Raw genomic sequence first — 115,343 nt, 5'->3', positions numbered from 1 at the left:
GGTCTATTTCCAGGCAGATGTTGCAATTTCAAGTATCGAACATCCAATGGTTTGGGGTGAAGCCGAAAGTGCCTTCAGACATTCTCTGTTCCAGGTTTTAACCGTGATTACCACTACCGGATTTGTTTCTGCCGATTATACGATGTGGACTCCTTTTCTAACTATTCTCTATTTCGGATTATTCTTTTTGGGTGGTTCCGCAGGGAGTACTGCAGGTGGAGTAAAAGTGATGCGGCATATTATCATGATCAAGAACGGAATCATAGAATTTAAGAGAACCTTACATCCTAATGCAATTCTTCCTGTACGATTCAATGGGAAGTCGATTAGTAAGGAGATCGTTTTTAATATCCTGGGCTTTTTTATACTGTATATGCTCTCCTTTATCATTGGAGCAGTAGTATTCGCAGGAATGGGACTGGATTTTCAAACGGCTATTGGAGGTGCTGCATCTTCTCTTGGGAATATTGGACCTGCTTTTGGAGGTTTAAGTCCCGTGAACAATTTTGACATATTATCAGATTTTGGAAAATGGTGGTCAGCTTTCTTAATGCTCATAGGTAGACTGGAACTATTTACTGTGCTTATCATATTAACGCCTTTCTTCTGGCGTAACAGATAATCTAAATTTATAGAACAAAAAAACCGGCGAAAGCCGGTTTTTTTGTTCTGTGCATAATTGCAATTATGATAATACTTCTTTTATTCTTTTAATAGCTTCCTCAATCTGACTTTCACTTGCAGCGTATGAAATACGAATACAGTCAGGATTTCCAAAAGCTTCACCAGTTACTGTGGCAACATTCGCTTTTTCTAATAATAACATCGAAAAGTCACTTGCATTTTCGATTTTAGTACCATCGATCGTCTTTCCGAAGAAGGCCGAAATATTTGGAAACACATAAAATGCTCCCTGAGGTTTGGTAGTAACAAATCCGTCAATCTCATTCAGGTGATCAATAATCAACTTTCTTCTTGATTTAAAAGTATCGATCATATGACTAATCTTACTTACCGGCGCTTCCAGAGCAGTGATCACAGCACGCTGTGCAATACAGTTTGCACCACTGGTGATTTGTCCCTGCATTTTATTACAGGCTCGAGCGATGTAAGCCGGAGCTCCAATATATCCAATTCTCCATCCGGTCATTGCGAATGCCTTTGAAACACCATTTACCGTTACCGTACGGTCATACATATCTTCGAATTGAGCCATGGAAGCATGATCTCCTACAAAATTAATATGCTCATAGATCTCATCACTTACCACCACAATATCCGGATATTTTTTGAGTACATCTGCAAGTGCTCTTAATTCATCCTTACTGTAAACCATTCCACTAGGATTACAAGGAGAACTATACCAGATCATCTTTGTTTTAGGAGTGATAGAAGCTTCCAGCTGTTCTGGAGTGATCTTAAAATTGGTCTCCACACTGGTTGGAACTTCCACTGGAACACCTTCTGCTAGTTTTACAATTTCAGCATAACTTACCCAATAAGGACAGGGTAGTAGTACCTCGTCTCCAGGATTAAGAACAACCATAGCTACATTAGCCAGGGATTGCTTGGCACCGGTTGAGACAACAATCTGTGAGCGATCATAGGTAAGATCATTATCTCTTTTAAATTTAGAAATAATAGCATCCTTCAATTCAACATAACCATCGACCGGCGTATAGGAATTGTAATTATCATTAATGGCCTGTATTGCGGCATCCTTAATGAAATCTGGAGTATTAAAATCTGGTTCTCCAAGACTTAGGCCAATAATATCCTTCCCTTCCGCTTTCAATTCTCTGGCTTTCGCAGCCATTGCAAGTGTTTGGGATGTTGCCATCGCATTTATTCGGTTCGATAGTTTTTCCTGCATGTCTTTAATTTTTTAATGATTCTGAAAATGCTCCTTTACTTCAATGTAGCATTTGCTTCGGAAACATTTCAAAGTTATAATATTAAAATTTTCAGCTACTGTTTATTCAGAAAAAATGGACATAAAAAAATGCCTATTTTTGCTGAAAATTGAATGCTTTGGAACTAATAAATAAATATTTCCCAAATTTAACTGATGATCAACTTCAGAAGTTTGAAAAACTGGAAGAATTATATAAAGACTGGAACCTTAAAATTAACGTGGTGTCCAGGAAAGATATTGACGAATTATACATTCGCCACGTTTTACATTCTTTGGGAATAGCAAAGGTTCAGGCGTTTCTTCCAGGATCAAGAGTTCTTGACGTAGGAACCGGCGGGGGGTTTCCAGGAATTCCTTTAGCCATCCTGCATCCCGAAACTAAATTTGATCTTGTAGATTCTATAGGCAAGAAAATTAAAGTGGTCGATGAGGTTTCAGAAGGTCTGGGACTCGAGAATGTGGCCACTTATAATCAGCGAGTAGAAGATTTAAAGGGTCAGTATGATTTTATCGTAAGTAGAGCTGTAGCAGTCATGCCAACTTTTGTTCGCTGGGTAAAAGGGAAGATCGCGAAGGAGAGCAGGCACGATTTCAGGAACGGAATTTTATATCTAAAAGGTGGTGATCTTTCAGAAGAACTACAGGATTACCGGACAGCCCAGATCTTTGAACTGTCCGATTATTTTGAAGAAGACTTCTATGATACCAAGAAAGTAGTCTATTTACCCATGAAATATAAAGGTTAATTCCTGATTATTTGGTTATAATCACCTTTTTGGAATAGCTCTTATCACCAACATAGATCTTAACAATATAGACTGCAGAACTCAATTTCTGCTGAATTCGAAGACTGATGGACTCTTCAGTAGGAATTTCCCTGAAGGTCATGATCTTTTGTCCAGAAACACTGTAAAGTTCAACGAAATCTATATTCTGAAGGTCTGGATTGTACAGCGCGATCTCATCGGTTTGACGCAAATATCTCATATCCAGAAATTCCGGGCCTTCTTCCTCAATTACTTCAGGTTTTTCCTCTACAACCTCTTCGGAAACTTCCTCTTCAAGCTTCTGAAAGACGATCTGGTATTTCTCGTTGAAAACACCAATACTATCTGTACTCACCGTATAATCAGATTTCATCAGATCGTGATACTCTTCGTTTGTTGTATCCAAAAGATATATGTCGATATCATTTTGAATATTTTCCAGTTCATCGATCTTGATAGTATACTCACCGGCTTCAGCAATTTTGAAACCTATAGGCAGAACTCTCGTTTTATTGAAGTCTGGAACACCCTGAATAACAAATTCAGTTTCATCGATCATCCAGTATAGGTCTTCTACATTGTTTTCGATAAGCGGTGCGTCGTATCCAAGATCGAAACCATCGGTAGTATTGACATCTGCCGTTGCAAGAATTTGTCGGTGGTAACCTTTAGGAGATTCCAGCTTTAATCTAATCTTATGCCTGGTGTCCTTTTCATATTCATTCTCCGCCGATTTCTTCGGATCCTCTTCCTGTGAATGGAATTGAGAGTCTCCTGAACTTTCAGGGACAAATACACGGTATTTGTTCTTAAATGTGATTTGTTGAGGATTCGAAGCTCCCTGAGTATTTATAAAGAAGCCCTGACCAACCGGAATATATCTTCCTGGTTTTTTAGAGCCTCGAAGATCTGTCTCCGTTTGAATTCTCGAATCAATGGAACTGGCTGAAGATACCGAACCAGATTTATTCAATACAGCATATCCACCTACATATTCTTCTAGATAATGACTGTCGATCTTACCAAAATGATCCCAGAAATATAGTGAGCCATTGAAATTTTGTTGTTGTATCGCATTATCCTCAATGAATTTTTCTGAATCTATTGCAGAAGGGTAAGGATTACCGGTAAGTAGATTCTGATCCTCTCCCACCGCTAAAGAAATATCTCCATTATTTGGCATCCCACGGAAGGTATAGTTCTGGTGAACGTTCAAATCTGCAGCACCTGAAGTTCCTTTCATACTGTAACCAATTCCTGGTTCTAGTTTAAAGGTTTCATCGAATTGCAGCCATGTAAAATAATCATCTGCATCTCCGCTAAAAGTATATAACCAATAGGAACTTATTACAATATCATTTCCATCTGCGGCGTGGAAATTAGATTGAAAAGTAAATGGATTCGCTCCGTTGTACAGAACGTTACTTAAAGCGAAACCACCATTTAAATTAGGTGTATCAGTATTTGAGACAGGAGAAGTCCAGTAATTGTAATTGTAGCTATTTGCCTTTCCTTGCTGATCTATCTGTAAATTCCCAGAACTTTCTGGAGCAATAATACTACCCTCTGGCTGTATTAATTGGGATTCTCCGTTAAGATCTATCACACCATCCAGTTGTAGATAACGAGATATCAATAGACCGTTACCAGAACCTTTACCAGTATTTGTGTTCGTTGTACCATCAAATTCGATGGTACCACTTTGTGATACTAAGCCGAGTAAGTTGATATTTCTTGTGGCATTCGTGATGTTATGTTTTGCAACCACTATATTCCAATTGATCATTTGATCATTGATACCCTTTGAGTTTGGCGCATCCCATACATCTGGATAAAGCCATGTACTCATACTATCCCAGTTCCCATTACTGGACGATTCGTAAGGGAGCGGTGCAGTAGTTTGTTGAGGAGAGGTAATATTCAATAGTTTTCCAGAATTGCCTTTAAATGTGGAGCCGTCAAGCGTGTATGCATCCAGGTTTCCACAGCTTATGTTATCCATTCGGTAATACGCCTCAAGGTTACTCCAGTTCAATCCAGTAGCAACTGGAATAACCTCACCAATAACTTCAGCATCTGCACCTTTAGTGATATGCTGATTCATCATTAATTTAATCTGGTCTTGTGTTAAAGCAACATTCCAGATTCTGAACTCTTCCATCCAGCCGTGATAAAAATCTCTGCTTTCTAATGAGTTTTCCACATACATAGCTCCTAATATTGCTCGATAATTGTTGGCATTTGGAGCAGGCCCACCAGTGTTCTTCATCAGCAAGCCATCTATGTATAGACGATATTCGCCAGTACTTGTATGTGTGAGTGCAATATGGTACCACCTGCTATTGTCGGTTATCCTATGAGGAGAGGAAATAGAACCATTTTTATCCCAGTTAAATGAGACAGTTTTGTTGGTAATCCTTAAGTCATATCCATGAGCAGAACCTGAATAGTCACCCTCTCGTTTAGAAAAAATAGTATGCTCTCCAGTAAGAGTTTCTGGCTTTACCCAAACTTCAAGGCTAAAAGCCCCATCAAGATCATAATTATTGCCGAAATCGACATGATCATTTTCACCATCAAAATTAACGTTGTCGCAGTTAGAAATAGTAACAACCACCTCGTCAAAACATCCATTAGCTAAGGTCCATCTTAAAGTATATGTGCCAGAAGGTCCGTTAAAGGTACTATTCGGATGGGTTGGATTACTGAAAATTGCAGTAAAACATGCGTTATTGGTTGGACCATCCACAATTGACCACATACCCTCAACCATGGTCCCTGGTGCATCACAATTTTTGCAATTTTCTGGAGCTGGAGTTACACCATTTATCACATTCCCTGGATATGCGCCCAAACTAGCATTTTCATTTGCGGTAAGCCTATTGTCATAAGCATTTAATTGTACCTTATTATTTCCACATTCTTCGGGTGAGTATATAATATCCTTTCCGGCATAAGGATATGAGACGTGCACCTGAACTAGATTAGTTCCTTCCTCGTCGTAGGTTCTACAGCCAGCAACTCTTGCAGTAGCACCATATTCGTGAATTCCCGGTGTATCAGGTATGATAGTAATAGTAACCTCATTATCTGCCGTGGCAATAGGATTTTCATCTGGATCTCCAATTCCTTCTGTCCATTCTATCTCCGCATCGATTTTGTCGGTTTTATTGACCTCCATGTTATCCATAACCCAGACACTTTTAAAGCTAGTACCTATGAAAGTCCATCTGATTCTTATTTGGCTAAGATTATCTTGATTAATAAGAAAGGGTTCTAATTCTATGGTAGTATTGTCACCTTCAAAATTGTAGTAATCTGCCGTCGAGTCACCCTTCGACTCCCATAATCTGGCTTCTAGCCAACCTAATTCCGGTTGACCACTTGTATGATATTCAATTATAGTAGTGTTATAATTCTGACCTCCATCAAACGATATTTCAATTTTTGCAACGTCACCTTGTGCAAAATAAAATGCTTGGTCAAACTCAAGACTTACTGTTTTGAGATCTGAATCGGAGAAATCTAATTTTGGTGTTTCTAATGTTGTAGTAATATCGCCTTGAGCTATAGCGAATTTTGGATCTCCACTAGTCATTTCAATTCCTGGAACTTTATCCTTGCCTTGTTTTATACCACCAAATTCTTTTGGGTTTGTAACGGACCAATTTCCAGTTTTGGTATTATTTCCTCCTGCAGATAAACCGCCAGTTTCGTTATCGACTAACCATGAATCTGGATTATTTGGATTTATTTGACCAGTACTAAATTGCCCGGTATCACCAGGTAAAGCATTTTCTGGCAGGGAGGAGCTTTCTATTGATCCTGTAAATTCAATTGTTTCTCCCAAGCAAATTATATTAGACCCTACTTCGTAAGTTACCGTAGGGGTATCGCCTGGAGGAACTGCTCTTAAATATATGTAATTCGAATATCTTATACAGGTGCCATCTCTAACTACAGCTCTATAATATGTAGACTCTAACTCTCCACTTTGAAATATAGCAGCATAATTAGTAGTATTAGCTGTTCCTGGAATATCTTCCCAAATCATTTTATTAATAGCAAGCTTCTGCCATAAAACAATATTGCCGATTTGTCCTTTTAATTCAAGATCGATAATTATTTGCTCGCCACAAGAAGTTATTAAAATTTGGTCATTATAAGTTGTGGATAAATATTCACCAGTTAAATTCCCTCCATCGACATTAGCTTCTTTTAATTCAACTTCTTGTGTTTGAATACTAACATTTCCGCTAATATCTGTATAGATCCAATCGACCGTTCTTGTGCCATAGAATAAATAGGGGAATTCAAAGTCCTCGCTTAAGCTAGCTGTAATAGTACCATCACAAGCATCTGTCGCAGTAGGAATATCCAATTCATCAATACTGGAGATCTGACATCCAGTAATAGATTTCCTAGGTAAATTGGTAATGTTTGGCACAGGTGCTTCCGTATCAGCAATCACGATATTCTGTGGTACTGAAGTAGTGCTATTCCCTGAGGAATCTGTAAATATCCAAAAAACAGTGGTTGATTCTTCAATAGTAAGAGCAACACCAGTAGAGCCAACAACTTCCTCGTCACAATTATCGGTCGTTGTGGGTGGAGTTAAGGTTATGGAACATTGTGCCGTGATGTCTTCAAGAACTGGAACCACAGGCTTTTCGTTATCCTGGACTGTTACAACCTGTACTTTTTCTATAGCGGCGTTACCATTTTCATCCGTTATATTCCAGAAAATATCGGTTGAACCTACAGGATAGGGATCTGTAAGAGCCAGCCCATCACTTCTAACACCAACTGGAGAACTCACCTCACAATTGTCTTCCGCCGTTGCTAAAACATTTACAGTAGCTGCACATGTATTAGGCTCATTAAAAACATCTTTGTCACCGTTGTGATCAATTATCGGCAAGGTTTTATCCTCAACAATGACCTCTTGCGTTACAGGTTCTGCAACCTTTCCATTTTCATCTGTAACATTCCAGGTTATAGTTGTAATACCAATAGGGAAAGGATCGTCAAGGCTTTGGCCATCATCCCTGTTTCCAACAGGATTTGATACCTGGCAATTATCGGTCGCCCCTGGGTTTGGTATGGTTAATCTTACGAAACAATTATCTTCTGAACTATCGGAAGTAATAGCGGATACTGCATTTATAACAGGTACTATATTATCCTGAACGGTTACCGTGGCAGTGGTAGTGCTTACGTTGTCGTTTACATCAGTAGCTGTTAGAATAACCGTATTATCGCCCACGTTGGAGCAATTAAAATTAGTTTTGTCCACACTTAAGTTGGAAACTCCACAATTATCGCTTGAACCATTATCAACTTCAGCAGCGGTAATAGAAGCGTTTCCTGAAGCATCTAACTGAACAGTGATATCTTGAGCAATGGCAGTAGGAGCGATATTATCTTCAACAGTAATAGTGGCATTAGCGGTGCTGGAATTGTTATTTACATCGGTAACAGTTAACACCACACTGTTTGCCCCCACATTATTACAATCAAAATTTGTATTATTCAGACTCAAATCCTTGATTCCGCAATTATCTCTTGAACCATTGTCAACTTCAGCAGCGGTAATAGAAGCATTTCCCGAAGCGTCCAATTGAACTGTAATATTTTTAGTGATGGCATTAGGAGCGATGTTATCTTCAACAGTAACAGTGGCATTGGAGGTGCTGGAATTGTTATTTACATCGGTAACGGTTAATACCACGTTGTTGGCTCCAACATTAGAACAATCAAAACTTGTGATATCCAGACTCAAATCCTTGATTCCGCAATTATCGCTTGAACCATTATCAACTTCAGCAGCGGTAATGGAAGCGTTTCCTGAAGCATCTAACTGAACAGTGATATTTTGAGCAATGGCATTAGGCGCGATGTCATCTTCGACAGTGACGGTGGCATCTTTGCTAGCTGAGTTACCTTCTTCATCGGTAACAGTAAGGGTTACAGAATTAGCTCCGATATTAGAACAGTTAAAATCTGTGATATCTGTATCAAAGCTTATACTACTACAGGCATCAGTGGAATTATTATTCACGGCGTCGTCTGAGATACTAGCATTACCTGAAGCATCCAATTGAATGGTAATATTCTTAGTCTGTACTATTGGAGCTATATTATCTTCCACATTAACTGTGACAGTCTTAGAAGTGGAGTTCCCAAATTTATCGGAGACAGTTAGCGTTACTGAATTGCTTCCTATATCATTACAGTCGAAAATAGTTTTGCTTAAGCTTATACTATCGATAGCGCAATTGTCTGAGGAACCATTATCAATATCTGAAGTAGTAATACTTGCATTGCCGGTATCGTCCAGTTGGATTGTAATATTTTTAGTCTGAACAACAGGATCTTCGTTGTCTACAGCATTAAGTGTAAAAGTTTTTGAAGTAGATTGAGCTGGTTCTGAACTATCAGTTACCTCAACGGTGTAGGATCCTTGTGTAAGATTTGATTGATTCTGAGCTGAAGTACTAACTCCAGTTCCTGTCCAGTTGTATGTATAGGGAGATGTTCCACCACTAACATTGATCGTAATAGAGCCATCTGCAGAATTTTCGCAGGTGGGATTTGTGGAATTTGCATTTATGGTTTGCGCATGTAATTCTGACCCATCTAATACTACAGATGAGAAAAAAAACAATAGCGAAAAAAGTACAAATTGGAGTTGGGGTCCAATAGTAATTTGTTTCATAAGGTTACCGATCTAGATTTTCATCGGTAAAAGTAATATAAATTCGATAAAAAGCGTTAAGTATATGGTAAAAATAATGTCATAAAAGTCTTTAATTCAGTAATCTAAATAAAATTTGGTACTGTGAATATGATCTTGTAAGAAACTACTTTCTACTATTTTACAATGATCTTTTTATTACAGATTGCATTCTCACAGAAAACCTTGACAATATAAATACCAGATCTCACTGGCCTTAAGCCTAGATAAATCTCTTTTTCTGAAGGTAGACCATCGAATTCCTGAATCAGCTTACCACCCATGTCATAAATTAAAACCTTTTCAACTTTCAGTAAATCCTCATTACTAATTTTGACATTTCTACTAAAGGAGCTGTAAGATATTCCTACTAATCCATCAATTACTGGTAATTCAGGTTCTTCCGGAATAACCACTGGATCAGGTTCCTGGGCGATTTCTTTAAAGAATACTATTTCGAAACGATCGCTAATTTCTCCTTCGGTGGTAGTGCCTTTGTATGAACCGGCAAGCAAGTCATGAATACTGTCATTTTGCTTGTCCTTCAGGTATAGTTCTTTATTTGCAGGCCAGTTTTCTGTACTATCTATTTTAATGGTAAATGATCCTTCCGAAGAAGTTTTTATAGCTAATGGTAATACTTGATCCTTTTCAAAATCAGGAACTCCCTGAATTACAAATCTATTATCTGCAAACCACCAGTACATATCTTCCTTGTTATTTTCAATAAGCGGAGCATCATAACCAACATCAAAACCGTTCGTGGTATTTGCGTCTCTGGTAACCAGAATTTGCCTGTGGTAACCTGCCGGAGATTCAAATTTCAACCTAATCTTTGCCCGATCATCCTCTGAGCTTTTTCCCGTCTTATTTTTTGAAGATTTTGGATCGTTCTCCTGTTGTAGAAAAATAGATGGATCTACACTTTCTCTTCTATAAACTCTTTGGGTATTATTAAACCGAATCTGTCCACCAAATGTATTTCCATTCACTGGAGCACTATTCAAAAAGAAACCTTGTGCTACTGGTATGTACTGCTTAGCTTCTTTAGTTCCATTTCCACCTACCTGGCTTATGCGCCAGTCATTTAAAATTGCAGGAGCAGAGCCTGCGAGGGTATAGGTTGCATACCCTCCAACATATTCTTCTAAAATATGGGTGCTTCCGGCAAAATGATCCCAATAGTAGAGCGTCCCATTAAAAACATTTTGGGAATTGTTGCCAGCTCCGGTTCCTACAATATTTAAGTTATCTCGTAAAAATTCGTTTGCATCTAAAGCGGAAGGGAATGGATTACCTACTAGAAAATTCTGCGTTGAATTCAGACTCAATTCGGTAGTAGGGATATCACCATTATTTGGTTTTCCGCGGAAAACATAATTCTGTGTCATTTGATTTGGTGCCACAGTGCCATCAGTTCCTTTCATGGAATATCCAGCACCAGCAATTTGCATAAAATCATTCCCCATAAATAGCCAGTCGCCATAGATATCTGCATCACCACCTCTGAAATCCCAGATCCAGGCATCGGTGATTGTTATTGGAGAGGTTCTAGCTCCATCTGCATCAAAATATCCAGTTCTCCAGTTAATTCCAGTAGGATTTTCGGCATTGGTTCCATCCATAAGGACATCCACTAATCGGTAACCTGAATTGTTTGAAGAACCCTGTGTACTTACGGGACTTGTCCAGTAATTATAATTAAAACTACTCATTCTACCTTGTTGATCTATTTCAACAAATCCAGCACTTTCATTTGCCAGAATACTTCCGTGGTTTTGTAATAACTGAGATTCACCCTGCAAATCTATACTACCGTCCAGATATAGATAGTGACTAATTGTAATTGGATTACTATCATTGACAGTTAATTCCTTACTGGATGTCTCAGAAAGTATACCGAGCATTGTAATAGCTCTATTGGCTTCAAAAGTATGATTGATTCTTGCTATGTTCCAGTCAATTGGGTTGTTATCGTATCCTAGGTTATTAGGTGCATCCCAAACTTCTGGTCTGGCCCAGGTATTGATATCTGTCCATGTAGAACCATCGGTGTATGAAAAGTATGGTGTTGGAGAAGTATTTTCCTGATCTGTTTCAATATTAATCATTCTACCAGGATTCGCTGCATTAGCATGATTGGGTGTAAGTCCATTCAATGGTTTGAGAACATCCAGGAAGTAACCTGGAAGTTTATTATCCGGGTCTGGATCATTGGAATATAGTCGATAGTACCCAGCAAGGTCAGCCGCAGTTTGATCATAGAAACTCACTCCATCCTCGTCTAAATTGAAACCACCAGCGGTATAATAACTTCCATCAACGGTTCTATTCGGCACAACTTCGCCTTCAATAGGACTAACAACCTGATTTGAAGAATTAAGTTTAAGCCGCTGGTTCATCATAAAACGAATCTCTTTTTCTGAAGGTGCAGTATTCCAGATCCTGACTTCCTCTATCCAACCTGAGAAGTGGTTGGTAGCAGTTTTAGTCGAGGCACTATATCTCGCTCCAATTGCTGCAGTATTAGTTCCAGATGTATTGACAGAAATGCTACCTGCATTTACTCCATCTATGTACAAGGTTGATCCATTACTGGAAACAGCAATGTGGTACCATCTGTTGTTAGGCACTACAAAATCAGGAAGATTCTCCATACTAAGTTCAAATCCGGGAGTGCTAAAAATGGTTCCTTTTGAAGCATCTGTAATTCCGCCCTCTGGAAGTGGTCTATCGAATGGCATTATCCATGCTTCTAAAAAGAAACTGCCGGTATAATTGTTTCCAAGATCCACATAATCATCATAACCATCAAAATCCAGGGTTACGCAATCCACCAGGCTAATTGTTTCTGTATTATCTATTGGTGGACAACCTTCATTTTCGATCAAGACTCCATTTTCATCTGTAGCTGTTGGAGTAAGAACCCATCGTATTTGATAATCACCTAAATTTTCCGCAGTAAAAATAGCATTCGGGTCCTTTACGGGTTCAAGATTGCTGCCGTTATCCTGGTTCTCGAAACTGAAGCCAGTTGTAATTTCAATGTTATTTGAATCAAAAACTTTCCAGCTACCTACATAACCATCCAGCGTTGGATACTCTACTATTTGCATAGCCTGTTCAGTTGCTGTGACCGTAGCATTGAGAACTATGGAGAGGCTACCACATGCGCCTACGGTTGTAGAAACTTCGGTTATGTATTCGTCAAAAGCCCAAACTCTAATGGTTTCAAAATTATCTACACTCTGGCATTGGTCACCATTACTATCTAATATTATTCTTGTCTGCACTTCGAAATCATTCCATCCAATTTTTCTTGGAATGAAATTTACTGTGTACTCGTTAACTTCTCCAATTTCTTCTAATTCATTATCTGGATTATCTAAATCTTCATCATAATACCATTGCAATAAAATTTCTTGTGGTCCTTCTGGTACCTTGACATTGTCTACGGCCCAAACATCACCGTCTCTAACTCCTTCATAATTAAATCTTACCCTTAGATTTGACTGACCCAGGTAGTCGCCAAGGTTAATAACCATCTTATTTTTGGGTCTGGATTGAGGAGTACCACCACCAAAATCGAGGTAATTACCACTACTTCCAACCTCTACACTTCCATCACTGGTAAGAGTATATAAAACCGTGTTATAGTCTGCACCGCCATTTGTAGATATTTCTACGGTAATCTTAGCTCCTTCAGAAAGATTGTAACCCTGATCCCAGGTGAAGATAGCTTCATCCATTCCATTCAATGCAAAAACTGGAGTTTCCATTAGTGAAACATTATCCCCGGTAACTAACGCAAACTTTTCATTAACGTTTAGTATTGAAGTCCAACGAATAGTAGAAGGATTATTATAATTTGGAAGATTACCAGTAAAAACTTTGCCATCAGGACCGCCACTCGCGTTCATTTTTAACCAGTGATCCGCTCTTCCGTTATTTGCAGCTGCAGAATAGTCATTTGACCCACCACTTGGATTTGTAAATCTCCAGCCTTTATTCTTAATTCCCGCTTCAGTGAATTGTCCTCCTTCAAATTTTTCACCAGTGCTGCTATATCCTGTTTGTGAACTTAAGCTTATCGTGTCTCCTATACATATTATATCTTTATCAACCTGTACAGGAGTAGGTTTAATATCAGCTATAATTACGCTAACAATAGCCGGTTCGGAATAAACTCCACCATCGCATGAATTGTTTGATAATAATGCTCGAAATACTGTAGATTCATCTCCCGGTGATACTGCCGACTCTATTTGATCTTCCGTTAGTGTTGCATTTGTACTATTTATAGAACTCCAGGAAGTTGAAGAGGATCCTCTATACTCCCAACCAATGATCTCTCCCACATAACCGATAAGATTCAGAGTACTTGCATATCCTGAAACAGGGTTGGCGCATGTTAGAAAAAGTCGTTCATTATTCTTAGACCATAGAGCTTCACCACCCTCTGGAAGTGCATCAATTCTTATTTCGAAATCATGCGATACTGCATCGCAAGTCCCATTCGCAGGAATAGTATGTGTAATGTTATGGGTGCCAGTTATACTTGATTGATTTTCCCAATCTATTTGTCCAGTTGCAGGATCTAAATAATTATTGCCTAAAGTTGTACTGGAAAAAGTTCCTCCGGAAGCAAATCCAGGTGTAACCGTAGCTTGTAATTCAGATATACAATAATCGGTTTTTGTATATGTAAAAGTTGGATCTTTCTTCTCATAGATAGTCATCTCAATTTCAAAGGAGACTTCTTCACATACGTCATCTGAATTGTCTACCGTATTAGTAATGATATATGATCCTGAATCACTTGTATCCAGATCTATTTCTCCGGAACTGGGATTGATAGAAAGTTGGTTACCTTCTTCTCCAGCGGTTGGAGCAAAAGTGAATACCCCAAAAACACCATTAATTATAGCTGTAGGAGAAGGATCAGTTTCATCTGAACAAAATTCAGCACTAGCATAGGTAAAGTCCGGTATTGGTTTATCATTAATAGTGATCGTAAAGGTTTCTGAAACCGGATCACAACCATCCTCATTATCTCCTGAATAATCAATAGTTCTGGTAATTATGTATTCACCAGCCTCTGAATTGTATATATCTATGGCTCCTGTAGTACTTTCTAATTCTAGGTTTCCTGAACCAGTATATGAAAAACTATCTGCACTTTCTCCGCCGGCATTGATCGTAATTGCCGGATCGGTCACAGAATCCTCTCTTGTGTTCCGGCAATATTCTTCAGCATCATAACTGAAAGAGGCATCCGGCAAATCGCCAATAATAACAGTGAAATCTGCTTCTACCACATCGCAAATACCAGATGAAGGAGTTGCATAAGTAATGAGATATTCCCCAGGATCACTTAATGACGGATTGATATTTCCTGCAGCATCAATAGAAAGTAGATCTCCAGCATCGGTAGGTGTGACACTAAATGTTCCATTGAGATAAGCGTTTTCACCAGTAATCGTTGGAGCCTGAGTATCAGAAATGGAAACACAAAATTCTTCCGCAGCATATTCAAACAATGAAATTACTGGGAGCGGTTCGATATTTACGATGAGGTCATCTGTAATGGAAGAACAAACGCCATTACCATTAGCGGTTAATGTAAGTGTTACCAATCCTGTTTCGCCTGTTGCTGGAGAGTATGTGGTTTGTAAGGCGGTTTCATCGCTAAAAGTACCGCCGCCAGAAGAGCTCCATTGCAGACTTGAAAAGTTACTTGCAGTTGCATCTTCACCAATATTAAAACTATTACTACTAGTACATACCTCGAAGTTATCTCCGGCATTCACTGTTGGTGGTTCATTGACAGTAAGTGTAGCAGCTCCAGAAGTTATTGTTGAACAGGTGTAACCATCTGGTCCTTCTATGAATACTGAATATTTTCCTGCGTCAGCAAGAGATAAAGATGTTAGAGTTAGAGAGTCTCCAGTTTCACCTGTAAGGTTTGCACCGTCAAACATCCATTGATAACTCACTGAACCTCCATTTGCTGTCGCTGCAATATTAAACGTAATATCATCACCAGAACAAGCTGACTCATCCTGCGGTTGAGTAGTAACGATTATATTTTCATCTACGCTTACCGTAACTTCATCCGATCTCACCAAAGAGCATGAATTAGCCGTCGAAACTTCTACATAATAAATTCCATTATCCGTCGAATTTACTGGGGAAATTCCGAAAATAGCAGTATTGGCTCCGGTTATTGCTGTTCCAGGATATGTACCCTTAAACCACTGATAATTTAAATCATCACCGGAGGCTGCTAGCTCAAGTTCAATTTCAGCGCCAGAGCACGCACCAATGTTGAAAGGTTGGGAGGTGATATTTATTTTATCATTTACAACAACATCAATACTTACAATCTGAGAAGGACAACCCTCTGAGGCTGGTATTGAGTAGGTAACCGAATAATTTCCTGCAACAATTCCATTAAGATCTATGGCTCCGGTGGATGTGTTTATACCTGAAATACCGTCAAATGCACCTCCGGTATAATTTCCTGTTCCCGTTAGAATAGGGGTAATAATCCCTTGACTGGCATCATTACAAAATTCAGTTTGGTCGTTGGCAAAACTAATATTAGCTGTAGGAGCTTCCGTAATTGTTACTTGTGTAATTTCAATAACTTGAGCGCAACCTCCAGATTCAGCTGTATTATAACTAATTTCATAAACTCCCGGATCACTTTTTGAAGGATCAATTTCACCAGATTCAGTATTTATATCAAGATTATTGCCGCCTGAGATAACTGTAAATGAAAAGCTTCCTCCAGTATAATCGCCTGCCGTATTACTGAAACTAACACTTTTTACTTCTGAATCTGAATTGCAAAATGGACCTGAATAGCTCATATCTGCATTCGGAATTTCGTTTACATCTAATGTTATAGTTTCTGAAGTTGCTGAATTGCATAAATATTCATTACTCGCACTAATCTCAACATAATAATCATCGGCATTAGTTCGAGAAGCATTACTGAGAATATACGTTTCTCCTGTAGCACCAGAAATTGGTCCATTTGAATTGTACCATTGATATTGAAGCGTTTCTGAGCCAGCAGCAGCAGATACTGCAAAAGTAACTGATCCACCCTCACAAATTTCATTGTTTGGAGCGTCAGTGGAAATTTCAGTAATCTCAATGTTTTGATCTACAATTACTTCAATTTCTTCAGATTTTAATTCAGTACATGGAGATATACCCGTAATTATTACATAGTAAGTTCCTGAATCTGAAGCAGAAGATGTATCAATATTAAAGTCAGAAGAAGTTGCACCGCTAATGGGTGAACCTGTACCGCTACCTTTATACCATTGGTATCCAAGACCATCACCCGTTGCTTCTATAGACAAGTTTATTGCATCCCCCTCACAAACTCTTTTATCTGTAGGTTGAGAAGGGATGGTGATCACATCATGAACTACGATATCTGTAGTAATATCTGCATAATTACAAGACTGTGAATCGTTAAAACTATAGGTGATTGTGTAGGTGTCTGGACTAACCCCATAAGGAGAAAAAGATCCATCAGTAGCATTAACATTTATGCCTGAAGCTGAAAATGTTCCTCCTTGAAATTGACCAACTGTGTTTGCAAAAGATGGCAAATACGAAGCAGAATCTGAATTACAGAAAGGGCCGTCGTTATATGTGAATGTTGCTGAAGGAATTGGGTTAACAGTTATGGTTGAAGTCGAAGATATATTTTGTGAACAACCAGGACCATCGGTATACGCAATAGATTGAAGAGTATAGGTGGTTGTTTGAGTAAGGTTACCTGTAGCTATTGTCCCATTACCGGAAGCATCAAGAGCGACCGTAGCATTTCCGGAACCATTTGTATAGGTAACGGATGTGTTTGGAGTTCCGCTGATATCTAATGATGTGTTGGTATTATAACATATTTCAGAATTGGTCGTACTAAAACTGGCTGTAGGATTATCGAGAAAATATATCCTCATCTCATCTATTCCAGTTCCACAAGGATTCTGCTGATGTGGTTTAGGTACGGTCATAGTGATTGTTACATATTCCCTAGTAATATCGTTAGGTCCAGGTATATAATGTATTCTAAAATTTCTAGGAATGTTATTGGCTCCGTTGCCATTACCTATATTAGGGAGGTCTGGAAAATTACCATCCCCAGAAGTGGACCAAACAGGTTTTAAACGATTTGAGCCACCAAAATATAGCTCTATGTCTATAGGTATTTGATTTCTTGTCCTACAAACTAGTTGATCTTCTCCAAGATCTGTAATAATAAAATTAGCTACTGTTATATTAGTAAAATTCTGCGGTTGACTTTCTCCACATACATTTGTTGCTGTAACTGATACAATTTCGTTTTGATAAGGGGCATTAGCAGTAACATTGACTGTAATTGAAGGTGTATTTGCTCCAGTCGCTATTTCCCAGCCTGGGGGCAGCTTCCAGTTATATCCAGTTGCACCAGAAACTGCTGGTACAGTAAATGTAATTCCAGAAAGAGGTGGACAAATATTCTGGTTGTTACCTAAACTACTCGTAATAGCTCCCGGTTGCGAAGGTACCCCGCTGGTGCTATTTGCAGTAATAGTTTTTGCCGGGCTATCCCCACAATCGTTTTTGGCTATTACAGAAATTGTTCCGCTGTTAGAACTGCTGCTTACTGTGATAGTACGTGTAGTACTTCCGGAAGTGATATTCCATCCTGGTGGAAGTGACCATGAATAAGAGGTAGCATTTGCAACGGCAGGAATGGAATAACTTATATCTGTTGAGGTACCGCAAACATTTGTAGGTCCAGTTATATCACCCGGTAAAACAGGAACTGGTTGGCTTATACCAATAGCTAGACTCGCAGCTGTACTTGTACCACAATCATTCTTTGCTTTTACAGTAATATTACCTGATCCTGTATTACCAGCCGTAATATTTAATGTAGGATTCGTTGTAACCGTACTGGTGGTTGAAAAGCTGCCAGGAATGGTCCAAATATATTCTGTAGCGCCTTCAACTGCGGCTACGGTATAAGTTTCTGAAGTAGTTGGACAAACCGCAGTTGCTCCAGAAATTATTCCTGGAGTATTAGGTGTTCCGTCTTTTATTGAAATACTTAGAGTTCTGGATTCACTTATATCACAATCATTTTCAGCGGTTACAACAATGTCACCCGCATTAGCATTGCTTGTCACCGTTATGGTACGTGTAGTGCTTGATCCGGTCCAGCCACTTGGAAGGGTCCAATTGTAGGATGTAGCTCCCTGAACTGCCGTAATTAAATAGGTTTGTGTGGTTCCAGGGCATATATTGGTATCCCCGGTTATAGCTCCTGGAGTAGCCGGTTTCCCCGCTTTTACAGTAACTGATAATGTTTTTAAAGCACTCGTGCCGCAACTATTCCTGGCTCTAACCGAAATATTACTACTACCAGAAGTATTGGTAGTAACTGTTATATCTGGATCATTTGTTATTTGTTCAGTACCATTTGGCAAAGCCCAAACGTATTCTGTTGCATTTAAAACTGCAGCGATACTATAATCTACTGATATTCCCGGGCAGACCGAAATGGGACCAGTAATAGTTCCCGGGGTTGATGGAGAATTTGGTAAAACACTAACACTCAGGTCTCGCATTGTACTGGTACCACAGCTATTTTTTGCTTGTACGCTTATATTTCCACCTGCTGAACCTGAAGTAACGTCAATGGTGTTTGTTGTACTACTACCAGACCATCCAGAAGGTAGTGTCCATACATATTCGGAAGCGTCAGTTACATTTGTAATACTGTATGTCTGCGTAGTTCCAGGGCATACAGAATTATTTCCTGAAATGTTTGCAGTTTGGGATGGTGTTCCCGGTTTTTCCTGTATAATAATCGTATTACTACTAAAGTCTGGAGTACAGGGAATACCAGACTGAATACTTAATTGAATTTCGTCATTATTTTGCAGTGCGCTACTGGAAAAAGAAGTACTATTATTTCCTACAGTATTTCCATTAATTTTCCAGGTGTAAATTGCACCACTCCCAGCATTTGATACTGATGCAATACTGAAGCTAATATTTTCACCAGGACAAATTGAGTTATTGCTGGCTTGAATCTGAAGAGTTCCGGTTCTATTGGGGTTTACAGTAATGGTAAAAATATCACTGAAAGTTTCACAATTTGAATCGGTTGAGGAACTAACCTTTACTCTAATTTTATCTTGATTAGTCAGACTACTTGATGAATAGGTCGAAGAACTGCCTACTACTGTACCATTCACGGTCCATTCATATACGGGTGAGGTTCCTCCGGTTGGGTTTGCAGTAAAAGTGACATCAGTTCCCTGGCAAATACTTGCTCCTTGATTAGATGTGATACCTACAGACGTAGGACATTGCCCCCAACTTAAAATCGGGAGAACGAATAATACAAAAAACAGAATCCAATGTAATTTTTTAACCATAAGTCTGGCGGTTTAATTACAATAATAAATAGCACGTAGGGTAGCAGTAGTAGGAGTTACGCAGGTTTCCTTGCGTGTAACTTGTTGGGGAACAAATTTTTGGGGAAAGTAAATTTAAGTTAAAATTTTGAATTGTAGCAGGTTATGCTAAAAAAACAAAAAATTATGATCGAAGAATATAAGTGGTATCTCGATTTTAATAAGTGATCTACCTTAAAGTCTGTAAACAAAAAAAACCGCCGGATAGGCGGTTTTTAAAAAGTATGCTTTTTAGAAATTATTACTCTCCTAAAAACGGGTATCTGTAATCTGTAGCAGGGACAAAAGTCTCTTTGATCAATCTTACAGAAATCCATCTCATAAGATTCATTTTTGATCCTGCTTTGTCATTTGTACCACTGGATCTTGCTCCACCAAAAGGTTGCTGTCCCACAACTGCACCGGTTGGTTTATCATTAATATAGAAGTTTCCAGCTGCATTCTGTAATAGATCTGTAGCCTGAGCAGCTGCATAACGATCACCAGAGATAATAGCTCCGGTTAGTGCATATATGCTCGTATTATCTACAGTCTGGCAGATATCTGCCCACTTGGAATCATCAAAATTAGTATCATCGTATACATATACTGTTACTACCGGACCAAAAAGTTCAGTTTCCATAGTAGTGTAATGAGGATCTGATGTAAGAATTACGGTAGGTTCTATAAAGTAACCTTTAGATTTATCATAGTTTCCACCAACTACGATCTCAGCATTTTTATCGCTCTTAGCCTTTTCGATATAGCTTGCAAGCTTATCGAAAGAACCTTCGTGAATTACAGCATTGATAAAGTTTGACATGTCTTCCGGAGATCCCATCTTGAATGATTGTACATCCTCGATCACGAAATCTTTAATTTCCGGCCAAAGGCTTTTCGGAATATAAACACGGGATGCCGCGCTACATTTCTGACCTTGATATTCAAAGGCACCTCTGGAAATAGCAGTTGCTACATGTTTAGCCTTTGCAGTAGGATGCGCCAGGATAAAATCTTTTCCTCCTGTTTCTCCAACAATTCTTGGATAAGTTTTATAATTCTGAATATTGTTTCCAATTTTACCCCAAATACCTTTAAATACATTGGTACTTCCGGTAAAATGAATACCTGCAAAATCTGGGCTGGCCAGTACAGTGTCGGTCACCATCTCTGGATCACCGTTAACCATGTTGATCACACCTGCTGGTAAACCTGCCTCTTTAAATACTTCCATAAGTACCTGAGCTGATAACATCTGGCTATCACTTGGTTTCCAAACAGCAACATTCCCCATAAGGGCAGCACTTGAAGGAAGGTTTCCTGCAATTGCAGTAAAGTTGAACGGAGTTATAGCGTAAATGAAACCTTCTAATGGTCTGTATTCTACGCGATTCCAAACTCCATCCGAAGAAATTGGTTGCTCATCATACAGTTCTGCCATGTACTCTACATTAAAACGTAGGAAATCACAGATCTCTGCAGCAGCATCAATCTCAGCCTGATAAATATTCTTAGACTGCCCAATCATTGTGGCAGCATTCATCTTTTGTCTATAAGGTCCGGAAATTAGATCGGCAGCTTTTAAAAAGATAGCAGCTCTTTGTTCCCATTCCAGTTTTGACCATTTCTTTCTCGCCTCCAGAGCTTCAGAAATGGCTCTTTCCACATGCTTTTTCTCAGCAGTATGATAAGTTCCTGCAACATGAGCGTAATCATGCGGAGGATTGATGGTTCTGGTATTCCCAGTTTTTACTTCTTCAGCTCCAATATAAAGAGGAACTTCAGTATTCGCATTCCAAAGGTCTTTATAAGTAAGTAATACTTCTTCTCTTTCTGGGCTTCCCGGAGCGTAACTTTTTACTTCTTCGTTAACCGCTACTGGTACGTGAAAAAATCCTTTTCCCATAAATATAAATTTTGTTTTTTCGATTATTTCTAATTCCGATAAAGGTAAAAAAATTAAGTTGCACGCAATAACATCTGGCTTGCCTTTACTAAAGCTTAACTTTTTTTGTACATTTCCTTAAAATTTTGATTTTAAAGCATGTGCACAGTTACTTTAGTCCCCCGTCCTGAGTCTATGTCTGGCTTTGTATTAACTTCTAACCGGGACGAATCGGTTGGTCGTGAAACTCTTCCACCCGCATGGGAGCGCTTTGCAGGTGTAAGACAATATTTCCCGAAAGACAAACAGGCTGGAGGCACCTGGCTGGGAGTTAGTGAAAATTCCAGGTGTATATGTCTTATGAATGGAGCTGAGAAACCACATGAACGCAAGCCTGAATATCGTAAAAGTCGGGGAGTGGTTGTTAAAGAATTTCTTGCCGCGTGTAGATTGCGTTCATTTCTAAACAAATATAATTTTCATGGGATCGAGCCTTTCACAATGATTATTGTAGAATGGCATGATGGCCTATGTTTTCAGCAATTATTATGGGATGGAAAAAATTATAAACACGAATATCTTCCCATCACTCAGCATATATGGTCATCTTCTCCGCTCTATTCTGAAGCAATGAAAAAAAAGCGTAAAGAATGGTTTGATGAGGTAAGCGCTGAAGGTTATACTGCGGGGAGTCTATTGAATTTTCACAAAAGCGCAGGTAAGGGAAATAAGGAATACGGCCTCATCATAGACCGTGGGTTTCTTAAAACTCAAAGTATATCACAGGTTATAAATGGCCCTGATGGTATTTATTTTTCTTATCAAAATTTGATAAATAAAGATACCTCTGAAGAATATCTTACTAGTTTAAAGCAAAGGTAGCAGCAAGTCTGAAGGGTGGGATTCTAACCTGAAATTCATTCGTAGTCGTGAAGTTGATCATATTATAGTAGCCAGACATGGAACCAATGGGCGCGGTAAGTAAGCAACCACTTTGGTAAGTATGACTTTCACCGGGTTTTAAAACAGGTTTTTTTCCAATCACTCCTTCTCCTGAAACATATTCGATTTCACTTAAAGCATCTTTGATCTCCCAGAATCTGGACTTTAACTGAACAGAATCGTTACTTTGATTTTCAATAGTGATCTGGTAAGCAAAAGCATACTTCAGCTGGAAGTCCTTATAAAACTTCCCTTCGAATCTGGTTTCCACAGAGATTTTAATACCTTTTGTAACCTGTTGAATCATGTGTTTCAATAAATTGAAAAAGAAGCGAGCAATGAGATTATTGCAGCGACTGTGGCTAATGTAAAGAATATTAGGTTCAGGAGTAGAAACTTTAAAATCGTTTTAACACGTTTTTGTCCGTAGAAAAATCGCATCGCTTTGTATAAATAGAATAGGAATACAAAATTTGCCAGCGTTGTTAGTATTTCCCATTTAAAAACAATTTCCAGTATCAGTGCAAAGCTGTAGAGTACAAAAAACACCGTTTGCACGTGAAATGCAAAGATGAGGTGCTCCATATAATTAAAGTCCCTCCTTAAATACAGCAGCCAGATGAATAACGCGAAAACCGGTAAAAATATAAAGATGATAAAAGGTAACTTTCCTATAAAGTAGTTTATAAATAGCGCAGGGTCTTTTGAAAAGGTTCCTGCATCTACCGCCTTCTTATAGAGCCAAAGATTATAATTAGATTGTTCGTGGTTTAAACTATCCAGTGCCCGGGAAGCGATAAAAATCCCTGTTTCATCCTGATAAGCATAGTATAGATCTGCTTTTTTGGCAAAAGCATTAATAAAGTTCATACTGTCCAGTTCTGGCTGACTCACAAGCTTTTCAGTATAAGTTTCAGTAAAAACATTATTCTGGATGCTGTCCAGACCAACATCATCGCTGGTCAATACTTTATTGATGGAATCCATGGAAGCCTCGCTCAATTCCTTACGGTCAAGTTTTGAAAGCAAATCTTCGTCCCGATCCTGTCGTCCAAAATTTTCGCTAGGATCCAGGCTAAGGCTAAAGATCAGAAAGAATATAATGGAAACACTCAGGTAGAACCTGAAGGGATTTGCATACCTGGTCCTCTTTCCTTCCACGTAATCTTTTGAAATCTTTCCTGGCCTGAAAAGAAGTATTCTTAATGTCCTCTGAAACCTGGAGTCATAGGCAAATACTCCTGAAAAGAATTCATTAAACAGGTCTGAAAAGCTAAGTTTTTTAGTGGTATTCAATTGTCCGCAATTGGGACAAAACCGGTCATTTTTATCTAAAGGTAATTCACAGTTTAGACAATGCTGACCTCTATACTGGTAAGTTTCAATCCTATTTTCGATATCTGGCATATAAACAGCTTAATTACGAATGTATCTTGAATTCGCACCTCCTGCACCAATCAATCTGTCATAACGTGCTCCCGGACTTCTGTAGTAGGCCAGGATCGTATAATTGTTCTCAGTTTCATCATAGTTGCCACTAATTGCTCCGTCTTCAATCCCGTCTGGACCTGTCACCACATATTTGTAGTTATAATATCCTTGCTTAAACAATCTTGCTAATTCATAATAACCGCTCTCCTTATTATATTCGAGCTTAGTGCTTTCGTCCAGCTGAAAATTATTGAACCCTCCATAAAGATGGATTTGTTTACCTTCAAGCGGATCATAATTTCGTAAAGTAAATCTCATCCAAACATAATCGGCTTCCAGGTCTGAATTTTCAGCAAGCACATTTCTAACCACAAAACCTCCGTTAATATCTGGATTGTATGTGTATGGCAGCCCGTCCCTGGTGACATCCGTAAAAAGATAATGGAGATATAGCTGCTGCATGTCAACCTTGGCAATATCAGCATTGGTAACTCTTATTTCTTTGTTATCAAACTGAAGAAATTCGTTGCCACCCCAAAAAGAAGATTCAGTATCATAGCGATAGATGAGTTCGTCAGCGATGGTGTATTGCGGTTTAAGATCTGTAATCGCAGTTTTTAAATTAAAATTCTGAATAAGGCTTACCTTGACATTTCTGTCAGGATTCTTCAGAAGCAGGTCTGGAGAATTTATACTGAAGTTTAAGATTTGCTTTTCATCGATAAACTCAAGGTTTCTGGCTCTTTTTACTTCCGCAGTAATTTGCACTACTGGTTCATACACCATGAATTTTCGTGAGAATACCTTTTCTCTTTGCGCATTATAGACGCTAATCATATAATTGCCTGAAACTTTGAGTCCGCGTACATTTTTATTCGGAATATCAAGCTCGTAATGAGTATAGGGTTGTAAGGTATTTAGCGAATTTCGGTAATTAATGATTCTGACATCATCAAAACCCTCGAGATATTCGTTCTTAGTGAGTTGAGAAGGTGTCCAATCGAAATTATAATGTTCGATCGTGTAATAATAATCGGCTTCATCCCCAATGATATCATCAAAACTTAATTGAAGCCTGGCACCCAATCGAATGATTGGATTTCCTTTATTTTCTACGGAATCTCCCTGAAATATAATGGTTCTAATAAATGGAGGTGGCAGGGTTTCGATAACAACCTGGCTATAAATGCACGGCTGAAGCAGGTAAAATGTCAGGAAAATAATTAAGCCTTTCATAAAGTTGGAGTAAAAAGCAAAGTTAATAGAAATAAGCATTTTGCATCCATTTAATTTAACAGTTGACCAAAGTAAAATTCTGACATTTCTTGGGATAAATGGAGTGAAAATTCTTAAATTTGCCCGACTTTAAACTAAAAATTTAACATACACTCCATCCTATGTCAAAAGACATTCGAATTAAAAGAGGATTATCTCTGCGATTAGAAGGGGCGGCGGAAAAAGAGCTTGTGAAGGCTCCGAGATCCAAAACTTACGCGATCAAACCGCCAGATTTTCACACTGTTGTGCCAAAAATGGTAGTAAAAGAAGGAGCTAAGCTTCTTGCAGGTGATGAGATTTTCTATTCGAAATATACCGAGGAAATTCGCTTTACTACACCAGTTAGTGGTGTTCTTAAAGAAATCAAAAGAGGTGACAAAAGAAGGATCCTCGAAATAATCATTGAGGCAGATCCTGAAAACACTTACCGTGAATTCAAAAAACTGGATCCTGCTAAAGCTGATGTGAAGGATGTTCGTGAACTTCTTCTTGAAAGTGGTTGCGGTGCTTTTATCAACCAAAGACCTTACGACATTGTAGCAGATCCTAAGGATACTCCTAAGGCGATCTTTATTTCAGCAGTAACAACTGCTCCTCTGGCGGCAGATAAGGGTTTTATCATCAAAGATAAGATCGCTGCATTTCAGGCAGGAATTGATGCTTTGAGAAAACTTACACCAGGTAAAGTTCATCTTTCTGTAGATGATTCTTCAGCTGAATACCTAAAAGGAATTCAAGGTGTTGAGCTTCATCACGTAAAAGGAGCTCACCCTGCAGGTAATGTAGGTGTTCAAATCCATAAGCTTGACCCTATCAATAGAGGCGAGCGTGTTTGGACTGTAGGAGTAGAGGACGTTGCAATTATTGGTAATGTTTTTCTAACCGGAGAATATCGTGCGGAGCGCACGGTTGCTGTGGTTGGAAGTGAAGCTGAAAACAGGAAATACTACCAGATGATTATTGGTGCTAATGTAACAGATCTTATTGGTCAGGCAGCAGAAGGTACTCGTATCATCTCTGGTGATGTATTTACAGGAACTCAGTTAAGCAATAACCAGTATTTAGGATTCTTTGAGAACGAGCTAACGCTAATTCCTGAAGGTGACAATTACCGAATCTTTGGATGGTTGCCATTTACCTATAATAACATACATTCACATTCCAGAACTTCGCTGTCCTGGTTGTTTCCAAATAAAAAATACACTCCAACCACGAATTTAAATGGTGAAGAGCGTGCTTTGGTGGTAACAGGTGAAATGGAAGAGGTTTTACCTATGGATATCTACCCGATGCAGCTTATCAAAGCGTGTATGGCTGGTGATATCGAGAAAATGGAAAATCTGGGAATCTACGAGGTTGCTCCTGAAGATTTTGCAACTGTAGAATACGTAAATACTTCCAAGATTGAGATTCAGGAAGTAATAAGATTAGGTCTTGATTTAATGATTACCGAAGTAGGTTAAAAAGCTGAAGAATATGGAATGGATTAGACAGAGATTAGATAAAATGAAACAGCCTTTTAGCAAAGGCGAGAAGTATGAGAAATATGCTCCTGCAGTAAATGCATTAGATACTTTCTTATTTACTCCAAATCATACTACCCAAAAAGGGGCGCATATTCGTGATGCTGTGGATCTTAAGAGAACTATGATTACCGTGGTGATCGCTCTTATTCCAGCTCTTTTGTTTGGATTCTGGAATGGTGGATATCAATATCTTCACCAATTGCCAGAATATGCCAATGGTGTACCTTTTATAGATGCTTTCCTTCACGGTGCTGGAAAGATTTTGCCAATGATCGCAGTTTCTTATGCTGTAGGTCTTGGAATTGAATTTGCATTTGCGATCTTTAGAGGACACGAAGTAAATGAAGGTTACCTGGTAACCGGCTTGCTTATTCCTATGATCATGCCAATTGATATTCCGCTTTGGATGGTAGCACTTTCAGTAGTGTTCGCAGTACTTATTGGAAAAGAAGCTTTTGGTGGGACAGGAATGAATATTCTGAATCCTGCACTTACGGCACGTGCATTTGCCTTCTTTGCTTACCCAACTTATATGTCTGGAAATAGCGTTTGGGTTAGTAACGCGTATGAAGTAGATGCAGTAACTGGTGAAACGATTCTTGGAAATCTTGCAGCTGGAAATGAGGCAGGTTATACACCATTAGATATGTTTTCTGGAATGATCCCGGGATCTATTGCTGAAACTTCAGCGATTTGTATTCTGGCTGGTGCATTACTACTTGTACTTAGTAAAGTAGGTAGCTGGAGAATTATCTTGAGTGCATTTATTGGAGCTGCAGTGATGGGCTTGATCTTTAATGCGCTACCTTCTTTAGGTATTGAAGGTAATAACTTAACGAATTTCCCATGGTATCTACACCTTATTGTTGGTGGTCTTGCTTTTGGTATTGTCTTTATGGCAACCGATCCGGTTTCAGCAGCACAAACAATGAAAGGAAAATGGATCTATGGATTCCTTGTTGGATTTATTTCAGTAATGATTCGAGTATTCAACCCGGCATATCCTGAAGGTGTGATGTTAGGTATTCTGCTTATGAATGTTTTCGCACCAACGATCGATCACTACGTGGTAGAATCTAATGTGAAAAGAAGAAAGAAAAGACTTAAAAATGCTAACCCTCAAGTAGAAACAGCAGTTTAGTTATGGAAGAAAAATCAGTAAATAAAACGAATAGCAACGGCTATACTTTCATGTTCTCAGTGATCATGGTAGTTGTAGTTGCCGCTGTACTTGCCTTTGCCGCTATCTCTCTCCAGCCAACACAAATGGAGAATGTGCGTAAAGAAAAAATGCAGAATATACTTTCTACTGTTGGAATTACTACCGACAGAGATGGAGCTAAGGAACTTTATGATAAGTATATCGTTGAAGAAGTAGCAATCACTGAAGATGGTACGGTAGATGAGTCTATAGACGCTTTTAAAGTCGATCTTGCTAAAGAGATCAAAAAAGATGTTGGAGAACAGGTTTTTCCACTATATGTAGCCGAAGTTGAAGGTTCCAGATATTATATCGTACCTCTTAGAGGAAACGGACTTTGGAATGCGATCTTTGGATACATTTCTTTAAAAGATGATATCAACACCGTGAAAGGTGCGACATTTGACCACCTTGGGGAAACTCCGGGACTTGGTGCAGAAATTACAAAGCAGTGGTTTAAAGAGAAATTTGCAGATGAAAAGATCTTTGATTCCAATGGTAATCTTGTAGGGGTTTCTGTAGTTAAAGGAAATATTGATGTTTCAGATAAGGAAGATAATCAGGTAGATGCAATCTCAGGAGCAACGATCACAGGTGATGGTGTTTCTGATATGATCTCAGAAAGATTAAAGCGTTATTTGCCTTATTTCGAGCAGCAAAAAGGATTTAAAGTAGCAACTAGATAGATATGGCTGAAGAGAAAAAATTCAACTCTGCTAAAGAGGAAGAAAAGAAACGGGAAATGATCCTATTCCTTTCAAATTCTGAAGAAAGGGAGCATTTTCTTTCCAAAGGAAATAGAAAATTACTTTCCGATCCATTAGATGACAATAACCCTATTACCGTTCAGGTACTGGGAATTTGTTCTGCACTGGCAATTACTGTGCAGCTGGAACCGGCCGTAGTAATGGCCATCGCTGTAATGGTGGTAATGGCCTTCAGTAATATGATCGTTTCTATGTTAAGAAATCTTATCCCAAGTAGGATCAGGATCATTGTTCAACTGGTTGTTGTTGCTTCCCTGGTAATTCTGGTAAGTGAGATATTAAAGGCCTATGCTTTTGATGTTAGTAAGCAATTATCGGTTTTCGTTGGTCTTATTATTACGAACTGTATCGTGATGGGTCGTTTAGAAGCTTTTGCACTTGGTAACGGAATTTACAAATCTTTTCTTGATGGTATTGGTAATGCTGCAGGTTATGGTTTAATTCTGGTTGTTGTGGCATTCTTTAGAGAATTACTTGGGTCTGGAAAACTTTTTGGATTCGAAGTATTAGGACATAAAGGTGCAACGATGGCTCAGTCTACTGGGCTGTATGCTTTAGGATATGAAAATAACGGTTTGATGTTACTCTCTCCAATGGCTCTTATAGTGGTTGGATTGATCATCTGGGTACAACGTGCCAGAAATCGTAAACTAATCGAACAAAACTAATAGCTGTACAGCAAAAAAGTATATAAAGAATGGAATTAGTTAATCTATTTGTAAGAAGTATTTTCATAGAGAATATGATATTCGCCTACTTCCTGGGAATGTGTTCCTACCTGGCGGTATCTAAGACTGTAAAAACAGCTGTTGGTTTGGGTGCTGCTGTGATCTTCGTACTGGCGATCACTGTGCCTATCAACTTTCTACTGGATAATTACCTTCTAAAGCCTGGAGCACTTTCCTGGCTTGGAGCTGAATATGCAGATGTGGATCTAAGTTTCCTGAGTTTTATCATGTTCATTGCGGTAATCGCATCCATGGTACAGCTTGTGGAAATGATCGTTGAAAAATTTGCTCCGGCTCTGTACGGTGCACTTGGTATTTTTCTTCCACTTATTGCGGTAAACTGTGCGATCCTGGGTGGTTCACTTTTTATGCAGCAAAAAGATTTCGGAGGAATTTCAGAAGCGATTACTTATGGACTTGGGAGTGGAATAGGATGGTTTCTTGCTATTCTTGCCATTGCGGCCATCAGAGAGAAAATTGCATACTCAAATGTTCCTGCACCTTTAAAAGGTCTTGGTATCACGTTTATCATTACCGGACTTATGGCGCTTGGATTCATGAGTTTTATGGGAATTAAATTATAATCGTAAAAGAAGATTATGACAGTTATAATAGCTAGTGTAGTAGTATTCTTAGTCTTGATTTTGTTATTGGTATCAATGCTTTTAGGAGCTAAGGCCAAATTATCGCCTTCAGGACCTGTGACAATCAACGTAAACAACGAAAAAGATATTGAAGTAGGTTCAGGTGGAACCTTGCTTTCAACTCTTGGAGATAATAAATTGTTTCTGCCTTCTGCCTGTGGTGGTGGTGGAACTTGTATCCAGTGTAAATGTATCGTTGAAGATGGTGGTGGAGCAATTCTTCCTACGGAAGAGCCACATTTTACCAGAAAGGAAATTGCAAATGGATGGAGACTTGGTTGCCAGGTAAAGGTAAAGCAGGACATGAAAATAACCATTCCTGAAGAAGTTTTCGGTATCAAGAAATGGGATGCAACCGTTGTAAGAAACTACAACGTGGCATCATTCATTAAAGAGTTTGTGGTAGAAATTCCGGAACCAATGGACTATAAAGCCGGAGGTTATATTCAAATTGAAATTCCTAAAACGGAAGTGAAGTTTGAAGACATGGATATCACCGCTCACCCTGAAGAACATGATGATCCGAATAAATTTAAAGACGAGTGGGATAAGTTTAAATTATGGCCATTGGTAATGAAAAATCCTGAGTTGGTTGAAAGAGCCTATTCAATGGCTTCTTACCCAGCAGAAGGTCGTGAGATCATGCTAAATGTACGTATTGCTACTCCACCCTTTGATCGTGCAAAAGACGGTTGGATGGATGTAAATCCTGGAGTCGCTTCTTCCTATATCTTTAGCTTGAAGAAAGGTGATAAAGTTGTTATTTCTGGACCTTATGGTGAATTCTTTATCAATGAAAGTGATTCTGAAATGCTTTATGTTGGTGGTGGAGCCGGTATGGCGCCAATGAGATCTCATCTTTATCATCTATTCAGAACATTAAAAACTGGTAGAAAAGTAACTTACTGGTATGGTGGTAGATCTAAAAGAGAATTATTTTATACAGAACACTTTAGAGCATTAGAAAGAGATTTTCCAAATTTCAAATTCTACTTAGCGCTTTCTGAGCCTGCAGAAGAGGATAACTGGAAAGTAAAATCTAATCTTGATGATGAAGGAGATGGTTTTGTAGGCTTTATACACCAGGTTGTAATAGATAATTACCTATCTCACCATGAAGAGCCAGAAGATATCGAACTATATTTCTGTGGTCCGCCATTGATGAACAAAGCAGTTCAGAAGATGGGTGAAGACTTCGGTATGCCCCCTGAGAACATTAGATTTGATGACTTTGGAGGATAATAATTTTAATCCCGCTTCGGCGGGATTTTTTTATCTTTGTATATGCCAAAATTAGACGAACAGGAACTACATAACCTGGCGATGAACATCGTTGGTAAGGATCTCGAAGATAACGGGTATGAATTCTTAGGAGTAAATAGTAAACTAAGGCGTAATCCACAATTTGTAGCCTTAAAGGATACAAAATTGCATTTTGTTATTGTGAGAGCGATTGAATATCCAGATGACCCCAAGGCTTTCGACCCGGCTTTTATGAAAGACATAAAGGAACATGCCGAAAAGTTCAATGCCAGAACTTTTTATGCTGGCGTAGGACTGGCTAATTCTTCAGATTATGATAAACCAGTTTCTAATGAAGAAGATTATATTGTTAACTATTCTGGCTGGAAAGAATTTTAGATGAATCGAATTTCAATATTTATCATCACAGTTTTAACTTTGGTATCATGTGATTCTAGGGGTGGACTGGACATAGCTACATTCCAGGGTGAAGCTTTGGGAACAACCTATTCAGTTCAATACTTTTCAGAAGGCGAGCTAGACTTTACTAAATCTATGGACAGTATTGTTGATATTGTAAATGGATCTATGAGTACATACCAGCAGGATTCCGATATTTCGTTGGTCAATCGGGGTGACTCCATTGTTACTGTAGATGAGCACTTCATTAAAGTATTTGAGGCTTCAAAAAAGATTTATGCTGAAAGCAACGGGTTCTTTGATCCAACGGTAGGGGTTTTGGTTAATGCCTATGGTTTTGGACCGGGAAAGGTTGTAACCGATCTTTATGCAGAGCGTCTCGATTCCCTGAATCAGCTGGTAGGCCTTAATAAAGTTAGAATCAACGAAGACCAAACTGTCTCTAAAGAGAACCCAAACGTTTATATCGATTTTAATGCGATAGCTAAAGGTTATACTATAGATCTTATTGGGCAGTACCTGGAAGATAACGGTGTATCAGATTATTTGATCGAATTGGGTGGTGAGCTAAAAGCTAGGGGTAAGAATAGATCATCTGGCAAGGAATGGTTGGTAGGAATTGATAATCCATTACAAGATGGTCCGGAAAGACAGTTTAACGCGAAGGTAATGCTTAAAAATGCTTCTATGGCAACCTCAGGGAACTATAGGAAGTACCGGGTTGACTCTATTACGGGAGAACGTTTTGTGCATACAGTGAATCCAATAACCGGTTTTGCTGAAAAGAGCAATTTGTTAAGTGCTTCGGTAATTGCTGAAAATTGCATGATGGCAGATGGCTATGCTACAGCTCTCATGGCCATGGGTCTTGACAGATCGGCTAGTATGCTGAAGGAACTGAAATCTATAGAAGTGTACCTGATCTATTCCGATGAAAATGGGAGCATCAAAACCTATGTGACACCAGGATTTAAATCAAATCTTGTGGACTAATAAATTTCTTACTGCAAACCGGTAATATTTCCCCTTTTGCAAGTCTGAATTTATCTACATCCTTGCTATTCATATCTTTACTTAGATTTACTTCATTTACTTCAAAGCCTACTTCTCTTAATTTCTCAAAATAATCTCTGCCATAGATCCTAACATGGTCGTATTGTCCAAATATTTTAGCTCTTTGTTTGGGATCAGTAATACTATCATCCTGAAAGGTCTCAGCTCTGTTCAGGTCCTGCGGTATTTGCAGAATCGCAGTTCCACCTGGTTTTAAAACCCGGTACAATTCTTTCATTGCTGTAAGATCATCTGGTATATGTTCCAGAACGTGATTACATAGAATAAAATCATAGCTGGAATCAGCAAATGGTAGATCACAAATATCAGCTTTGACATCTGCCAGAGGTGAATTTAGATCTGTAGTTGTATACTCAAGATTTTTCAATCTTCGGAAGCGTTTATAAAATGCCTGTTCTGGTGCGAAGTGAAGTACTTTGCGCTTTTTGGTAAAGAAATCTGTGTGCTGCTGAAGGTATATCCAAAGTAGGCGATGTCGTTCCAATGATAGAGTGGAAGGGGAGAGAACATTTTCTCTCTGATTCTCATATCCATATGGAAGGAATTTCCGGAAACTGCTACCATCAATTGGGTCAGTATATCGGTTGCCTTTAAGATAAATCTTTAAAAACGGCCTTATCAAGTAACTGGCTCTAATAAGTACGGGCCTGGGAATACCGTTTAAGGCCAGTTTAAAAAGATTGCTCATTGGCTATACTTCGATATCTCCCCAGTTTTCCCCCGATTTGATACGGTATAGCTGCATTTCGGATACTCCAAATTGCTTAGCCAGTACTCGGATACGGGTTTTCCTTTCAGGATCTAAAAGTTTTTTCTTAAGGATTACAGCCTGTGCGTAAGTTAATTTGGAATAAGATGTTACTTTACGTAATCTTCTGTTTTCCTTATTTTCCTTTACTTTAGGACTGTTGTACTGATGTTGGACCCATTCATCCTTGGTGGCCCATGCCAAGTTAGAAACGCGATTGTCGTTCTTCACAAAATTCTTGTGAATCACGTATTGATCACCTTCTTTTTTCTCTAAAAACATTTCAGCAATAATGCGATGAATGTAGTAAGTTTTGTGCTTACCATTCTTCAATTTTACCGCGAAGTTTAAATATCCACCTACTTTTCCGCCATTCATCAAGTCTCCTTCAGGGTTTTTCAGATAACTGATCATCCTTCCGAAATTTGAGACTTTGTAGATAAAGCGGTCTTCCCAGGAATCTTTGTGTAGGGTTTTCCAGATTTCCTGTCTGTAACTTTTAATCATAAACTTTTGCTCTAAATTCGTCTTCTTCTGTTGAATTAATTTTTAATGATTCATAAATGTATTTAAATGTTGATAGTAATTCTGGTTTGCCGTCTATCAATGCGACATCGTGCTCGAAGTGAGCACTGGGTTTATTATCGGCGGTTAGTATTGTCCAGCCATCGGGCAATTGTTTAATTCTCTTGGTTCCAAGGTTGATCATAGGCTCTATCGCTACGACCATTCCTTCTACAAATTTTTTACCTCGGCCACGTTTACCGTAGTTAGGCATTTCGGGATCTTCATGCATCGTTTTTCCTAGTCCATGTCCCACTAGTTCGCGAACTACTCCATAGCCGCGGTCCTCAGTATATTTCTGAATTGCATATCCTACATCACCAACACGATTTCCTGCTTTAAATTCTCGAATTCCTTCATAAAGGGCTTCTTTAGTGACTTTCAATAATTCTTCAACCTCAGGAGCGATCGTTCCTACTGCAAATGTGTAGGCATGATCTCCGTAGAAGCCGTTTTTCAAAGCTCCACAGTCAATACTTATAATATCACCTTCCTGTAACGGAATATTGTTAGGTATCCCGTGCACTACCTGTGCATTAGGACTCATACATAAAGAATTGGGAAAATCATAAAGTCCCAGAAAACCCGGAACAGCACCATGATCACGTATGAATTCTTCTGCAAGTTTATCTAATTGTAGGGTAGTTACACCTGGTCTAATTTCAGGCGCCAGCATTCCAAGAGTCTTGCTTACAATAAGCGCGCTTTCTCTTTGTAATTCAATTTCTTCGCTGGATTTTGGTATAATCATACTTTTAAAATCTTCTAAAGAGACCTGATCTCTTCTTTTTACCGATTCCGGTTATTGTTTTATTTAACGTAAGTGATTGGTAAATCTCTCCCCAACCTTTCATTCCGCCGTAATTACGATCGTCTATAAAGATATCAGCTAGAATCTTTCTGCTAATACTTTGGTCAAATTCTTCTTCCGGGTAACTACTATTTATTGCGTAAAACTTTAAACCATTCTTTTCACAGAAGGTAACCGCATCGTCAAGCTTTTCTCCACTTCTGTAAGTCCAGAGGATTAATCTGTGACCTTCTTCTTGCAATTTCCGCAGAGATTCAAAGGCAAATAGTAAAGGTTTTCCAATTTCTGGAAATCGGTTCTCTACGATCGTACCGTCGAAATCAACTGCGATGGTAAGAGAGTTAGGCATAGACAAAATTAGTTATAATTTTTCAATTACAGGGTTTGCAACTTTTTCTTACTACTCTGCGTAAGAATTTTTGTACTCCTTGCCACTTACGATCTTGGCAATGTCTTCTTCTATGCTTTCACCCTGTGGATATTCCACAAAACGATTTACTTCTTCACCGTCTTTGTAAAAAACTATTGTAGGCACTCTGGTAACTTCCAGGTCTTGCTCGATGCCAGATGGTGTTGTTTTATTTCTATCTACAGCAACTAGTTGGAGATTGTCGTAATCATAATCTGCCTCATCAAGAATTTTCAGGAACTTTGGCAGTTCGCGTTTGCTGTCACCGCACCATGTACCCATAAGAACCTTGATTTCGTAGTCTCTTATATTTTCGTTGATCGTCGCCATTTCATCGGTGTTTGGTTTAAAGTTTTCATACCTCGAATCAAACCAGCTATTGAAGGGTGCTTGTTGCAATTCTTCTTTTGTAAAATCACCTAGCAACATATCCTTTTGGGTTTCCTGTTGATCAATTGCTGTATCTTCAATTTCATCCATGGCGACATCCTGATTAGAATTATCCATTTTATTTCCACAGCTCACAGCCAAAGCTGCGATGATAATTAAAAGCTTCTTCATAAAAATTATAATAAGGGGTCTTCGGTCATTAGATCTGGTTGGGTAATTCCCATCAGTTTTAATATAGTCGGAGCGATATTACCAAGCTTACCATCCTTTATTGATTTTACATCTTTATCCATTAAAATTAGGGGAACTGGGTTCGTCGTGTGAGCAGTATTCGCACTACCATCTGGATTTTTCATCGTTTCACTATTCCCATGATCTGCAATGATGATGACAGAATAGCCATTTTCAAATGCAGTTTCAGCTACTTTTTTAGCGCAAATATCAACAGTTTCACAAGCCTTGACAGCAGCATCAAAATCACCGGTATGACCTACCATATCCGGATTGGCGAAATTTAGACATATAAAATCAGCCGACTCTCCCTCTAATTCAGGAACGATTTTGTCTGTAATATCATAAGCGCTCATTTCCGGCTGAAGGTCATAAGTAGCAACTTTCGGAGAGTCGCACATAAGTCTTCTTTCACCAGCAAAAGGCTTTTCTCTACCTCCAGAGAAGAAAAAGGTTACGTGAGGATATTTCTCAGTTTCTGCAATCCTGATCTGTCTCTTGCCCTCATATTCCAGGACTTCTCCCAAAGTGGCTTTAATATTAGATTTCTGAAAAATGACATTTACATTTTCAAACCTGTCGTCATATTTAGTCATGGTGACGTAATATAAGGTCAGCTTTTTCATATCATATTCAGGGAAATTATCTTGTGAAAGTGCCTGAGTTAATTGTCTCCCACGATCTGTTCTGAAGTTAAAATAAATTACTACATCCTTTTCACTAAGCTTGGCAACAGGGTTACCATTATCATCCGTAATTACTATAGGATTAATGAATTCATCAGAAATATCACTATCGTAGCTTTTCTGAATTTCAGATAAGATATCCTGGGTACTTTTTCCTTCACCTTTTACAATCAGGTCGTATGCTTTTTCAACTCTTTCCCAACGGTTATCCCTGTCCATGGCATAATATCTACCAATAACAGAGGCAAGTTCAGAATTTGTAGATTCTAAATGAGGGAGTAAATCTTCTACAAAACCTTTACCAGAATGTGGATCTACATCACGACCATCGGTAAATGCATGGACATACTTTTTCTGTACACCAGCTGCATCAGCTGCAGATAATAGTCCTTTTAAATGGTTTATGTGAGAATGAACTCCACCATCACTAAGCAGTCCCATAAAATGAATTGGCTTGTTATTCTTGACCGCATAGCTAAATGCCGACTCCAATACTGGCTCATCTTTTAGAGTATTCTTTTCCACCGCCATGTTAATCTTCACCAGATCCTGGTAAACAACTCTACCGGCTCCAAGATTCATATGTCCAACCTCACTGTTCCCCATCTGTCCCTCTGGAAGACCTACATTGAGCCCATCGGTTCTTAAGGTAGCGTGTGGGAATTTTCCAGGTAGCGAATCCATAAAAGGAGTTTTGGCTTTAGCAACTGCAGATATTTCGTCATTAGGAGAAATACCCCAGCCATCCAGAATCATAAGGAGAACTTTCTTATTCATAGATAGTCGTAGTTTAAGCGATAAAGATAAAAACAATTAGAGGGAATGGCTGAAGGGCAGACTATAATATTTTATTAAATCTAAATTTGACGGAGCATACCGGATGATAAAACCTTTGAAAATCAATATCTGGATAGAATTCGTGGAATTCCGACACCTTCAAATAAGCAAAAATGATCAGCTACTTCTCTGTTAGAAATCACGGCCAATACACGACTTATATAATTAAAAACTCCAAAGAAAATGTGTTTAATATTATCCGAAATATAAGAGAAATGAAGGTTTCTAATAATCTTAACAAAAATTCACTTTTCAAATCTACTTATAGTTTAATAATTTAACATATTCTGATCGTCGCTTGGAACAATGTTTTCATTTTCGTAGCGTTTACCAAAAGCAGGCAAGACTTTATCATTTGGGTAGTTGATATAACTTTCAGTATCAAATCTTGTTAAAATTTAGCTGAATTCGAGATTAGTTCCAAAATTTTGTATGTTGGCAAGACTTTTGGAATTATTTAACAAATAACCTAAAACGAAAATTATATGAAGTATAGAATTATGACGGTGATTGGAGTACTAATTTTCTCATTCGCGTTCAGTAATGCATCTGAAATTGACAGTTCAAAAGAGATAGTATTTGAGACAGAGCCAGTGGAAGAGGTTGAACTAACTTCCGAAGAAAAGACACTAGCATTATATGAAAGTTTTTCTTTGAAAAACAGTACGATGCCAGAATTATTGGTTTTCGAAAAAGCGATCAAAGGCTATCAAAAATTGGATGAAGCTGGAAAAGTCAGAAATTCTTTATTAACGGTCGTAGATTTCGATCTTTCTTCAACTAAGAAAAGAATGTGGATCCTTAACATGGATACAGAGGAGGTTGAATACAATACTTATGTAGCTCACGGAAAAAATACAGGTGCAGAATTCGCAACCAAATTCTCTAACACAGTAAATTCACTTCAAAGCTCCCTTGGCTTCTATGTCACAGGGGAAACTTACTTCGGTAAAAACGGACTTTCATTATTCATTGATGGAATGGAAAAGAAATTTAATTCCAATGCAAGAAAACGATATGTTGTAATTCATGGAGCAGATTATGCTGAACCTCAATTTATCGATAGACTAGGAAGACTAGGAAGAAGCTATGGTTGTCCCGCTGTTCCCAATACGGTAGCTAAGGATTTAATCCATAAAATTAAAGGAAAGTCGGTTGTTTACATTCATCGTTCTAATGACAAATACCTGGAAACTTCCGCTTTTTTAAATTCTTAAGCCTTAGGCTTTAGTAAATCCCAAAGATTTTTATCAAGATCGTAGATATCATCAATAAACCTGGTGGTATCTTTTTTTTGATAGGTGGTCCAGTAAAAGTGATGTACCTTAATTTCTTGCTTCATAGCGATATGCGTTGTTTTGCCAGATTTTAGAATCTCATCTATTTTCTCATCATCGAATTCTTTTTGATCCTCAATCAGGTATTTAGCAAGGTCGAGTACATTTTCAACTCGTACACACCCAGAACTTTGAGCCCGGGCATTTTTTTCAAACAAACTTTTAGAAGGTGTGTCATGCAGATAGATCATATATTCATTTGGATAGATAATCTTTACAAGTCCTAATGGATTCGATGGTCCTGCCGGCTGCCGGTAAGTATAAGATCGCGGGCTGGAAGAACTCCAATTTACTGAAGAAGGATTTACTTCCTGACCACTACGGTCATACATCTTGATATTCTTCTTTCTTAGATAACCTACATCTCTGGAAGCTCCAGGAATTACATCATTTTTCATGATAGTAGGAGGGATGGTCCAGGTTGGATTATAGATAATATAATCGATCTCATCAGAGAAAACAGGTGTTTTTCTCGCTTCAGTTCCCACCATGGTTTTATGATTTCTAATGGTATCTCCCTCTTTGACCACGTAAAGCTCATAATCTGGGATATTCACTATAATATAATGCTCACCAAGATCTCTGGGATACCATCTCCAGCGTTCCATGTTAACCAGAATTTGATGATACCGGTCTTCGGTTGTAAGATTCAGGTTTTCGATAGTAGTGTTACCTATCACGCCATCAGTGTTTAGCCCATGATCCTTTTGAAAATTTTCCAGTGCAGTTTGTAATTCTTTAGTGTACCGGATTCCAACCGAGTCCGGACTCTTTTTGTAGTAACCAAGCTCGAAAAGCCTGCTCGCAATATCCGGGATTCTATCATTGTTTTCGCCGGGTTTTACAAGTTTACCACTGGCGATCACAGTGGAGGAATTTTCTTTAATTCCGTCATCTCGATAACTCTTGAGTGCTTTCTTTAAGCTTTTATACACAACATGACCTGGAGCCAGTTCTGCAAGAATAGATGAAGCTTTTTCACCCTTTTCCAGTTTTTGTAATAAACTTTCAATATTTACGGTGTTAAGCTCTGTACCCCAGATTTCGTAAATTTCTTTAGGGTTAAGTTTACCAACTGCAAGATCATGAGCAAGATCTATAAAAGCATCGGTAAGAAGAATTTCAGCTCTTAAATTTTGTTCTTCATTTTCACTGTTGAGTGAGGATAACAATTGTTGTAATTCTTCACCATGATAATCTTCAAAAAATAACCCATCATATTCGATGGTTTCAATACTACGGAAAAGGTCTTCGCGAGCTTCCTTGTCATTCCATAAAGGCATGAATTCCCTTTGAATATAAAAGGAATTCACGCTTTTAAAGTTGTTTAATCTGGTAGAAGTGCTATCGATATCTTCGAAGTAATCCTCTAAGTCGTCCTGCGAAGTTAGTTCTTTGATCTCTTCAACTTCGTTACGCTCTTCTATACCTTCCAGCTTTGGGTCGTCCTTGCAGGATATGCCTATCATCCCAAAGATCAAACCAACAAGGAGTAGTTTAATTTTCATTCTAAATGAAACTAAGAAACTCGAACATCTGAATACTCAGGATTTTCATCGAATTTTACTTCAGCAAATGGACAAAGAGGATCGATCTTTAGATTGTTCTTACGAGCAAATTCAACGCTTTCCTTCAGCAGGCTTGAACCAATTCCCTGATTCTCCATTTCTCTCTTCACCTCGGTATGATCTATTGTGATGACATTACCTTTTTTGTGATAGGTAAGTTCAGCAACAAGGCTATTTCCTTTCTCGATATAGAACATTCCGCGGCTATCGCTTTCTTTATGTTTTATCTCCATATTATTTTCTAAAAATTCCGTCTACTATTCCATACTCCAAAGATTCATCTGCATCCATCCAGTAGTCGCGATTAAAATCCTTAAGGACCTTTTCTGTAGTTGTCCCGCAATTTTCAGCAAGGATCTCTGCACTAAGATGTTTGGTTTTAAGTATTTCATTAGCCGCGATCTCAATATTTGAAGCCTGACCTCTTGCTCCGCCACTAGGTTGGTGAATCATCACCTTCGCGTGCGGTTGTATAAATCTTCTTCCTTTTTCTCCTGCGGAAAGTAATATAGATCCCATGGAAGCTGCCAGTCCCGTACAAATTGTTGAAACTGGTGATTTAATGCTCATGATGGTATCATAAATAGCAAATCCATCGGTCACATAACCACCCGGGCTATTGATGAATAACTGAATTTCGCCATCTCCCATCAGGTCAAGATATTCCAGCCTGTCTATGACATGTTTTGCAGTTTTATCATTGACCATTCCCCAAAGATAGATTTTGCGTTCTTCTAGAAATTTATAGTCAATTAGATCCTGGATCTTTCCAGGCTTATTCTTAGATGTATCCATAATTCTTATTTGTAGTACTTGAAGTAATAGATAAAAATATGACTATTTTTACGGAAAAGGCAGGTATGCAACTGGCATTTAACAAGATTTTAAAAACTGATTATTACTTAGTTCTGCCTTACCTGGAAAAACTGCAGTCGCAGGCGTTGTCACCAAAGATTTTAGAGAAAAGATTGCTGGAAATGTTTGACCAGAATTACGAGTGTTTTGGTATTTATAAATCTGGAAAACTTGTAGGTGTTTTTGGATTATGGTTCATGACCCGGCATTATGCGGGAAGAACCTGCGAAGTGGATCATATTTATATAGATGATGACCTGCAGGGCTTGGGTGTTGGGACACAGTTATTTCAATATATAGAACAGTATGCGATCAAAAAGCAGTGTGAAACTATAGAGCTTAACAGTTATGTAGAAAACTTTAGATCTCATAGATTTTACATGAATCTTGGTTTTGTAATTCGCGGATATCATTTTCTAAAAAAACTTTGATTTCCTTTGAACATAAAAAAGAAAGCATTTATATTTGCCGCCGCACGCGGGAGTAGCTCAGTTGGTAGAGCGTCAGCCTTCCAAGCTGAATGTCGCCGGTTCGAACCCGGTCTCCCGCTCTAAGCCTTGTCAATCGACAGGGCTTTTTTATTATAAATAATTAGAATCTGTGTCCTTCCGAAATTACTACGGAATTTTCAAATTTCACTTCGCAAAGAGCGAATTTCCATTCTAAAACTATACTATAGCAGATATCATCCGAAACGACGTTAGTCTTTGCTGCTGAAGGTTAATCTGAAATATTCAGTATTGTAAAACTCAGTTTTCAGACTTTCTGGTTCACTCATTGTACTGCAATTTTAAATAGCGAATGCCTTGAAATGGATTTTATATTGATACACTTCGAAACAGATCTGCAGTCTGCAATCTTACACGAATTCGAAGGCCTCTTTCCTAACTTGATCTTATCGCATAAAAAAAGCCTGAAACTAGAGTTTCAGGCTTTAATTATTTTTTAGAAGAAAGAATTAATTATCCGTTCATGGAAATGAGAAACTCTTCGTTATTTCTAGTATTTCTAATCTTGTCATTAATGAATTCCATCGCTTCGATAGGGTTCATATCAGCAAGATATTTACGTAGTACCCACATACGCTTCACATTGTTTTCGTCAAGCAACAGATCATCCCTACGCGTACTTGAAGAAACAAGGTCGATAGCTGGGAATATTCTACGGTTGGAAATTCTTCTATCCAATTGCAGTTCCATGTTACCAGTACCTTTGAATTCTTCAAAGATCACCTCATCCATTTTAGATCCAGTCTCTGTTAGAGCGGTAGCGATAATAGATAGAGAACCTCCATTTTCAATGTTACGTGCAGCACCAAAGAAACGTTTTGGTTTATGAAGTGCATTTGCATCTACACCACCACTTAAAACTTTACCGCTGGCAGGTTGTACCGTATTGTAAGCACGTGCCAGTCTGGTAATGGAATCAAGTAGAATAACAACATCATGTCCACACTCTACGAGTCTTTTAGCCTTTTCCAGTACGATATTCGCAACTCTAACATGCTCGTGGGCTTCTTTGTCAAAAGTTGAAGCAACTACTTCACCTTTTACGTTACGTTGCATATCTGTAACTTCTTCAGGACGTTCATCGATTAGTAGAACGATCTGGTATACTTCAGGATGATTTGCCGCAATAGCATTTGCGATATCCTTTAGTAACATTGTTTTACCGGTCTTAGGCTGAGATACGATCATCCCACGCTGACCTTTACCAATTGGAGCAAAAAGATCCATCACCCTTGTAGAAATTGTCGCCTGCTTTTCAGCAATATTGAATTTCTCTTTCGGGAAAAGTGGTGTAAGATGCTCAAAAGAAACTCTGTCTCTTACGACCTGCGGATCCAGTCCATTGATCTTATTTATTTTGATAAGCGGGAAATATTTCTCTCCTTCTTTTGGAGGTCTAATTTGTCCCTGTACTGTATCTCCTGTCTTCAAACCAAATAATCTTATTTGTGACTGCGATACATAAATATCATCAGGAGAAGTAAGGTAGTTGTAATCTGAAGATCTTAGGAAACCGTAGTTGTCCTGCATGATATCCAGTACGCCTTCGCTCTCGATGATAGCATCAAATTCGTAATCCGGCTCACGGTATCTGTTACGATTATCGCGGTTTCCGTTATTACCTTTCTTATTGTCGTTGCGGTTATCATTGCGATTGTCGTTACGATTATCATTTCTGTTATCGTTACGGTCATTCTTGTTGTTTCCGCTATTGCTGTTATTGTTGTGATTGCGATCGTTGCGACTGTCGTTGCGATCATTACGATCGTTGCGATTATCATTTCTGTAGTCGCTCTTTTTGCGATCATCAGTTTTTGCGCTAGAAGAACTACGCTCGCGAGTACTTTTCTGTCTTGGTTCCTTTTTATCTTCCTTTGGATCAGACTCTTTTCTGGAAGGCCTAGGTGCTTTTGCAGCAGGTTTATCAGGAGTTTTAGCAGGTTTTTTTTCACTTCCAACCTTCGAAGGTTTTGTGGTTTCCTGCTTAGCCGGTTCGGCACTATCTTCTGTAAGTACTTCTTTTACTTTTGCTGGGTTGGCTGCCTGGTAGTCCAGGATCTGGTAAACTAGATCCAGTTTTTTAAGGGTTTTATACTTAGGAACATTTAGCGATTGAGCAATTTCCTTAAGTTCAGGAAGCTTTTTAGCTTTTAATTCTGAAATTTCGAACATGTATTCAGTGAAATAATTATAAGATTGGATTGATTTAAAAACTTCTCGAAGAAGAATAAAAAGTTTTGGAGACTTAAGTAACCTGTATTGAATAGGTTACGCATTGTTACTGCAATTATACAACTTTATTTTATTCTTTTACCCAATGATTCTAAAAAGAATCTTTTATTTTTGTGCCGCAATCGCAGGAAATATGCTTCAGAGAATACAGACTATTTGGTTATTATTAGCGGTTATTGTGAGTGCCGGGCTCATTTTCGTTCTTCCACTTTGGGAGAATTCAGCAGGTGAATTTGTTTATGCTCACGAAGTATTAATCGCGCTGGGAATGTTTCTTGCTTCAGCAGCAATTTCGCTGGTGAGTATCATCATGTTCAAAAATAGAAAGCTTCAATTTGTATTGGGGCGTCTAAATATCATATTAAATCTTTTTTTACTAGGAGTGTTTGTTTATTGGTCTCTAACTTTACCTGGAGAGATGGATATCTCAGAGAAAGGTATTGGGATGTTTCTTCCTATTATTTCTATCGTTTTTATTGTTTTGGCCAATAAGGCCATCAAGAAGGACGAAGATCTCGTAAAATCTGTAGATCGATTACGATAAGCCTATCATCTTAGTAGTATTAGTGCGTGAAAAACCCGAAGTGAAAGCTTCGGGTTTTTTAATTATTCCAATTCAATAACTTCCAGTTCCTTAATTTCTTCTTTATCAATCTGGAAACGCAACATGGTTCTCTTCTTATGAAATCCATGTTTCCCGGCAGCACCTGGATTCATATGTAAAAGTCCGAGGTTTTTATCGTTCATCACTTTCAGAATATGTGAATGACCACAAATGAATAGTTTCGGGGGATTTTGCCTAATCTCTTCGCGAATCGCTGGAGAATATTTTCCCGGGTATCCACCTATATGAGTAATCCAGACATCTACTTCTTCGCACATGAAACGCTGGTTTAATGGAAATTCTTTACGTATTTCAGCATCATCTATATTCCCGTAAACTGCCCGCAGTGGTCCAATTTGCTTCAGTTTATCGGTTACATCTGTTTTGCCAATATCACCCGCATGCCATATTTCGTCTGCCTCACCGGCATAATGCAAAATTCTTTCGTCCATATGACTATGTGTGTCACTTAGTAATAGAATCTTCTTCAAAGTCTTCAGTTTTAAAAGTCGTTTAACAAAGGAAGCGAAATCAGCCCTTTTTCCTTGCTATAATTGCCTTATCTTTGCATTTCGCTAATATAAAAATAAAGCTGACTTGAGGTATTTCCTGAAGCTCTCATATTTCGGTAAAGCTTATCACGGCTGGCAAATTCAACCTGATTCTATTAGTGTTCAGGAGGTTCTTGAACAAAATCTAAGCAAAGTGTTACCATTTTCAGTAGCCATTGTTGGTGCTGGAAGGACAGATGCTGGTGTGCATGCACGACAAATGTTTGCTCATTTTGATGCTTCGGAAGAACTTGATGGTGAAGATCTTGCTTATAAGCTAAATTCCATGCTTCCGAAGGATATTGCAATTTCTGAAGTATTTCAGGTAAGGAAAGATGCTCATGCGAGATTTGATGCTGTGGCGAGAAGTTACGAGTATCATCTACTTCAGTATAAAGATGTATTCGCTTACGATCAGGCATGGTATTTTCGCTATGAACTTGATTTGGGAAAAATGAATAAAGCTGCAGAGATCCTGAAGGAGTATTCAGATTTTCAGTGTTTTTCCAAATCACGGACAGATGTGCATACGTATAACTGCCGTATCGATGAAGCGAAATGGGCGGAAAAGGATGGGCAGATTATTTTTTATATCACTGCAGATCGATTTTTGCGTAATATGGTGCGCGCAGTGGTAGGAACTCTGCTTGAAATTGGTCAGGGAAAACAACCGGTGGAATATATGCACGAGGTGATCAAAAGTAAAGACAGGGGAAAAGCTGGAACTTCGGTCCCGGCACATGGATTATATTTAACCAGGATCGAATATCCTGAAACGATAAGAGAACTAGATGGCATCTAATACAGGAAATGCATTTGATATGGCGCTTTTCAAGCGTTTGCTTGGATACACCAATCCCTATAAACGAATATTTTATTTTGTAGGTGTTGCCGCCATCCTTGTTTCTCTATTTGGAGTTCTAAGGCCTATTTTGCTGCAGGAAACTGTAGATGAAGCTCTTATCCCGGCAGATTTTGACAGTCTTATATATTATGTAAGCCTAATGATTGGGGTTCTGGTGCTGGAAGTGATCTTCCAGTTCTGTTTTATCTACTATGCTAACTGGCTTGGGCAGGAGGTTGTTCGTGATTTGCGGGTCAAACTTTTCAAGCATATGCTTGGCTTTAAAATGCAGTATTACGATAAATCTGCAGTTGGGAGATTAGTGACCAGGGCGGTAAGTGATATTGAGACGATTGCCAGTATTTTTAGCCAGGGACTTTTTATGATCATTTCAGATCTACTGAAAATGTTGGTAGTGATTGGTGTAATGTTCTATAAAAGCTGGGAGCTAACCTTGCTCGTACTTACAGTTTTGCCTTTTATTATCTACGCAACGAGAGTTTTTCAGAAGAAAATGAAGTTAGCTTTTGAAGAGGTCAGAACTCAGGTGGCAGATTTGAATACTTTCGTACAGGAACGTATCACCGGGATGAAGATCGTACAGTTGTTTACCCGCGAGAAAACTGAATACGAAAACTTCAAAAAGATCAATGATAAACATAGAAAAGCATGGGTAAAAACCGTTTGGTATAACTCCATCTTTTTTCCAATTGCTGAAATGTCTACCTCCATTACCATAGGTTTGATCGTATGGTTTGGTGGTTTACGGGTAGTTGCGGGTGATGATATGTCTTTAGGTATTATTGTCGCATTTATAGAACTGAGTCAGATGTTATTCAGGCCACTGCGCCAAATTGCCGATAAGTTCAATACGTTGCAAATGGGAATGGTCGCTGCTAACCGGGTATTCGGGATCCTGGATACAGAATCCACAATTGAAGATAACGGGACTATTGCAGTAGAGCATCTTGACGGAGAGATCGAATTCAAAGACGTAAGATTTAGTTATATTCCAGAGGAAGAAGTTGTAAAAGGAATCTCCTTTAAGGTAGAGCCTGGTGAAACTGTGGCAATTGTAGGAGCAACCGGTGCTGGGAAATCAACCATCATTAATTTACTGAGCAGATTTTACGAAATTGATAGTGGAGTCATTGAAATAGACGGGCAGGATATCAAGGATCTGGAGCTGAAATCTCTAAGATCTCAAATCGCTGTGGTTCTTCAGAATGTATTTTTGTTCGCAGATACGATCATGAATAATATCAATCTTGATAACCCTGATATTTCAGATGAAGATGTGATCAAGGCTGCTAAGCAAATTGGGATTCATGAATTTATTGATTCCCTTCCTGGGGGTTATTATTATAATGTAAAGGAACGTGGAGCAATGCTTTCTTCCGGACAGCGACAGTTAATCTCATTTTTAAGAGCGTATGTAAGTAATCCAAGTATTCTTGTGTTGGACGAAGCAACATCTTCCGTAGACTCCTATAGTGAACAACTTATACAGGACGCGACCGATAAGATCACTGAAGGTCGAACTTCCATCGTTATCGCCCACAGGCTCGCGACTATTAAAAAAGCCGATAAGATTATTGTAATGGATCAGGGTAAAATCGTAGAAATTGGTAATCATCAAAGTTTACTTCAGAGAACCGATGGGTATTACCGAAAACTTTATGAAGTGCAATTCAAAGAAGAAGAGAGTATTTAGATAACTCCCTTTAGATTGGCCATATAAATACGAATGAAAAGGCTAACTATTACGAAAACAAGCAAAATCAAAAGCAGAAAAAGTAGACTTTTAAGAATTATCTTCCATAAGCTTAGACCATACATTTTTTTAAAAATATACCCGTAATAAATCAAATAAAAAGGTAAACTAGCATAATTCATAACTGCAAAAACCGACTGATTGCTGAAAGAAAATAGAATAAGGATCGCAAAAACGATACTTATATGTGAGTAAGCATATAGGTGTACGATAAAATGCTCGGCAAGATTGTATTTCTTATTTTTTAAAAAGACCAGCCTGGATAACAAGGTGATTACCGGAATGAACAGAAAAGTGATGAGGTTCATGTGTTCCAGGATCATCGTAGTGACCTCCCTAGTGATATCTTGTTCTCCTGTATTAACCTCAAGACCTCCATCCTCTAAATATTCTGGAAAATATTTCAGGTTAACGTAAGTGTATAGACCAGTAAGGGTTAGCGCAATGGTAAAGTATCCGTAAGGATTGATATATTTCTTACGCAGTCCTTCAATATATCCCTGAATCACATTCACAGGTCTACGGAAAAGGTCAATAAAAGTAAGTACTGGTTTGTTGGAGTCAATACTCCAGAATGATTCAAAGAATTCCCCAGAAAGATAGGGAACACTAAGCTTGTCCCGTACGATCTTAGCTCCACAATTAGAGCAATAATTCTGTTCTTCTGATATCGAAAAATTGCAATTTTTGCAATGCGTCATCTATTCTTAGCTTATGTCTTCTTTGATCTTAACCTTTAGTTCGTCCATCGTTTCGAACATCACGAACTGCCCGTCCCTGATATAAGATGTTTGTCCAGACTCTTCACTAACCACTAGAGCCAGCGCATCGGTTTTTTCAGTAATTCCTACCGCTGCACGATGTCTTAGTCCGAATCTTAAAGGAATGGATCGGTCATTGCATACCGGTAGGATCACCCTGGTGGCGGTGATCATACTTTCTTCGATGACCATCGCACCGTCATGCAACGGGCTGTTTTTGAAAAATATAGATTCAATAATAGGCTGATTCAGCTTGATCTTCATTTTATCTCCAGTATTCTTTACGAAGTCAAGTTTATTATTCTTTTGAATGACCATCAAAGCGCCGGTATAGGTTTTACCCATTGCTTCACAGGCATCTATAATGGCTTCTACATCTAATTTTGTGCGTACATCATCCCTGCTAATTTTAAAGCTTCGGAAGAAACGGCCTTTTTGGGTGAAATTTGTGGAACCAATCATTAATAGAAATTTTCTGATCTCCTGCTGAAAAACCACAATAAGTGCAAATACCCCAACCCCAACGAATTCACCCAGAACACTGCTAAGTAATTCCATTTGTAGCAGCTGTGTTAGCAGCCAGACCAGGTAAATAACCACGATCCCAATAAAAATATTAACGGCCGCAGTACCTCGAACCAGTTTGTAAACGTAGTAGAGTAGAAGGGCGACAAAAACAATATCTAGAATATCGAGGATGCGAAGATCTATGATGTCCAAATGCAGTGGTTTTTTGTAAAAATAGAAAAACTAAACGTAGTTATTGAGTTCACCGGTTAATTTGATACATTCCACGGCCTCTTTTACATCGTGAACCCTTAAAATTGAAGCTCCTTTATTAAGTGCAATAGTATTCAAAATGCTGGTACCATTCAAAGCATCTTCTGGTGTAGAATTTAAGGTTTTCCAGATGAGACTTTTCCTAGAAAGCCCGGCAAGAAAGGGAAGTTCAAGATTTTTGAAAAGATCCAGTTTATTCAGTAGCTCAAAATTTTGTGCAATGTTTTTAGCAAAGCCAAATCCCGGGTCAATAATTATATCTTTAATTTTAGCTTTTCTGGCTACCGAGATCTTTTCAGAAAAGTAAAAAAGAATATCTGCAGTTAGATCCCCGTATTGGTTCAGGTCTTTCATAGTTTGCGGAGTTCCTTTCATATGCATCATAATATAAGGAACCTGAAGACTGGCAACGGTTTCAATCATCTGAGCATCGAGATTTCCGGCAGAAATATCATTGATGATCGCGGCTCCATTCTCAACAGCTTCTCTTGCGACTCTGGATCTAAAGGTATCTACGGAAAAGTTTACTTCTGGAAAATGCTGTTCCAGTAACTTCAGCTTCGGAATCATTCGTTCTAATTCCTCTTCTTCTGAAATATCCTGAGCATCAGGCCTGGAACTATAAGCGCCAATATCCAGGAAGCTCGCACCTTCTTTCAGCATTTTTTCAGCAGAGGAAAGGATCTCTTTATCTGTTTGTTTTCTACTACCCTCAAAAAAGGAGTCTGGAGTGATATTGATGATCCCCATCACTTTTGGTTCGGATAGGTCGATGAGATTACCACGGCAATTTATAAACATGAGATGGCTGAATTTTGGTAGCGCAAATAACTTTGACTATCTGAAATATTTGACCGAAATTTACGCAAATTACAGCTACTTCATGCAAAATACCTCCGAACAATACGATGATGTCATTGGCCATTGTCGCAGTCTTTTTCTGAATAAAATGCAGGATTATGGATGTGCCTGGCGCATTTTACGATTACCTTCCTTAACAGATCAGATCTTTATTAAGGCACAGCGTATAAGAAAACTTCAGGAAAGTGATGTTCGAAAAGTTGACGAAGATGAGAAATCTGAATTTATCGGGATCATTAACTATTCGGTAATGGCTTTGATTCAGCTTGAAAAAGGAATTGCAGATCAGCCCGATCTTGGACCTCAGGACGCAATAGATCTATATGACAGGAACATTGCGGTAACCAAGCAGCTTATGATGGATAAAAACCATGATTATGGCGAAGCATGGCGGGATATGCGAATTAGTTCGCTCACAGATCTTATCTTACAGAAATTATTAAGGGTGAAGCAAATTGAGGATAATCAGGGAAAAACGCTGGTTAGTGAAGGGATTGAAGCAAATTACCAGGATATGATCAATTATGCTGTTTTTGCCATGATCCATTTCCAGGAAGCCGAAAAATAATTCAGAATATATAGCTTATGAAAGCAATTGTAGGTATTTGCAGAGTCCTGGTAGGTGTGCTTTTCATCTTCAGCGGATTCATAAAACTGAATGATCCCGTAGGTTTTTCATATAAACTACAGGAATACTTCAGTGAACCGGTACTGGACATTCCGGCGCTTATACCATTTGCTCTTATTATTGCTATTTTACTGGTAATCTTCGAGTTAGTACTTGGAATCATGCTGATTATTGGGTTTGCTAGAAAATTTACAAGCTGGAGTCTGCTCCTCATGATCATTTTCTTTACGTTCCTCACTTTTTATTCGGCATACTTTAATAAAGTCACAGATTGTGGCTGTTTTGGTGATGCTATTCCGCTTACTCCATGGGAGTCATTCTATAAAGATATTGTCCTACTGATTCTGATTTTGGTAGTATTCTTTAATCAGAAATATATAGAGCCGCTGTTTCCGCAGAAATATCATAAATGGGCAATTTTCCTGAGTTTTATGGCGTGTTTCGCATTTTGTTATCATGTGTTGATGCATCTCCCAATGCTGGATTTCAGACCCTATAAGATCGGCAATAACATAGCTGAAAAAATGGTAGTGCCTGAAGGTGCCCAGGAACCTGTGTATGAATACCAATGGAAATTTAAGTTGGAAGGGGAGGAGAAGATTATTACCAATCAAGGCGCCTATCCTCAGGTTTCCGGAGAATTCATAGGCGTTGAGACGGTACAGATCGAAGAAGGCTATGTACCGCCAATTCATGATTTTGTGATCGAAGGTCCGGTAGGTGATATTACGACAGATATTCTTACTACAGATAAAGTCCTGATGTTCGTTATGTATAATATAAGGTCTACTGAAATGGAAGGTTATGAAGCGATCCAGGACCTGGCAAAAGAAGCGCGGACTAAGAATTATCGTGTTATTGCACTCACAGCATCAGGCGAAGACCTGCAAGCTAAACTCCAAGAGAAATTTGATCTGGACTTCGATTTCTATCAGGCAGATGAAACTGCGCTTAAAACTATTGTAAGAGCAAATCCTGGTATCCTGGTGTTAAGATCCGGAATCGTTGAGCAGAAAAAACACTGGTTCGACGCGAGCGATATCAAATTATAAACATCTACTATCTTTTATTCTGAAAATCCTAAAAATTGAAGGTTTAGCTTTGGTTTAGGATTTCGTATTTCAGTCTTTCCTTATATTTGTCTTTTATGCTGAAGCCTATAGTAGGAGAGCATCCAATCACTGAAATACATTTATCATGAGAGAACAAATAGTAGCCGGAAACTGGAAAATGAATAACGACCTTGCTGAGACTGAAGAATTGCTTGGCGAAATGAAAATGCAAATGGTTAAGGAGCCTGAAGCGACTGTTATGGTAGCTCCAGCCTTCACAAATCTATATGCGACTTTCCAGGCACTAAAGGATACTCCCGTGATCGTGGCGGCTCAAAATATGCATGATAGTGAAAATGGAGCCTTTACAGGCGAAATTTCAGCAAAAATGTTACAAAGTATTGGTGTTACTACGGTAATTCTTGGGCATAGTGAGAGACGTGCATATTTCCACGAAACAAATGAGCAACTGGCTAAGAAAGTAGACGCAGCGATCGCAGCAGAAATGCGAGTGATATTTTGCTTTGGAGAAGAGCTGGAAGACCGTAAAAATGACAAACACTTTAGTTTAGTAGAATCACAATTAAAGGAAGCTTTATTTCACCTTTCCGAAGATGCATGGAAAAATATCATCCTAGCCTACGAACCAGTTTGGGCAATTGGGACCGGTGAAACTGCAAGCCCTGAACAGGCACAGGAAATGCATAAACATATACGTACTTTATTAAAAGACAATGTAAGCGCCATTGTTGCTGAAAATACTTCGATCCTTTATGGAGGTAGTGTAAAACCGGCAAATGCCAGAGAGATCTTTGCGAAAGAAGATGTGGATGGCGGCCTGATTGGTGGTGCAAGTCTGAAAGCAGTTGATTTTCTTGAGATCGTAAACTCATTTTAATGACCGGACATTATTACGAATATCATTTTACGATACAACCGGTCGCACCAGCTTCAGAAATACTGATCGCAGAATTAGGGGAACTTGGTTTTGAAAGTTTTGTTGAGAATGAAGACGGTATTACCGCTTATGTGCCGGAAGAGCAGTTTGCAGATGATTTACTGGATGAGGTACAGATTCTGAAATCTGAAGAATTCAGTATTGATTATAAAGTAAAGAAAATCGAACGGGTGAACTGGAACGAGGAGTGGGAAAAGAATTTCACTCCTATACTGGTGGACGGTGAATGCAGTGTTCGGGCTCCGTTTCATGAGAAGCCAGATACCCGGTTCGATATTGTTATAGAACCTAAAATGTCATTTGGTACCGGGCATCATTCTACAACTCATATGATGATCCAGCATATTTTAAAGAACGACTGGAAAGGTAAATCTGTACTGGATATGGGATGTGGTACTGGAGTCCTTGCCATTTTAGCAAGAATGAAAGGTGCAACTCCGGTTGAAGCGATTGATATCGATAACTGGTGTTACCTGAATACACTGGAAAATATTGAACGAAACAATTGTGAAGATATTAAAGTTGAAGAAGGTGGGGCAGAATTACTACCTGGTAGGAAATATGATGTAATTCTTGCCAATATCAACAGAAATATTCTGTTGAATGATATGGCTACTTATGTAGAATGTCTGCAAGAATCCGGAAGTATATACTTCAGTGGGTTTTATACCGAAGACCTTCCAATAATAAAGTCGGCATGTGAAAAGCATGGTTTAATGTTTATTGAACACATAGAAAGAAATAACTGGGTAGCTGCAAAGTTTTCATTTTAAGCATGTTACATTAATTTGTATCTTTGCAGCTTTCAGAAAAAGTAATAAGTTGAAGATGAGTACGAAAGAGGAAGTTTTAGAACAGGTTGACCTGAAAACCAAAGAACAGCGTGAAAATGAGATCGTCTTGTATAATGATGATTATAATACCTTTGATCATGTGATCGAAACATTGATCTATGCTTGTGAGCATACTCCGGAACAGGCAGAACAATGTAGTATCCTGGTGCATTACAAAGGAAAATGTACTGTAAAAACCGGACCCTATGATGAATTGGAGCCACGATGCTCCAAATTGTTAGATGCGGGATTGAGTGCTGAGATCGTGTAGTTCTACAGAAAATTCCTACATTTAACATAAATTATTAGTAAATATTTACAGTTTGAAGTAGTTTGCCTTCATAAGTGCCCCCTTAACCTAAACTTACTTATGAAAAAAATTACACTTCTTACCCTATCTCTGGGAGTATTATTCTTTGCTTCCTGTGAAAAAGAGGATGTTTCAGAAATATCTTCTGAAACAGCTCAAGTTCAAGAAGATCAGATCTCGAAAGAGGTTCTTGAGAGAATATCTGATCTTAATTTCAATTCAAAACATGTTGAAAAGCAAATGATGATGCTTCCCGATGGAAGCTCTATCGAAAATTACCTTATTGAAGGTGATATTGCTATGACTAAAGATCAATTGTTTAGCATGTCTTCGGCTTCTATTACTGACAAGCAGTATCGAACCAATAACCTGGTGAGTTCACCTCGTACTGTGAATGTGATCGGGTATACCGGAGGAAGCCAGGCTTTATCCAGTAAACAGAGAACTGCCTTGCAGTATGCTATTGGAAATTACAATGCGCTGGATCTGGGAATTACTTTTACACTTACTTTTGGAACTAACTATCAGCCATATGATATCGTAGTTTACCAGACTAACAATGGTCAGGCTGGAGGAGTTGCAGGATTTCCAAGCAATGGTAATCCCTACAAGTATGTACAGATCTTCTCAGGTATGCAGAACTACGATACAAACACCAATGAACACGTAATGACTCATGAAATTGGTCATGCGGTAGGATTAAGACATACAGATTGGTTTAGTCGCCAAAGCTGTGGACAAAGCGGAGAATCTGCAGGAGCAGATGGTGCAGTTCATATTCCAGGTACGCCTACAGGCTTTGATTCGAATTCTATTATGCTGGCCTGTTTTGGCGGAAATGAAGATGGAGAATTCGGATATTATGATACAGTTGCCCTAAACTACTTATACTAAAAACCAAACATTGGGCACTAAGGAAAGGCGGTTCATCCGCCTTTTTTTTATTTTATTCTGAAAAGGCTTTTTAGTTTTATAAAAAGAAATTATATTTGCACCCGCTTTGCAAAACAGTAGAGCACTATTTAAAAGGCCTCGTGGCGCAACTGAATAGCGCACTTGATTACGGCTCAAGAGGTTCCAGGTTTGAATCCTGGCGAGGTCACAAAAAACTGCAACTTTGGTTGCAGTTTTTTTTATGTCTTATCTAAAATAAAAAAAGCCCGGTTTTTCAACAGAGCTTCCTACCAGGGGGAATTATGATTATTCACTATAAATTCTTCGGTTAATATTTTTAATGACGTCTGCCTTGAAATTCTCAGTTTTCAGGCTATCTGGAATCTCAGTTTCTGGAAGTCCTAACAAAAGCATATGTTCTATAAGGTTTTGTTTTACGCATTTTTCGATCTCTCCCAGCTTTACTCGATAAGTAGATTTACGCACGAACATTTCATTATTATGAAAGATTTTGGTGGTAATGTCCAGATCAATTAATGGTCCTCTAATTCTTGAAGAAAGATAGTAATTGAATTTAGGTTCTTTAGCATCTATCAATGCCATTGCCCTGGGTGCGGGCGCGAAGATATCATCTCCCAGTTTCTTGAAGAGCATAGTAAGAAATTTTACAGGTTGGTCCTATAAATATAAAATATTGCTTTCCCACCAATTAACGTTATTGTATTTTATTTGAACGCAAAAAGATGTCTTTCAGATTTATAAAGATTTGATTGTCACTAAGAATGCCAATCATCTATTGCAATCCCGGTGTTTTCTGCGATCTTTACGATTCAAATATTGTACATGGATTTCAAAAGATTGTTCTCTTTTCTACGGGAACTTAATAAGAATAATTCGAAAGAGTGGATGGATGAGCATCGTAAAGAATATCATTCCATTCGTAACTCTTATATTTTATGGTTGAATGAACTGGATATTAAACTGGCTAATGTTGATGAAGATTATGCACCTACCGAAGGTAAGAAAGCTATCAACAGGATTAATAATAACCTGATGTTTCACCCTAATAAGCCAATTTACAAAGATCATTTTGGCGCTGGTCTGGATGACAAGCCTGAAAAAGGAGATTTTTATATTCATATAGGGATCAATGGTAGCTTTGTGGCCGGTGGATTCTACCGTCCTAAAAAGTCCATACTTGACAGCATACGTTCAGCCATCGACTATAATGGTGGAGAGTTTAAAGAAATCATCGAAAAGGAATCATTTGTAAAAACATTCGGCGGACTCGTAGACGATGAAAAACTGAAGACCGCACCCAAAGGCTTTAGTAAGGATCATCAACATATCGAGCTGCTGCGGAATAAGACTTTTGCTGTTCAGGTTGACTTCGCTTAAAAACAAATTTTGAAGAAGGATTTTCAGGAAAAACTGGTAGAGATCTATAGGGAGATGCTACCTTTCCGAAATTATTTGAATAAAGCAATTACAGTTTGATCTATAAAATATGGAATTGAAGAATTATATACGCGAGATCGAGAACTTTCCGAAGGAAGGAATAGGATATAAAGATATTAGTCCGCTTCTGCTGGATCATGAGGCTATGAAAGAAGTTATTGCAAAGTTTGTAGCCAGACTTCCAGACGTAAGAATAGATAAAGTGGTAGGAATAGAGTCCAGGGGTTTCTTCTTTGCCAGTTTGCTTGCACAGGAGCTCAAAGCCGGGTTCGTTCCGGTTAGAAAGCCGGGTAAACTGCCTGCTAAAACGTTTAAACAGGAATACGATCTGGAGTATGGAAGTGATAGTCTAGAAATTCATCAGGATGCGATTCAGGAAGGCGAAAATGTGCTAATTCATGATGATGTTCTGGCAACCGGAGGTACGGCTCTGGCCACCTGCAATCTTGTGGAAAAATGCAAAGGCAAAATTGTGCAGTGTAATTTTTTGATAGAACTGGATTTTCTCAAAGGCAGAGACCGGATTTCTAAATATGAGGTAGAGTCACTTATACATTATTAGTCCAGCGAGTTTTTAGTAACCCATAGTCGCCAACCGATAACAGCCATCTGGGCTTTCGAAGCTTTTTGTAGATCCAGTTCTTGCTTGGAGTAACTAGGTAAAAATTTCTTATTGAACTTAGCAAGCGCTTTGAAAACTGATTTCTTCATTAGATATAATGATATTTTTAGAAAGATACAAATTATTCAATTTCAGGGAAATAACATATTCGGTTGAAAATTGGTCATTTAAAGCGTCGCATGCTTAGACTTAAAGAAAGTAATTGCAATTCTTTGAATTCCTCTATCTTCGCAAAAAATATCATCTATGAGCGTTGTATTTCTAATTGTTGGCTTTGTCCTTTTGGTAATAGGAGGAGAGTTTTTAGTTCGAAGTTCTGTAGCAATATCACTAAAACTCAGTATTTCCAGGATGGTCGTAGGTCTTACGGTGGTTTCCTTTGCCACTTCAGCTCCAGAACTTTTAGTGAGTATTCAGGCAGCTATTGATGGATTTTCAGATATTTCTTTAGGTAATGTTATTGGTTCCAATATCGCTAATATTGGTTTGGTTCTGGGCTTAACAGCCATGGTTTCTCCATTAATGGTAGATCGTGATTTTTATAGGATCAACTGGCCAGTTATGATGTTATTCTCCGTAGTACTTTACTTCTTTCTTCAAAGTGGAGAAGTATTGTCACGTATAGAAGGCGGGATTCTCTTGCTTGGACTTGTTGGATATATGTTTCTATTAATAAAGAGATCAAGAAGAAAAGATAATGTCGTAGCAGATGAAGTGGATCTGTCTCTACAGGATGTTCGAAGTATCAAATTAGGAATCTGGCTCTTAATCGGGATTCTTGCCTTATGGGGAGGGTCAGAATTACTTGTAATGGGCGCAGTAGATCTTGCAACTCAGTTAGGGATTAGCGAACGGGTAGTATCCGTGACTATTATCGCTGTTGGAACCAGTGTTCCAGAACTGGCAGCTTCCCTTATCGCAGCAATGAAAAAGGAGAAAGCAATATCTCTAGGGAACTTAATTGGCTCCAATATTTTCAATATCGCTTCAGTTTTAGGTTTAACCGCTTTAATTAAACCTGTAGTCGTACAATCTTCGGAAATTCTTTCGAACGATATGATCTGGATGCTGGCAATCGCATTTGCCTTACTGCCACTATTATTAATTCCGAAGCCTTCGGAAATGGGAAGAAAAGAGGGATTTGGTCTTATTGCTGCTTACGCTACATTTATCCTGATCACCATTCTATAAGTCTTAATTTATTCTCAAATCCCTTCGGAAATAGGGGTGTTTAATATTAATGATTGGTTAAATTTCAGAAACGACCCTAAATAAATAGGGGGTTATCTTAAATAGGGCGCATTTTTTACGAAATCTGCACACATTTTTTGATGCATATCACCTATATTCGCAACTTGATTTGATAATTACTGAATTATCTGATGATTTGATAATTCAATCTTTTATAAACCAACACAATTAATATTTCAGCATGTCAACTTTAAGATTCCAAGCTTTAAAAGAAACATTGAACAGGAAGCCGGTGAAGATCAAGGAACCTCGTAGAAGGTCTGAAATTTTCGGTAAGAATGTTTTTAACGAAACTGTAATGAGACAGTTCCTGACCAAAGAAGCATACACGAATGTCGTGGAAGCTATGAACACCGGAAAGAAAATAGATCGTAATGTTGCCGATCATATTTCTACTGGAATGAAAGAATGGGCGATCTCTAAAGGAGTAACTCATTATACTCACTGGTTCCAGCCTCTTACCGGAGCAACGGCAGAGAAACATGATTCCTTCTTTGAACCTTTAGGTGATGGGTCGGCAATCGAAAAGTTTGGCGGTGGACAGCTTGTTCAACAAGAACCAGATGCATCAAGTTTCCCGAATGGTGGAATTAGAAATACTTTTGAAGCAAGAGGTTATACTGCATGGGATCCTACTTCTCCAGCTTTTATCTGGGGAACTACGTTATGCATTCCAACAGTTTTCGTAGCTTACACCGGGGAGGCGCTAGATAACAAAACGCCACTTTTGAGAGCTTTACAGGCAGTTGATAATGCTGCAACAGATGTTGCAAAGTATTTTGATAAGAATGTTAAGAAAGTAAATGCAACTTTAGGATGGGAACAGGAGTATTTCCTGATCGATTCCGCACTTACAGCTTCAAGACCTGATATTACTTTGACCGGAAGAACATTATTAGGACATTCTCCGGCAAAAGGTCAGCAATTGGATGATCACTATTTTGGTTCTATACCTTCAAGAGCGATCGCTTATATGATGGATCTAGAGATCGAGTGTATGAAACTTGGTATTCCAGTAAAAACCCGTCATAACGAGGTGGCACCAAACCAATTTGAGCTGGCTCCAGTATTTGAAGAAGCTAACCTTTCTGTAGACCACAATTCATTGATCATGGATGTAATGAAGAGAGTTGGTGAAAGACATAATTTTAGCGTATTAATGCACGAAAAGCCATTTGCCGGAATTAACGGTAGTGGTAAACATAATAACTGGTCTCTAGCGACAGATACCGGAGTAAACTTACTATCTCCAGGTTCTACGCCAATGAAAAATCTTCAGTTCCTTACATTCTTTGTAAACACGATTAAAGCTGTTTATGATAACGAGGAATTATTAAGAGCTGCGATCGCAAGTGCTTCCAATGATCACCGTCTTGGAGCAAACGAAGCACCACCAGCAATCATTTCAGTATTTATTGGAAGTCAGCTGACTAAAGTTCTTGATGAACTTGAAAAAGTGACTGATGGTAAGCTTTCTCCCCAAGAGAAAACAGATCTTAAACTGAACGTTGTAGGAAAGATTCCTGAAATTCTTCTTGATAATACAGATAGGAACAGAACTTCACCATTTGCCTTTACTGGGAATAAATTTGAATTTAGAGCTGTAGGTTCGTTAGCGAACTGTGCCGGAGCGATGACGGTACTTAACAGTATCGTGGCTAAACAGCTTAAAGAATTTAAAGTTGCGGTTGATAAACTTATCAAGGACAAGAAAATGAAGAAGGATGATGCTGTCTTTAATGTTCTAAGAGAGTACATCAAAAAATCCAAGAAAATCAGATTTGAAGGAGATGGATATGGTGAAGCCTGGGAAAAGGAAGCAGAAAAACGCGGACTTAGCAATAACAGAACTACGCCATTAGCTTTAAAAGCTCAGGTAAGTAAAAAAACAATTGCCCTTTACAAGGAATTAGGGGTGATGAATGAAACCGAGATCGAAGCAAGACATGAGATTGAGCTCGAAGAATACGCGATGAGAATCCAGATTGAAGGACGTATCCTTGGAGATATCGCCAGAAATCATATCATTCCAACGTCAATCAGATATCAGAACATCCTGATCAAGAATGTACGTGGATTGAAGGATATTTATGCTGATGATTTCGCAAGACACGCAAAAGAGCAGCTGGAAATTATAGAGAGCATTTCTTCTCATATCGCAAGCATTAATTCTAATGTGAATGCGATGATCGAAGCGAGAAAGATTGCTAACAAATTAGAAGATGCTGAAGAAAAGGCATTTGCTTATTGTGATGATGTGAAACCTTTCTTCGAAGAAATTAGATATCACTGTGATAAATTAGAGTTATTGGTAGATGATGAGATCTGGCCATTAGCTAAATACAGAGAATTACTTTTCACAAGATAATTTCTGAAGATTTTAGAAAAAGAAAAACCACGCTTTTAGCGTGGTTTTTTCGTTTAAATAGGTTGTATAATTTCCCAGAAGCCTGAATCTAATTATCTTTGAGAATTCTAAGTTATATTCATGAGTAAAGAAATAAGCAAAAGGTATTCAGGCAGAGGCGTATCTGCTGGAAAAGAGGATGTTCACAAGGCTATCAAGAATGTTGATAAAGGACTTTTTCCGAAGGCTTTTTGCAAGATCGTGCCAGATCATTTAACAGGAAGTGAAGAACATTGTTTGATAATGCATGCCGATGGTGCCGGGACTAAATCTTCTCTTGCTTATATGTACTGGAAAGAAACCGGAGACCTTTCGGTTTGGAAAGGGATCGCCCAGGATGCTTTGATCATGAATATAGATGATCTCTTATGTGTAGGAGCTACCAGTAATATTTTGCTTTCTTCCACAATTGGTAGGAATAAAAATTTGATTCCGGGCGATGTAATTTCAGCAATCATAAATGGCACAGAAGAATTAATTTCAGAATTAAGGAAATTCGGAGTAGAAATCCATTCTACTGGTGGGGAGACTGCAGATGTTGGAGACCTGGTGAGAACCATTATCGTTGATTCTACCGTAACTGCCAGAATACCAAGGAATAAAGTGATCGATAATGCGAATATCAAACCTGGAAATCTAATCGTAGGACTTTCATCTTCAGGGCAGGCTAGCTACGAAACTGAATATAATGGCGGGATGGGCAGTAATGGTCTTACTTCTGCGCGCCATGATGTTTTCTCTAAAGTTTTAGCTGAAAAATATCCTGAAAGCTTTGATAGTTCTATTCCTCAAGAACTTATTTATTCAGGAACGAAAAAGTTGACAGATGTCGTAGAGGACAGTCCGATAGATGCCGGGAAGCTCGTGCTTTCACCTACCAGAACTTATGCGCCGGTTATTCAGAAGTTACTTTCTGACATTGGAGCTGAGAATATCAACGGAATGGTTCATTGTAGCGGAGGTGCGCAAACAAAAATCCTTCATTTTATTGATGATTTACATATTATAAAAGATAATATGTTTCCTACACCACCATTGTTCAAACTTATTCAGGAGGAAAGTAAAACCGACTGGAAAGAGATGTATCAGGTTTTTAACATGGGACATCGTATGGAAGTTTATATCGACGAGTCTCATGCAGATAAGGTGATCGAAATTTCAAGATCTTTTAATGTAGACGCTCAGGTTGTGGGAAGAGTAGAGACAGCTGATCGTAAAAAGCTGACGATTGACAGTAAGTACGGTACGTTTGAGTATAGCTAAGTACACAAATTAACTTCAAATAACCTAGAGCAATGAGTATTCCAGGTTATTAGTATTATTACTTTGAGATGAAATCCTGGTTTGGCTTACTGGTTTTAATAATGATCATTGCGAATGTCCTGGCGATCTATTACCTGGACCCAATTACCGATAGATGGTTTAGGCTACTGGCTACAGTGGTTTTCTTCCTGATCTTTCTATTCAAGTACAATACAGACAAAAGATTACTAATAGCATTCTTTTCACTCACATTATGTGACGGACTATTAATATTTTATGAGGATTCTATAGTTCGATATATTATATACGTTGTTCGTATATCGGCATATCTGGCCATTATTAATTTTCTGTATCCTTACCTTTCACGGCTTCGGTTAAATTTCATCACATTTATAATTACCACTTTTATAATTGCGCTGGATATCTATATGTTGCATGATATGGCAATCTATATACCTGGCTACAGAGTTGAACCTTATTTACTATTCTGTTCTACACCATGGGCTTAGTTTCCCTGGCCCTGGTAGCGACCTGTATATCTTATTTGAATAGATATGCTGATGCTAAAGGTTTCTTGTTGGTGGTTATTTCAATATGCCTTGTGTTGTCTGACTTAACTTTCTATAATGCGTACTATTTAGATTTTGATGTGTTTTATTATGCAGACAGGATCGTTAATATAATTGGTATCGCACTACTTGTAGTTTTTGCTAAAAAATGGATTCAAATAAGGAAGATGAGTCTGTTACTGAAATTTAGTAACTTAAAACGACATTTCAAATCCAGGATTTCTTTAGATTCGTAAGTTCTTTCTAAACAAACCCTAAGATGTTTCCAAAATATTTTCTCCCGATTGTAGCTAGTATTCTAGTACTGGCAAATACGTTTTTGATATGAGAGTATGATCTGGAAATGATTAGATGGGGTCGGTTAATAAGCACTTTTCTTGTTTTTCTAATTTTAATCTGGAAACACAGATCTGAAAAACTACTACTTTCTGCAATACTATTACTTCTAATGTCAGATGTTCTTTTACTGAATTATGAAAATATGTACATCAATACTGCTACCTTTCTTCTGCGTATTGCCGCATATAGTACTATAGTACTGGTTATTTTCCCGGAGATCAAAACCTTGAAAATGAGTATTATTCAGAAAATTGTATTTGCAATCGTGTTTTCACTGAATATTGGGATGTTATATGTTCTAGTAGATATGATCCCTGAAAAATATGACTACCCCCATTTGAATTTTCTGTTTTATATCTACGGAAGTGCCATGATCACCTTAGTTCTTGCCGCAATATCTTATAGTAATATGTATTCTAATGCCACAGCCTTATTCTTTACCGCCGGAGCCCTATGTCTGGTCTTTTCAGATATAATGTCATTTATCGCCTATTATCTGGAGTTCTATGAATTTTACTATCCCGATAGTTTTTTCTATATTCTTGGTATCATTTCGCTGGTGAAATTTGCAACTTTCAGCAGAAATCATGAGCCAGTATTTGATATGGAAAGGCTTTAAAGCTTTTATATGATTTCAACCAAATTATCGTAAATTTGTTAGCCTAAATTCAGCAGGAATATATGATTGAAAGACTTAATATCGTAAAGCAGAGGTTTGATGAGGTGAATGATTTAATCATTCAGCCGGATGTAATATCAGACCAGAAGCGGTATATCGAATTGAATAAAGAATATAAAGATCTTCGTGCGTTGATGGATGAACGCGAAAAGTATGTGAGTCTTACTGAAAACATTTCGGAAGCTGAGGAGATCATTTCTGATGGTAGCGATGCTGAAATGACAGAAATGGCGAAACTTCAAATGGAGGAAGCAAAAAATCAACTTCCTGCGCTGGAGGATAAGATAAGAATGATGCTTATCCCAAAAGATCCTGAAGATTCCAAGAACGTGGTCGTGGAGATTCGCGGTGGTACTGGTGGAGATGAAGCCAGTATTTTTGCAGGAGATCTGTATCGTATGTATACTAAATATGTTGAAAGCAGAGGCTGGAAGCATAATATCGTGGATTATAGTGAAGGTACTAGTGGAGGATTTAAAGAGATGATCTTTGAAGTTTCTGGAGAAGACGTGTATGGTACCATGAAATTTGAAGCTGGAGTGCATCGTGTACAACGGGTTCCTCAAACCGAAACCCAGGGCAGAGTACATACTTCTGCCGCAACCGTTATGGTGTTGCCAGAAGCTGAAGAATTTGATGTTCAGATAGACCCAAAAGATGTAAGAATTGATTATTTCTGTTCTTCAGGACCTGGTGGGCAGTCAGTCAACACTACATATTCTGCAGTACGTTTGACTCACGAACCTACTGGTTTGGTCGCTCAATGTCAGGATCAAAAATCGCAACATAAGAATAAGGAAAAAGCTTTCCGTGTTCTGCGTTCCAGGTTATATGAACAGGAACTGGCTAAGAAAATGGAAGCCGATGCTGCTAAAAGAAATTCAATGGTTTCCAGTGGTGACCGTAGTGCTAAGATTCGTACCTACAACTATGCTCAGAGTAGGGTTACAGATCACCGTATCAACCTGACCCTATACGATCTTTCTAATATCATTAATGGTGATATTCAGAAGATCATTGATGAATTACAGCTGGCTGAAAATACCGAAAAGTTAAAAGAGAATTCTGATATTCTTTAAATCTGAATTAGTTAAATATGACTTCACAGGAGCTTACTGAGCAAATATTTAAAAAGCAAACGTTTTTGTGCGTAGGTCTGGATACCGATATCGACAAAATTCCAACCTACCTGCTTTCAGAAAAAGATCCTGTTTTTAGTTTTAACAAAGCCATAATTGACGCTACACATCAATCCTGTGTGGCGTATAAACCTAATATTGCATTTTATGAAGCATTGGGTGCCAGTGGATGGAAGAGTCTTAAAAAGACGATCGAATACCTGCATACTGAATACCCCGAGCTATATACTATCGCTGATGCTAAGCGTGGAGATATTGGTAATACTTCCAGAATGTACGCCAAAGCCTTTTTTGAAGATCTTGGTTTCGATTCTATAACCGTTGCACCTTATATGGGAAAGGACAGTGTAGAACCATTCCTTGAATTTGAAAATAAGCACACCATATTACTTGCACTTACTTCCAATGAGGGTGCATATGACTTTCAAACGCAGAAGGTAGATGGCGAAGAACTTTACAAAAAGGTTATCAAAACTTCTTTAGACTGGAATAATTCTGAAAACTTGATGTACGTTGTGGGTGCTACCAAAGCCGAGTATCTTGCAGAAATAAGAAAGATCATTCCTGAAAACTTTTTGCTGGTACCAGGTGTTGGTACCCAGGGAGGTAGTCTGGAGGAAGTTTGTAAATACGGAATCACGTCTAATGTAGGTTTGCTTGTAAATTCTTCCCGAAAGATTATTTATGCTTCAGATTCTTCAAATTTTGCTGAAATTGCTGGTGCTAAAGCTGAAGCTATCCAGAACCAGATGAAGGATGAATTAGCAAAACTTTAGAGATATGCAGTTTCAGGATCAACTTCAACGATCTTTTGAACTCACCACGATTCCGAAGAGAATAATATCGCTGGTTCCAAGTCAAACTGAATTACTCGTAGATCTTGGATTAGAAGATTCTATAGTAGGAGTTACCCATTTTTGTGTACACCCTGAAGGACTCCGGGATAGGAAAACCAGCTTGGGAGGAACTAAGAAAGTGAATTTAAGGAAGGTCAGGGATTTAAAACCTGATATTATACTTTGTAATAAGGAGGAAAATACCAGGGAAATGGTAAATGCTCTTACCGAAATCGCACCTGTTCATTGCTCAGATGTTGCCAATTTGGATGATAACGCTGAACTTATTAGAATGTATGGGGAGTTGTTTGATAAAAGTAAGGAAGCCAATATTTTGATCCAGAATATAGAGAATTCCCTGAAGGAATTGGTGCGTATAGTTTCTAACTCGAAATCTAGAAGAGTAGCTTATTTTATCTGGAATGAGCCATTGATGGTAGCAGGGCAGGGAACCTTTATCAATGAAATGCTTGCTGTAAATAGGATGATAAATGTTTTTAATTTGGATAGATACCCTGAAACAGATCTTGATATTTTGAGGACAATGGAAATTGATGAGATTCTCCTGAGTTCTGAACCTTTTCCCTTTGAAGACAGACATAAAAAAACCTTCTCAGGAATCGCTGAAAAGGTGTCGCTTGTGGACGGTGAATATTTTAGCTGGTATGGAAGCCGTGTATTAGAAGGATTGAAGTACTTCAGGCAGTTTCACTCTTAGTTTCTACCATCGAGCAATCCATTCTTCTAAGCTCAGCCAGAATTTTCTTAGCTCTTAAATTCAACTTGTCACTTTGTTCTTTATCTATAAGAGCAATTTTGTAAGCACGCTGCATTAATCTGCTATACTTCTCACAAAGTCTTTCTTCTTTTGATTTATTTTCAAAAATCCTAAACATATAATACTTAATTTCTTTCAACTTCATCATCTTCTCCCTACGTTACAAAGCTAAGACTAACCCAGCTTATACATTGATAATGTTGAGTTAAGCTTAATTTAAAAAATACCGGATATCTGTGGGAAAGTGTTAAAGTATTGTATTACGTAGGAATTCTAAGATCTATCTTGTAGGGCAAAAACACGTTTTAAAAGATCTGTAGTTCTGGAGCTTAAAGAATTTCGAATGTCCTTCTCTTCTTTTTCTATCATAAGAAAAACGCCTTGAAGAGCTTCATTAGTTACGTAATCTGTAAGATCTGGATTCACTTTACTGGTAAGTGGAATGGCATTGTATCTTTGAATAAGATTGGACCAAACCCGGTTTGCTCCAACTTTCTCTAATGACTTATTGATAATAGGATTGAACCTGTTATAAAGCTGTGTTTCAGTTTTTGATGAAAGATAACTGGTTGCTGCATTATCTGCACCCAAAAGAATGTTTCTGGCATCTGCAAAACTTATTTCTTTCACAGCACTTGCAAAAACAGGAATAGCTTCTCCTACTGCGTCTTCGGCAGCTCTGTTAAGAACTCTCAGGCCCTCATCTGCTAGATTATCCAAGCCAACATCTCTTAATGTCCTATCAACTTTCTGTAATTCTGGCGGCAAACTTATACGCACAAGTTCATTTTTAAAGAATCCATCTTCAGTAGCAAGACTGGTCACTTCCTTATCTATCCCAAATTGAAGCGCCTGCTTTAGTCCGGAGTTGATCTCTGAATCGGATACACCATAAGTTGAAGGAATCTGAGTAGCAATTTGTTGCAATTCAGCACAGGAACTTAACGAGAATATTAGTATTAAACCGAGGAGCTTTTTCATGATAAATAATTTGCTCAAATATACTTGCTAAAATTTTAAGGCTTCATCGTATAAAGTTATAATAATATTAAAACAATCGATTTTGTTTATGCCATTTGCTGAAGTATTTTAGCTGGGCACATCTTGAATTCAGATTTTTAATTCGAAGGCGTTAGGAGAATTGTACTTATGATAATTGTATTTCAAATAGGTAAAATGTAATTTGTTAGAATAGTTAGCACCTCAATTTCACTTTTTAGAGAATACTTTTTTCAGATTAATATAAAACATGAATAATGAATTAGTAGTTGACTGTTTTAAAACATTAGCATATTACGAGTTCATATTCCTACTTTAAAGCCATCTTCCCCAAGGTGGCTTTTTTAAGTTTTCAATAATTTTAAAATCTCATTTTCATTGCGATTTTCGTAAATTGCAGGTCAATATTCTTGATATAATTAAACATGGAGCAACAAAGTCCTTATAAACCTAAAAATAAAATAAGAATTGTAACCGCTGCCTCGCTATTCGATGGTCATGATGCCGCTATTAATATTATGCGGAGGATCATCCAGGCTACTGGAGTTGAGGTAATCCATCTTGGACATGATCGAAGTGTGGAAGAGGTTGTAAACTGTGCTATTCAGGAAGATGCACATGCGATTGCAATGACTTCCTACCAGGGTGGTCACACCGAATACTTCAAATATATGTATGACCTTCTTAAAGAGAAAGGTTCAGAACATATCAAGATCTTTGGTGGTGGAGGCGGAGTGATCCTTCCAGATGAGATCAAGGAATTGATGGATTACGGGATAGATAGGATTTACGCTCCAGATGATGGTCGTGAAATGGGTCTGCAAGGGATGATCAATGATATGATCCAACGTGTGGATCATCAGGTTCCAGATCTTGAAGAATCAGATAAGGTCAATCAGAATCTACAATCCAGAAAGGTTACTACGATCTCCCGTCTTATTTCACTTGCTGAAAACAGGCACGAAGAATTTTTGAAATACTTTGACAAGAACAATTTTGATACAAATAAAACTCCTGTTCTGGGAATTACCGGTACGGGCGGATCTGGTAAATCAAGTTTGGTAGACGAACTGGTTCGAAGATTTTTGATGGATTTTCCTGAAAAACATATTGGAATCGTTTCTGTGGATCCTTCAAAAAAGAAAACTGGAGGGGCATTACTTGGTGACCGTATCAGGATGAACAGTATCAATCATCCTAGAGTTTTTATGCGTTCACTTGCTACAAGGCAGGCGAATCTGGCATTGTCCAAGCATGTCGCAGAAGCTGTTGATGTGCTGAAAGCAGCCAGTTATGATCTTATTATTCTTGAAACTTCAGGAATTGGGCAGAGTGATACAGAGATCATGGATCATTCAGATGTGTCATTATATGTAATGACTCCGGAATTTGGTGCAGCAACGCAGCTGGAAAAGATCGATATGCTTGATTTTGCAGATCTGGTTGCTATCAACAAATTCGATAAACGTGGAGCGCAGGATGCTTTGCGTGATGTAAAAAAGCAATATCAGAGAAACCACCAGTTATGGCATGAAGATGCTGATAAACTTCCGGTATTTGGTACCATCGCTTCTCAATTCAATGATCCTGGAATGAATACCCTTTATAGAAGTCTTATGGACGCTGTAGAGGAGAAAACAAATTCAGGGATGATCTCTACCTTTCAAATTTCAGAAGAGATGAGTGAGAAGATATTCGTGATTCCACCAAAACGTACACGATATCTTTCAGAAATTGCTGAAAATAACCGTGGTTATGATGAAACTGCGGCGACTCAAACCGAAGTTGCTCAGCGTCTCTACGGAATTTATAAAACCATCGAAACCGTTGCTAATACCAAAACCCAGTTTGGTAAAGATCAAACCAAGTACCTCGATAAAAACGGAATCGATCAGGATGGGATCAAAGAAGTTTCAGAAGAAGATCAGTCAGAATTTTTAAAGCTGCTTTTTGCTGAATTCGATAAAATAAAAATGGATCTGGACCCCTATAACTGGGAGATGATTCTTGCGTGGAACGAGAAAGTAAATAAGTATACGGAACCTGTTTATAGCTTCAAAGTGCGCGATAAAGAGATTAAGATCGATACTCATACAGAGTCCCTTTCACATACGCAGATCCCGAAAGTGTCACTTCCAAAATACAAGGCCTGGGGCGATATTCTAGGATGGTGTCTTCAGGAAAATGTTCCTGGAGAATTCCCTTATACCGCCGGATTGTATCCGTTTAAACGAACAGGTGAAGACCCTACAAGAATGTTTGCCGGTGAAGGTGGACCAGAAAGAACCAATAGAAGATTTCATTATGTTAGCCAGGGATTACCGGCTAAAAGACTGTCTACCGCTTTCGATTCGGTTACCCTCTACGGAAATGATCCAGACCACCGACCAGATATTTATGGTAAGATTGGAAATTCAGGAGTATCCATATGTTGTCTTGATGATGCGAAAAAGCTTTATTCAGGATTTGATCTGGCAGATGCGATGACCTCTGTGAGTATGACTATTAATGGTCCTGCTCCAATGCTACTTGGATTTTTCATGAATGCTGCGATCGATCAGAATTGTGAAAAGTATATTAAAGAGAATGGTCTTGAAGACATAGTAGAAGCCAAACTGAAGGAGTTATATGACGATGCTGGTATCGACAGACCTCAATATCGTGGGGAACTTCCAGAAGGAAATGACGGACTTGGCTTGATGCTTCTTGGATTAACCGGAGACCAGGTACTACCGAAAGATGTGTATGCAAAGATCAAGGCTGAAACCATAAATGTGGTTAGAGGAACCGTTCAGGCAGATATTTTAAAGGAAGATCAGGCTCAGAATACCTGTATTTTTTCTACTGAATTTGCCCTACGATTAATGGGTGATGTTCAGGAATATTTTATTGATGAAAATGTTAGAAATTTCTATTCTGTCTCTATTTCAGGATATCATATTGCTGAAGCTGGTGCGAATCCAATTACCCAATTGGCATTCACTCTGGCGAATGGATTTACTTATGTAGAATACTATTTAAGCAGGGGAATGGACATCAACAAATTTGGTCCAAACCTTTCGTTCTTTTTCTCTAATGGAGTGGATCCGGAATATGCAGTGATTGGTCGGGTTGCCAGAAGAATCTGGTCCAAAGCCTTAAAACATAAGTATGGAGCCAATTCCAGAGCTCAAATGTTGAAATACCATATACAGACTTCAGGAAGATCATTGCATGCTCAGGAAATTGATTTTAATGATATTAGAACTACCCTTCAGGCATTGTATGCGATCTACGATAACTGTAATTCATTGCACACCAATGCATATGATGAAGCAATCACCACGCCTACCGAAGCTTCAGTAAGAAGAGCGATGGCTATACAATTAATTATCAATAAGGAGTTGGGGCTTGCTAAGAACGAGAATCCAATCCAGGGATCGTTCATTATCGAAGAATTGACCAACCTGGTAGAGGAAGCTGTGCTTACTGAGTTTGATCGAATCACAGAACGTGGCGGAGTGCTTGGTGCTATGGAAACTATGTATCAGCGAGGAAAGATACAGGAAGAAAGCCTGTACTATGAAACTTTAAAGCATAATGGGGACTACCCGATTATCGGAGTGAATACTTTCCTGAGTTCTACAGGTTCGCCAACGGTAACGCCGGGTGAAGTTATTCGTGCTACGGAAGAGGAAAAAGAACACCAGATCAAAACTCTGGAAACTTTACATAAAGCTAAAGAAGATTCTGCTGAAGAAATGCTGGAAAGAATCCAGAAAGCAGCAGTTACCAATCAGAACCTTTTCGAGGAGTTAATGGAAGCAACGAAAGTTTGTTCACTAGGACAGATCACTCATGCTTTATTCGAGGTGGGTGGACAGTATCGTAGAAATATGTAAATACTGAAATATTTCAGATCATAAAAAATCCCGGGAAACCGGGATTTTTTTGTTTTCTACTTTATAAGGTTAGTCGCCACACGCGTTGTAATTTTCTAAATTTCTGGATTTCTTTCCGTAGAAGTCGTACGAAATCCTTGCCGTTGCTATTGGCAAGTTCAAGGTGTTCGCAATGCTTGCTTAAGCGTTCGGTAAGCAGACTTACGGCATGTACGTAATGCTTCCTGCTCTCCTGGAAAAATTCATTTTCAGCTCTCGCAATATTCGGCAATAGTGATTCGGAATATCGAATAATATCGCCGGTAAAATATACGCTCTTATCTTCCAACCCATGATCATTCAAGCCAGATACATCCGGCAAAAGGTAATCTGATACAGATTTGGATATCTTCATGATCTCCCGGGCCTTAGAATATAAAGCTTCGCTGGGCTGTCGGGACTTATTGTAAGAAGATGACATCGTTTAAATTTTCTACTAAATTACTAGAGACTATTCAAAGACGCATTTAAAAGTTAATGTGAACCGTGGAATTATATTTAATATTTAAATTTATAGGTATCTAATACTTTAAAAAATATGGTGGATAAATTGAACTGGGCGATCCTGCAGGAATTACAAAAAGATGCGAGAGCATCGTTTTCGGAGATAGGTAGAAAAGTGGGACTAAGCTCACCGGCCGTTGCTGAAAGAATGAAAAAAATGGAAGATGCCGGGGTGATCAATTCTTATAAGGTTAATATTAGTCATCAGAAAACGGGATATCAACTAAGGGCGGTAATTACATTGCGAGCATTCACTGGAAGACTTAAAGCATTTTTAGAAACAGTTTCAACCTACAAAGAGGTGCTCAATTGTTATCGAATAACGGGTAATGAAAATATTATTATGGAGGTAATCTTAAAAGATCAGGTTCACCTAGAGAAACTCATTGATCAGTTGATTACCTATGGGGAAACCAGAACCCATATTATCCTTTCCAGGGTTGTAGATGATGCGCCAATACTACCACGATAAATTTTTAAACTTTCAACAGGTGTAAACGAGCCAGAAAGAACTGTTAAAATATCGGCTTTCAATTCTTTCTGTTAACAGTTTGATTTGAGAATTTCCTGTTCTTAGTTAAAAAGATTCGAATTGTAATTTTGTTATGACAAACTGAAGAGATTCGTACTTAAATTTGTACCAAACAAAACAAGTAAAAAGTATCATGAGGAAGAAAGCACTATTATTTTTAGTTCTTGCAGTAGTAACAGGATTAGTAGGATTTACCGGATTATCATTTTCTGGAATAGAAGTTATTAGAATAATGTTCCTGATTTTTGCAGACTTACTGGTGATTTCTCTTATGGCGAAATTATTTTTTCCAGAGAAACAGAAAATGAAATATCAGCCAGTGAAAAGGAGATAAAAAACACATCAAAAATACCCCAACCCGTAAGTTTATTGCTTGCGGGTTTTTTTATGGAATAATTCGTGATGCAATTGTTATATTTAAATATATTACAATACCTATGAAAAGACTTCTACCATGTTTCATCTTTCTTTTACTCCCTTTGTTAATCATAGGGCAGGAGGTTAGAATTGCCAAGGGCAATGTTACTAAAGGCATCAATATTCCCGGATCTCAAGGTGAAACTTTCGTAATTTACACTCCTTCCCAATATTCTAAGGATAAAAAATGGCCAGTCATATTTATCTTCGATCCAAAGGGAAGGGCGACCAGTACCGCAAATTTATTCCGACCTGCTGCGGAAGATCAGGGATATATTATTGCGGCTCTGGAACTTGATTTAAAATCTAAGTCTCTTGATAGTGTTATAAATACTTCTGTTTCCATGATGAACTTAGTAACCGGAACTTTATCAATTGCCCCGGAGCAAATCTATTTTGCTGGTATGGCGGAAGGAGCACAGATCGCCTCAGCGCTCACATTAATGAATAAGAATATGGCTGGAATCCTGGCCATTAATAACTCATTCGTTAATCCAAAATTCGTGAATGATCAGGAACCCTATATGTTTATTGGAATAGGAGGAAGTCAGGATTATATGGTTTACGAAATGGAAAGCTATCTTAAGTTTTATGACAAGCGAGATTTCCCAACAGAGATCTATTACTTTGACGGTAAGGAGAATGACTGGCCATCCAGTACAGTCATCTATAATGCGGTTTCCGGTTTTACGTTACAAGCAGTAAAGGAAGGAACAAGACAGGCAGATAAAGAGCTCATTTCTAAATTATACCAGCAGGAACTTGATTATGTAGAAAGTCTGAGACGAAAAAGGAATTACTATTCTGCGTATGAGAACCTGGAGAGAATGGAAGAAAAGTACGCAGAATTTGGTTACGAGGATAAGGTTAAGGATCGAATGAAAGAGGTAAAGCGTACCAGAGGTTATTCTGCTCAGAAAAGAGATTTCAAACAGGCAGTTTCTTATGAACGTGAACAACAGGCGGAGTATGAATACCTGTTAACTTCAGATGTGATGACGCAAAACTTTCAAAATATTGGTTGGTGGGCTTACCAGATGGATGGTCTGGAAAAACTCCAGAATAGTTCTGAAAAGGCCAAAGTAGATATGGCTTACAGATTGAAGGGATATCTGGACTTGCTTTCCAAGCGACAGTTCGATGATATCATGAAATCCAATGCCGGAATCGATGCCAGAATCTTTATAAGTGTTCTAAGAACTGCGATCAACAAGGAAGATCCTGAAGCGTATTTCAAAATTATTTCTCTGGCTTCTTTAGATGGGGATGCTGAAACTGCTCTTTTATACCTGGAAGATCTTCTGAAGACCGGTTACGATGACTATGAAAAATTGTATTCCATCGATGGAACTCTGGATTTAAAATTTTCTGAAGAATACAATGCGATCATTCAGAAGTATCTCAAAAAATCGAAATACTAAGCTGCTTCCCGAGCCAGAAACTTCTTCAGAAGCAAAAGTAACAGAATGCAAATAACGGCGAGACCCATCATAGTATACCAGGTGAAGTCGTAACCAAAATTATCGATTAATTGCATTCCAGAGTTATGTCCAAAAATATGGCTGACTGAAAAGGCCATACTGTAAAGCGCCATGTAACTACCCCGTTTTTTGCCTTGAGACCTGATAAGAGCAAAGGTGTTGGAAAATGGAAAGGCGATCATCTCGCCAATAGTAACCAGAAGCATCCCAACAATAATAATTTCCACCCAACCTGTAAGATTTATGACCAGAAAGCTTAATGCGGTTAGAAAGGCACCAAATATGACATAATTCAACGTTCCTAAATTTCGGTTTTCCAGGTATTTGATCAGAGGCATTTCAAACAGGAATATGAAGAATCCATTCAATCCTAATATGAGTCCGATCTTGAGTTCGCTCAACTGATGTACTTCAGAATAGTAAAGCGGGACGGTAGAGAAATACTGGATAAACACCAGTCCGAACAGCATTAGCGCTACTATGAATACCCAATACAGTTTATCCTGGTATGCAGAAGCGGTATTGGTAATCTCCTCTTCGGGTTCTTCCACAGCACGCTTAGGGTGAAGTAGTTTTAATAATAGAACGCCTGCGAAAAGGCAGGTGATACCGTCAACCCAGAATAGACCATCATAACCCGCAGTAGCTATAATTAAACCTCCCAGCGCTGGTCCTGCGGAAAATCCTAGATTTATCGCCAGTCTTATCAATGTTAGGGATCTAGTTCTATTCTGTGGTTTACTATAGGCGCTAATCGCAACAAATACTGCAGGTCTGAAAATATCTGCTATAGACATGACCAGGTAAATTCCCAGGCAGAACGTCCAGAAATCCTGAGGGAACTGAAGTAGAACGAATAATACGGAACTACCAATCAAACTACCAGCCATGGTTTTGTAATGGCCGAAAATATCTGTTAGCTTACCACCCAGAAAAGAGCCGGTTACAGATCCCAGTCCAAAGAATGTGAGTATCCATCCTACTTGCTCCAGGCTGAATCCCTGACTCTTGGTGAGATACAGAGAAAGAAATGGAATCACCATAGTGCCGGCTCTGTTGATCAGGGTGATCAATGCCAATAGCCAGATTTCTTTTCTCAATCCAGAGAACGAATCGATATAGGATACATATAACTTTTTCATAGACTTGTCAAGCCTCAAAATTACTTCAATTTTTCTGGTAGATATTGGTTATTTTGGGAATTAAATACATCACATGTCTACATTCAGAAATTTCGTTATTCTTCTTATTCTTTCCATATCCTCGTTATTACAGGCTCAGATGCCGGAGGCAGTAAAAGCTTCGGAAGAGTATCGAGTGAAAATGAATGAAGATTTTAGAGATCCCGAAGAATCTCCACTGGAAAAAGGAGACCTGGAAAATTTTGATAGGCTGGAATTTTTCACAATTGATACTACCTACATCGTTGAAGCAGAATTTGTTCGAACTCCATCAGAATCTCCTTTTGAAATGCAGACAAGTACTTCCAGGACTTCCACTTATGTTAAATATGGAGAGCTTTATTTTGAACTGAAGGGAAAAGAATTTATGCTGAATCTATATCAAAACCAAAGTCTTAGATCAGATCCTGAATATTTTGATTATTTGTTCCTGCCCTTTACAGATGAAACTAACGGAATTTCAACTTATGATGGAGGTAGATATATAGACTTCAGAATTCCTGAAGAGAAGAAGGTAACTATAGATTTTAATAGGGCATACAATCCTTATTGCGCATACAGCGGCCGGTATTCCTGTCCCATTCCTCCTAAGGAGAATCATCTGGAAACAGCAATACCGGCCGGTGTTAAAAAGTTCGCTAAAAACTAGAACGCATAAATGGCAGCGACCAGAAAGGAAGCCAGGTCACTATTTGGTTGTAGGTCCCGATCCAGAAATGCAGGGTAATTATCTGAGACGCTATCAAGACGTAATTCAGGTTTAATGATAAGTCCGCCGGTCTGGAAACTACCGGTTAGAGTGAAAGCAGTAATACTGGTGTTTGCTCCATAAACAACACCTCCATCTTCCAATTCTTTGAAGTACTCAGCTCTTAAGCCAAGACCAAAATTATCTGTAAGGGAAAGTTGCGGATAGACTGCTGCACCATAAAAGCCTGTGCCGTCAGTATCTTGGTAAGTAGTATTCAATCCAAGGTAAAAACTGTCGGTTAGATCCCAACCTGTAGTAAGGTCTATTTGAAATAGACTGTCATCTGAAAGTGATTGCTCACCGTAGAGAAGATTTAGAAAGGCACTTCCACCGTCTACACTATAACCCAATTGTCCTCCAAAACTATATTTCCCGGTGGGGTTATATTCAGTATAATCTGTAGGATTCATGATGGCTAGCATCCCGGTCCAGTTATCGTCAAAGCTAAAGTCGGCTTTGATCCCAGTGTGAGAGAAAGGTCCGTAGGAGAACATATAAGAGGTAGAATAATTAAAATTCGCGACCGGAGAAATTACCTCGTAACCTAAATAGGTATTCCAGTTCCCAAGTGTGAATTTAAGAGCATCATTGACTTTATAATAAGCGTATAACTGATTCACAATTTGAGCAGAACCCTGGGAGAGAAATACAGCATCTTCACCACGGGGTCCAAAGACCAGATCTGCCACAAAGCCGACTTTATCATTTTCGTAGCCCAGTATCACATTGGCCATTCCAATCGCAAAACCGGGATCGTTTGCAAAGGAAGTGGCTGGAGCGGCAGGGTCCAGAGTTACGGCATCACCACCTACGATTTCTTCAGATTGGTTAAGACCATTAAAATTTGTTCTGAAGTAAGCATCAACACTTCCACTGATAATGAATTTTGAGGTTTCTTCGTTTTCCTCTTCCTGCGCCTGCAAGCTAAATGAGAAGACTAAGAGGCATGGTACAATGAAGATTTTTATTAATTTTGAAAATGTAATTGCATGCATAATTTTAAGATTAAAACATAGTTAGTGTATTCGTTTAGCGACGGTATTACTTAATGTATTTTAAAGTTTAGCAATTATATAACGGAGCGTTTGGAGGAACGCTCCGTTTCTATTTTAGCTGTTATTTTTGATTTAGTCCGAAATCTGGATAGGCATCCATTCCATGTTCATGAATGTCCAGGCCTTCAGTTTCTTCTTTTGCTGAAACTCTTAGTCCAAGAGTAACCTTCAGAATATAGAATATGATAAATGAGGTCACGATACAGAAAGCGGCATAAGCCCCAACACCAATAAGCTGAGTAATGAATTGATCGATTCCCGCCATATTTCCGAAGATACCAACAGCAAGAGTTCCCCATATTCCGCAGATCAAATGAACGGCTACGGCACCCACAGGATCATCCAGTTTCAGTTTGTCAATAAACGCAACTCCCATTACGATAATTACACCTGCGATCGCACCAATAAGAATTGCATCTGTTGGGGACATCTGGTCTGCACCGGCGGTGATTCCTACCAGTCCACCCAGAATACCGTTTAGAAACATAGTGATATCGTAGTTCTTATAAAGAATGCTGGAGAATATAAAGGATGCTACTCCACCTGCTGCTGCTGCAAGACAGGTTGTTACCAGGGTTAATGAAGTTAGTTCTGGATCTGCAGAAAGTACTGAACCTCCATTAAATCCAAACCATCCTAACCATAAGATCAAAACTCCTGCAGTGGCAAAAGGCATGGAATGACCAGGAAAAACTCCAATTTTACCATCTTTGAATTTTCCGATTCTTGCACCTAAGAGATAAATAGCAACCAAAGCAGCCCATCCACCAACTGAATGAACAAGTGTTGAACCAGCGAAATCGTAGAATCCCATTTCGTCAAGGAATCCGCCACCCCATTTCCATGATCCGGCTATTGGATATACAATTCCCACATAGAGAATTACAAAGATCATAAAACTGTTTAGTTTGATCCTTTCTGCTACTGCACCAGAAACAATAGTTGCTGCTGTAGCTGCAAACATTCCCTGGAACAAAAAATCTGTCCAGTAAGTATAGCCTTCACTGTAAGCCAGATCGAGACTTCCACCGACAAGAGGACTATCCAGTCCAAAGCCTGCAAAACCAAAATATCCATTAAACTCTCCCGGATACATCAAATTAAATCCTAGTAGGCAATATAGCAACAGGCCTACGGTGATGATAAACAGGTTTTTAAATAATATGTTGATCGTATTCTTTTGCCGGGTAAGACCTATCTCTAAAAGAGCAAAGCCCATGTGCATAAAGAAAACGAGTGCCGTACAGATCATCATCCATACGTTATTGATAGTTAATATTCCTTCCATAATAAGTTACTGTTGAGATTGTAGTTTTTACTTGAGTGATTCTGAACCTTTTTCCTTGGTTCTTATTCGGTAGGCTTCATCTATTGTGGATATAAAGATCTTTCCATCTCCAACACTGCCGGTATATGCAGCTTCCATTAAAGTTTCTATGGTTTTATCCATGAAACTATCTGTGACCACGATAGACAGGTATCTTCGTTGAATATCTGCGGTGCTGTAGGATACACCACGATAAACATGACCTACCTTTTCATTACCAACTCCGGTTACATCCCAGTAGCTAAAAAACGTAACTCCAATTGAGTGCAGGGCTGCTTTGGTCTTGTCAAACTCAGACTTGCGAATAATTGCTTCAATTTTTTTCATAAATGTTGATTAAGAGAGGTTTAAAGTTATTAAAAACTTCAACAGACCCTGTAAAAATATAGGTCTTCTGTCAACTTTTACGATATAAATAAAAAACACCCCTATAAATTTAGGGGTGTTTAAGTAAAATGTTTAAAATCGAAATATATGTATCTGAGAATAGATCAAAAAAGTCTGGAAAGGATAATTCCGAGGAATATGGCGATAATTCCTAGGATGATACTACCAAGGAAATATATAGAAAATGAAATATAATCACCAGATTTTATCATATTGAAATTTTCGAATGAAAAGGTACTGAAGGTGGTGAAGCCACCACAAAAACCAATGGCTAAAAGAAAGTATAATGGATGATTGAGCATATCCTGTTTAATAAACCATCCAAGGGCAAGCCCTAACAAAAAGCTACCCAGAACATTCACTACTAAAGTTCCCTGGGGAATAACACCGCCGTCATTTAAATACTTGTTCAGCAAATATCGCAGACTGGATCCTAAACCGCCTCCAAGAAAAACGAGTAGCAGGTTTTTAATCATCTAATGCTGTTTCTTTTTCTCCAAGTGGAATGTACAAATGAGTGATCCATTCCGCTGGATTGGCATTGTCCTTTGGACCAGTAACATGCACCTGGAAGAATTCTGCATCTTCCATAATTACCAGGTCGTTCTCCTGAATATACTGGTAAGCCGCATCCCAGGCTTCCTGTAAATATTCATAATCACCTTTTAAAGTGGTTTTTAATGTTTTTTGGTTCGGCATAAAACCGTTCAGTACCTGGCTATCCTGAGGTGTAATTACTTCACTTGGAGTAAAATAGGCTGCCGAATAAATGGCGGTTCCTCTATCTTCATTTCTTTCATTGAAGAGAATAAAAGGTTTGCCAGTCATTTCAATATTATTAGAATTCATGAAGTTGCTCACGTCATTCGTCATATCTTGCATTTTGCCCGCAATTTGTGAAAGTCGGCTCGCAGTAGTGATATAAAGATAATAACCTCCACCGTGTTGCGTCACTCCGTCCACATTGATCGAATAACTTTCGATCTCCTTTCTTATCTGTTCTTCAAGATTATCCAATCCCTGTTTGAATACCGGCTGTAATCGCTGAGTCATACTTTCATTTTCAAACAAAAAAGCTGCTTTTTCAAGAAAAGTTTGATCACCTTTTAAAGTCCAGGTAGTTAGGATGCTGTCATTTTGTTTTTCAAAAGACCAGGAGATATCACTGGTGCTTTCTCCAAAAGTTGTCTTGAAGGTAACCTGTTGCTCAATGCTACCATGCGGATTGGCCTTCGTGGTCACCAGCGAACCATCACCCATTTCTTCGCTACTCCATTCGTAGTTCGCACCCTCACCAATGGTCTTATCACCGTAATTAATGATCATGTCTTCAGCACCATTAGACCATGGTTCCCATTCTTTCCAGGTAGTAAGGTCATTTACCTCATCATAAAGAACTTCCTGGGGAGCTGCGATCATGCGCTGTTCCTGTACCTGGTAACTTCCATCTTTGGTGGCGATATAAATGGACGCTCCAATGAATATGATCAATAAAAGGAAAAACAGGTATTTAAGAATTTTCATGATGACTGGGATTATTGAGAACTAATATAATTATTTTGAAGTGGTTGTAAGAATCAATGATTCAGCTGCGTCTTGATTATAAATAAAATCACAATAAAAGCTATAAATGCTAGCAGCACCATCAAACTTCCTTTGTAGTATTTTTTATGTAGTTTCAGATCCTTTCGGTAACTAATGATCATAACGATGATAAATGCTACCACGAAAAAGGCAGCGAATATAAGTTGTCCGGTAGAAAACATTTAGTTAATTTTTCAGCAAAGTTAAACTTTTTAAACATTCTAATCATGAAGAAAGCTATTGCTGCTGTGGAAGAGTTTCATTCTGCATTTGGTCTTGGCATCAAACAGAAGCCAGAGGCCAATCTTGGAAAGAAAAAGAACCGCTTGCGTTATATTCTAATGAAAGAAGAGAACGAGGAGTATCTGGAGGCTGCTAATAGCGGAGATCTTGTTGAGGTAGCAGATGCTTTAGGGGATATGCTTTATATATTATGCGGTACAATTCTCGAACACGGCATGCAGCATAAGATCGAAGAAATTTTTGAAGAGATACAGCGAAGTAACATGAGCAAACTGGATGAAAATGGTGAGCCAGTTTATAGAGAGGATGGAAAGGTCCTGAAAGGGAATAATTATTTTAAACCTGAAATAGGCAAAATCCTGGAATAATAAAAATCCCGAAAGAGAACTTCCGGGATCGTATATCATTGCTGTTTAGAGGGATTTTATTTCACCTCGTAAGTCCAGTTGTACAGATCTTCAGTTTCATTATACTGAATTTTCATAAGTGTATCCTTGAAAAAACTCGCATAAGAATCATCCATATTTGGTAATTCGAACTTATCTTCTTTATAGCCGAAGCCAGCAATAGGATTGATCACAGTTGCAGTTCCAGATCCAAACATTTCTTTTAATTCTCCTTTTCTGGCAGCTTCCACGATCTCCTGAACGCTAACTCTGCGTACTTCTACTTCAATATTGTTTTCTTCCGCAAGTTTTAGAACACTCTTTCTGGTCACCCCATCAAGAATCCGGTCGTTTGTTGGTGCAGTTACCAGTTTGTTTCCTATTCTAAAGAAAATATTCATTGTACCAGCCTCTTCAAGATATTCATGGGAATTGGCATCGGTCCAGATGATCTGCTGGAAACCTTCTTCCTTTGCAAGATTGGTAGGGTAAAACTGTGCTCCGTAATTACCTGCTGCCTTCGCGAATCCAACTCCACCATCTGCAGCTCTGCTATATTTTTCTGAAAACTTCACTCTCACTTCTCCACTGTAATAAGCCTGTGCCGGAGAACAAATGATCATAAATTTATATTCCTTTGCTGCGGAAGCTGAAACACCTGATTCCGTAGCGATCACGAACGGTCTTAGATACAAACTGTTTCCAAAACCTTTCTTGATCCAGGCTTTATCTAACTTTAGTAATTCTTCCAGCGCCTCAAAGAAATATTCCTTCGGAAACTCTGGAATTGCCATTCGCGCACTGGATTTATTGATCCTCTCAAAATTTTGCTCTGGTCTGAAAAGCCAGATACGATCATCTTTATCCTTGTAAGCTTTCATTCCCTCAAATACAGCCTGTCCATAATGAAACACACGCGCGGAAGGTTCTAAAGATAAAGGTCCATAAGGTCTGATGATAGGTTTTTGCCACGCACCATCCTTATAATCACATTCCATCATATGATCTGAGAAAACCTGTCCGAAAGCTAGATTATCAAAATTAGTCTTGTCTATTTTAGATTCGGTAGTCTTTTGTATCTCTATCATTAGTTGGTATTTTGTGGTTGTTCAGTCTTGTTGCGCAAATTTACCTAATTAAAAGTAGAATCAAAATCTAAAGTTTTGGTAAATTTGGCGCAGAACACCCTATAATATCTGAGAATCATGAGAATAACATTAGTAATCGCAGCCATCGCCTTGAGTCTGGTTAGTTGCAAGGAAGCTGAAAAATCAACGAACAATGACCTTGCTGAAGTACAGGAAGTTCAGGAATCTTATGAGAGTTTCGGAAAGAAATTTTCTGGTGATGCGGCTTTGAATGCTTCGGAAATGCTTGAAAAATATAGAGCACTGGAAACAGGTGATACTATTAACGTTAGCTTCAGCACCAGGGTGATGAGTGTTTGTAAGGAAAAAGGTTGCTGGATGGTATTGGATCTTCCCGAAACCGATCAGGATCCCATGGTGAAATTTAAGGACTACGGATTTTTTGTTCCGAAGGATATAGAAGGAAAAGAGGTAGTAGTGAATGGGAAAGCTTTCGCTGAAGTCACCAGCGTAGAAGATCAAAAGCATTACGCTAAAGATGCAGGAAAATCTGAAGAAGAAATCGCCGCGATAACAGAACCTGAACAATCCTTTGGATTCCTGGCAGATGGAGTTCTTTTGAAGAAATAATTTGGAAAGAAAAATTATTAAAACCAGCGATGGTTCTGTGACCATACATTTACCTGAATGGGATGAACAATACCACTCCAAACATGGTGCTATTCAGGAAGCCAGGCACGTGTTTCTCAAAATGGGTTTGCATCACTGGTTGGAATCAAATTCAAAGAGACCACTGGAAATTCTTGAAATTGGTTTTGGTACCGGTCTCAATGCTTTTCTAACTCTTTTAGAATCCAATAGTAATGATATTGAGATAAAATATACAGGAGTAGAAGCATATCCTGTAGTTCCATCTGAAATTAAACTGCTTAACTATCCAGAGGCGGCCGATGCTGCTACAGCTGAAGTCCTATTCGAAAAATTACATTCCGTTCACTGGGAAATTTCAGCTCCAATCACCGAAAAATTTTCTTTACTGAAGAATAAACTGACATTTCAGGAGATCGATTTGACCAGCCAGTTTGACCTGGTGTATTTTGACGCTTTTGGCGCGAGAGTTCAACCCGAGTTGTGGGGAGAGGATATTTTTATTGCGATGTATAAAGCTTTAAGGTTTCATGGTGTTCTTGTAACCTACGCTGCGAAAGGGAGTGTTCGGAGAGCCATGATTTCCGCTGGTTTTCAGGTAGAGAAATTACCGGGACCTCCGGGGAAGCGAGAAATGTTAAGAGCTGTTAAACTATAACTGCATTCTCGTTAAACCTGTAGAATTTTGCTACACCTGCCTTTAGTCTGTTGTATATTTCTTCAAAAAAAGAGATGAAAGTACTTATTACAGGAGCTACTGGAATGATTGGTTCCAGGTTGAGTGATCAATGCAGAGAGAGTGGCATGATAGTACATTATCTAACCACCAGTAAATCGAAGATCGAGAAAAGGGAAGATTACAAAGGTTTTTACTGGAATCCGAAATCTGAAGAAATAGAAAAAGAATGCTTTGATGGTGTTACCACGATCATCCATCTTGCAGGTGCCAGTATAGCTGAAAAATGGACTTCAGAATATAAAGAAACGATCATAAAGAGCAGGACCGAAACTGCGGCATTGCTTTATGATACCTTAAAGAACAACGAACACCAGGTGGAAAATTTTATATCTGCCAGCGCTATTGGCAAATATCCGGACTCCCTGGAAAAATTATACTTTGAGGACGACGAAGTGCTTGCAGATAATTTCGTAGGAACTGTAGTAAAGAAATGGGAAGCAGCGGCAGACAGGTTTAGTAACCTAGGAATAGATGTCGCAAAAATTCGTGTTGGCTTGGTCCTTTCTGAAAAAGGCGGAATGCTTGAGAAAGTCAGGAAACCTATAGAGATGAATGTTGGTGCCCCTTTGGGAAGTGGTAAACAATGGCAAAGTTGGATACACCTTGATGACCTCGCGGGCATTTTTCTTCATGCTACAGAAAGAGAGCTTACAGGAGTTTACAATGCGGTTGCGCCAAACCCGGTAACCAATAAAGAAATGACCAGGCAATTGGCAGATCAGCTAAATAAACCGTTATGGCTTCCAAATGTTCCCAAATTCGTACTTAAAACCATGCTAGGCGAAATGTCGCAGATCGTACTTTCCAGTCAGCTGGTAAGTTGTAAGAAGATCGAAGAACATGGATACAAATTTAAATATTCCAATCTTTCCAAAGCTTTGGAAGATCTTGTTTAAAACAAAAAAGGCTGCCAGATGGCAGCCTTTTTTTTATGATTCGAACTTTATAATTAAGCTTTCTTAGCTTCAAGGTTGATCGTTAACTGAATTTCATCGTTGATGAATTGGTCCCCAAGACCTTCGAATACAGATTTAGAACCATAGTTTACGTTCCATTTTGTACGATCAATGCTAAAATCTTTACTGCTGATAGTGTAAGTATCATTATTCTTGCTAATAGTTACAGGAAAACTAATGTTCTTAGTAACCTCTTTCATTGTAAGATTTCCCTGTAGCATTGTAGTACCTTCTTCTTCAGTGATTCCAGTTACTTCAAAAGTAGCTTCAGGATATTCCTGAACATTAAAGAAGTCTCCTTCTTTTCCTTCTACAGTTCCCATAAGGTGAGCCTCAAGATTGGACTTTTCTTCACCTTCAAGATCTGTAACTTCGATAGATTGCATGTCAATCACGAAAGTTCCACTCTGGATCGTAGAGTCTGTAGCCATAAATGTACCTTCTTTCACAGCAATAGTTCCTGTGTGATTTCCAGTTGGCTTAGAACCCTGCCATTCGATAGTTGAAGCAGTAGTATCTACCTTGTATTCCATTGCTTCAGCTTCAGCAGTTGCCGCATCTTTAGCATCAGCAGTTTCAGCTTCGTTATTGTTATTTTTACATGCTGTAAAACCAAGTCCAAGACTAGCTACTACAAATGCATTCAGTAATAATTTTTTCATTGTTAAAGTGTTTTATATTCCGCGCAAAAGTAAATGGAATATCAAACCGGGCTTCTTAAAGTTTTATTAAATAATTTCTGTGACATTTTGACATTTCAGCTTAATTGGCAATGATTTTGACCCAATTGCAGCAGAAAGTAAATTTTTTATAAAATGAGCCGAAAAGAAGATAACATCAAAGACGAAGATAAAAGAGTGAAAGACCAGGTTGAGGACGCGATGGATGAAGCAATAAATGAGGTAGACCAGACCGGTGATGATACCGAAGCAGAAGATACAGTAAGCGATAACGAACTTACCGAAGAAGAGCGCATGATAGAAGACCTTCAAAAGGAAAAGGATAAATTCCTGAGACTTTTTGCAGAATTTGAAAATTATAAGCGTAGAACTTCCAAGGAACGTCTTGAATTGTTCAAAACTGCCAACCAGGAAGTAATGACAGCCATGCTGCCAGTTATGGACGATTTTGACAGGGCTATGAACGAGATCAATAAGTCTGGTGATGAGAACCTTCTCAAAGGAGTTGAGTTGATTCACAACAAGCTTCGCGAAACTCTAAAAGCTAAAGGTCTGGAAAGAATGGACGTAGAGCAGGGGAGTGATTTCGATTCTGAAATTCATGAAGCTATTACGCAAATTCCGGCGCCAACAGAAGATCTTAAAGGTAAGATCGTAGATGTGGTTGAGCCAGGATACAAGCTTGGAGAACGAATTATCAGGTATCCAAAAGTGGTTACAGGTAAATAAAAACGCTTTTACAGAATTGTAAAAACACAGTATGAAAGAAGATTATTACGAAATATTAGGCGTAAGTAAAGACGCTTCAGCAGCAGAGATAAAGAAAGCATATAGAAAAATGGCTTTAAAGTATCACCCGGATAAGAATCCTGGTGACTCCACAGCAGAAGACATGTTTAAAAAATCTGCTGAAGCTTATGAGGTATTAGGAAATCAGGAAAAACGTGCTAAATATGATCGTTTTGGTCATCAGGCTTTCGATGGCGGCGGATTCGGCGGTGGCGGCGGAGGTATGAATATGGATGACATATTCAGCCAGTTTGGTGATATCTTTGGCGGTGGCTTTGGCGGCGGCGGCGGTTTCTCCGGTTTTGGAGGTGGCTTTGGTGGAGGTCAGCGACGTGCAAAAGGGAGTAACCTTAGAATACGCGTGAGCCTTAACCTTGAAGAAATTGCCAACGGCTGTGAAAAGAAGATCAAAGTAAAGCGTAAAGTTCAGGCTTCAGGAACTACTTATAAAACCTGTACTACCTGTAACGGGTCAGGTCAGGTAACCAGAGTAACTAATACCATACTTGGTAGAATGCAAACTGCTTCTCCATGTACTACATGTGGTGGGTCAGGACAGATCATTGACAAGAAGCCTGATGGTGCAGATGCTCAGGGTCTTATTATGAAGGAAGAAATGGTTTCTATAAAAATTCCAGCAGGAGTTGAAGATGGAATGCAGTTAAAGGTTTCCTCAAAAGGGAACGATGCACCTGGTAATGGAATTCCCGGGGATCTACTAGTTGCGATCGAAGAGAAAGAACACCCTAGCTTACAACGAGAAGGTGATAATCTTCATTATGATCTTTATATAAGTTATTCTGAAGCAGCTCTTGGTACTTCCAAAGAGATCGATACGGTAACTGGAAAAGTGCGTATCAAGATTGAAGAAGGGGTACAGTCAGGAAAGATTTTACGTCTTCGCGGTAAAGGTATTAGTAGTATCAATGGCTACGGAAAAGGAGATTTGTTGGTTCATGTAAATGTATGGACCCCTAAAACTTTAAATAAAGAACAAAAAGAGTTTTTCGAGAGAATGGCTAATGACGAGAACTTTCAGCCGAATCCAGAAAAAAGCGACAAATCATTTTTTGAAAAAGTGAAAGATATGTTTTCATAAAATCCAATTTTAAGAAAATTTTTATATATTTGATTATCGCTAAGTCTTTTAGCGATAATTTTTCTTTTTCATAGCAATTTTTTTCCCATCCTTAATTTATTAAGGGTGGGTTTTGTTTTTAAGGACTTTTTGAATAATAAAATCTTCTTAATCGACTTTTTCTCTGTTGCTATTTCTATATCTTTAACATATTATAAAGAACTCTATGGATAATCTTTTGGTTGCCGAGAATGTCTACAAGCGCTTCGGAAAATTTACCGCTCTCAACGATGTTTCTCTAAGTATCCCGCGCGGAAGTATTTTTGGACTCTTAGGTCCTAATGGTGCAGGAAAAACTACCTTTCTCAGGATAATCAACCAGATCACCATGCCAGATGAAGGCAAGGTATATCTTGATGGCAAACCATTACATCCAGATGATATCGCTCACATTGGTTATTTGCCGGAAGAAAGAGGGCTCTACAAGTCCATGAAAGTTGGAGAACAGGCACTATATCTGGCGAGATTAAAAGGATTGAGTAAAGCGGAAGCTAAAGAAAGGCTTAAATACTGGTTCGAGAAACTGGAGATAGAAGAATGGTGGGATAAAAAGATCCAGGAACTGTCTAAGGGAATGGCTCAGAAAGTACAATTTGTGATCACTGTTTTACACCGCCCAAAACTTCTGATTTTTGACGAACCCTTTAGCGGATTCGATCCTGTGAACGCGAATCTTATTAAAGACGAAATACTGCAATTGAGAGAAGAAGGAGCTACTATTCTATTCTCTACTCACCGTATGGAAAGTGTGGAAGAGCTTTGCGATTATATAGCACTAATCCACAAGTCGAATAAATTACTGGATGGCCCAATCAACGAGATCAAAAAAGCATATACTTCAAACACTTTTGAAATAGGTCTGGAAACGGCAGATAAAAATGCTTTGTATGCAGACCTGCAGTCAAAATTTGATGTTGGGCCCGCTAAGTACAAGAGTATTCAGGATGATCTTAAACTAACCATCAAGGTTGGTGAAAAGGATGATTCTAATGAGTTGCTTAGATATTTACTCAGCCGGGCGAAGGTGAACCATTTTGTGGAGGTGATTCCTTCAGTAAACGATATTTTCATTAAAACTGTGACTCAGAATGCGTAATTTAAAGTTGATCATTAGCAGGGAATATCTTGCCCGGGTACGCAACAAGACCTTTATCGTGATGACATTTTTGAGTCCGCTCATCTTTGTGGGAATGATCATGTTGATCGCTTATTTGAGTATGCTTAATAGTACCGATCAAAAGATCATTGGAATTCATGATGACACCGGAATTTTTGCTGAAGAATTTAAAGATGGAGAACAGGTACAGTATCTGGATCTTTCAGAAAAAGATCTTCAACTTGCCAGGACTCAGGTTCTGGAAAATGAATATTTCGGACTCATCCATATCTCTCCTCTCAATTCTATTAGCGGCAAACCAGATACGATCGAATTCTTCGGAAAAGAGACACCGGGTTTTGGAACTATAGAGAATATCGAGAAAACCATATCAGATAAATTAACCCGTAAACAACTAATTGATAAAGGAATAGATGTTTCAGAAATAGATAAAGCGAGAGCAGATGTTAGCGTGGACATTCAGAATTTCTCGGGAGAGAAAAGCTCGAAAATGTCTAATTATATCAAGATGTTCTTTGGTGGTGCAGCCGGTTACCTGCTTATGATGTTCATCATAATCTATGGGAATATGGTCATGCGAAGTGTGATCGAGGAGAAAACCAACAGGATCATAGAAATCATAGTTTCTTCAGTGAAGCCCTTCCAGTTATTATTAGGGAAAGTTCTGGGAACCAGTCTTGCGGGACTAACACAATTCGTAGTTTGGGTAATTCTGGGAAGTGTACTATTATTAGGATTGTCTACTTTCTTAGGAATCGATCCTATGGCAGCACAGACGCCGGCAACTATGGCGATGGAAAATGCCGGGAATCCAAAGATCAATCAGCTTGTGATCGATATTTTGAAGTTGCCGTATGCCAGCCTGCTTAGTTTCTTTGTGATCTACTTTATTGGCGGATACTTTCTGTACAGTTCGGTTTATGCAGCGATTGGAGCCGCGGTAGATAGTGAAACCGATACGCAACAATTTATGTTCCCGGTTATACTTCCTCTAATTTTAGGGATCTATGTAGGTTTCTTTTCCGTAGTGGAAAATCCGCATGGGACCGTATCGACCATATTTTCATTTATACCATTTACATCACCTATTGTTATGCTCATGCGTATTCCTTTTGGTGTGCCATGGTACGAAATCTTAATTTCCATCATTATTTTAATTGGAACCAATTTCGCAGTACTTTGGTTATCGGCAAAAATTTACCGTGTGGGAATATTGATGTACGGGAAAAAACCAAGCTATAAAGAATTGTATAAGTGGCTTAAGTATTAGAATGCAGGACGATCAATCTACAAAAGAAAAAGTTACAGAAGTAATTGAGGAAGATATCTGGGGTTTGATCCAAGATTTCTGGAATGCCGGATTCAGTTATCAGATAGGAGGCGATGATATAAAGATCACCGTTGGAATGGTCATTATTGTCATCCTGTCCTTTCTATTGACCAGTGTGGCATTACGATTAATTCGATCTTTTATCACCTCAAAGTTGATGGACGAAGACAAGCTTAAGTTTATAAGCGTCTTTAAATTCATCAAATACTTCGTATATCTAGCGGTGATCCTGATCACTTTAAGCTCCACAGGTGTAGATGTTACTATCTTACTAACAGCTTCTGCCGCATTATTTGTTGGACTTGGTCTGGCATTACAGGAATTATTTCAGGATGTTATTGGTGGAATTTTTATCATTCTGGATAAATCACTTCTGGTTGGAGATATTATAGAAATGGATGGCCGCGTGGCAAGGGTATTCGAAATTAAACTTAGAACTACCAGGGCGCTTACGAGAGATGATAAAGTAATGATCATCCCAAACCATAAGTTTATAAGCGATACAGTATATAACTATACTCAGAATCATAAAACTACCCGGGAATCGGTTAAAGTGGGAGTTGCCTATGGAAGCGATGTTGAGAAAGTTAGAACGATCCTGCTGGAATGCGCAAAGGAGCAGAAAGGTATTTTAAAGAAGCCTGAGCCATTCGTTCTTTTTGAAGATTTTGGAGATTCCGCTTTAATGTTTGCGTTACATTTTTATGTGTCAGACAGTTTTGTAGACCCTAAGGTGAAGAGTGAATTGAGATTCAAGATCAATGATAAGTTTAGATTGAATAATATTACCATTCCGTTCCCACAGCGCGATGTACATATGTTTTATCCGCCAGGGAATAAGATTCCTAATGATCAAACCATAGAGAATGATGCATAAGTCCTGGATTTTGATCATATGTTTACTGGGTTTTTCATTTCTGAATGCCCAGACAGCTGATCTTGCCAGGATCGAATACACTTATTTTCCGCAGAAAAATTCAGATAACTCTTTCCGAAGGTTTAGAGCACAGGTAGCCTATCCAATTGCTTTGAAGAAAGATGGTGCTTACCTGGTGCCGAGCGTAGAATACAGGAACGTTAATTTCAAATTTGAAGATCCTACAGGATTTCAAACAACAGATCTTGATAGGTTCCAGTCTTTTACCGGATCTTTGGGTTACACTTTTAAATTTGGTAATGACTGGAGATTTGGTGCTGAAGGAGGATTAAAGATAGCCTCAAATTTTTCTGAAAATACCATATTAGCAGATGATCTTATCTACACTGGTTCAGTATTCTTTGTAAGGATTAGAGATAAGGAAGAGGTGGAAATTCCGTGGAGACTTATTCTTGGGTTACGATATAGCACGACTACCGGATTTCCATTTCCATTGCCCATCGTGAGCTACTATAGAAAATGGGCAGAAAACTGGTCATATACGGTCGGAATTCCGAAGACCAACATGAAATATCATTTTAGCGAAAATAGCGAATTACAAGCCTTCGTTACACTGGATGGATTTTTTGCGAACATTCAAAGCAATATTGATACGCAGCCATTGGTTTTTAATGATAGACCAAAGGCAGAAAGTATCTCCATGACAATATTACTGAGTGGTTTAGGTTATCAATATAGTATTACCGACCATTTGAAGCTATACATTTATGGCGGACATACGTTATTGAACGATATCAGGTTGCGTGATGCAGATCGCGACGATCTGTACACCATCAATGAAACAAACACATTTTACGCGAGAAGCGGAATAAAATTTACAATATTCTAATGGCAAAAATATTACTGATAGAAGACGAAGCTAGCATAAGACGAGTGCTGAACAAAATACTGAGTGAAGAAAGCAAGGATTATCATGTAACCGAAGCTGAAGACGGACTTGCAGGAATGGAACTGGTGAAAAATGAAGATTTTGACTTGATTCTTTGTGACATCAAAATGCCGAAAATGGATGGTGTGGAAGTACTTGAAGCGACTAAAAAGATCAAGCCAGAAATCCCTGTTGTAATGATCTCTGGACATGGTGATCTTGATACCGCTGTAAATACCATGAAGGCCGGAGCTTTTGACTATATCTCAAAACCACCAGATCTTAATCGTTTGCTTAATACTGTTCGAAATGCACTTGATCGCAAGGAACTGGTTGTAGAAAATACCCGCCTTAAGAAAAAGGTGAGTAAGAATTATGAAATGATCGGTGATTCTGAAGAAATCAGCAGAATCAAAGGTATGATTGAAAAGGTGGCTCATACCGATGCAAGGGTACTTATTACCGGTCCAAATGGAACAGGAAAGGAACTTGTTGCGCACTGGTTGCACCAGAAGAGTGATCGCTCTAAAGGTCCTATGATCGAGGTAAACTGTGCTGCAATTCCTTCAGAATTGATCGAAAGTGAACTATTCGGACATGTAAAAGGAGCATTTACTTCAGCAAATAAAGATAGAGCCGGGAAATTTGAAGCGGCCAATAAGGGAACTATATTTCTGGATGAGATCGGGGATATGAGCATGTCTGCTCAGGCCAAGGTGCTAAGAGCGCTTCAGGAAAGTAGAATTTCGAGGGTTGGAAGTGACAAGGATATCAAAGTAGATGTTAGAGTAGTTGCGGCCACAAACAAAGATCTTAAAAAAGAGATTGAGGAAAATAATTTTAGAGAAGACCTTTATCATCGTCTCGCTGTGATACTCATAGAAGTTCCTGCTCTAAAGAATAGAAAAGACGATATCCCGCTTCTGGTAGAACATTTTAGTGAAAAGATCGCTACAGAACAGGGCACTAATAAGAAAGAATTCACTTCAGAAGCTATCGAAATGCTAAAGCAAAGTGAATGGCGTGGAAATGTACGAGAACTTAGAAATGTGGTGGAAAGGCTCATTATTCTTGGTGGTAAGGAAATTACCAGGGAAGACGTGGAGCTCTTCGGAAGCAGGTTCTAAGGTCTTTTATTTCTAGGCTTTTTAGGATCGTATTTAAGGAAATACATGGTGTCTCCACTTGGGTGGTCCCACTCATGAAAAAGATCAAAACCAACCCGTTGGTAAACGATAGCATTCGTTCTACCGCGGGTTTCTGCATATAATTCCAGACCGGTATCATGGGCAGTTCTAAAGAAAACATCCTTCATTTCCTTACCTACCTGAGTATCTGCACCTCGGTATTCCTTTAAAATTCCCCAGAACCAACAGTATAGATATTCACCTTCCTGAGGACGTTGATTCTTAATATACTTCTGAGTCTTGAGAATGTCCAGCGCATTTTTGACTCCAGTTACATTAGCAACCAGCTTAAGCTGTGACCATAGATCTTTCCAAATATTATTGTCCTTCTTACTGGTTTTGAAAAGAATGGCGATACCCTGGCGATTTTCAGAAACGATAAGTGCATCTTTCTCAATTGCCTTATCTACCATATGCGTAGCGAGATACCTGAATCTTTGGTCACGATTTTCATCATTTTTAACGACATCCATAGAAGAAGGGATCTCTTTTAAAAGTGTAGTGACCTTATCGATGATATCTTTTCTCTCTAATTTGTCCAAGCCGAATGAATTTGTGGCGAAGATAAAAAAATTAACTTTTATAAAGATTGTATCTTTAGTGGTTCATTTAATAATCTTATGAAGAAAATAGACCATACCCAGCTCAAAGTGACCGGTAATATTAATCTGAAAGAGAAGCCTACAAAGATAGAGATGGACGCTTCAGAAGATAAAATTAAAGACGAACTTAAAGATGTACGAAAGGAGCTCGGCGACTGGCAGGATGTACTTTATGCACACCATAAATATAGCGTGCTGGTTTGCCTGCAGGGAATGGATACTGCGGGAAAGGACAGTTTGATCAGGGAGGTTTTTAAAGATTTCAATAGTAGGGGAGTTGTGGTGCACAGTTTCAAAACACCTTCTCACAAGGAGCTAAAGCATGACTATTTGTGGCGCCATTATATCGCTTTGCCCGAACGTGGTAAATTCGGCGTATTCAATAGAACTCATTACGAAAATGTGCTTGTGACAAGAGTCCATCCCGGGTATATCATGAATGAAAATATTCCTGGCATCAACAGCGTTGAAGATATAGATGAAAATTTCTGGGATCAACGTTTTGAGCAGATCCGTAATTTTGAAGATCATATTGCCCAGAATGGAACGATCATTTTTAAATTTTTCCTGCACCTTTCCAAGGATGAGCAACGTAACCGTTTATTAAGAAGGCTGAATAAGCCCAGCAAGAACTGGAAATTTTCTCCGGGTGATCTTAAGGAAAGAAAACTCTGGGACAAATACCAGGATTGTTATGAAGCCGCGATCAATAAGACTTCTACGGAAAATGCACCATGGTACATCATCCCGGCAGATGACAAACCAACGGCAAGATACCTGGTTGCAAAGATACTGAATGATGAGCTTGCGAAATATAAGGAGGTGCAGGAGCCGGAACTTGCTCCGGAAATCCTGGAAAATTTAGATCAATACAAAGAAGAATTAAATGCTGAAAAATAGCAGCTTCAGTTTTTGAACTGTTTAAATTCTTTTAATTTGCGACCAAATCCCATTTAATGAAAAAATTACTTTGTACCCTGGCGCTGTTTTTCTTCGGAATTCATTCAGCAATGATCGCGCAATCTTCAGATTCTCTAAATATCAGGAAGATCTATGACATGTCGCTGCTAAATGGAAAAAGCTATGAGTGGCTGGATCATCTTTCGAATCAAATAGGTGGTCGTTTATCTGGTTCTTTTAATGCTGAACAGGCGGTGGAATACACCAAAAAGGAACTGGAGAATTTAGGTCTGGACAAAGTATGGTTACAACCGGTAATGGTTCCAAAGTGGACTCGTGGAGAACGGGAATTTGCTTATGTGCAAACCGGTCCTGGCGATACTCGCAACGTAAATATTACGGCTCTTGGTGGTTCTATTGCTACGGCTGAAGGTGGTACGAAAGCACAGGTGATAGAAGTACAGGGATTGGAGCAATTAAAAGAATACGGGGAGGAACAAATAAAAGGAAAGATCGTTTTCTATAACCGACCTATGCGAGCAGACCATATACTTACGTTTGAAGCTTATGGTGGTTGTGTGGATCAACGTTATTCTGGGGCTGAGGAAGCAGCAAAATATGGAGCTGTTGGTGTTATCGTACGTTCTATGAACCTTCGAATGGACGATTTGCCACATACTGGTTCTATGAGTTATGGTGAGTTATCAGAAGATCAAAAGATTCCGGCGGCCGCAATTTCTACCAACGATGCCGCATATCTCAGCAGTATGCTAAAAATTCAGAACGACCTGCAGGTCTATTTTAAAATGAATTGCAAGAACTTTCCAGATGTGCAGTCGTATAATGTAATTGGTGAAATTACTGGTTCTGAAACTCCAAATGAGATTATGGTAGTAGGTGGTCACCTTGATTCCTGGGATCTTGGAGATGGTGCTCATGATGACGGCGCAGGAGTTGTGCAATCTATGGAAGTTCTTAGATTACTGAAAGAAACCGGGTATCAACCTAAAAAAACGCTACGTGTTGTATTGTTCATGAATGAAGAAAATGGTCTTCGTGGTGGAAATAAATATGCTGAGGTTGCAAAGGAAAAAGATGAAGATCATGTTTTTGCACTTGAAAGTGATTCGGGAGGATTTACTCCAAGAGGATTTACTTTTAATGCGAGCGATTCTCAGTTCAATAAAGTATTATCCTGGAAGCCACTTTTTGAACCATACCTGATCCATTATTTTGAAAAAGGAAGTGGTGGAGCTGATATTGGTCCGCTTGAAGGTGGCGATACGGTGCTTGCTGGATTAAGACCAGATTCTCAACGCTATTTCGATTATCACCATGCCGCGAACGATACTTTTGATGCGGTGAATAAAAGAGAACTGGAATTAGGTGCGGCAACGATGGCTTCCCTGGTTTATCTTGTTGATAAATATGGACTGGAATCTATATCCAATACACCGCAATTAAAGAAGTAGAAAGAGAATTATTTAAGGTCATTTCTTTAAAAGATATTTAAAGGCTCTACCTTTGCAAACTTAAATTCAAGATTTGCAATTATCAGCTTATACGAAAGAATTCGGTAAAAACCTGAACATCGCTTACCCGGTGATGCTCGGGCAGTTAGGGCATGTAATGGTAGGCCTTGTTGATAATTTGATGATCGGGAGATTGGGTGCCGCTCCACTGGCTGCAGTTTCCCTGGGAAATGCCCTGGTTTTTATAGCCATGTCTCTGGGGATAGGTTTTAGTTTTGCTATAACTCCGCTCATTGCTGAAACCGATGGTGCTAATGATGTAGAAGGTGGTCGAAGTTATTTCCATCATGGTCTTATTCTCTGTACGCTGAATGGCTTGTTCTTATTTATCATTCTGCTTATCGCAAAACCTCTGCTGTATTACCTTGATCAACCACCAGAGGTAGTAGATCTGGCTATTCCGTACCTTAATATTGTGGCTCTTTCCATGTTGCCATTAATGGCCTTCCAGGCTTTTAAACAATTTGCAGACGGACTCTCACAAACCAGGTATGCGATGTATGCGACCTTACTGGCGAATGTGGTGAACGTTATTTTCAACTATATACTTATTTATGGGATCTGGATCTTTCCACGTCTGGAGCTTGAAGGAGCTGCCTGGGGAACTCTGATTTCAAGATTTTTTATGCTCTGGTTCGTATGGGAGATCCTTCGCAGGAAATCCAAATTTGCCGAGTACTTTAAATGGTCTAAAAAGGAAATGCTGAAATGGAGCATTTTTAAAAGATTGTTATCCCTTGGTTTCCCAACAGCTTTACAAATGCTTTTCGAAGTGGCCATCTTTACCGGGACGATCATTCTGGCTGGAAATCTGGGAACGAATCCGCAGGCTGCAAATCAGATCGCTCTCAATCTGGCAAGTATGACCTTTATGATCGCGGTTGGTTTGGGCGTAACGGCAACTATTAGAGTCGGCAATCAGGTAGGGCTTAAAAAATACCGCGAATTAAGACGAATAGGAATATCGATCTTCCTTTTGGTTTTCCTTATTGAGGCTGTATTCGCACTCTTATTTGTACTGCTGAAGGATATTTTACCAACATTTTATATAGACAATGCTGAAGTGATCTCACTTGCCGCACAATTACTGGTGATAGCAGCCTTATTTCAATTGAGCGATGGCATACAGGTGGTGATCCTTGGCGCTTTAAGAGGATTGCAGGACGTTAAGATCCCCACAGTATTCTGTTTCATCGCTTACTGGATCATCGGCTTTCCGGTGAGTTTCTATTACGGCCAGCCAGAAAGGCTAGGTAGTATGGGAATCTGGCTTGGTTTACTGGCCGGATTAACGGCTTCAGCAATTATGTTATATTTCCGTTTTAATTATCTAAGCCGAAAATTGATTAGAACTAAAGAAGCAAAATTAAACACATAAACTATGGAATTACCAAAGTTCATATTAGGTGATAATACCGATTATCCTGAATCTATTTTTGTGGTACATACCGAATTCCCACGCTTTGTTATCGATCTTAAAGACGATGAAGTAGAATGGCTGGAAGAATTTGATAAAGAGGATGAAAAGGAATTATCTGGTGAAATGGAAGGCATTATTAAAGATGCTTCTGAATTTTATGACCGCGAAGTAAGCAGGTACGAAGAGAGCTAAATGGAGAAATTAGTATCCCTGGACAAAGAACTTTTCCTGTATCTCAATAACCTGGGTGCAGAAGAGTGGGACTGGCTCTGGATCGCGATTAGTGATAAATGGATGGCGATTCCGTTATATGCGCTATTGCTGTATTTGATATTTAGAAAATTCGGCTGGAAAGCCACGCTGTTAACGATGGTGGTGGTAACACTGCTTATCACGGCTACAGATCAGCTGGCAAATTTGTTTAAACATGGATTTGAAAGACCCAGACCATGCCGGCAGGTAGGAGTCATGGAATACGCCAGGTATGTTGCAGAACGTTGTGGCAGGTTTGGTTATTTCTCTGCTCATGCTGCAAATTCAACTGGAGTGGCTGTTTTTCTCGGACTTTTATTCCGAAGAGCGTATCCAAAAATGCTTTTATTATTGAGTATCTGGGCTCTTGTAGTTTCGTATAGCCGGATCTACCTGGGTGTACATTATCCGGGAGATGTTATTACCGGTATTTTGATAGGAATAAGTTTTGGATTATTATTCCATGCACTAAGGAAATATCTTTTTCTGAAGTTTCTGAAGGACTAGGATAATTTCAGCAATGCCCGGGCGGCAGTGAAAGCAGTAGTTTTATTTTCTTCGATTAATCTGAGTTGCTTTTCAAGTTCTATTTTAACCTTAGGATCATTGTAGAACTGACTTTTCAGGTGATCGTTAATACTCTGAAACAACCAGAACTTATTCTGTTCCTGCCTGTTGTGTTCGAAATGACCGTTTTTGTCGGTGGAACTTTTAAATTCAGTAATCATTTCCCATACTTCTGAAATGCCCTTTTCGTATAAAGCACTAATTAACTGTACCTGTGGTTTCCACTCACTCGGTTTTGGAGGGTACAGTTGAAGCGCACGTTTAAATTCAAGTCTTGCTTCACGGGCAGCTTTCTGATTCTCGCCATCAGCTTTATTGATCACGATAGCATCTGCCATTTCCACGATGCCGCGTTTAATTCCCTGTAATTCATCACCAGCACCAGCCAGTTTTAGAAGTAAAAAGAAGTCGGTCATACTATGAACTGTAGTTTCACTCTGTCCAACACCAACAGTTTCAATAAGAACGACATCAAAGCCTGCTGCTTCACAAAGCAGAATGCTCTCCCTGGTTTTTCGAGCGACACCACCTAAAGAATCTCCGCTTGGAGAAGGACGTATAAAGGCATTTTTTTGAGTGACCAGTTTCTCCATTCGGGTTTTATCTCCCAGGATACTTCCGTGAGATACGGAGCTACTGGGATCCACTGCCAGGACCGCAACCTTTTTTCCCTGTTCAATAAGATAGGAGCCAAAACTTTCAATGAAAGTACTTTTTCCAACTCCGGGAACTCCGGTAATTCCAACGCGAATCGATTTCTTGGCGTGAGGCAATGCTCCTTCCACGATCGCTTCAGCCATTTCTTTATGCTTCAGTTGATTGCTTTCGACCAGAGTAATACTTCTTCCCAAAGCAGTCTTGTTCCCTTCCAGCAAATCTTTCAGTAAAGATTTTTCCGAAGATTTATTGCGGCGGGAATCTCTTATTCTTTGGGCAGATTCAGCACTAACATTTCCTGAGGAATTATTGCTTTGAGATTCGCTTAGCGCAGACTTATGCTGATGTTCGTTCAAAATGAAGCGGTAATTTTTATGAGAAAATTATGACTAGGTTTTTCAGGCATCTTTAAATGCTTGGTATATTGGAGAAAACTAAATTACTTAAATTATTTTACGCAATGAAGAATTTGTATAAAACTACAGTCACTACTCAGGGAGGTCGTAACGGGCATACTCGTAGTGAAGATGGTATACTGGATATGGAATTGAGAAAACCTAAAAGCCTAGGTGGTGAAGGTGGAGACTATTCTAACCCGGAACAATTATTTGCAGCGGGATATTCCGCTTGTTATGGTAGTGCTTTGGAACATGTTGCCAAACAACACAAGATCGATCTTGGAGATTATAGCGTGACAGCTACAGTAAAACTGGGTCAGACAGATTCTGGAAATCTTCAGCTTTCTGCAATTCTGGATACTTACATTCCGGGAGTTGATGTAGAAACTGGTGAAAAGCTGGTAAATGAAGCTCACGAAGTTTGTCCTTATTCTAGAGCAACCAGAGATAACATTGATGTTACTCTAAACCTGATGCTGGACGAAGATTAATATCATCCAGATATAATAGAATTAGTTGAGGCGCCTGTAGGCGTCTCTTCTTTTTTTATAGGGATCTCTATTTTAACCTGATCCCAAACAAGTTCCATGGAAACAAAATCGCCGGCTTCTTCAAAGGAAATAGTGAATTGCTCGGTAATTCCAGCAGATTTCTCAACCGGTCTCTCCAGTACCAGAGCATCAAATTGTGGATCTCTATAAGCCTTCTTATCCATATTTATTCCCCATGGATACATTTGATCGTTGAAGATCACTTTCCAGCTATCCTGCTTCGGAATGCTCCAGAGCGTATATTTTCCAGCCTTCAAAAGACTTCCATCCACGAGAATATCTGAAGTGGTTTCAAAAGTTGTTGCTTCGTTAGCGCCGGTTCGCCAGACTTCATTATAAGGTACAAGTTCACCAAAGATCTCACGATCTTTCCTGTAAGGCCGGTTGTAAAAGACTTCCAGTTCTATCCCGTTTTGCTTATAGGTAGCAACATCCTCAGGGCTATGAGCTTTCGTAGTATATCTCATTATAAGCATGGTAAGTAAACCAGCGACGATCAATCCTCCGGCAATACTCAAGCCTGTTTTTAATTTACTGTTCATTTTCTAGCATTTATTAAAACATATCCAATAAACCTGCCATAAGGTTTACTTAAGCTAATCGCTTTAAATGTAAGAATATAGAGCGATTGTAAAATAAATTTCGGAATTTTTGCAACGCAGACATTCATGGTTCGTCTTTAGAATGAACTAACCCATCAAATACCAATTAAATTGATACAGCATAAGCTAATAGAAGCTTGCCAAAACAACAGCCGTAGGGCACAGTTGAAGCTGTACAACAAATATTGTGACGGGATGTACTATGTGGCGTTGAGATTTATGAAGGATACGATGGAAGCCGAGGATGCCATGCAGGAAGCATTTATTAAAGCTTTCTCTAAGTTACATCAATTCAATGGCGAGGTCACTTTTGGTGCCTGGTTGAAGAAGATCGTGATCAATAAATGTCTGGACAAACTCAAGGCAAGAAAAATGGAACTGGTAACCATAAATGAGCAAACACTTGGCACCGTAGAAGAAGAGAATGACTGGCAGATAGATAACGGGATCGGGATAGAAGAAGTAAAATTGAAAATGCAGGAGTTACCCGAAAAATACAGGTATCCTTTAATGTTGTTTTTAGTGGAAGGTTACGATCATGAAGAAATAAGCGAAATCCTGGATATTACCCAGGTTGCATCCAGAACTCTGGTGCATAGAGGAAAAAAGAAATTGCAGGAAGAATTAAAATACTTAAATCATGGGACAGGATATTAGGAGGATGTTTCAGGAGAAGCCGGAACAGGAACACCAACTTCAGTCAGGGCACCAGCAACGTTTTGAAGATCGATTGAATAGGGCTATGCCAGTGGAGAAAAAGAAGAACAATTTTCATTTCCTTCAGATAGCCGCAGGACTTATGATCGCTCTTGCTGTGGGAGCATTCTTATACTTCAGTAATAACGAAGCTGAAACAGTGAACTCACCGCAGATAGTGGAAACTCCTTCCGAAGAAAAAGCAGAAAAAGAAGAAGTTACCGGAACCGACTATAGGCTGAGCGATGTCTCCCCTGAGTTTAAAAAGATCGAAGATTATTATATGGCCAGTTTAAATATACAATTGGCTAAACTGGACATGACGCCAGGAAATAAAGAACTTATAGATGCATTTATGAGAAAACTGGAAACTCTGAATGATGAATATATCGCACTTAATGCGGAAATTCAAGAGACCGGTTTGAATGAGGAAACAGTGGAAGCTATGATCGCGAACTTACAGCTTCGACTGGATCTTCTGAAGAAATTGAAGAACAAATTAGATGAAATCGAACAATCAAAAGACCTTAAAAATGAAAACTATCAAGCATAAATTTATGTTTTTGATGCTGCTCTTTATCACGGCAGGATCGTTTGCTCAAACAAGTAAACTGAAGAATTCCTATAAAACTTCAGCCAATGTGACCGTGGAACTGGATTCCAGGTATACCAATATCATTGTAGAGAACTGGGATAAGAACGAGGTTGCCGTAGAAGCCTATCTGGACGGAAATTCCGGTAACAGAAAAGCTACGAAAGAATTGCTGGAAAACTGGGAGGTAAAAACCTCTAAAAATGGTGATCGTGTAAAGATCAAATCCAGTGGAAGAGGTAACACGAATATGAACATGAATCTTGACCTGGACCTTTCAGGACTTGAAGAGCCATTGTCTATGCTGCCTGAAATGCTGCAACCTATGATGAATGAACTTGTGGGACCTTTGCTTGCTAATATTGCACAAAATCCGTTACCGGAAGGTTTTGCCGATGATATGGAAGAAATGAAATTCGATTATAGCGCTTATAAAAAAGACGGTGACAAGTACCTTAAGAAATGGGAGTCTAAAATGGACAAGAAGTTTGGTAAGGAATACGAAGCGAAAATGGACAAGTGGGCTGCTGAAGTCGAGAAGAATTCTGAAGAATGGGAAAAAGAATATGAAGTAAAGATGGAGGCCTGGGGCAAGGATTTCGAAAAAGATATGGAAGCATGGGGTGAAAAATTCGGTAAGAAAATGGAAGCCTGGGGAGAAAATTTCGGAAAACAGTTCGAAGCTAATATGGAAGCCAATGGTGGACATGTGTTTACTGGAAATAGTAGCAATTCATCAAAAAATCAGAAAACGATCAGGATCAAAGTTCCGAAGGATGCAAAACTGGAACTGAACGTTCGTCATGGTGAGCTAAAACTTGGAAGTACAGTCAAAAATCTGAAAGCCGATCTGTCTCACAGTCGACTTTCAGCCAATAGACTCACCGGAAAAGATACAAGGGTAAAGGCAGCGTACTCACCGGTGAAAGTCGCTCACTGGGATTATGGAGTGCTAACTACAGAATTTGTGAAGAATTGTAAAATAGACAAGGCGGTGAGTATCAAACTGGAATCGAATAGTAGCGATGTGGTCATCAATGAACTCCAAAAAACAGGCGTGCTTAGTGGTAGCTTTGGAAAGCTGGACATCAAAAACCTTGGTTCAGGATTTCAGGAACTTAATATTAGTCTGGAAAATAGCGATCTGGAACTCAGTGTTCCTGAAACTGCTTTTAATTTCAGTTTTAATGGAATGCAAAGCAATATTAAGCACCCATCCGGCATGAAGCTAAAATCAACAAAATCCTATGATAACGAGATGCTGAATGGTTACTTCAAATCAAAAGATGGAAGCGGTAATATCACGATCAAGGCAAATTATAGCGATGTATTGATAAATTAAGATCAAGCCCTTACATTTGGCTTACTAAGCTGAATGCAATGATGGAATTTTCGGAATTTATTAAAGGTCTTACTTCAGAATTTACCCCGGTAATAGGAGGAGAGTATGCACAGGAAGATTATGAATATATTGATCTTTCACAAAATAGCAGGGATCTGCTGAAACTGGAAGTGGCATCATCTGCCGCTTTTTCGGTTTTTATAGATGAATATCTGAGAAACCGATCGGCTAAAGCTGCCTATGGTGGTTACAATGAACTAAGAACTTTGTATAATCGAAGCGAATTGTTCAATCATTCGAGTTCGAATAGGAATATTCATATAGGGCTGGATGTATGGGTTCCTGCTTATTCAGATATTATAACACCATTGGATGGAAAAGTTCATGGCTTTCAGGACAACTCCAATTTTGGAGATTATGGACCTACGATTATTTTAGAGCATCAGCTTGATGGTCAGTCATTCTATACCTTGTACGGACATTTATCCCGCGCTTCTCTGGTTAATCTGGAAACAGGAATGCAATTCGAAAAAGGTGATAAAATTGCTGAACTCGGAGATTACGCCGAAAATGGTGATTATGCGCCACATTTGCATTTTCAGGTCATCAAAGATATGCAGGGCAAGATAGCAGATTATCCAGGTGTGGTTCGAAAAGAAGAGCTAGAAGGTTATTTACAGAACTGTCCTGATCCTAATCTATTATTGAAAATTTAGAACTTTCTCTTCGGAAATATATGCTAAGTAAACTATTTTTTTCGGACGAACAGTGCAACAACGGCTGAGGTCACGACTCCTACGACTAGCGCAAAGAAGAACGACTGAAGTATATAGGAAGTAAGATTAAAATATTCTTCCGCAGCTTCACGAGTCATACTCCCTCTTTCAACAGCATGATCTATGATATTCGGAAAATATTCCGGAGTAATAAAGGCATGGGTTATATACTGCGCCAACGGAGTTAGGATTGCCACGACGATGCTCACCACGATTCCAGAAATGAATCCCTGAGACCAGTTCATCTTACCTTTAAAAAAATTCTTTCTTTTATCCAGCAAGGCCAGTACGTAAATTACGATCGCTACAATTCCAAAGAAATTAGTGTAGATCGCATGTTTGGCGATGAGTTCATCATGCCACCCCAGGGATTTTTCCAGGTACATCCATAATAGAGATACTACGCTAAAAATTATTCCCCATTTAATTTCGATCGCAAAGCGTTTCATGCTGATGATTTATTTTGTTAAAATTACTAAAAAAATTCATGATGGGAATTCTGAGACCTGTTTTAAAATTTTATGCTAAGAAGGGTAACTGACTCGTTTTTTGGAGAGTGCTCTTTCAATAATAGCGTGTAACTGAGATAATCGTTAGGCTACCTTAGTTAGCTCTATTAAAGCAGTACTATCCTGGAACACTCTGCGGCTTAATATGAATTGAATTTTACTATAGTCATACTTAAAATAAGAAAATCTAATTTTAAAGTCTAATTTAAAGTAATAACTTTGTATTTACAAAAATTGAAAATTATGGAAACTTCAATCATACAGATTGGTAATTCAAAAGGACTTCGTCTAAGCAAAACAATTCTTGAAAAATATCAGATAAAAGATAAGGTAGAGCTCATTCTAGAAAAAGGTCAAATAATACTTCGACCAATTGATTCACCAAGAAAAGATTGGGAAGAGAAATTTAAAAAAATGGCCATAAATGAGGATGATCAGCTTTTGATGAAAGATGTGTTTGATGATGAAAACTTTGATGAATGGATTTAAATCAATACGATATTGTTTTAGTTAATCTGGATCCTACAGTTGGAAGTGAAATTAAGAAAACCCGACCTTGTTTAATCATTTCTCCAGATGAGATGAATAAATACTTAAGAACAATAATTGTTGCTCCAATGACAACTAATACCAAAAAATATCCTACTAGAATTGCGGTAAAATCGCATGGAAAAAAAGGAATGATTGCAATTGACCAGATTAGAACAATTGATAAACAAAGAATTGTAAAAATCTTTGAATCATTATCCAATTCGGAAATTAAAAAGTGTAAAGAGGTGCTTAAAGAAACATTCGTGGACTAATTATTTATACTTACACACATTTATCTTAAAATTGAGGCTGGCGGAAGATCTGTGGTTTGAGAAACTAGGAATGAAAACAACTAATAAGACATATCAATGTTCCTTATGCCGCAACTTCTGCTAATCATAACTGATAACTCCAGCCTTCGATAATCTCCGGCTAGTTATCATGAAAGTTTTCTACGTATTGGTTCTAATTCAGTTCAGCCTACTATTTGCTCATCCTTCGACAGGCTCAGGATGGTAATAGCATTTTTATAATCTGGTCTTCGACAGCCTTGGGATCGCCATTGCGCTCTTATAATCCAGCCTTTGAAAGGTTCTGGATGGCAACACTCTCCAAAGCAAACGTTTTGTATCAGCAGTATGAAGCACTGAGCCTGTCGAAGTGCAGTCTCACTTACACTGTTTTTAAAAACCCAGGTATGGAGAAGCTCAATGATACAGAGGCATAAAAAAAGCCTGAAGTAAAACATCAGGCTTTATTTATATATAAGAACAGGTTCTATTCGTCTACAAGAACCCAGTCTCCTTTATCTAAGAGTGGAATTGCTTGTTTGAACTTCATGTCTTTAGTTTCACCACTTAAGACGTTCTTCAAAGTAACCTTATCGTTTCTACCAATTTTAGGTCGGTCTCTGGTGATGGTTTCAGTGATCTCAGGTTTACGCTGAGTATTACCAACCGCGCGGCTTTGAGCAGCGCGTTCGTCCATGTTAGGGATCTCTTCCTTCTTGGTTTCAACTTTATCTTTCTGCTGAACCTGCCTTGCTTCCTGAATATTAGGAACGCTCGCCGTTGGAATCTCTCCTTTAAATAGGAAAGACATCACATCACGGTTTACGGTTTCCAGCATAGCTTTAAAAAGTTCAAAAGCTTCAAACTTATAAATAAGCAATGGATCCTTCTGCTCATGTACAGCCAACTGAACACTTTGCTTCAACTCATCCATTTTTCTTAAGTGAGTTTTCCAGGCTTCATCAATGATTGCGAGAGTGATATTCTTTTCGAAATCTTTAATTAATTGCTTTCCTTCAGTTTCATAAGCTTTCTGAAGATTGGTAACCACGCTCAATGTTTTCGTACCATCTGTAAAAGGAACAGAAATACGCTCGAAGTTATTTCGCTCATCTTCGTGAACCTGTTTGATCACAGGGAATGCACGTTCAGCATTATGAGCCATCTTGGTGTCATAATGTATGTAAGCAGCTTTATAAACCTCACCAGCTAGCTTCTGAGGGGTCATTTTCTTGAACTCTTCTTCAGAAACAGGAGAACTCATAGAGAAATTCCTGATAAGTTCGAATTCAAAGTTCTTATAATCTTCAGCTCCTTTATTGGTTTCAGCAATATTTTCAGAAATATCAAAGATCATATTGGCAAGATCCACACGTAACCTGTCTCCGAATAGAGCATGGTAACGACGTTTGTAAATTACCTCACGCTGAGCGTTCATTACATCATCATATTCCAGCAAACGCTTACGAACTCCGAAGTTATTTTCCTCTACTTTCTTCTGAGCACGCTCGATAGACTTGGAGATCATGGAATGCTGAATAACTTCACCTTCTTCCAGACCCATACGGTCCATAAGTTTGGCGATTCTTTCAGAACCAAATAATCTCATCAGGTTATCTTCAAGAGATACATAGAATTGTGAACTACCCGGGTCACCCTGTCTACCGGCACGACCACGTAACTGCCTGTCCACACGTCTCGAATCATGACGCTCGGTACCAACAATCGCCAGACCGCCAGCTTCCTTCACTTCCTTACTCAGTTTAATATCGGTACCACGACCCGCCATGTTAGTGGCGATGGTTACGATACCAGCATTACCAGCTTCAGCAACAATATCGGCCTCCTGCTTGTGACGTTTCGCGTTCAATACGTTGTGAGGCACATTTCGAAGTTTGAGCATACGGCTGAGTAGTTCCGAAATTTCTACGGAAGTCGTACCAATAAGTACCGGTCTGCCCGCATTCGAAAGATCGGTTACATGATCGATCACCGCATTATATTTTTCACGTTTGGTCTTATAAACCAAATCTTCTTTATCATTTCTGGCAATAGGTCGGTTGGTTGGAATTTCCACCACATCAAGTTCGTAGATCTCCCAGAATTCACCTGCCTCAGTTACCGCGGTACCAGTCATCCCCGAAAGTTTGCGGTACATTCTAAAGTAGTTCTGAAGGGTTACCGTAGCAAAGGTTTGTGTCGCATCTTCGATCTTCACGTTTTCCTTGGCCTCGATCGCCTGGTGGAGTCCGTCACTATAACGACGACCATCCATAATACGACCGGTTTGCTCATCTACGATCTTCACTTTGTTATCCATCACCACGTACTCTGTATCTTTTTCGAACAGGGTATATGATTTTAGTAACTGGCGAAGCGTATGAATACGTTCACTTTTTACTGAATATTCTCTGAATAATTCTTCTTTCTTTTCAGCTTCTTCTTCGGCAGAAAGACCTTCCTTTTCAATTTTTGCGATCTCCATTCCAATTTCAGGCATCACGAAAAAGTCAGGATCATTTTCTCCGGAAAGAAATTCAATCCCTTTATCGGTAAGATCGATCTGATTGCTTTTCTCTTCGATCGTAAAATACAGCTCGGCGTCCACCTTCGGCATTTCACGATTATTATCCTGCATATAGTGATTCTCGGTCTTCTGCAATAATTGCTTTACACCCTCTTCACTAAGGAATTTGATCAATGCTTTATTCTTCGGAAGACCACGATAAACTCTCAATAGTTGGAAACCACCTTCTTTGGTATCACCTTCCTTGATCAGTTTCTTAGCTTCAGCAAGTACTTTTACTAGATATTTACGCTGAACTTCCACGATATTGGCAATCGCAGGTTTCAGTTCCATAAACTCATGCGTATCACCTTTAGGTACGGGACCAGAAATGATCAATGGAGTACGCGCATCATCAATTAATACTGAATCCACCTCATCCACGATCGCATAGTTATGCGGGCGTTGTACCAGATCATCAGGAGAATGAGACATATTATCTCTCAGGTAATCAAAACCGAATTCATTGTTGGTTCCGTAGGTAACATCAGCATTATAAGCTTTTCTACGCGCGGCAGAGTTTGGACGGTGATAATCGATACAGTCTACACTTAATCCGTGAAACTGAAAGATTGGGGCCATCCACGCGCTATCACGTTTGGCCAGGTAGTCGTTTACGGTCACCAGGTGCACTCCGTTTCCGGTAAGAGCATTCAGGTAAACTGGTAAAGTTGCCACAAGGGTTTTACCTTCCCCGGTGTGCATCTCTGCAATTTTTCCCTGGTGCATGGCTACACCACCAATAAGCTGAACATCGTAGTGGATCATATCCCAGGTTACCGGCTTTCCGGCTGCATCCCATGAGTTGTTCCAGATCGCGTGATCACCTTCAAGATTTACATAATCTTTCTCTGCGGAAAGTTCTCTATCGTAAGCAGAGGCCTGAACCTTTAGTTGCGTATTATTACAGAAGCGTTTCGCGGTCTCTTTAACAACTGCAAAGGCTTCTGGAAGGATATCGTTGAGAACTGCCTCAGAGAGCTCGTAAGATTTATCTTTAAGCGCATCAACTTCAGCATAGATATCTTCTTTACGGGTGATATCGTCAATCTCGTCAGCTTCCTTATTTAGTGCTTCTATCTTATCTCTAACTTCTTTAGTAGCATCAGAGATCTGACTTTTAAATTCAGATGTTTTTGCACGCAATTCATCCAGGCTCATCGCTTCGAACTTAGACTCAAGAGCCTTGATCTTATCTACGATGGGTTGAATCGCTTTTACGTCTTTCTTGGATTTATCTCCAACGAAAGCTTTTAATACGGTATTTAAAAAACTCATAGTGGTTTTTTTATTTAAGGGGTTCAAATTTACGCAAAAAAAAAGCCTCATGATTGAGACTTTTCCCTATTTTCTACGTGTTATATTTTAATATTCGTCCTCATTCCAGAGGTAATCTTCATCTGTTGGATAATCCGGCCAGATCTCTTCAATAGAATCATATGAATCACCTTCATCTTCTATTGCCTGTAAATTTTCGACAACTTCAAGCGGTGCTCCTGTTCTAATTGCGTAGTCTATTAACTCGTCTTTGGTGGCCGGCCAGGGTGCATCACTTAAATAAGATGCTAATTCTAAAGTCCAATACATTGATTAATCGGGTTTTAAATTTTGGCAAAAATAATTTTTTTGCTCTAATAGCCAAGAAAAAAATCTATTATTTACTCAATAATGATAAGAACGTAAAGATTTCGATCATTATTTGCATTATCCACAATGAAAATGATGAAAATCTAATTGATTTAGGATTTTTTTGGAATCCATTGAATTTCTTCAGCTTGCAAGGAATGAGACAACATCCGTGCCAGCACAAACAGGTAATCTGAAAGTCGGTTCAAATAGACCAAAACCTGATCCTGAAATGGTTCGATGTCATATAAAGCGGTAGATATACGTTCAGCTCTTCGACAAACGCAACGCGCTATGTGACAGAATGACACGCTTTGATGTCCGCCAGGCAACACAAAATGCGTCATTTCAGGCAAATCGGTATTCATCTGGTCGATCGCATGCTCCAGTTTTTCAATATCAGCATCAGATACTTTAGGAATATTCAAACGATCCTTGCCATTTTTGAGTTTCTCCTTTTCAGGATCTGTAGCCAGCACCGCTCCAATAGTAAATAACCTGTCCTGTATTTCTATAAGTAATTGCTTAGTGTTATTATCGACTGGCTGATCTCTTAAAAGACCTATATGTGAATTCAATTCGTCTACCGTTCCGTAGCTTTCAATACGTATATGGTGCTTGGGAACCCTGGTTCCTCCAAATAGAGAAGTGGAGCCCTTGTCCCCGGTCTTGGTATATATTTTCATTGCAAATTTTTATCAGGATAAAAGTACGAAGTTCGTGGAGCTAAGAAAAATAAAGCGGATAGCTTAACATTCAGAAATATTATAGAATTTCAGATTCCTGCTCTCTTTTACGTTCGTGATAACGTTTTCTGAAATTTCGGTTCTTTCGCTCTTTTTTAATTTTTTTACTACGGTTGGAATTCCATAGAAAAAATGCGAGAATGGCTACAATAATGAGGAGGTATAGCCAGGTTTCCCTATCAAGGTCGATCATAAGAGTTGTTTAGAGATCTAAATTTACAAAAAACCTGAAAAATCTGATCTAAACTGTAGGAGTATGCACTCTTTTACGTTCATCGGTTTCTATTCTACCATCTTTTAAGCGGATTACCCGGTGCGCATGTTCGGCGATCTCTTCTTCGTGTGTAACCAGGATTACAGTGTTTCCGGCAGCATGAATATCGTCAAAAAGGTTCATGATCTCTACGGAAGTTTTTGAATCAAGGTTTCCAGTTGGCTCATCTGCAAGAATGATGGAAGGTTTATTAACCAGTGCACGACCTACCGCCACACGTTGTCGCTGTCCTCCCGAAAGCTGATTGGGTTTATGATCCATCCGGTCACCAAGTCCCACGCTGCGAAGTACTTCCTCAGCACGTTCTTTACGTTGAGATTTTGTCGCCCCGGCATAAACCATTGGTAAAGCCACGTTATCTAAAGCTGTAGTTCTGGGAAGTAAATTAAAAGTTTGAAAAACGAAACCAATTTCTTTATTCCGGATTTCAGCAAGTTCGTCATCGCTCATCTTACTGGCATCCTTTCCGTTGAGAATGTAAGACCCGGAAGTTGGAGTATCCAGGCAACCTAGAAGATTCATTAAAGTAGATTTTCCGGAACCTGAAGGTCCCATGATCGCGACATATTCACCTCGTTCAATATCCAGATCGATACCTTTTAGAACTTTTACGACTTCCTGACCTAAAGGAAAATCTCTGGTGATGCTGCGAATTTCGATTACTTTACTCATGGATTTTAATTTACGCTTGTTTGACGGCGATTCAACCAATTTGTTACACCCTTATCGTAAAATGCTCTTTTACCTGTTCACTTCGGAAGAATATAAAACCCCATTGAAAAGTATCGATCGATACCCGAACCTGCGGATGCTCAATTATTTCTTTCCAGGCTTCCTGCATTTCAGCAGACCAGTGGATGTCATCAAAAATAAAGACAGAATCATTGTGAGCAAGAGGTAATAGCTTCTGGAAGTATTCCAGTGTAGCCTGCTTTTGGTGATTGCCGTCGAAATAAATAAGGTCAAATTTCTCTGAAGTTTTCTGTTCGATATTCTTGTTTCGGAGTGTACCAGTTAGATCAGAAACAACATTTTCAATATTATCAATCCTTAAATCAACATTTTTGAGATGAAATTTTTGAAATTGTTGCCGGGCGATTTTCGCAGTTTCTTTGCAACCTTCTATAGTGGTAAGTTTTGTGGAATTGTTTGCTGTAATGGCTGCGGAAGCTATTCCAAGAGAAGTTCCCAGTTCCAGAGCATTCTCGATATTCAGATAATTCACGATCCTGGATAGTAACTTTGCCCGAAATAGGGTAATCCCGGCATTTTTGGCAATGGCATGCACTGGTCTTTGATTGGAACTAAAAACCCTGCTTCCCGCACCAAAATCTTCTACTTCAATAATTTCTCTATTCCGAAGAAGATCATTGCGGTAATCTTTGATCCTTTTATATTCCGAATGTTCCGATGTATCATAAAAACATCTGGTCACCAGCTCATAAACAAAAGGGGAGTGGAGTCCGTGTTGGTTCTGACTTTTTAAAAGAAAATTTATATAGGATTTGAGTTGGAAGAGCATGAAATTGGTTATGGGTTCTCAGTTGTAGGTTAAGTGTTTCATGTTTCTAAATATAGAATTAGGGAATGGAAAGAAATACTATTTCCATTCTCTTTCAACATATTTTATGAATGAATAGATTTTTGCACCCAGAATTTCATAATTGGCTTTGAGTTCTTCTGTCCCTTCAATTTCATAGAGGCGATCAATCATTTCTAATTGGGATAAACACTCGAGCAACGAGGCGTGAGAATAGATTAAATATTTGAGAAAATCCTGCTTATAAGTACGTCGGCCATAGCCTTCAATGATATTATCCTTAATGCTTTTAGAGGATCTCCGAATCTGGCTTCCCTGTTCATAAAGTTCAAATTTCGGAAGTTTTAAAGAAATTGCATGTACTTCCAGAGCATATTCAAATGCCAAATTGTAAATATCCAGATCTTTATAACTTTTCATTTTTATACTTTAACAGATAACAGATAACAGACAACTGACAACAGACAACAGATAAACTACCCCTCCAACTTCTCCATCAATTCAAACCAGCGCATGGTTTTAGTTTCAATTTCGTCTTCAATTTTTTTTAGGTCTTTAGATCTTTCAGCGACCTCTTCAGCGCTAAGTTCTTCCAGGAAGCTTTGCTGAATTTTCTCTTTCTTCTTCTCCAGTTTTGCGATCTCTTTTTCCAGTTTACTGTATTCCTTTTTCTCGTTATAGGTTAGAGAAGCTCCGGAATTACTGGATTTGAATTCCTTTTTGTCCTTAGCTTCAGAAGTCTTTTCTATTTGAACGTTTTCAGCTTTAGGTTTAGAAGCCTGGTATTCTCTGAAGTCGGTGTAGTTTCCGGGGAAATCTGTGATCGCACCGCCACCTTCAAAAACAAAGAGGTGATCGGTAATTTTATCCATAAAATACCGGTCGTGAGACACCACGATGATACATCCGGGGAAATCCATCAGGAAGCTTTCAAGAACATTTAGTGTAAGAACGTCCAGATCATTGGTTGGCTCATCGAGAATCAGGAAATTTGGATTCTGAATAAGAACAGTACATAAGTAAAGACGTTTCTTTTCACCACCACTCAGCTTTTCAACAAAGTCGTATTGCTTTTTTCTGCTGAAAAGGAAACGTTCCAGCAATTGTTCCGCAGAGATCTGTCGGCCCTTTTTAAGTGGAATATAATCTCCAAACTCTTTGATCACTTCGATTACTTTCTGTCCCGGTTTGATCTTAATACCTTTCTGAGTATAGTATCCAAATTTTACGGTTTCACCAATAACGATCTTCCCGGTATCCGGTTCAAGACCTCCCGTAAGCATGTTTAGAAATGTAGATTTCCCGGTACCATTTTTACCTATGATCCCGATTCGTTCACCTTTAAGGAAGTTATAACTGAAGGCTTCCATTAATTGCTTTCCACCGAGTTCCTTGGAAATATTGTGGATCTCCACAATCTTGGTGCCCAGACGTTCCATATTGAGTTCCAGCTGAACCTTATGATCTTGCCGGCGTTGTCCCGCACGATGTTTGATTTCATGGAAATCCTCTATTCGAGATTTGGACTTGGTAGTACGCGCTTTAGGCTGCCGACGCATCCACTCCAGTTCCTTTTTATATAACTGCTGAGCCTTGTCTGTATTGGTAGCTTCCTGTTGATGTCGTTCTTCTTTTTTATCCAGATAATAGGAATAGTTTCCTTTATAGGTATATAATTTGCCATCTTCCAGCTCCACGATTTCGTTGCAAACGCGCTCCAGAAAGTAACGGTCGTGAGTCACCATAAAAATGGTGAAATCCTGCTTTCTGAAATATTCTTCCAGCCATTCGATCATGTCCAGATCCAAGTGGTTGGTAGGTTCATCAAGGATGATAAAGTCAGGTTTTTTAAGAAGCATTCTGGCTAGGGCGAGGCGTTTCTTTTGTCCTCCGGAAAGGTTTTTTACGACAGCCTGTAGATCTTCAAGATTTAACTTGAAAAGTATTTGTTTGAATTCGGTTTCAAAATCCCAGGCATTATTGGCTTCCATGGCATCCATCGCTTTCTGAAGAGCATCAGAGTCTTCAGGATTTTCCATCGCTTTTTCGTATTGAGCTACAACTTTCAGGGTCGGATTCTCACTCGAAAAGATACTTTGCTCGATGGTAAGTTCAGGATCAAGATCAGGTTCCTGGGAAAGAAAAGCAACGCGAATGTCATTACGATAGATCACCTGTCCATCATCTGGGGAATCGGTTCCGGAGAGGATATTTAATAAACTGGTTTTTCCTGTTCCATTCTTGGCAACAAAACCAACTTTCTGATCTTTATTTATTCCGAAGCTAATTTGTTCAAAGAGAACACGTTCGCCATAAGATTTCGCAACATTTTCTACTGAAAGGTAATTCATATTATTGTTATCGGTTCTATGTTGTCCGTTAGAGCCTCAAAAGTACGATAGGCAAATGACAATTGGCTATGGATAGTTGAAAATGGATAATTATTTTGTTGGTTTGATTGTCGTTGCTCATCCTTCGACAAGCTCAGGATGGGAATGAATTTAGCACCAGTATTTTTAACAAGTTAGTTGCAGCATTGAGCCTGTCGAAGTGCGAATTGGTAGTTGCTGCATTTGTTACTCAAAATTGCTCATCCTTCTACACTTTCAGGAAAGCATTATTCGCATTGATAGTTTTATTTCAGTAGTTGCAGCACTGAACCTGGCGAATTCCGGGTTTCTAATGCATTCCGAATACTTCATCCTTGAAGAAGTTTAAATACCAATAACTCCGATTCCAAAACCATAATCCGAGAACTATATACCAGCCACCAAAAATACCTCCATACAATCTCCACAACCGACAACTCACAATTTATAACTCAAAACCCCATCCCCAAACCCCAAACCCCCAACTAAGAATAACAAACAACTGACCACAAACAACAAACACCACACCCTGAATAACCTCCACACACAATGCAAAACGAAAAACAAACCCCAAACTCCGAAACCCACAACCCATAACTCACAACTCACAACCCCCAAACATAATTCCACCCCAAAGTTTCGTTATTTGACCGTAAAAACTATATTTGTTAAAACAATGTGAAGCCTTCTATGCGATTCAAATCTTTTTTGTTTTTATTCGCTGCAATACTAGCCTTAACCTCCTGCGTATCTACCAAGCAGATGTCCTATCTTCAGGAATATGAAGAGGAGTTGGATAGCATCATTCAGGTTCAGCGATTGCGCAAGCCTTACCGTATCCAGACAGGTGATCTTTTAAGTATTCGTGTAAAAGCTCTGGATCAGGATATTGTGGGGATGTTTAATCCTATAGGAAGTGAGAATCCAAATGCAACTACAGAGGAAGCAGTGTATTTTGATGGGTTTACTGTAGATGATCATGGTAATATTAGGGTCCCCACCATGGGAGAGATCAACGTACTGGGTTTTACGGAAAAAGAGGTCCGTGAAAAAATCGAAAAAAAATTATTGGATGAATACTTTCGGCAAGAAGCAAACATATTTGTAACCGTAAAACTTGCCGGAATACGTTATACAACTTTAGGCGAAATAGGTCAGGGTAGTCAAGTTGTTTATAAAGATCAGGTGACAATTATGGAAGCGATTGCGAATGCTGGAGGAATCGATGATTTGGGAGATAGAGAAAATGTGCAGATCATTCGTCAATATCCTCAGGGGGAAGAAGTACATGTAGTAGATGTTACAAACATCGATATCATGAGAAGTCCTTATTATTATATCCAACCCAATGATATGATCGTGGTG

At 38.8% G+C, this 115,343-nt stretch carries 108 protein-coding genes and 2 tRNA genes (2 of these 110 cut by a window edge); 63 read left to right on the top strand and 47 right to left on the bottom strand.

Annotated features, from left to right (window positions below; all coding sequences use genetic code 11):
• Positions 1-622: the final stretch of a TrkH family potassium uptake protein gene (locus tag ACSHZO_RS10730; protein ID WP_295181163.1), read on the top strand. It extends 875 nt beyond the left edge of the window; only the last 622 of its 1,497 coding nucleotides appear in the window; its start codon lies beyond the left edge, outside the window; the stop codon is at positions 620-622.
• Between the two features lie 63 nt (positions 623-685).
• Here ACSHZO_RS10730 and ACSHZO_RS10725 read toward each other — a convergent pair whose 3' ends face one another.
• Positions 686-1,873 (bottom strand): pyridoxal phosphate-dependent aminotransferase, encoded by a 1,188-nt coding sequence (locus ACSHZO_RS10725; RefSeq protein ID WP_298247636.1) that lies wholly within the window; start codon positions 1,871-1,873, stop codon positions 686-688.
• Positions 1,874-2,031: 158 nt separating this feature from the next.
• On the opposite strand from ACSHZO_RS10725, the gene rsmG reads away from it, so the two are divergent.
• Positions 2,032-2,661 carry a 16S rRNA (guanine(527)-N(7))-methyltransferase RsmG gene (gene rsmG, locus ACSHZO_RS10720; protein WP_298247635.1) on the top strand — a complete coding sequence of 210 codons (630 nt, stop codon included), beginning with the start codon at positions 2,032-2,034 and terminating at the stop codon, positions 2,659-2,661.
• Positions 2,662-2,668: 7 nt separating this feature from the next.
• Here the strand turns inward: rsmG and ACSHZO_RS10715 are convergent, their stop codons facing one another.
• The 3 genes from ACSHZO_RS10715 to pruA all read right to left on the bottom strand — a co-directional run bounded on the left by ACSHZO_RS10715 (position 2,669) and on the right by pruA (position 21,796).
• Positions 2,669-9,400, bottom strand: a complete 6,732-nt coding sequence (locus tag ACSHZO_RS10715) for a LamG-like jellyroll fold domain-containing protein (protein ID WP_298247634.1) — start codon at positions 9,398-9,400, stop codon at positions 2,669-2,671.
• A 155-nt stretch (positions 9,401-9,555) separates the two neighbouring features.
• Positions 9,556-19,872 (bottom strand): LamG-like jellyroll fold domain-containing protein, encoded by a 10,317-nt coding sequence (locus ACSHZO_RS10710; protein WP_298247633.1) that lies wholly within the window; start codon positions 19,870-19,872, stop codon positions 9,556-9,558.
• A gap of 280 nt (positions 19,873-20,152) precedes the next feature.
• Complete coding sequence (pruA, locus tag ACSHZO_RS10705) at positions 20,153-21,796, bottom strand: L-glutamate gamma-semialdehyde dehydrogenase (protein WP_298247632.1); 1,644 nt, start codon at positions 21,794-21,796, stop codon at positions 20,153-20,155.
• 138 nt (positions 21,797-21,934) lie between these two features.
• On the opposite strand from pruA, the gene ACSHZO_RS10700 reads away from it, so the two are divergent.
• The gene (locus tag ACSHZO_RS10700; RefSeq protein ID WP_298247631.1) at positions 21,935-22,657 is read left to right on the top strand and encodes an NRDE family protein; all 723 of its coding nucleotides are present in this window, start codon (positions 21,935-21,937) and stop codon (positions 22,655-22,657) included.
• Here the strand turns inward: ACSHZO_RS10700 and apaG are convergent.
• The 3 genes from apaG to ACSHZO_RS10685 are packed head-to-tail and all read right to left on the bottom strand — an operon-like array spanning position 22,638 to position 25,384.
• Positions 22,638-23,024, bottom strand: coding sequence for a Co2+/Mg2+ efflux protein ApaG (apaG, locus tag ACSHZO_RS10695; protein ID WP_026914360.1), 387 nt, complete (start codon positions 23,022-23,024; stop codon positions 22,638-22,640). The two genes, ACSHZO_RS10700 and apaG, sit on opposite strands and share 20 nt — an antisense overlap.
• Positions 23,025-23,029: 5 nt before the next feature.
• The gene (locus ACSHZO_RS10690; protein ID WP_298247630.1) at positions 23,030-24,124 is read right to left on the bottom strand and encodes a DUF3667 domain-containing protein; all 1,095 of its coding nucleotides are present in this window, start codon (positions 24,122-24,124) and stop codon (positions 23,030-23,032) included.
• A gap of 9 nt (positions 24,125-24,133) precedes the next feature.
• On the bottom strand, positions 24,134-25,384 hold the full coding sequence (locus ACSHZO_RS10685) for a DUF5103 domain-containing protein (protein ID WP_298247629.1): 1,251 nt from the start codon (positions 25,382-25,384) through the stop codon (positions 24,134-24,136).
• Positions 25,385-25,545: 161 nt separating this feature from the next.
• Here ACSHZO_RS10685 and ACSHZO_RS10680 point away from each other — a divergent pair, with 161 nt between their 5' ends.
• The 8 genes from ACSHZO_RS10680 to ACSHZO_RS10645 are packed head-to-tail and all read left to right on the top strand — an operon-like array spanning position 25,546 to position 32,947.
• Positions 25,546-26,889, top strand: coding sequence for a Na(+)-translocating NADH-quinone reductase subunit A (locus tag ACSHZO_RS10680; RefSeq protein WP_298247628.1), 1,344 nt, complete (start codon positions 25,546-25,548; stop codon positions 26,887-26,889).
• Between the two features lie 13 nt (positions 26,890-26,902).
• Complete coding sequence (locus tag ACSHZO_RS10675) at positions 26,903-28,093, top strand: NADH:ubiquinone reductase (Na(+)-transporting) subunit B (protein WP_295181932.1); 1,191 nt, start codon at positions 26,903-26,905, stop codon at positions 28,091-28,093.
• A 2-nt stretch (positions 28,094-28,095) separates the two neighbouring features.
• Positions 28,096-28,839 carry a Na(+)-translocating NADH-quinone reductase subunit C gene (locus ACSHZO_RS10670; protein ID WP_295181934.1) on the top strand — a complete coding sequence of 248 codons (744 nt, stop codon included), beginning with the start codon at positions 28,096-28,098 and terminating at the stop codon, positions 28,837-28,839.
• Positions 28,840-28,841: 2 nt separating this feature from the next.
• Entirely contained in the window at positions 28,842-29,588 is a 747-nt protein-coding gene (locus tag ACSHZO_RS10665; protein WP_298247627.1) for an NADH:ubiquinone reductase (Na(+)-transporting) subunit D, read from the top strand.
• Between the two features lie 29 nt (positions 29,589-29,617).
• A complete protein-coding gene (gene nqrE / locus ACSHZO_RS10660) occupies positions 29,618-30,232 on the top strand; it encodes an NADH:ubiquinone reductase (Na(+)-transporting) subunit E (RefSeq protein ID WP_026914367.1) in 615 nt (204 codons plus the stop codon).
• A gap of 15 nt (positions 30,233-30,247) precedes the next feature.
• On the top strand, positions 30,248-31,534 hold the full coding sequence (gene nqrF, locus ACSHZO_RS10655) for an NADH:ubiquinone reductase (Na(+)-transporting) subunit F (RefSeq protein ID WP_298247626.1): 1,287 nt from the start codon (positions 30,248-30,250) through the stop codon (positions 31,532-31,534).
• A 42-nt stretch (positions 31,535-31,576) separates the two neighbouring features.
• Entirely contained in the window at positions 31,577-31,933 is a 357-nt protein-coding gene (locus ACSHZO_RS10650) for a Na(+)-translocating NADH-quinone reductase subunit F (RefSeq protein WP_295180003.1), read from the top strand.
• Positions 31,934-32,947, top strand: coding sequence for an FAD:protein FMN transferase (locus ACSHZO_RS10645; protein WP_295180001.1), 1,014 nt, complete (start codon positions 31,934-31,936; stop codon positions 32,945-32,947). It begins immediately after the preceding gene.
• Here the strand turns inward: ACSHZO_RS10645 and ACSHZO_RS10640 are convergent.
• From ACSHZO_RS10640 to gpmI, 6 genes are read right to left on the bottom strand one after another with little or no spacing between them, the layout of a single operon-like run.
• Positions 32,925-33,716, bottom strand: a complete 792-nt coding sequence (locus ACSHZO_RS10640) for a class I SAM-dependent methyltransferase (protein WP_298247625.1) — start codon at positions 33,714-33,716, stop codon at positions 32,925-32,927. The two genes, ACSHZO_RS10645 and ACSHZO_RS10640, sit on opposite strands and share 23 nt — an antisense overlap.
• A 3-nt stretch (positions 33,717-33,719) precedes the next feature.
• Positions 33,720-34,283, bottom strand: coding sequence for an HNH endonuclease (locus ACSHZO_RS10635; RefSeq protein WP_026914372.1), 564 nt, complete (start codon positions 34,281-34,283; stop codon positions 33,720-33,722).
• Positions 34,276-35,091: a type I methionyl aminopeptidase gene (map, locus tag ACSHZO_RS10630; protein ID WP_298247624.1), complete on the bottom strand. Its 816-nt coding sequence runs from the start codon at positions 35,089-35,091 to the stop codon at positions 34,276-34,278. Before map ends, ACSHZO_RS10635 begins: the two co-directional genes overlap by 8 nt.
• A gap of 4 nt (positions 35,092-35,095) precedes the next feature.
• Positions 35,096-35,500, bottom strand: a complete 405-nt coding sequence (locus ACSHZO_RS10625; protein ID WP_298247623.1) for a BT0820 family HAD-type phosphatase — start codon at positions 35,498-35,500, stop codon at positions 35,096-35,098.
• Positions 35,501-35,551: 51 nt separating this feature from the next.
• The gene (locus tag ACSHZO_RS10620) at positions 35,552-36,121 is read right to left on the bottom strand and encodes a thioredoxin family protein (protein WP_298247622.1); all 570 of its coding nucleotides are present in this window, start codon (positions 36,119-36,121) and stop codon (positions 35,552-35,554) included.
• A 5-nt stretch (positions 36,122-36,126) separates the two neighbouring features.
• A complete protein-coding gene (gene gpmI, locus ACSHZO_RS10615; protein ID WP_298247621.1) occupies positions 36,127-37,644 on the bottom strand; it encodes a 2,3-bisphosphoglycerate-independent phosphoglycerate mutase in 1,518 nt (505 codons plus the stop codon).
• Between the two features lie 545 nt (positions 37,645-38,189).
• On the opposite strand from gpmI, the gene ACSHZO_RS10610 reads away from it, so the two are divergent.
• A complete protein-coding gene (locus tag ACSHZO_RS10610) occupies positions 38,190-38,921 on the top strand; it encodes a murein L,D-transpeptidase catalytic domain family protein (RefSeq protein ID WP_298247620.1) in 732 nt (243 codons plus the stop codon).
• Here ACSHZO_RS10610 and ACSHZO_RS10605 read toward each other — a convergent pair.
• From ACSHZO_RS10605 to ACSHZO_RS10595, 3 genes are read right to left on the bottom strand one after another with little or no spacing between them, the layout of a single operon-like run.
• On the bottom strand, positions 38,918-40,549 hold the full coding sequence (locus tag ACSHZO_RS10605; protein WP_298247619.1) for a L,D-transpeptidase family protein: 1,632 nt from the start codon (positions 40,547-40,549) through the stop codon (positions 38,918-38,920). The genes ACSHZO_RS10610 and ACSHZO_RS10605 overlap by 4 nt on opposite strands.
• An 11-nt stretch (positions 40,550-40,560) precedes the next feature.
• A complete protein-coding gene (locus ACSHZO_RS10600; protein ID WP_298247618.1) occupies positions 40,561-40,842 on the bottom strand; it encodes a GNAT family N-acetyltransferase in 282 nt (93 codons plus the stop codon).
• 1 nt (position 40,843) lies between these two features.
• Positions 40,844-41,404 (bottom strand): ClpP family protease, encoded by a 561-nt coding sequence (locus tag ACSHZO_RS10595; RefSeq protein ID WP_298247617.1) that lies wholly within the window; start codon positions 41,402-41,404, stop codon positions 40,844-40,846.
• A gap of 38 nt (positions 41,405-41,442) precedes the next feature.
• On the opposite strand from ACSHZO_RS10595, the gene ACSHZO_RS10590 reads away from it, so the two are divergent.
• Positions 41,443-41,895 carry a GNAT family N-acetyltransferase gene (locus ACSHZO_RS10590; RefSeq protein WP_298247616.1) on the top strand — a complete coding sequence of 151 codons (453 nt, stop codon included), beginning with the start codon at positions 41,443-41,445 and terminating at the stop codon, positions 41,893-41,895.
• A 46-nt stretch (positions 41,896-41,941) separates the two neighbouring features.
• Positions 41,942-42,014: transfer RNA gene (locus tag ACSHZO_RS10585), tRNA-Gly, on the top strand.
• A 412-nt stretch (positions 42,015-42,426) separates the two neighbouring features.
• On the opposite strand, the gene rho is transcribed toward ACSHZO_RS10585, so the two are convergent.
• Positions 42,427-44,145, bottom strand: a complete 1,719-nt coding sequence (gene rho, locus ACSHZO_RS10580; protein WP_298247615.1) for a transcription termination factor Rho — start codon at positions 44,143-44,145, stop codon at positions 42,427-42,429.
• Between the two features lie 193 nt (positions 44,146-44,338).
• Here rho and ACSHZO_RS10575 point away from each other — a divergent pair, with 193 nt between their 5' ends.
• A complete protein-coding gene (locus tag ACSHZO_RS10575; protein WP_295179977.1) occupies positions 44,339-44,749 on the top strand; it encodes a DUF4293 domain-containing protein in 411 nt (136 codons plus the stop codon).
• A gap of 62 nt (positions 44,750-44,811) precedes the next feature.
• On the opposite strand, the gene ACSHZO_RS10570 is transcribed toward ACSHZO_RS10575, so the two are convergent.
• Positions 44,812-45,300, bottom strand: coding sequence for a metallophosphoesterase family protein (locus ACSHZO_RS10570; RefSeq protein WP_298247614.1), 489 nt, complete (start codon positions 45,298-45,300; stop codon positions 44,812-44,814).
• A 106-nt stretch (positions 45,301-45,406) separates the two neighbouring features.
• Between ACSHZO_RS10570 and truA the strand changes: the two genes are divergently transcribed.
• Both truA and ACSHZO_RS10560 read left to right on the top strand, forming a co-directional pair.
• Positions 45,407-46,162 carry a tRNA pseudouridine(38-40) synthase TruA gene (gene truA / locus ACSHZO_RS10565; protein ID WP_298247613.1) on the top strand — a complete coding sequence of 252 codons (756 nt, stop codon included), beginning with the start codon at positions 45,407-45,409 and terminating at the stop codon, positions 46,160-46,162.
• The gene (locus tag ACSHZO_RS10560; protein ID WP_298247612.1) at positions 46,152-47,918 is read left to right on the top strand and encodes an ABC transporter ATP-binding protein; all 1,767 of its coding nucleotides are present in this window, start codon (positions 46,152-46,154) and stop codon (positions 47,916-47,918) included. Before truA ends, ACSHZO_RS10560 begins: the two co-directional genes overlap by 11 nt.
• Here the strand turns inward: ACSHZO_RS10560 and ACSHZO_RS10555 are convergent.
• Genes ACSHZO_RS10555 through folP form a run of 3 tightly spaced genes read right to left on the bottom strand, consistent with a single transcriptional unit; the run spans position 47,915 to position 50,320 of the window.
• On the bottom strand, positions 47,915-48,679 hold the full coding sequence (locus tag ACSHZO_RS10555) for a DUF3667 domain-containing protein (protein ID WP_298247611.1): 765 nt from the start codon (positions 48,677-48,679) through the stop codon (positions 47,915-47,917). The genes ACSHZO_RS10560 and ACSHZO_RS10555 overlap by 4 nt on opposite strands.
• Positions 48,680-48,685: 6 nt before the next feature.
• Positions 48,686-49,459 (bottom strand): diadenylate cyclase, encoded by a 774-nt coding sequence (locus ACSHZO_RS10550; protein ID WP_298247610.1) that lies wholly within the window; start codon positions 49,457-49,459, stop codon positions 48,686-48,688.
• A gap of 30 nt (positions 49,460-49,489) precedes the next feature.
• Positions 49,490-50,320, bottom strand: coding sequence for a dihydropteroate synthase (folP, locus tag ACSHZO_RS10545; protein ID WP_298247609.1), 831 nt, complete (start codon positions 50,318-50,320; stop codon positions 49,490-49,492).
• A gap of 82 nt (positions 50,321-50,402) precedes the next feature.
• Between folP and ACSHZO_RS10540 the strand changes: the two genes are divergently transcribed.
• The 7 genes from ACSHZO_RS10540 to ACSHZO_RS10510 all read left to right on the top strand — a co-directional run bounded on the left by ACSHZO_RS10540 (position 50,403) and on the right by ACSHZO_RS10510 (position 55,263).
• Positions 50,403-50,948 (top strand): DUF1599 domain-containing protein, encoded by a 546-nt coding sequence (locus tag ACSHZO_RS10540; RefSeq protein WP_298247608.1) that lies wholly within the window; start codon positions 50,403-50,405, stop codon positions 50,946-50,948.
• A gap of 17 nt (positions 50,949-50,965) precedes the next feature.
• The gene (locus ACSHZO_RS10535) at positions 50,966-52,060 is read left to right on the top strand and encodes a BT_3928 family protein (RefSeq protein WP_298247607.1); all 1,095 of its coding nucleotides are present in this window, start codon (positions 50,966-50,968) and stop codon (positions 52,058-52,060) included.
• Between the two features lie 145 nt (positions 52,061-52,205).
• Positions 52,206-52,958: a triose-phosphate isomerase gene (gene tpiA, locus ACSHZO_RS10530; protein WP_298247606.1), complete on the top strand. Its 753-nt coding sequence runs from the start codon at positions 52,206-52,208 to the stop codon at positions 52,956-52,958.
• Complete coding sequence (gene prmA, locus ACSHZO_RS10525) at positions 52,958-53,791, top strand: 50S ribosomal protein L11 methyltransferase (RefSeq protein ID WP_298247605.1); 834 nt, start codon at positions 52,958-52,960, stop codon at positions 53,789-53,791. Before tpiA ends, prmA begins: the two co-directional genes overlap by 1 nt.
• A gap of 55 nt (positions 53,792-53,846) precedes the next feature.
• Complete coding sequence (locus ACSHZO_RS10520; protein WP_295179955.1) at positions 53,847-54,122, top strand: ATP-dependent Clp protease adaptor ClpS; 276 nt, start codon at positions 53,847-53,849, stop codon at positions 54,120-54,122.
• 99 nt (positions 54,123-54,221) lie between these two features.
• Positions 54,222-55,055 carry a M57 family metalloprotease gene (locus tag ACSHZO_RS10515; RefSeq protein WP_295179953.1) on the top strand — a complete coding sequence of 278 codons (834 nt, stop codon included), beginning with the start codon at positions 54,222-54,224 and terminating at the stop codon, positions 55,053-55,055.
• Positions 55,056-55,189: 134 nt separating this feature from the next.
• Positions 55,190-55,263, top strand: a tRNA-Arg gene (locus ACSHZO_RS10510).
• 98 nt (positions 55,264-55,361) lie between these two features.
• On the opposite strand, the gene ACSHZO_RS10505 is transcribed toward ACSHZO_RS10510, so the two are convergent.
• Positions 55,362-55,709, bottom strand: a complete 348-nt coding sequence (locus ACSHZO_RS10505; RefSeq protein WP_298247604.1) for a hypothetical protein — start codon at positions 55,707-55,709, stop codon at positions 55,362-55,364.
• A 189-nt stretch (positions 55,710-55,898) separates the two neighbouring features.
• Between ACSHZO_RS10505 and ACSHZO_RS10500 the strand changes: the two genes are divergently transcribed.
• The gene (locus ACSHZO_RS10500) at positions 55,899-56,453 is read left to right on the top strand and encodes a DUF2461 domain-containing protein (protein ID WP_366878171.1); all 555 of its coding nucleotides are present in this window, start codon (positions 55,899-55,901) and stop codon (positions 56,451-56,453) included.
• A 109-nt stretch (positions 56,454-56,562) separates the two neighbouring features.
• Positions 56,563-57,075 carry an adenine phosphoribosyltransferase gene (locus ACSHZO_RS10495; protein ID WP_298247603.1) on the top strand — a complete coding sequence of 171 codons (513 nt, stop codon included), beginning with the start codon at positions 56,563-56,565 and terminating at the stop codon, positions 57,073-57,075.
• Here ACSHZO_RS10495 and ACSHZO_RS10490 read toward each other — a convergent pair.
• Positions 57,072-57,224, bottom strand: a complete 153-nt coding sequence (locus ACSHZO_RS10490; protein WP_295179946.1) for an SsrA-binding protein — start codon at positions 57,222-57,224, stop codon at positions 57,072-57,074. The genes ACSHZO_RS10495 and ACSHZO_RS10490 overlap by 4 nt on opposite strands.
• A gap of 157 nt (positions 57,225-57,381) precedes the next feature.
• Between ACSHZO_RS10490 and ACSHZO_RS10485 the strand changes: the two genes are divergently transcribed.
• From ACSHZO_RS10485 to ACSHZO_RS10450, 8 genes are all read left to right on the top strand, one after another.
• Positions 57,382-58,326, top strand: coding sequence for a calcium/sodium antiporter (locus ACSHZO_RS10485; RefSeq protein ID WP_298247602.1), 945 nt, complete (start codon positions 57,382-57,384; stop codon positions 58,324-58,326).
• A 241-nt stretch (positions 58,327-58,567) separates the two neighbouring features.
• Positions 58,568-60,754: a glutamine synthetase III gene (locus tag ACSHZO_RS10480; RefSeq protein ID WP_295182434.1), complete on the top strand. Its 2,187-nt coding sequence runs from the start codon at positions 58,568-58,570 to the stop codon at positions 60,752-60,754.
• A gap of 120 nt (positions 60,755-60,874) precedes the next feature.
• Positions 60,875-62,056 (top strand): AIR synthase related protein, encoded by a 1,182-nt coding sequence (locus ACSHZO_RS10475; protein WP_298247601.1) that lies wholly within the window; start codon positions 60,875-60,877, stop codon positions 62,054-62,056.
• Between the two features lie 68 nt (positions 62,057-62,124).
• Entirely contained in the window at positions 62,125-62,565 is a 441-nt protein-coding gene (locus ACSHZO_RS10470; protein WP_298247600.1) for a hypothetical protein, read from the top strand.
• Positions 62,566-62,968: 403 nt separating this feature from the next.
• Positions 62,969-63,583 carry a lysoplasmalogenase family protein gene (locus ACSHZO_RS10465; RefSeq protein WP_298247599.1) on the top strand — a complete coding sequence of 205 codons (615 nt, stop codon included), beginning with the start codon at positions 62,969-62,971 and terminating at the stop codon, positions 63,581-63,583.
• Between the two features lie 62 nt (positions 63,584-63,645).
• The gene (prfA, locus tag ACSHZO_RS10460; protein WP_298247598.1) at positions 63,646-64,722 is read left to right on the top strand and encodes a peptide chain release factor 1; all 1,077 of its coding nucleotides are present in this window, start codon (positions 63,646-63,648) and stop codon (positions 64,720-64,722) included.
• Between the two features lie 17 nt (positions 64,723-64,739).
• A complete protein-coding gene (gene pyrF / locus ACSHZO_RS10455; RefSeq protein WP_298247597.1) occupies positions 64,740-65,558 on the top strand; it encodes an orotidine-5'-phosphate decarboxylase in 819 nt (272 codons plus the stop codon).
• Positions 65,559-65,562: 4 nt separating this feature from the next.
• Positions 65,563-66,336: an ABC transporter substrate-binding protein gene (locus ACSHZO_RS10450; RefSeq protein ID WP_298247596.1), complete on the top strand. Its 774-nt coding sequence runs from the start codon at positions 65,563-65,565 to the stop codon at positions 66,334-66,336.
• On the opposite strand, the gene ACSHZO_RS10445 is transcribed toward ACSHZO_RS10450, so the two are convergent.
• Positions 66,317-66,514 (bottom strand): Lacal_2735 family protein, encoded by a 198-nt coding sequence (locus ACSHZO_RS10445; RefSeq protein WP_298247595.1) that lies wholly within the window; start codon positions 66,512-66,514, stop codon positions 66,317-66,319. The genes ACSHZO_RS10450 and ACSHZO_RS10445 overlap by 20 nt on opposite strands.
• A gap of 155 nt (positions 66,515-66,669) precedes the next feature.
• Positions 66,670-67,377 carry a DUF4197 domain-containing protein gene (locus ACSHZO_RS10440; RefSeq protein WP_298247594.1) on the bottom strand — a complete coding sequence of 236 codons (708 nt, stop codon included), beginning with the start codon at positions 67,375-67,377 and terminating at the stop codon, positions 66,670-66,672.
• A gap of 443 nt (positions 67,378-67,820) precedes the next feature.
• Here ACSHZO_RS10440 and ACSHZO_RS10435 point away from each other — a divergent pair, with 443 nt between their 5' ends.
• Positions 67,821-71,276 carry a methylmalonyl-CoA mutase family protein gene (locus ACSHZO_RS10435; RefSeq protein ID WP_298247593.1) on the top strand — a complete coding sequence of 1,152 codons (3,456 nt, stop codon included), beginning with the start codon at positions 67,821-67,823 and terminating at the stop codon, positions 71,274-71,276.
• Positions 71,277-71,337: 61 nt separating this feature from the next.
• Here ACSHZO_RS10435 and ACSHZO_RS10430 read toward each other — a convergent pair whose 3' ends face one another.
• Positions 71,338-71,736, bottom strand: a complete 399-nt coding sequence (locus ACSHZO_RS10430) for a hypothetical protein (RefSeq protein WP_295181236.1) — start codon at positions 71,734-71,736, stop codon at positions 71,338-71,340.
• Positions 71,737-71,853: 117 nt separating this feature from the next.
• On the opposite strand from ACSHZO_RS10430, the gene ACSHZO_RS10425 reads away from it, so the two are divergent.
• The 3 genes from ACSHZO_RS10425 to ACSHZO_RS10415 all read left to right on the top strand — a co-directional run bounded on the left by ACSHZO_RS10425 (position 71,854) and on the right by ACSHZO_RS10415 (position 74,189).
• Positions 71,854-72,291 carry an Lrp/AsnC family transcriptional regulator gene (locus ACSHZO_RS10425; RefSeq protein ID WP_295181234.1) on the top strand — a complete coding sequence of 146 codons (438 nt, stop codon included), beginning with the start codon at positions 71,854-71,856 and terminating at the stop codon, positions 72,289-72,291.
• A gap of 193 nt (positions 72,292-72,484) precedes the next feature.
• Positions 72,485-72,685 (top strand): DUF1328 domain-containing protein, encoded by a 201-nt coding sequence (locus tag ACSHZO_RS10420; RefSeq protein ID WP_298247592.1) that lies wholly within the window; start codon positions 72,485-72,487, stop codon positions 72,683-72,685.
• A 103-nt stretch (positions 72,686-72,788) separates the two neighbouring features.
• On the top strand, positions 72,789-74,189 hold the full coding sequence (locus ACSHZO_RS10415) for a hypothetical protein (RefSeq protein WP_298247591.1): 1,401 nt from the start codon (positions 72,789-72,791) through the stop codon (positions 74,187-74,189).
• Here ACSHZO_RS10415 and ACSHZO_RS10410 read toward each other — a convergent pair.
• On the bottom strand, positions 74,186-75,391 hold the full coding sequence (locus ACSHZO_RS10410; RefSeq protein WP_298247590.1) for an MDR family MFS transporter: 1,206 nt from the start codon (positions 75,389-75,391) through the stop codon (positions 74,186-74,188). The genes ACSHZO_RS10415 and ACSHZO_RS10410 overlap by 4 nt on opposite strands.
• A 73-nt stretch (positions 75,392-75,464) precedes the next feature.
• Between ACSHZO_RS10410 and ACSHZO_RS10405 the strand changes: the two genes are divergently transcribed.
• Positions 75,465-76,079 carry a DUF1684 domain-containing protein gene (locus ACSHZO_RS10405; RefSeq protein WP_298247589.1) on the top strand — a complete coding sequence of 205 codons (615 nt, stop codon included), beginning with the start codon at positions 75,465-75,467 and terminating at the stop codon, positions 76,077-76,079.
• Here the strand turns inward: ACSHZO_RS10405 and ACSHZO_RS10400 are convergent.
• The 6 genes from ACSHZO_RS10400 to ACSHZO_RS10375 form a co-directional block, all read right to left on the bottom strand.
• The gene (locus ACSHZO_RS10400) at positions 76,076-77,176 is read right to left on the bottom strand and encodes a porin (protein WP_298247588.1); all 1,101 of its coding nucleotides are present in this window, start codon (positions 77,174-77,176) and stop codon (positions 76,076-76,078) included. The genes ACSHZO_RS10405 and ACSHZO_RS10400 overlap by 4 nt on opposite strands.
• 121 nt (positions 77,177-77,297) lie before the next feature.
• Complete coding sequence (locus tag ACSHZO_RS10395; protein WP_298247587.1) at positions 77,298-78,524, bottom strand: ammonium transporter; 1,227 nt, start codon at positions 78,522-78,524, stop codon at positions 77,298-77,300.
• A gap of 27 nt (positions 78,525-78,551) precedes the next feature.
• On the bottom strand, positions 78,552-78,890 hold the full coding sequence (locus tag ACSHZO_RS10390) for a P-II family nitrogen regulator (protein ID WP_298247586.1): 339 nt from the start codon (positions 78,888-78,890) through the stop codon (positions 78,552-78,554).
• Positions 78,891-79,054: 164 nt separating this feature from the next.
• Positions 79,055-79,426, bottom strand: coding sequence for a fluoride efflux transporter CrcB (crcB, locus tag ACSHZO_RS10385; RefSeq protein ID WP_366878163.1), 372 nt, complete (start codon positions 79,424-79,426; stop codon positions 79,055-79,057).
• Positions 79,419-80,474, bottom strand: a complete 1,056-nt coding sequence (locus ACSHZO_RS10380) for an SRPBCC family protein (RefSeq protein ID WP_298247585.1) — start codon at positions 80,472-80,474, stop codon at positions 79,419-79,421. The genes crcB and ACSHZO_RS10380 overlap by 8 nt, the downstream gene beginning before the upstream one ends.
• Before the next feature lie 53 nt (positions 80,475-80,527).
• Entirely contained in the window at positions 80,528-80,716 is a 189-nt protein-coding gene (locus ACSHZO_RS10375; protein WP_141878476.1) for a DUF3810 domain-containing protein, read from the bottom strand.
• Between the two features lie 45 nt (positions 80,717-80,761).
• On the opposite strand from ACSHZO_RS10375, the gene ACSHZO_RS10370 reads away from it, so the two are divergent.
• Positions 80,762-81,145, top strand: coding sequence for a nucleoside triphosphate pyrophosphohydrolase family protein (locus ACSHZO_RS10370; protein ID WP_298247584.1), 384 nt, complete (start codon positions 80,762-80,764; stop codon positions 81,143-81,145).
• 56 nt (positions 81,146-81,201) lie between these two features.
• Here ACSHZO_RS10370 and ACSHZO_RS10365 read toward each other — a convergent pair whose 3' ends face one another.
• Complete coding sequence (locus ACSHZO_RS10365) at positions 81,202-82,251, bottom strand: branched-chain amino acid aminotransferase (protein ID WP_298247583.1); 1,050 nt, start codon at positions 82,249-82,251, stop codon at positions 81,202-81,204.
• 117 nt (positions 82,252-82,368) lie between these two features.
• On the opposite strand from ACSHZO_RS10365, the gene ACSHZO_RS10360 reads away from it, so the two are divergent.
• The 3 genes from ACSHZO_RS10360 to ACSHZO_RS10350 all read left to right on the top strand — a co-directional run bounded on the left by ACSHZO_RS10360 (position 82,369) and on the right by ACSHZO_RS10350 (position 84,534).
• Entirely contained in the window at positions 82,369-82,881 is a 513-nt protein-coding gene (locus ACSHZO_RS10360) for a DUF4920 domain-containing protein (RefSeq protein ID WP_298247582.1), read from the top strand.
• A 1-nt stretch (position 82,882) separates the two neighbouring features.
• Positions 82,883-83,557: a tRNA (5-methylaminomethyl-2-thiouridine)(34)-methyltransferase MnmD gene (mnmD, locus tag ACSHZO_RS10355; protein WP_298247581.1), complete on the top strand. Its 675-nt coding sequence runs from the start codon at positions 82,883-82,885 to the stop codon at positions 83,555-83,557.
• 74 nt (positions 83,558-83,631) lie between these two features.
• On the top strand, positions 83,632-84,534 hold the full coding sequence (locus ACSHZO_RS10350; protein ID WP_298247580.1) for a TIGR01777 family oxidoreductase: 903 nt from the start codon (positions 83,632-83,634) through the stop codon (positions 84,532-84,534).
• A 53-nt stretch (positions 84,535-84,587) separates the two neighbouring features.
• On the opposite strand, the gene ACSHZO_RS10345 is transcribed toward ACSHZO_RS10350, so the two are convergent.
• The gene (locus ACSHZO_RS10345; protein ID WP_298247579.1) at positions 84,588-85,256 is read right to left on the bottom strand and encodes a YceI family protein; all 669 of its coding nucleotides are present in this window, start codon (positions 85,254-85,256) and stop codon (positions 84,588-84,590) included.
• Positions 85,257-85,409: 153 nt separating this feature from the next.
• Between ACSHZO_RS10345 and ACSHZO_RS10340 the strand changes: the two genes are divergently transcribed.
• The 7 genes from ACSHZO_RS10340 to ACSHZO_RS10310 all read left to right on the top strand — a co-directional run bounded on the left by ACSHZO_RS10340 (position 85,410) and on the right by ACSHZO_RS10310 (position 92,580).
• The gene (locus ACSHZO_RS10340; RefSeq protein WP_298247578.1) at positions 85,410-86,003 is read left to right on the top strand and encodes a nucleotide exchange factor GrpE; all 594 of its coding nucleotides are present in this window, start codon (positions 85,410-85,412) and stop codon (positions 86,001-86,003) included.
• 31 nt (positions 86,004-86,034) lie between these two features.
• Positions 86,035-87,162, top strand: a complete 1,128-nt coding sequence (gene dnaJ, locus ACSHZO_RS10335; protein WP_298247577.1) for a molecular chaperone DnaJ — start codon at positions 86,035-86,037, stop codon at positions 87,160-87,162.
• A gap of 205 nt (positions 87,163-87,367) precedes the next feature.
• Positions 87,368-88,297: an ABC transporter ATP-binding protein gene (locus ACSHZO_RS10330; RefSeq protein WP_298247576.1), complete on the top strand. Its 930-nt coding sequence runs from the start codon at positions 87,368-87,370 to the stop codon at positions 88,295-88,297.
• Complete coding sequence (locus ACSHZO_RS10325; protein ID WP_298247575.1) at positions 88,290-89,588, top strand: ABC transporter permease; 1,299 nt, start codon at positions 88,290-88,292, stop codon at positions 89,586-89,588. Before ACSHZO_RS10330 ends, ACSHZO_RS10325 begins: the two co-directional genes overlap by 8 nt.
• Position 89,589: 1 nt before the next feature.
• Entirely contained in the window at positions 89,590-90,525 is a 936-nt protein-coding gene (locus ACSHZO_RS10320) for a mechanosensitive ion channel family protein (RefSeq protein WP_298247574.1), read from the top strand.
• Positions 90,515-91,414 (top strand): DUF6268 family outer membrane beta-barrel protein, encoded by a 900-nt coding sequence (locus ACSHZO_RS10315; RefSeq protein ID WP_298247573.1) that lies wholly within the window; start codon positions 90,515-90,517, stop codon positions 91,412-91,414. The genes ACSHZO_RS10320 and ACSHZO_RS10315 overlap by 11 nt, the downstream gene beginning before the upstream one ends.
• Positions 91,414-92,580, top strand: coding sequence for a sigma-54-dependent transcriptional regulator (locus ACSHZO_RS10310; RefSeq protein WP_141878463.1), 1,167 nt, complete (start codon positions 91,414-91,416; stop codon positions 92,578-92,580). Before ACSHZO_RS10315 ends, ACSHZO_RS10310 begins: the two co-directional genes overlap by 1 nt.
• On the opposite strand, the gene ACSHZO_RS10305 is transcribed toward ACSHZO_RS10310, so the two are convergent.
• Positions 92,577-93,182, bottom strand: a complete 606-nt coding sequence (locus ACSHZO_RS10305; protein WP_298247572.1) for a hypothetical protein — start codon at positions 93,180-93,182, stop codon at positions 92,577-92,579. The genes ACSHZO_RS10310 and ACSHZO_RS10305 overlap by 4 nt on opposite strands.
• Before the next feature lie 78 nt (positions 93,183-93,260).
• Between ACSHZO_RS10305 and ACSHZO_RS10300 the strand changes: the two genes are divergently transcribed.
• From ACSHZO_RS10300 to ACSHZO_RS10280, 5 genes are all read left to right on the top strand, one after another.
• Positions 93,261-94,142 carry a PPK2 family polyphosphate kinase gene (locus tag ACSHZO_RS10300; protein WP_298247571.1) on the top strand — a complete coding sequence of 294 codons (882 nt, stop codon included), beginning with the start codon at positions 93,261-93,263 and terminating at the stop codon, positions 94,140-94,142.
• A gap of 56 nt (positions 94,143-94,198) precedes the next feature.
• Complete coding sequence (locus tag ACSHZO_RS10295) at positions 94,199-95,614, top strand: M20/M25/M40 family metallo-hydrolase (RefSeq protein ID WP_298247570.1); 1,416 nt, start codon at positions 94,199-94,201, stop codon at positions 95,612-95,614.
• 73 nt (positions 95,615-95,687) lie between these two features.
• On the top strand, positions 95,688-97,052 hold the full coding sequence (locus tag ACSHZO_RS10290) for an MATE family efflux transporter (RefSeq protein ID WP_298247569.1): 1,365 nt from the start codon (positions 95,688-95,690) through the stop codon (positions 97,050-97,052).
• Between the two features lie 3 nt (positions 97,053-97,055).
• Positions 97,056-97,286, top strand: a complete 231-nt coding sequence (locus ACSHZO_RS10285) for a hypothetical protein (protein ID WP_298247568.1) — start codon at positions 97,056-97,058, stop codon at positions 97,284-97,286.
• Positions 97,287-97,853 carry a phosphatase PAP2 family protein gene (locus ACSHZO_RS10280; protein ID WP_298247567.1) on the top strand — a complete coding sequence of 189 codons (567 nt, stop codon included), beginning with the start codon at positions 97,287-97,289 and terminating at the stop codon, positions 97,851-97,853.
• On the opposite strand, the gene meaB is transcribed toward ACSHZO_RS10280, so the two are convergent.
• On the bottom strand, positions 97,850-98,926 hold the full coding sequence (gene meaB, locus ACSHZO_RS10275) for a methylmalonyl Co-A mutase-associated GTPase MeaB (protein ID WP_298247566.1): 1,077 nt from the start codon (positions 98,924-98,926) through the stop codon (positions 97,850-97,852). The two genes, ACSHZO_RS10280 and meaB, sit on opposite strands and share 4 nt — an antisense overlap.
• Before the next feature lie 104 nt (positions 98,927-99,030).
• Here meaB and ACSHZO_RS10270 point away from each other — a divergent pair, with 104 nt between their 5' ends.
• Positions 99,031-99,459, top strand: coding sequence for an organic hydroperoxide resistance protein (locus ACSHZO_RS10270; protein ID WP_141878455.1), 429 nt, complete (start codon positions 99,031-99,033; stop codon positions 99,457-99,459).
• Positions 99,460-99,461: 2 nt separating this feature from the next.
• Here ACSHZO_RS10270 and ACSHZO_RS10265 read toward each other — a convergent pair whose 3' ends face one another.
• A complete protein-coding gene (locus tag ACSHZO_RS10265; RefSeq protein WP_298247565.1) occupies positions 99,462-100,061 on the bottom strand; it encodes a DUF2911 domain-containing protein in 600 nt (199 codons plus the stop codon).
• A 171-nt stretch (positions 100,062-100,232) separates the two neighbouring features.
• On the opposite strand from ACSHZO_RS10265, the gene ACSHZO_RS10260 reads away from it, so the two are divergent.
• From ACSHZO_RS10260 to ACSHZO_RS10245, 4 genes are read left to right on the top strand one after another with little or no spacing between them, the layout of a single operon-like run.
• Positions 100,233-100,778, top strand: coding sequence for an RNA polymerase sigma factor (locus ACSHZO_RS10260; protein WP_298247564.1), 546 nt, complete (start codon positions 100,233-100,235; stop codon positions 100,776-100,778).
• Positions 100,762-101,370, top strand: coding sequence for a hypothetical protein (locus ACSHZO_RS10255; protein WP_298247563.1), 609 nt, complete (start codon positions 100,762-100,764; stop codon positions 101,368-101,370). The genes ACSHZO_RS10260 and ACSHZO_RS10255 overlap by 17 nt, the downstream gene beginning before the upstream one ends.
• On the top strand, positions 101,351-102,751 hold the full coding sequence (locus ACSHZO_RS10250; RefSeq protein WP_298247562.1) for a DUF4097 family beta strand repeat-containing protein: 1,401 nt from the start codon (positions 101,351-101,353) through the stop codon (positions 102,749-102,751). The genes ACSHZO_RS10255 and ACSHZO_RS10250 overlap by 20 nt, the downstream gene beginning before the upstream one ends.
• Before the next feature lie 38 nt (positions 102,752-102,789).
• On the top strand, positions 102,790-103,467 hold the full coding sequence (locus tag ACSHZO_RS10245) for a peptidoglycan DD-metalloendopeptidase family protein (RefSeq protein WP_298247561.1): 678 nt from the start codon (positions 102,790-102,792) through the stop codon (positions 103,465-103,467).
• A 32-nt stretch (positions 103,468-103,499) separates the two neighbouring features.
• Here ACSHZO_RS10245 and ACSHZO_RS10240 read toward each other — a convergent pair whose 3' ends face one another.
• On the bottom strand, positions 103,500-103,976 hold the full coding sequence (locus tag ACSHZO_RS10240; RefSeq protein ID WP_298247560.1) for a DUF4199 domain-containing protein: 477 nt from the start codon (positions 103,974-103,976) through the stop codon (positions 103,500-103,502).
• 303 nt (positions 103,977-104,279) lie between these two features.
• Here ACSHZO_RS10240 and ACSHZO_RS10235 point away from each other — a divergent pair, with 303 nt between their 5' ends.
• Both ACSHZO_RS10235 and ACSHZO_RS10230 read left to right on the top strand, forming a co-directional pair.
• Positions 104,280-104,525, top strand: coding sequence for an AbrB/MazE/SpoVT family DNA-binding domain-containing protein (locus ACSHZO_RS10235; protein ID WP_298247559.1), 246 nt, complete (start codon positions 104,280-104,282; stop codon positions 104,523-104,525).
• Positions 104,516-104,839 carry a type II toxin-antitoxin system PemK/MazF family toxin gene (locus ACSHZO_RS10230; protein WP_298247558.1) on the top strand — a complete coding sequence of 108 codons (324 nt, stop codon included), beginning with the start codon at positions 104,516-104,518 and terminating at the stop codon, positions 104,837-104,839. Before ACSHZO_RS10235 ends, ACSHZO_RS10230 begins: the two co-directional genes overlap by 10 nt.
• 505 nt (positions 104,840-105,344) lie before the next feature.
• On the opposite strand, the gene secA is transcribed toward ACSHZO_RS10230, so the two are convergent.
• The 8 genes from secA to ACSHZO_RS10190 all read right to left on the bottom strand — a co-directional run bounded on the left by secA (position 105,345) and on the right by ACSHZO_RS10190 (position 113,960).
• Complete coding sequence (gene secA / locus ACSHZO_RS10225) at positions 105,345-108,701, bottom strand: preprotein translocase subunit SecA (RefSeq protein WP_298247557.1); 3,357 nt, start codon at positions 108,699-108,701, stop codon at positions 105,345-105,347.
• Positions 108,702-108,788: 87 nt separating this feature from the next.
• Positions 108,789-109,010 (bottom strand): DUF2795 domain-containing protein, encoded by a 222-nt coding sequence (locus ACSHZO_RS10220; protein WP_008272287.1) that lies wholly within the window; start codon positions 109,008-109,010, stop codon positions 108,789-108,791.
• A 152-nt stretch (positions 109,011-109,162) separates the two neighbouring features.
• The gene (locus ACSHZO_RS10215; protein ID WP_298247556.1) at positions 109,163-109,735 is read right to left on the bottom strand and encodes a cob(I)yrinic acid a,c-diamide adenosyltransferase; all 573 of its coding nucleotides are present in this window, start codon (positions 109,733-109,735) and stop codon (positions 109,163-109,165) included.
• A gap of 79 nt (positions 109,736-109,814) precedes the next feature.
• Positions 109,815-109,988, bottom strand: coding sequence for a hypothetical protein (locus tag ACSHZO_RS10210; RefSeq protein WP_298247555.1), 174 nt, complete (start codon positions 109,986-109,988; stop codon positions 109,815-109,817).
• A 48-nt stretch (positions 109,989-110,036) separates the two neighbouring features.
• A complete protein-coding gene (locus ACSHZO_RS10205) occupies positions 110,037-110,741 on the bottom strand; it encodes an ABC transporter ATP-binding protein (RefSeq protein WP_298247554.1) in 705 nt (234 codons plus the stop codon).
• 43 nt (positions 110,742-110,784) lie between these two features.
• Complete coding sequence (locus tag ACSHZO_RS10200; RefSeq protein WP_298247553.1) at positions 110,785-111,591, bottom strand: O-methyltransferase; 807 nt, start codon at positions 111,589-111,591, stop codon at positions 110,785-110,787.
• Positions 111,592-111,669: 78 nt separating this feature from the next.
• A complete protein-coding gene (locus ACSHZO_RS10195) occupies positions 111,670-112,029 on the bottom strand; it encodes a four helix bundle protein (protein WP_298247552.1) in 360 nt (119 codons plus the stop codon).
• Between the two features lie 56 nt (positions 112,030-112,085).
• The gene (locus ACSHZO_RS10190; protein ID WP_298247551.1) at positions 112,086-113,960 is read right to left on the bottom strand and encodes an ABC-F family ATP-binding cassette domain-containing protein; all 1,875 of its coding nucleotides are present in this window, start codon (positions 113,958-113,960) and stop codon (positions 112,086-112,088) included.
• Between the two features lie 708 nt (positions 113,961-114,668).
• On the opposite strand from ACSHZO_RS10190, the gene ACSHZO_RS10185 reads away from it, so the two are divergent.
• Positions 114,669-115,343 carry the 5' portion of a polysaccharide biosynthesis/export family protein gene (locus ACSHZO_RS10185; RefSeq protein ID WP_298247550.1) on the top strand. The gene runs 114 nt beyond the window's last position, so the window shows 675 of its 789 coding nt (coding positions 1-675); the start codon lies at positions 114,669-114,671; its stop codon lies beyond the right edge, outside the window.

This window comes from Christiangramia sp. 3-2217-3z (assembly GCF_051195275.1).
GTDB classification, from domain to species: domain Bacteria; phylum Bacteroidota; class Bacteroidia; order Flavobacteriales; family Flavobacteriaceae; genus Christiangramia; species Christiangramia marina.
The sequence above is the reverse complement of the archived record's forward strand: the minus strand, read 5'-3'. Positions and strand labels throughout refer to the sequence as shown.

Bases quoted from the DNA above. Each gene is read 5' to 3' on its own strand.
- ACSHZO_RS10725 (WP_298247636.1), bottom strand. From the start codon at position 1,873: ATGCAGGAAAAACTATCGAACCGAATAAATGCGATGGCAACATCCCAA.
- ACSHZO_RS10715 (WP_298247634.1), bottom strand. From the start codon at position 9,400: ATGAAACAAATTACTATTGGACCCCAACTCCAATTTGTACTTTTTTCG.
- ACSHZO_RS10710 (WP_298247633.1), bottom strand. From the start codon at position 19,872: ATGGTTAAAAAATTACATTGGATTCTGTTTTTTGTATTATTCGTTCTC.
- pruA (WP_298247632.1), bottom strand. From the start codon at position 21,796: ATGGGAAAAGGATTTTTTCACGTACCAGTAGCGGTTAACGAAGAAGTA.
- ACSHZO_RS10700 (WP_298247631.1), top strand. From the start codon at position 21,935: ATGTGCACAGTTACTTTAGTCCCCCGTCCTGAGTCTATGTCTGGCTTT.
- apaG (WP_026914360.1), bottom strand. From the start codon at position 23,024: ATGATTCAACAGGTTACAAAAGGTATTAAAATCTCTGTGGAAACCAGA.
- ACSHZO_RS10690 (WP_298247630.1), bottom strand. From the start codon at position 24,124: ATGCCAGATATCGAAAATAGGATTGAAACTTACCAGTATAGAGGTCAG.
- ACSHZO_RS10685 (WP_298247629.1), bottom strand. From the start codon at position 25,384: ATGAAAGGCTTAATTATTTTCCTGACATTTTACCTGCTTCAGCCGTGC.
- ACSHZO_RS10680 (WP_298247628.1), top strand. From the start codon at position 25,546: ATGTCAAAAGACATTCGAATTAAAAGAGGATTATCTCTGCGATTAGAA.
- ACSHZO_RS10675 (WP_295181932.1), top strand. From the start codon at position 26,903: ATGGAATGGATTAGACAGAGATTAGATAAAATGAAACAGCCTTTTAGC.
- ACSHZO_RS10670 (WP_295181934.1), top strand. From the start codon at position 28,096: ATGGAAGAAAAATCAGTAAATAAAACGAATAGCAACGGCTATACTTTC.
- ACSHZO_RS10665 (WP_298247627.1), top strand. From the start codon at position 28,842: ATGGCTGAAGAGAAAAAATTCAACTCTGCTAAAGAGGAAGAAAAGAAA.
- nqrE (WP_026914367.1), top strand. From the start codon at position 29,618: ATGGAATTAGTTAATCTATTTGTAAGAAGTATTTTCATAGAGAATATG.
- nqrF (WP_298247626.1), top strand. From the start codon at position 30,248: ATGACAGTTATAATAGCTAGTGTAGTAGTATTCTTAGTCTTGATTTTG.
- ACSHZO_RS10650 (WP_295180003.1), top strand. From the start codon at position 31,577: ATGCCAAAATTAGACGAACAGGAACTACATAACCTGGCGATGAACATC.
- ACSHZO_RS10645 (WP_295180001.1), top strand. From the start codon at position 31,934: ATGAATCGAATTTCAATATTTATCATCACAGTTTTAACTTTGGTATCA.
- ACSHZO_RS10640 (WP_298247625.1), bottom strand. From the start codon at position 33,716: ATGAGCAATCTTTTTAAACTGGCCTTAAACGGTATTCCCAGGCCCGTA.
- ACSHZO_RS10635 (WP_026914372.1), bottom strand. From the start codon at position 34,283: ATGATTAAAAGTTACAGACAGGAAATCTGGAAAACCCTACACAAAGAT.
- map (WP_298247624.1), bottom strand. From the start codon at position 35,091: ATGATTATACCAAAATCCAGCGAAGAAATTGAATTACAAAGAGAAAGC.
- ACSHZO_RS10625 (WP_298247623.1), bottom strand. From the start codon at position 35,500: ATGCCTAACTCTCTTACCATCGCAGTTGATTTCGACGGTACGATCGTA.
- ACSHZO_RS10620 (WP_298247622.1), bottom strand. From the start codon at position 36,121: ATGAAGAAGCTTTTAATTATCATCGCAGCTTTGGCTGTGAGCTGTGGA.
- gpmI (WP_298247621.1), bottom strand. From the start codon at position 37,644: ATGAATAAGAAAGTTCTCCTTATGATTCTGGATGGCTGGGGTATTTCT.
- ACSHZO_RS10610 (WP_298247620.1), top strand. From the start codon at position 38,190: ATGAAGTATAGAATTATGACGGTGATTGGAGTACTAATTTTCTCATTC.
- ACSHZO_RS10605 (WP_298247619.1), bottom strand. From the start codon at position 40,549: ATGAAAATTAAACTACTCCTTGTTGGTTTGATCTTTGGGATGATAGGC.
- ACSHZO_RS10600 (WP_298247618.1), bottom strand. From the start codon at position 40,842: ATGGAGATAAAACATAAAGAAAGCGATAGCCGCGGAATGTTCTATATC.
- ACSHZO_RS10595 (WP_298247617.1), bottom strand. From the start codon at position 41,404: ATGGATACATCTAAGAATAAGCCTGGAAAGATCCAGGATCTAATTGAC.
- ACSHZO_RS10590 (WP_298247616.1), top strand. From the start codon at position 41,443: ATGACTATTTTTACGGAAAAGGCAGGTATGCAACTGGCATTTAACAAG.
- rho (WP_298247615.1), bottom strand. From the start codon at position 44,145: ATGTTCGAAATTTCAGAATTAAAAGCTAAAAAGCTTCCTGAACTTAAG.
- ACSHZO_RS10575 (WP_295179977.1), top strand. From the start codon at position 44,339: ATGCTTCAGAGAATACAGACTATTTGGTTATTATTAGCGGTTATTGTG.
- ACSHZO_RS10560 (WP_298247612.1), top strand. From the start codon at position 46,152: ATGGCATCTAATACAGGAAATGCATTTGATATGGCGCTTTTCAAGCGT.
- ACSHZO_RS10555 (WP_298247611.1), bottom strand. From the start codon at position 48,679: ATGACGCATTGCAAAAATTGCAATTTTTCGATATCAGAAGAACAGAAT.
- folP (WP_298247609.1), bottom strand. From the start codon at position 50,320: ATGTTTATAAATTGCCGTGGTAATCTCATCGACCTATCCGAACCAAAA.
- ACSHZO_RS10540 (WP_298247608.1), top strand. From the start codon at position 50,403: ATGCAAAATACCTCCGAACAATACGATGATGTCATTGGCCATTGTCGC.
- ACSHZO_RS10535 (WP_298247607.1), top strand. From the start codon at position 50,966: ATGAAAGCAATTGTAGGTATTTGCAGAGTCCTGGTAGGTGTGCTTTTC.
- tpiA (WP_298247606.1), top strand. From the start codon at position 52,206: ATGAGAGAACAAATAGTAGCCGGAAACTGGAAAATGAATAACGACCTT.
- prmA (WP_298247605.1), top strand. From the start codon at position 52,958: ATGACCGGACATTATTACGAATATCATTTTACGATACAACCGGTCGCA.
- ACSHZO_RS10520 (WP_295179955.1), top strand. From the start codon at position 53,847: ATGAGTACGAAAGAGGAAGTTTTAGAACAGGTTGACCTGAAAACCAAA.
- ACSHZO_RS10515 (WP_295179953.1), top strand. From the start codon at position 54,222: ATGAAAAAAATTACACTTCTTACCCTATCTCTGGGAGTATTATTCTTT.
- ACSHZO_RS10505 (WP_298247604.1), bottom strand. From the start codon at position 55,709: ATGCTCTTCAAGAAACTGGGAGATGATATCTTCGCGCCCGCACCCAGG.
- ACSHZO_RS10500 (WP_366878171.1), top strand. From the start codon at position 55,899: ATGGATTTCAAAAGATTGTTCTCTTTTCTACGGGAACTTAATAAGAAT.
- ACSHZO_RS10495 (WP_298247603.1), top strand. From the start codon at position 56,563: ATGGAATTGAAGAATTATATACGCGAGATCGAGAACTTTCCGAAGGAA.
- ACSHZO_RS10490 (WP_295179946.1), bottom strand. From the start codon at position 57,224: ATGAAGAAATCAGTTTTCAAAGCGCTTGCTAAGTTCAATAAGAAATTT.
- ACSHZO_RS10485 (WP_298247602.1), top strand. From the start codon at position 57,382: ATGAGCGTTGTATTTCTAATTGTTGGCTTTGTCCTTTTGGTAATAGGA.
- ACSHZO_RS10480 (WP_295182434.1), top strand. From the start codon at position 58,568: ATGTCAACTTTAAGATTCCAAGCTTTAAAAGAAACATTGAACAGGAAG.
- ACSHZO_RS10475 (WP_298247601.1), top strand. From the start codon at position 60,875: ATGAGTAAAGAAATAAGCAAAAGGTATTCAGGCAGAGGCGTATCTGCT.
- ACSHZO_RS10470 (WP_298247600.1), top strand. From the start codon at position 62,125: ATGAAATCCTGGTTTGGCTTACTGGTTTTAATAATGATCATTGCGAAT.
- ACSHZO_RS10465 (WP_298247599.1), top strand. From the start codon at position 62,969: ATGATTAGATGGGGTCGGTTAATAAGCACTTTTCTTGTTTTTCTAATT.
- prfA (WP_298247598.1), top strand. From the start codon at position 63,646: ATGATTGAAAGACTTAATATCGTAAAGCAGAGGTTTGATGAGGTGAAT.
- pyrF (WP_298247597.1), top strand. From the start codon at position 64,740: ATGACTTCACAGGAGCTTACTGAGCAAATATTTAAAAAGCAAACGTTT.
- ACSHZO_RS10450 (WP_298247596.1), top strand. From the start codon at position 65,563: ATGCAGTTTCAGGATCAACTTCAACGATCTTTTGAACTCACCACGATT.
- ACSHZO_RS10445 (WP_298247595.1), bottom strand. From the start codon at position 66,514: ATGTTTAGGATTTTTGAAAATAAATCAAAAGAAGAAAGACTTTGTGAG.
- ACSHZO_RS10440 (WP_298247594.1), bottom strand. From the start codon at position 67,377: ATGAAAAAGCTCCTCGGTTTAATACTAATATTCTCGTTAAGTTCCTGT.
- ACSHZO_RS10435 (WP_298247593.1), top strand. From the start codon at position 67,821: ATGGAGCAACAAAGTCCTTATAAACCTAAAAATAAAATAAGAATTGTA.
- ACSHZO_RS10430 (WP_295181236.1), bottom strand. From the start codon at position 71,736: ATGTCATCTTCTTACAATAAGTCCCGACAGCCCAGCGAAGCTTTATAT.
- ACSHZO_RS10425 (WP_295181234.1), top strand. From the start codon at position 71,854: ATGGTGGATAAATTGAACTGGGCGATCCTGCAGGAATTACAAAAAGAT.
- ACSHZO_RS10420 (WP_298247592.1), top strand. From the start codon at position 72,485: ATGAGGAAGAAAGCACTATTATTTTTAGTTCTTGCAGTAGTAACAGGA.
- ACSHZO_RS10415 (WP_298247591.1), top strand. From the start codon at position 72,789: ATGAAAAGACTTCTACCATGTTTCATCTTTCTTTTACTCCCTTTGTTA.
- ACSHZO_RS10410 (WP_298247590.1), bottom strand. From the start codon at position 75,391: ATGAAAAAGTTATATGTATCCTATATCGATTCGTTCTCTGGATTGAGA.
- ACSHZO_RS10405 (WP_298247589.1), top strand. From the start codon at position 75,465: ATGTCTACATTCAGAAATTTCGTTATTCTTCTTATTCTTTCCATATCC.
- ACSHZO_RS10400 (WP_298247588.1), bottom strand. From the start codon at position 77,176: ATGCATGCAATTACATTTTCAAAATTAATAAAAATCTTCATTGTACCA.
- ACSHZO_RS10395 (WP_298247587.1), bottom strand. From the start codon at position 78,524: ATGGAAGGAATATTAACTATCAATAACGTATGGATGATGATCTGTACG.
- ACSHZO_RS10390 (WP_298247586.1), bottom strand. From the start codon at position 78,890: ATGAAAAAAATTGAAGCAATTATTCGCAAGTCTGAGTTTGACAAGACC.
- crcB (WP_366878163.1), bottom strand. From the start codon at position 79,426: ATGATTAAAAACCTGCTACTCGTTTTTCTTGGAGGCGGTTTAGGATCC.
- ACSHZO_RS10380 (WP_298247585.1), bottom strand. From the start codon at position 80,474: ATGAAAATTCTTAAATACCTGTTTTTCCTTTTATTGATCATATTCATT.
- ACSHZO_RS10375 (WP_141878476.1), bottom strand. From the start codon at position 80,716: ATGTTTTCTACCGGACAACTTATATTCGCTGCCTTTTTCGTGGTAGCA.
- ACSHZO_RS10370 (WP_298247584.1), top strand. From the start codon at position 80,762: ATGAAGAAAGCTATTGCTGCTGTGGAAGAGTTTCATTCTGCATTTGGT.
- ACSHZO_RS10365 (WP_298247583.1), bottom strand. From the start codon at position 82,251: ATGATAGAGATACAAAAGACTACCGAATCTAAAATAGACAAGACTAAT.
- ACSHZO_RS10360 (WP_298247582.1), top strand. From the start codon at position 82,369: ATGAGAATAACATTAGTAATCGCAGCCATCGCCTTGAGTCTGGTTAGT.
- ACSHZO_RS10350 (WP_298247580.1), top strand. From the start codon at position 83,632: ATGAAAGTACTTATTACAGGAGCTACTGGAATGATTGGTTCCAGGTTG.
- ACSHZO_RS10345 (WP_298247579.1), bottom strand. From the start codon at position 85,256: ATGAAAAAATTATTACTGAATGCATTTGTAGTAGCTAGTCTTGGACTT.
- ACSHZO_RS10340 (WP_298247578.1), top strand. From the start codon at position 85,410: ATGAGCCGAAAAGAAGATAACATCAAAGACGAAGATAAAAGAGTGAAA.
- dnaJ (WP_298247577.1), top strand. From the start codon at position 86,035: ATGAAAGAAGATTATTACGAAATATTAGGCGTAAGTAAAGACGCTTCA.
- ACSHZO_RS10330 (WP_298247576.1), top strand. From the start codon at position 87,368: ATGGATAATCTTTTGGTTGCCGAGAATGTCTACAAGCGCTTCGGAAAA.
- ACSHZO_RS10325 (WP_298247575.1), top strand. From the start codon at position 88,290: ATGCGTAATTTAAAGTTGATCATTAGCAGGGAATATCTTGCCCGGGTA.
- ACSHZO_RS10320 (WP_298247574.1), top strand. From the start codon at position 89,590: ATGCAGGACGATCAATCTACAAAAGAAAAAGTTACAGAAGTAATTGAG.
- ACSHZO_RS10315 (WP_298247573.1), top strand. From the start codon at position 90,515: ATGATGCATAAGTCCTGGATTTTGATCATATGTTTACTGGGTTTTTCA.
- ACSHZO_RS10310 (WP_141878463.1), top strand. From the start codon at position 91,414: ATGGCAAAAATATTACTGATAGAAGACGAAGCTAGCATAAGACGAGTG.
- ACSHZO_RS10300 (WP_298247571.1), top strand. From the start codon at position 93,261: ATGAAGAAAATAGACCATACCCAGCTCAAAGTGACCGGTAATATTAAT.
- ACSHZO_RS10295 (WP_298247570.1), top strand. From the start codon at position 94,199: ATGAAAAAATTACTTTGTACCCTGGCGCTGTTTTTCTTCGGAATTCAT.
- ACSHZO_RS10285 (WP_298247568.1), top strand. From the start codon at position 97,056: ATGGAATTACCAAAGTTCATATTAGGTGATAATACCGATTATCCTGAA.
- ACSHZO_RS10280 (WP_298247567.1), top strand. From the start codon at position 97,287: ATGGAGAAATTAGTATCCCTGGACAAAGAACTTTTCCTGTATCTCAAT.
- ACSHZO_RS10270 (WP_141878455.1), top strand. From the start codon at position 99,031: ATGAAGAATTTGTATAAAACTACAGTCACTACTCAGGGAGGTCGTAAC.
- ACSHZO_RS10265 (WP_298247565.1), bottom strand. From the start codon at position 100,061: ATGAACAGTAAATTAAAAACAGGCTTGAGTATTGCCGGAGGATTGATC.
- ACSHZO_RS10255 (WP_298247563.1), top strand. From the start codon at position 100,762: ATGGGACAGGATATTAGGAGGATGTTTCAGGAGAAGCCGGAACAGGAA.
- ACSHZO_RS10250 (WP_298247562.1), top strand. From the start codon at position 101,351: ATGAAAACTATCAAGCATAAATTTATGTTTTTGATGCTGCTCTTTATC.
- ACSHZO_RS10245 (WP_298247561.1), top strand. From the start codon at position 102,790: ATGATGGAATTTTCGGAATTTATTAAAGGTCTTACTTCAGAATTTACC.
- ACSHZO_RS10240 (WP_298247560.1), bottom strand. From the start codon at position 103,976: ATGAAACGCTTTGCGATCGAAATTAAATGGGGAATAATTTTTAGCGTA.
- ACSHZO_RS10235 (WP_298247559.1), top strand. From the start codon at position 104,280: ATGGAAACTTCAATCATACAGATTGGTAATTCAAAAGGACTTCGTCTA.
- ACSHZO_RS10230 (WP_298247558.1), top strand. From the start codon at position 104,516: ATGGATTTAAATCAATACGATATTGTTTTAGTTAATCTGGATCCTACA.
- secA (WP_298247557.1), bottom strand. From the start codon at position 108,701: ATGAGTTTTTTAAATACCGTATTAAAAGCTTTCGTTGGAGATAAATCC.
- ACSHZO_RS10220 (WP_008272287.1), bottom strand. From the start codon at position 109,010: ATGTATTGGACTTTAGAATTAGCATCTTATTTAAGTGATGCACCCTGG.
- ACSHZO_RS10215 (WP_298247556.1), bottom strand. From the start codon at position 109,735: ATGAAAATATATACCAAGACCGGGGACAAGGGCTCCACTTCTCTATTT.
- ACSHZO_RS10210 (WP_298247555.1), bottom strand. From the start codon at position 109,988: ATGATCGACCTTGATAGGGAAACCTGGCTATACCTCCTCATTATTGTA.
- ACSHZO_RS10205 (WP_298247554.1), bottom strand. From the start codon at position 110,741: ATGAGTAAAGTAATCGAAATTCGCAGCATCACCAGAGATTTTCCTTTA.
- ACSHZO_RS10200 (WP_298247553.1), bottom strand. From the start codon at position 111,591: ATGCTCTTCCAACTCAAATCCTATATAAATTTTCTTTTAAAAAGTCAG.
- ACSHZO_RS10195 (WP_298247552.1), bottom strand. From the start codon at position 112,029: ATGAAAAGTTATAAAGATCTGGATATTTACAATTTGGCATTTGAATAT.
- ACSHZO_RS10190 (WP_298247551.1), bottom strand. From the start codon at position 113,960: ATGAATTACCTTTCAGTAGAAAATGTTGCGAAATCTTATGGCGAACGT.